Raw genomic sequence first — 115343 nt, forward strand, 5'->3', positions numbered from 1 at the left:
AACCGCGAACCGTCCAGCCCCTTCGAGGCACCCTCCTCCACGACCCACCGGGCCACCGCGAAGTTCTGCTCGATCGCGACCGGGTACCGCACCTCCGGCGACAGGTCGTACTCCGGGAACACCACCACGGCCTGGGCACCCACCGCCAGCTCACGCACCAGGCGGTCATGGGTGTGCGCGTTGCCGAACACCCACCCCGCACCATGGATGTAGAGGATCACCGGCAGCGCGCCGCCGACACCGGTCGGCCGCACGATCCGTGCCCGCACACTCCCCGTCGGACCACCCTCGACAGTGATCCACTCCTCGTCGACCACCGGCTTGACGATGTCACCGGACTGCACCTCGTCGACCGCCTTGCGGCCGTCGACAAGGCCGAGGTCGAACAGGTACGGCGGGTTCGCGGTGGCCTCGACGAAGGACTGGGCGGCGGGTTCGAGAACGGGGCGCTGAGCGGCGGTGTCGGTCATGACGACCTCCTCGGTCGGGGTGCCGCGGGCAGTTCCCGACGGTAGTCCCGGTCGGGAGAGGCGGCACATCCAGAACAGTAGCCCGCGATTAAGTCGTGCACAATCAATGTGTCCTCGATCAATTGGGGAGCGATAGAATCGAGAGGACTTCAACGATAGGGTGATGCCGCCATGACCAGCGCAGACACCGGGAGCAGCGCAGTGGACGAAGCCGCCGCACCGACCGACGGATCCCTGCTCCTGGACGACCAGCTCTGCTTCGCCCTGTACGCCGCGTCCCGCGCGGTCACGGCGCGCTACCGTCCCCTGCTGGACGCGCTGGGCCTCACCTACCCGCAGTACCTGGTGATGCTGGTGCTGTGGGAGCAGGACTCGATCTCCGTCCGTGAGCTGGGCGCCGCGCTCCAGCTGGAGTCCAGCACCCTCTCCCCGCTCCTCAAGCGCCTGGAGGCGCAGGGCCTGCTGCGGCGCGAACGCCGCCCCGACGACGAGCGCTCGGTCGCCCTGCGCCTCACCGGAACCGGCGCCGCCCTCCGCGACCGGGCGACCGGCGTCCCGCTCGCCATCGGCGACGCCATGGGCCTCACCCCGCAACAGGACGCGCTCGCCAAGCAGCTCCTCCGTCTGGTCACGGCGAACGTCGCGAACGGCTGACCTGTCCGACGGGCGTCCTCATGGCCCCGGTCCGCCCGTCCGATCGGCAAAACGGCCTGTCGGTGCCTCTTCCTCCCCCGATAGACTGACAAATCAGAGCTACGCGCGCGCTGTTGACGGGGGAGGCCGCCATGTCCGGGGACCAGTACGGCAGATACGACCAGGGATTCGTCATGCCACCGATGCCGGTGGCGCCGCCGCCCGCGCCCGCGGACGGGGTGCGGGCCGTGGCCGTGGCGGTGCTCAACCTCAGCGGGCTCGGGCTCGGTTACGCGCTGGTGCGCCGCTGGGTGCTGATGCTGGCCTGTCTGGCCGCGACCGCCGTGCTGCTGTTCGTGGCGCTGCCGGCCGATCCGGACGGGGTGCCGGTGTTCGCGCTGGTGCTGTACGTCCTGTTCCTCGTCGCGGTGGCGGCGCACGGCGCCGTCGTGGGCCTGCGGACCCGGCTCGCCTGGCCGCCGTCCGCGCCGCTGGCGCTCGCGCTGGGGCTGGTGCTGCTGATCGCGCCGGCCGGGGGTGTCGTGGCGTACGACGGGGCGCGGGACGAGGCGACGCAGCAGATGCTCCTCGACCGGCTGGACCAGGCCGACCGGCAGGTGGAGGCGGCCGGCGAGCGGGCGTTCTCCTCGGCGCAGTCGGACTACCGCGAGGCGCTGGAGGTCTACGAGAACCTGAGCGCCGACCACCCTGACTCACGGGCGGCCGCGAAGGTGCCGGCCCGGATGAAGACGTACTACGCGACCGTCGGAGCCGTCTACGAGAAGGGCGACTACTGCGGGGCGATCGCCCCGCTCGACTATCTGCGGACCGTTCCGAAGAAGATGCCCGAGACCGACCTGAGCGATCTGAAGACCTGGCCCGACGACCGGCTGGCGACCTCGCTCTACGAGTGCGCCTCGGCCGGTCTCACGAGCGGGCAGTCCACCTGGGCCTCGCAGTTCGGTGAGCTGCTCACCACGTTCCCCGACTCGGCGCAGGCCGCGAAGGTCGAGCCGGCCGTGGGTGCGGCCGTCTCCGCGAACGTCAAGGGACTGAGCGGCGGCGACCCGTGCACGGCGGTCGAGCAGCTCAAGAGCCTCAGCGGGCAGATCCAGACCATCTCGGCCGAGGACGGGAGCGTCACCGGCGCGCTGGCCAAGGACGCCGACCGGGCCTCGAACAGCGCCGACTCGGGCACGTACAACTGCGGAGTGGACCAGTACAAGGACGGCGACTTCGACAAGGCGCAGACGACCATGGAGGAGTACGCCTCCGCCCACAAGAGCGCCAAGAACGCGGCCCTGGCGAAGAAGATCGCGATCGCCGCGGAGATCGCCCAGACGGTTCCGGCCGCCGGCAAGAAGCTGCCCACGACCCGCTCCGGCGGCAGCATCTCGGTGACCGTGCAGAACGACAGCCCCGACGAGATCACGGTCATGTACACGGGACCGGTGACCGGCAGCTTCAAGCTCAAGGGCTGCGGAAGCTGCAAGGCGTACACCTTCGCCGACACGCTCTCGATCGGCTTCAAGCCCTGCAACGCGAACAAGAACTACCCCGAGCGCACGATCAGCCTGCCGGCCGGCACCACGTACTTCCTGCACAAGCCGAACGGCGACAGCCTCGCCTCACCGGCCTCGGACACGGCCAAGCTGGATCCCGGGTACATCTACACGGAGTGCGCGTACACCACCACGAGCCTGTCGTAGGGCGGAAAGCGGAATTCCTCCACTTCCGGGTAAAGCACGTGCAACCTTCGGGCCAACCAGACTGTCTCCCCTGATACCAGACACTCACACCCTTGGGGGAACAAGATGGTACGAAGCAAGACCGTCTGGGCGACCGCAGTCCTGCTGACCGCGACGCTGGGCGCGGCCGCGGTTCCGGCCGTGGCCGCCCCGGCCGCCGCCCCCCGGGCGGCGGCCGCCTGCCCGACCGGCTGGGGCAGCCTCGGCAAGACCAGCTGGGCCAGCACGTCCGGTGAGTACATCACCAACGTCAGGACCGGCCGCCACGACTGCTACGACCGGTTCGTCGTCGACGTCCCGGACGCCACCGCCGACCAGCTCGGCTACACCGTGCACTACGTCGACGAACTCATCGCGGACCCGTCGGGCGAGCCCGTCCCGGTGGGCGGCGGGGCCATCCTGGAGGTCATCGTGCGGGCGCCCGCCTACAACCCGGACACCGGTGCGTCCACCTACCCCGCCCGGGCCGGACAGCCCCTGCCGGGCGTGAACCTCACCGGCTACCGCACCTTCCGGGACACCCGGTTCGCCAGCAGCTTCGAGGGCCAGACGCAGTTCGGCCTCGGAGTGCGGGCCCGGCTGCCCTTCCGGGTGCTCCAGCTCGACGGCCACCTCGTGGTGGACGTCGCGCACACCTGGTGAGCCGACCGCGTACGCCGCACGCCCCGCCTCGACCAGGCCGGGCGGGCGGCGTACGCGGGACGCCCCGGCACCTCTTGACGGCCCCCATGTGACCGGTAACAATCCCGTCATGCATGTGACCGGTCACACCAGGCCCGCGAGCATCCGGGACGTCGCCACCGCCGCCGGAGTCTCGTACCAGACCGTCTCCCGGGTGATCAACGATCATCCCCGGGTGAGCCCGGACACCCGTGAGCGGGTGCTCGCCGCCGTCGAGGCGCTCGGCTTCCGGCGCAACCCGACCGCGTTCGCGCTGGCCAGCGGGCGGCGCAGGGCGGTCACCGTGCTGACGGCGAACACCACCCACTACGGGTACGCCTCCGTGCTGCGGGGTGTCGAGGAGGCCGCCCGCGCCGCCTCCTACTCCGTCGGGATCGGAGTCCTGGAGTCGGCGGAGGAGACGGCCGTCGCCGCCGAGGTACGGCGGGCGGCGGACAACGGCGGCGGACTGATCGTGATCGCCTACGAACCCGCCGGGGTAAGGGCCCTGGACTGCGTCCCGCCCGGACTGCCGTTCGTCGGGGTGGTGGAGACGCCCGCGCGCCCGCCCCGCGACGGCCGGCCCTGGGTGTGGACCGACGACCGCCGGGCGGCCTACGAGGCGACCCGGCATCTGCTCTCCCTCGGCCATGAGACCGTGCACTATGTCGCGCTCCCCTCCGGCGCCCGCCGCACCGGCCCGCGCACCAGCGGCTGGCGGCAGGCGCTCCGGGACGCGGGAGCACCGCAGCCCCGTCCCCTGCACGGCGGGTGGGGGCCGGAGGCCGGGCATGCGGCGGGTCTCCGGCTCGCGCGGGACCCGGCCGTCACGGCGGTCCTGTGCGGCAACGACGACCTCGCGCTCGGGGTGCTGCGCGCCCTGCACGAGAGCGGCCGGGCGGTTCCCGGCGAGATCAGCGTGGCCGGGTTCGACGACGCCCCGCACGCCGCGTTCCTGACCCCCGGGCTGACCACCGTACGGCTGGACTTCGCCGGTCTGGGGCGGGCGGCGTTCGCCCTGCTGCACTCGGCGCTGGAGGAGCCGGCGCCACCGCCACAGGAGCCGATGCCGCCGCACTCCCACCCGGTCCGCGAGCCGCAGCTGCTGGTGCGGGAGAGCTCCGGGCCCCCTCCCGCGCCCGCCGCCGTCCGGCACCGCCTGACCGTGGACCTGGCCGCCTCCGAGGGCCCGGTGCTGCACGGCGCCAACGGGGCGCTGTACGGACTCAGCGACGACGGAGTCCCCGGCGACGCCGTGCTCGCCCCCCTCAGGATCACCGGCATCTCGCAGAAACCGGAGGGCGGCGCCCAGCACCCCAACGGGGACGCGCTCACCGTCGCGGAGTCCTTCTTCCGCAACGGCGGGGGCGAGATCAACGTACTGCTCCAGGACGTCTACGCCCGGTGGCCGTACGAGGACCTGGGCATCGACGACTATCTGACCCGGGTGGACGGGATCGTCCGGGAGATCGCGGCCCGCCCGGACCGGGACCGGTTCGTCTACGTCCCGTTCAACGAACCCGACCAGATCTGGTACCGGCTCGACGCCGCCGACCCGGCGGAGTACGAGGCCGGCCGGGACCGGTTCCTGCGGGACTGGCGGACGGTGTACCGGCGCATCCGGGCGCTCCACCCGCGGGCCCGGATCGCCGGGCCCAACGAAGCCGCCTACCACGCCCGCCTGTTGACCGACTTCCTCGCCTTCGCACGGCGCGAGGACGTGCTGCCGCAGATCATGACCTGGCACGAGCTGGACTCCTCCTCGCTGCGGGACTTCCAGGCCCACCACGACGAATACCGTGCGATCGAGCGGAAGTCGGGCATCGCCCCGCTGACGGTCAACATCGACGAGTACGCCAACCGCCGCGACCTGTCCGTGCCGGGCCAGCTCGTGCAGTGGGTCGCGATGTTCGAGCGGAACAAGGTGTACGCCCACCAGGCCTACTGGGACGCCGCCGGCAATCTCAGCGGCAACGTGGTGCGCATGAACATCCCCAACGGCGGCTGGTGGTTCTTCCGTTGGTACGCGGGGCTGACCGGTGACACCGTCCGGGTGACACCGCCCGAGCCGCACACCGTCGACACCCTCCAGGGGCTCGCCTCCCTCGACACCGATCGCCGCCAGGCCCAGGTCCTGCTCGGCGGCTCGACGGGGGACGCCGACGTCGTCGTACGGAACATCCCGCGGGCCGTCTTCGGCCCTACGGTCGTCGCGACCGTCGCCGAGGCCGGCTGGTCCGGGTACGAGGGGCCGCACGCGGCGCCGCGGGTGCTCGCGCGGACCAAGGTGCGGGTGGCCGGGGACGGCTCGGTGACCGTGCCGGTGCGCGGTCTGCGCCGGATGTCCGCCTACCGGATCGTCCTCACCCCGGCCGGCCGGGGCACCCCGGCCCCCGCCCGCGTCCCCTGGTCGGCGTCGTACGAGGCCGAGGACGCGGCCGTCACCGGCGGGCGGGTCCGCACCCACGGCACGGTGAGCGACGCCAACGGCTACGCGGCCTCCGGGACGCGGAACGTCGAGTCGCTCGGCTCCCCCGCCGGCCGGGTGGACGTCACGGTGACGGTCCCCGACGACGGCGGCTACGACCTGGCGGTCCTGTACGGCAACGGGTCCGGCGGCCCCGCGACCCAGCGGCTGTCCGTCGACGGCGGCGCCCCGGTCACGGTGACCTACCCGTCCACGCAGAACGGGGCCCACGGCGGCCGGAAGGAGCTCCGGGTGGAGCTGGCGGCGGGGACGCACGTCCTCACGCTCGCCGCGGGCGACGGCGAGGTGACCCTCGACCGCCTGGATCTGACCGCCCGCACCGGTCCCCCGTCCACCGTGTACGAGGCGACGCTGGCGGAGGCCGTCGGCGCGCCGTCCTACGACTACTCCTCGTCGGCCGGGGCCGGCACCGGCGCGCTCGTGCTGGGCGCGGGCGACGGGGCGGTCTTCGACGTGTACGCCCCGCGCGACGGCTACTTCACGGTCGTCACCCATGCCTCGGCGGACGTGGCGCTCGCCCTGCACGGCGAGACGGTGACGGCGGCGCCCGGCCGGCCGCTCCGGCTGTACCTGGCGGCCGGCAACAACCGCGTCACCGCCACGGCGCAGCAGGCCGCGCTGTGCGCCCTGGAGGTCTCCGGCGACGGCTGCGAGGACGGCGTCCTGGTCCACGGGGCCGGCACCGCCGTCCTCGCGGGCGGGGCCCGGACGGTCGCCTGCGCCCATGCCCCCGGCGGCCTGCGGGTCACCGGGATCGGCGGCGACCGTGCCGGGACGGCCCGGTTCGACGTGGACGTGCCCCGGCCGGGCCGCCATCTGCTGGTCGTGCACTATGCCCACGACGACCGGCGCGACAACGGCCACGCCTACAACACGGACATCGTCTCGCGGACGGCGGACGTCTCGGTGGGCGGCGGCGCCCCGCTCCGGGCGGCCTTCAAGAACACCTGGAGCCGGGACGACTTCTGGACGCTGGCCGTCCCCGTCGACCTGGTGGCGGGCGGGAACACGGTGACCTTCGCCCGCGCGGACGGGCCGGCCCCGGACATCGCGCGGATCGAACTGGGCCGGGTCGTGGGCTGAGGTCCTTCAGCCCGCGTACCGGCGGACCGCCGCCAGCAGACCGTCCACGTCCGCCTCCGTCGTCGCGAAGGACGTGACGAAGCGGGCCACCCCCGGCTCCCAGCGGTCGTGGTAGAAGACGTACCCCTCGCCGAGGAGCCCCTCGGTGACCTGCCGGGGCAGTCGGCAGAAGACGATGTTCGCGTCCGCGACACCGAGCAGGCCCACCTCGGGCAGCGCCTTCAGCCCGTCCTGGAGGCGGGCCGCCATGCCGTTGGCGTGGGCCGCGTTGCGCAGCCACAGGCCGTCGGTGAGATAGGCGTCCACCTGGGCCGCGTGGAACCGCGTCTTGGCGGCGAGCTGGCCGGCGCGCTTGGCGCGGAAGGAGAGTTCGGGGGTGAGGGAGCGGTCGAAGACGACGATCGCGTCGGCGGTCATCGTGCCGTTCTTGGTCGCGCCGAACGACAGCAGGTCCACGCCCGCCCGCCAGGTCAGCTCGGCGGGGGTGCGGCCGAGCGCGGCGACGGCTCCGGCGAACCGGGCCCCGTCCATGTGCAGCCGCAGCCCGGCCTCCTCGGCCAGCGAGCCCAGGGTCCCGATCTCGTCGGGGGTGTACACGGCGCCGGTCTCGGTGGCCTGGGTCAGGCTCACCACCGAGGGCTCCACGCTGTGCACGTCCCCGGCCTTGTGCCGGACGGCCGCCCGCAGCTCGCCGGGGTCTATCTTGGCGTCCTCGCCGCCGAGCGGGACCAGCTTCGCGCCTGCGGTGTAGAACTCGGGCGCCCCGCACTCGTCGTTGTTGATGTGGCTGTCGCGGTGGCAGAGCACGCTGCCCCAGGGCGGGGTCAGCGCGGCGAGGGAGAGGGCGTTGGCGGCGGTGCCGGAGGAGACGAGCAGCACGTCGACCTCGCGCTCGAACACCTCGCCCAGGCGGTGCCGGACGCCGGCGGTGAGGTCGTCCGCGCCGTACGGCTGGGCCTGGCCGGCGGCGGCCCGGGACACGGCCTCGACGATCTCCGGGGAGGCGCCGGCGGTGTTGTCGCTGCTGAAGATGCGTGCGGGGAGGGTCATGGAGGTCCTCAGGGGGTGTCGGCGGCGGCCGGGGTCGGGCCGGCGGCCCTGATCAGCTGGCGCAGTGCGCCGTAGTAGACGTCGTGGCCGGTCACCGCGGGCACGATCGCGGCCAGATGGCCCGTCAGCACCGGGAACTCCTCGGGGTCGAGGGCGGCGAGCGCGCTGCGGGTGAGTGCCCGGGCGGAGCGGGGGTCGCGGTGGTCGACGAAGCTCGCGCTGCCGAGGGTCAGCAGATACATCCGCCGGTACGCGGCGATCGCCTCCTCGGCGGTCATGCCGGCGGCGAGGCTGTCCGCGAGCTGCGGCTCGACCAGCCGGGCCAGCAGGTTCTCGCCGAGCCAGGGCCGGGAGCCGCGCAGCACGAGCAGCCCCGGGTGGGCCACCAGCAGCCGGTACAGCGCGGTGAACCGGGCCTCGGTGGCGGTCGCCCAGTCGCCGCCGGGCGCGGGCTCGGGCAGCCGGGCGGCGAGGTGGTCGAGGCACAGGTCGAGCAGCCCGGACAGATCGGTGCAGCGGCGCTGGAGGGAGGCCAGCGAGATGTCGAGCCGCGTGGCGAGGGCGCGGAAGGTCAGCGCCTCGGCGCCGTCCTCGTCCATCAGCAGGAGGGCGGTCTCGGCGATCCGGTCCGGTGTCGCCCGGTCCAGGGCGGGGGTGCGGCGAGGCATACGAGTCACTGTACGGTACGGCGTACCGTACAACGAAGGGAGCCCGACGGTGCCGTCGGCGATGTCCACCGGGGCACCGTCGGACACACCTCCGGGCAGGCCAGTCCCGGCCACCCGGCTGGACGATCAATTCCGGTAAGGTGCGCCGGAGTTCGCTGCACAGGGCCCCCACAAGAAAGACCTGCACCCTCATGAGTGACATGACCACGCAGACCGCCGCCGCCCTTTTCGAGCCCGGCGGCCGGCGCCGGCACCGCAAGCCCCGGCAGCACGGCACCGGCATGCGGCGGGCGCTCGTGCTCGCCATGGCCGTGCCCGTCGCCTCGGTGGCGCTGTCGGGACCCTCGGCCTTCGCGGCCGGCAAGGACACCGGCGCCACCGCCAAGACCGCGACCCTCGACGCCGACGACCAGCAGATGGTCACCAACCTCGAGACCCGCGTCGTCGACACGCGCCTGGGCTCCAACGTCAGCGGCGTGGTGCTGGACGCCGAGTCGGACGCCACCCTCTGGGACCACAACGGCGCCACCGCGCTGATGCCCGCGTCCAACGTCAAGCTCGCCACGGCGACCGGCGCCCTCACGGTCCTCGGCACGGACCACCGCTTCACCACGAAGGTCGTCTACGGCGACGGCAGGCTGACCCTCGTCGGCGGCGGTGACCGGACCCTGACCAGCGCCGACCTCGCCGAGCTGGCGAAGACGGCGGTGGACGGGCTCAAGGCCGCGGGCCTGACCTCCGTGAAGGTCGCCGTGGACGACAGCCTCTTCCCCGCGCCGAGCCTGGCCAACGGCTGGAACACCGGCTACTACCCCGACTCGGTGGCCCCGGTGCGCGCGCTCGTCGTCGACGGGCACGGCGTGGACGACACCTCGCTGGACGCCGGGCAGGTCTTCGCCCAGCAGCTCGCCGCGAACGGCGTCACCGTCGACGGGGCCGTCACCCGCGCCACCGCGAGCGCGCACGACGTACCGGTGGCCCGGCACACGTCCGCGCCGCTGTCGGACATCGTCCACACGATGCTCAAGAAGAGCGACAACAACATCGCCGAGACGCTCCTGCGGATGACCGCCCTCGGCGCGGGCCGCCCGGCCACCTTCGAGGCCGGCACGGAGGTGGTGCGCCAGGTGCTGAGCGAGCGGTACGGCGTGTCCCTCACCGGCTTCGAGATGTACGACGGCAGCGGCCTCTCGCGTGCCGACCGCATCCCGGCGGCCACCCTCGCGGAGATCCTGGAGCTGCTGACGCAGAACCGTTACGCGCAGACCCTGGGCTCGATCCTGGACGGTCTGCCCGTCTCCGGCGAGGCCGGCAGCACCCTCGGCCCGGAGTGGGGGCGCTTCGACGACGCGCACTCCCAGTGCGCCGTCGGCAAGGTGCACGCCAAGACGGGCACCCTGACCGGGGCGATCGCGCTGAGCGGGCTCACCCAGGGCAAGGACGGCAAGTGGAAGGTGTTCTCCTTCATCGAGAACGGCTCCACCGCCAACGCGAACGACATCAAGGACGCCATGGACGGCCTCGCCGCCACGGTGAACGGCTGCTGGGCCTGAACCACCCGCGGATGACGGGCCGGACGGATCCGGCCCGTCATCCGCGGTCCTGACGTCTCCCGGTGGACCGGCGCCCCGCCCCGGCCGCGACGCCCTGCGATGCTGTCGCCAGCACCCCACCCAGGGGTGACGCTGAAGGCGTCCGCCGAAGGAGATCCATGTCGCACGCCCCGCCGAGGTTCCGCCCGCTGCCCGGCCTCGCGGTCCTGGCCGGATACCGCCGTGCGTGGCTGCGCGGCGACCTGCTCGCCGGGGTGACGGTCGCGGCGTATCTGGTGCCGCAGGTGATGGCGTACGCGGGCGTGGCCGGGCTGCCGCCGGTGGCCGGACTGTGGGCGATCCTGCCCGCGCTCGGCCTGTACGCGCTGTTCGGCTCCTCACGGCTGCTGTCGGTGGGCCCGGAATCGACGACCGCGCTGATGACGGCCACGGTGGTGGCCCCGCTGGCCGCCGGTGATCCGGGGCGCTACGCCGTGCTGGCGGCCGCGCTGGCCGTCACGGTGGGTCTGCTGTGTCTCGCGGCGTGGGCGCTGCGGCTGGGCTTCGTCGCCGACCTGCTGTCCCGGCCGGTCCTGATCGGGTATCTGGCGGGCGTGGCGCTGATCATGATCGTGGACCAGCTGCCCAAGCTGACCGGGGTGGAGACCACGGGCTCGAAGTTCTTCCCGCAGGTGTGGTCGTTCCTGACGGACCTGCCCGACCTCCATCTCGCCACGCTGCTGTTCTCGGCCGGCATCCTCGCCCTGCTGTTCGCGGTGGCCCGCTGGTTCCCCAGGCTTCCGGGCCCGCTGCTGGCGGTGGTCCTGTCCACCTCGGCGGTGGCCCTGTTCGACCTGGACGGGCGCTACGGCCTGAAGGTGATCGGCGAGATCCCCTCGGGCCTGCCGAGCCTGTCCGTCCCGGACCTCTCGGACCTGCCGCAGCTCGTCCTGCCCGCGGTGGGCGTGCTCCTGGTGGCCTACACCGACTTCGTGCTCACCGCGCGCGCCTTCGCCGGCCCCGGGACGGAGGGCCCGGAGCTCGACGCCGACCAGGAGTTCCTGGCGCTGGGCACCGCCAACCTGGGCGCGGGCGTGCTGCACGGCTTCCCGGTCAGCAGCAGCGCGAGCCGCACCGCGCTCGCCTCCTCGGCCGGCGCCCGCAGCCAGGCGTACTCGCTGTGCGCGGGTGCGGTGGTGCTCGCGGTGCTGCTCTTCATGGGGCCGCTGCTGGCCGACACCCCGTCGGCGGTCCTCGGCGCGCTCGTCGTCTACGCCGCGCTCCGCATGATCGACCTGGCGGGCTTCCGCCGGCTGGCCTCCTTCCGCCGCCGTGAACTGCTGCTCGCCGTCGGCTGTCTGGCCGGGGTGCTGCTCCTGGACATCCTGTACGGCGTGCTGGTCGCCGTCGGTCTGTCGGTGGCGGAGCTGCTGACCCGGGTGGCCCGTCCGCACGACGCGGTGGAGGGGCTGGTGCCCGGTCTGGCCGGGATGCACGACGTCAAGGACTATCCGCAGGCCACCACGGTCCCGGGGCTGCTGGTGTACCGGTACGACTCCCCGCTGTTCTTCGCCAACGCGGAGAACTTCCGGCACCGGGCGCTGGCCGCGGTCGACGAGCAGCGGGATCCGGTGCGGTGGTTCGTGCTGAACACCGAGGCCAATGTGGAGGTGGACATCACCGCGCTGGACGCGGTCGACGAGCTGCGCCGCGAACTCGCCCGGCGTGACGTGGTGTTCGCGCTGGCGCGGGTGAAACAGGACCTGCGAGGCGACCTGGACGCGTACGGTCTGACGGAGTCCGTCGGCGAGGATCTGATCTTCCCCACGCTGCCGACCGCGGTGGCCGCCTACCGTGAGTGGCGGGCCGGCCGTGCGGAACCGTCCTGACATCGGCCGGAAGTATCGCCCCCTGACGGCCAACTGCTCGTGTGCTCCCGCGACTTGACGCTTCATCATATAGTGGCCGACTACGCGTGGTGATCCGTTGTCCCCGCCATGCGGCCGTCCCACCCGAAAGGCACGACCCTGCGGAACGACCCGCACAGCCGCGGCTCCGACTCGTTCGACCCCCTGTCCTCGCCCCGCCGGTCGGTGTTCTCCCCCGCGGCCGACGCCATCGGTTCGGAACTCGATCTGCGGCTGACCGGCAGCCATGTCGTGCACGCGCTGACGCCCGGATTCTGCGACGCGGCCTCACTGTTCCTGCTGGAGCGCTGGCGTCGCGAGGAGGACGCGCCGCCGGCCCCGGACACCCCGCGGGTCGAGGCGCGCCGGCTGGCGCTGCGGGTGGGGCCCGGGGCCGCCGAGGACTGGGAGCGGGTGCTGCCGGTCGGGGAGATGGTGACCTTCCCGCGCGACACGCCGTACGCGCAGGCCCTCATGGCCGGGCACGCCCAGGTGCTGGAGAGGGTGGACCCGTACATGGCCGAGCGGCTCATGGCCGCCGGGGACGGCGAGGCGCGCCGCGGCGATCTGCTGCGGGTGGGGTCCTTCCTGGTCGCCCCGCTGCGGCTGCGGGGCGTCCCGATCGGCTTCATGACGTGCACGCGCAGGGCAGGGCGGGCGCCGTTCCGGCCCGCCGACGTGGCCGCCGTGGAGGCGCTGGCCGCCCGGGCCTGTGTGGCCCTGGACAACGCGCGGCGCTACGAGCGCGAGCGGCGTACCGCGCTGGCGATCCGGGACAGCCTGCCGCCGGGCCCGGCGCAGAAGCTGGAGGGGTGCCGGATAGCGCACGGCTGTCTGCCCGCCGGGAAGGGCAGTGTGGTCGGCGGCGACTGGTACGACGTGCTGCGGCGGCCGGGCGACCGGGTCGGGCTGATCGTCGGGGACGCCATGGGACACGGTCCGGAGTCGGCCGTGGCGATGATCCAGCTGCGTACGGCCCTGCGCACGCTGGCGGGTCTGGACATCCCGGCGGCGGAGGTCATCCGGCGGCTCGACGCGCTGGCCAGTGAGACGCCCGGGGCCTCGTTCGCGACCTGTGTGTACGCCGAGTGGGACGCGCGGGAGCGCACCTGTTCCCTGGTGGGGGCGGGTCATCCCCCGCCGCTGCTGCGCGGTCCGGACGGGCGCACCTCCCCGGTGGCGCTGACCGGGGCGGGCCTGCCCCTCGGTCTCGGCTCGGGCAGCTACGAACCGACGGTGCTGACCGTGCTGGAACCGGCTCTGCTGGCGCTCTACAGCGACGGTCTGGTCGAGTCCCGGGAGGCCGACATAGACCAGGAGATCGGCCGGCTGGCGCGCGCCCTGGACGAGGCCGTCGCCGAAGCCTGCGACACCGGTGACCCCGGCACGCTGCCCGCCCTGTGCGAACGGCTTCTGCATCTGCCCTCGGGCACCCCCGGCGCCGACGACCGCACCCTGCTGCTGGCCGAACTGACCCCGGCCGCGGGCTGATACGGATCCCCGGACATCACACACCATCTTGACGTGCTCATTACCGTCGTTGAGCATACCTGAGTCCGATCGTTCCTGATCGGTTCTGTGCCCCTCTGTTGCCTCGAACTCCAGGGAAGGGAGTTCCGTGTCCAGACGGCAGCGCACGATCCGGGCGATGGCGCCGGCAGTGCCCCTGATGCTCGGCGCAGGTCTCCTCACCGTCTCCGCCCCCGCCGCCGTCGCGGACACCCCGACGGCGGCGGGCGCGGTGACCGTGCGGATCGATCCGTCGTACCGGCAGCAGGAGTTCGAGGGCTGGGGGACGAGCCTCGCCTGGTTCGCCCACGCCACCGGCGGCTACCCGGAGCCCGTCCGGCGGCGCCTCGTCGACCTCCTCTTCGGCGAGGACGGGCTGCGCCTGAACATCGCGCGCTACAACATCGGCGGCGGCAACGCCCCCGACGTCCGCACGGACTACATGAAGACCGGCGCGACCATGGAGGGCTTCTGGAAGGCCCCCGAGGGCACCACCCGCACGGACACGGACTGGTGGGACCCGAACGATCCCGACCACTGGAACGGGGACGCCGACGCGGGCCAGCGCTGGTGGGTGGACCAGATCAAGGACAAGGTCACCCGGTGGGAGGCGTTCAGCAACTCGCCGCCCTGGTTCCAGACGGTCAGCGGATACGTCTCCGGCGGCCTCGACTCCGGCGCCGACCAGATCCGCGCGGACCGCGTCGACGACTTCGCGACGTACCTCGTCCGCGTGACCGAGCGGCTGGAGCGGGAACACGGCATCGCCTTCGACACCATCGACCCGCTCAACGAGCCCAACACCACCTACTGGGGAACCCAGTTGGGCACCGACGGCCAGCCGACCGGCGGCCGCCAGGAAGGCGCCCACGCCGGCCCCGCCCTCCAGCAGAAGGTGCTCCTCGCCCTCGACGAGGCCCTGCGCGGCGCCTCGACCGACGCCCGGGTCTCGGCGATGGACGAGACCAACCCCACACTCTTCACCCAGAACTGGAACGCCTACGGCTCCGCCGCCCGCGCCGCCGTCGACCAGCTCAACGTCCACACCTACGGCACCGGTATGCGCACCAGCGCCCGCGACATCGCCAAGGGCGCCGGCAAGAAGCTGTGGATGAGCGAGGTCGAGGGCACCTGGGGCACCGGCACCGACTTCACCGGCATGGATCCCGGGCTCGGCATCGCCACCCGGATGGTCGACGACATGCGCGAACTGGAGCCGTCCGCCTGGGTGTTCTGGCAGCCGGTCGAGGACGCGCTCCCCCAGGCCGCCGCCGGCAAGAACTGGGGCAGCATCCACGTCCCCTTCACCTGCACCGCCGCCGACACCCTGGAGACCTGCCCGATCCGCACCAACTCCAAGTTCCACACCATCCGGAACTTCACCCACTACATCCGCCCCGGCGACCACTTCGTGAAGGTCGACGACACCTCCAGCGTGGCCGCCGTCGCCCGCTCCGGCCGCGCGGCGACCGTCGTGCACGTCAACGGCGGCACGACCGCCCGCGCCGTGACCCTCGATCTCTCCCGCTTCGGACGGGTCGCACCGGGCGCCACCGTCACCCCGGTGGTGACGAGCGCGGAGGGCGCCCTGGTCCGGGGCACCCCGGTCCCCGTCACCGGCCGGTCGGCCACCCTCACCGTCCCCGCGAGGTCGGTCACGACCTTCCTGGTCTCGGGGGTCGGCGGCGTGGCCGCGGACGCCGCACTCGTCCAGAAGGGGCACGTCTACCGCCTCCAGGGCACCCAGAGCGGGAAGTCGCTCACGCCGTCGGAGGACGGCGGCGCGCCCGTCATCCGTACGACCGACCCGGCCGAGGCCCGACAGCTCTGGTCCGTGCGGAAGGTGACGCAAGGCGTCGGCAACCGTGAGCGCTATGCCGTCGTCGGCGCCGCCACCGGCAGACAGCTCGCCGTGCGGGACGGCCGGGCCGTCCTGGAGGAACCGGCCGACGGCGCGCCCGACACCGCCGCGCAGTGGATCCTCTCCACCACCGGCGACGGCACCTGGACCCTCGTCAACGCCGCCACCGGCCGCCTCCTGGACGTCACCGGGCAGTCCACGGCGGACGGCGCCGAGGTGTCGACGTACACCCCGACCTCGGCGGCGAACCAGCGCTGGACCGTGACGGACGAGACCGTGCTGCGCACCGAGCCGGCCGACGTGTTCACCACCCCGGGCCGGACACCGGAACTCCCCACGACGGTCACCCCGGTGCACCGGGACGGCGCCCGTGGCGCGCTCCCCGTGGTGTGGCGGCTCCCGTCGGACCGGGCCTGGCGCGAGCCCGGCACGGTCCGGGTCGGCGGCCGGGCCACCGATCCGCTCGGCCGGCAGGTCCCCGCGCAGGCCGTCGTCACCGTGGACACCGTCGCCGCCACGCTGCCCGGCCGCGCCAAGACCTACGTCGGCCAAGGCCCGCGGCTGCCCGCCACGGTCGTCGGCGTGGGCACGCACGGCGGCCGGACCGAGCTGCCGGTGACCTGGGACCCGGCGCCCGAGGACGCGTTCACGGCGGCCGGCGTCGTGACCCTGCGCGGCACCGCGCGGATCGTCGACGGCAGCACGGCGGCCGCGACCGTCCGCGTGCAGATCACCGAGCCCGCCGAGACCGATCTCGCGCCCGACCCCGAGGTCTCCGTCGCGGCCACCTTCACCGAGACCGGCTACTCCGCCGAGCGCCTGCGCAACGGGGACACCTCCGAGAAGGCCTGGTCCAACTGGAAGCCGGGGACCACCAAGAACCCCTCCGACACGATCACCTTCACCCTGCCGACGGCCCGCGATCTCACCCGGCTCGTGGCGCACTTCTACCGGGACGGGAGCAACCTCTCCTTCCCGGCGGGGCTGAAGGCACAGGTGCGCGACTCCGCCGGCGGCTGGACCGACGCGAGCGACGAGATCGCGGTCGGGACCGAGGGCACGCCGGTGGTCGACGTACCGCTGAGGGCGGGGCCGGCGACCGGGGTGCGGCTGGTGATGGCGGCACGGGCCGGGGGGTACATCACGATGAGCGAGATCGAGGTGTACGCCCGGACGGCCGGGGTCTCCTCCGACTCGGCCGCCGGGTCGATCGAGGTGGCCGGTGTCCCGGTCGCGGCCTTCGACCCCGGGACGACGGACTACCGCGCGGTGACCGCCGACCCGGCCCGCGCCAGGATCACGGCGACCGCCCGTGACCCGTACGCGAGGATCACCGTCACCAGGACACGCGAGTCCGGCCGGACCCTGGCCGTCGTCGCCGTGACCGCTGAGGACGGGTCACGGACGACGACGTACCGGATCGAGCTCGTACGGCGCTGAGCGGCGCCGGCGGCGTTCAGCGCCGTAGGTTGGCCCGGACCGCTGCGGCGACCACCGCGTCCCGCTCGGCCCGGGTGAGGCGGCCCTCGGCCTGCCAGCCGTCGGCGAGCGCCCGCACCGCGTCCAGGAAACGGGCCTGCGACGCGAAGGGCGCGCCCGCCCAGAGGACGTCGAGGAAGGTCAGCCCGTCGCCGCGGGCCCGGTTGGGGACGCCGGAGTCGGCCGTGCCGAACACCACGACGGGTTCGGTGCGCCGGAAGTAGGCGTGGTAGCGGGTGGAGTCCGCGACGAAGAACGGGGCGAGGGTCAGGCCGTGGGTGGTGAAGTACTGCGGCCGGCCCTCGGGTCTGATCGCGGCGGCGAGATCGCCCTGGAGGGTGAAGTCCCTGTAGAAGGAGAACGCCCGGAACCCCTGGGCCGGGCTCTGGGCGACCAGCAGGACCGGCCCGTGGAACACCGACTGGACGGTGGGATCGTCCAGGGCGCGTTCGATCCGGAGGCGGTACGGCGTGGAGATCTGCACCCGGTCGCCGGGCCGCCAGCTCCGGCTCACGGAGAGATGGCTGCCGGGCACGGCCGCGGCCGGATGCGGGACCCCGTTGACGGTGACGGTCACCCCGGTCGTCGCCCAGGACGGGATCCGCAGCCGGAGATCGAGAGGTCCGGCGCCCTCGCGGAACGTCAGGGTGCGCACCCCCTCCGCCGGGAAGGTGCTCGTCTGCTCGACGACGAACCCGCGCTCCGGCCAGCGCAGGGTGGCGGCGAGGGGGAGGTCGACGTACAGGGTGCCGCCGTCGGCGGAGCGGAAGTAGACCGAGTCCTGGTACTTGGTGTGGTTCTCCATGCCGGTGCCGCCGCAGCAGGTGCCGGTGTTGTCGTACTCCCGCACCACCCCCGGGCCCATCCCCACGAAGTAGGTGACCTCCGGGCTGCTCGTACTGCGGGCGTCACGCCGTGAGGCCAGGATGTGGTTGGTCAGGCCGCGTTCGTAGTGGTCCATGTAGGCCGGGTCCGGATCGCGGAGGAACAGCTGCCGGCTCAGCTTCAGCAGGTTGTACGTCGCGCAGGTCTCGGCGTTGTTGTCGCCCAGCGTGGCCGCGATGGCGCCCCGCGCGCGGAACATCTCGCCCTGGCCCGTGCCGCCCAGGCTGTATGTCCGGGGCCCCGCGACCATCCGCCAGAAGTGCCGGGCCGCGTCGGCGTACCGCTCCTCTCCCGTGTGGTCGAACACCCGCAGGTAGCCGGTGAACTGGGGGATGTGCTGGTTGGCGTGGCGGCCGTCGAGGATGTCGCGGTCCGCGGCGCAGGCGTCCAGCAGCGCGGTGTTGTCGAAGCAGCGGGCGGCGGTGAGGTGTTCGGCCCGGCCGGTGAGGGCGTACAGGTCCGCCAGCGCCTCGTTCATACCGCCGTACTCCCCGGCGATGTAGATCGACCACATGCGTTCCAGCTGCGCCCTGGGCAGCCGGGCGAGCCTGCTGTGCGCCCAGTCGCCCAGCCCCGAGGCGAGGGTGAGCGCCTGGGCGTTCCCGGCCAGGGTGTGCGCGTCGAGCAGCCCGCGCAGGATCTTGTGGCAGGTGTAGTACGGCGCCCAGATGGTGGGGTAGGTCGTGTAGCTCTCCAGCAGGACGAACTGGGTCTCCGGGTACGCCGCCAGATATCCGGGGTGGCTGGGTCGAGGCGAGCCGTGCTCGGCGAAGGCCTGGCGGCATTCGGCCAGCGCGCCGATCACGTAGTCGAGTGTGGACTTGAGCGCGGCCTCCCGGGTGTCGGCGTAGGCCTGGGCGAGGAGGGTGAGGAAGTGACCCGCGAAGTGTCCGCGCAGATTGCCGTCGGAGGTCTCCCAGCCGCCGGGCGGCTGGGCGCCACGGGTGTCGAGACCGGCGTTGGCCCGGAAGACGGCCAGGATGCGGTCGGCGGGGTAGGAGCGGGCGTATTCCAGCATCAGGTCGCGCTTGCGGCGGAACACACCGTCGCCGAGGGCGACCTGGTCCAGCGGGAAGGGCCGCACGGCCCAGGTGGCGGGTGCGGGCGCCGTGGCCGCGGCGGCGGCCGTGGCGGGCGCCGCCCGGGAGACGAGGGGGGCGGCCGCGGCCGTACCGGCGGCGATGCCCAACAGGCGTCGGCGTGTGGGGGGTCGGGACATGGGGGCTCCGATCGGGGTCCGACGGTCGGCTCTGGTCAGGGGGCGCTCGGCAGCCACACACGCATGGTCGAGGGGCCGCGGTTCGCCCAGGAGTGGTAGGGGACGAGGACGATTCCCGTGCGGGCGGCGGCGGGGGGTTCGGCGGGCGCGCCGAGCGGCGCGTACGGCCAGGTCCGGTCCGCCGGGGTGGTGGTCTCTCCGCCGGCCACGACGGTGTCGCCCTCCCCGTCCTCGGGCGGGGCGGACGCGTCCACCCGGATCGACTCGACATCCTGATCCCCCGCCAGGTCGACGGACTCGGCGCAGTACACCCGCGGCCCGCGCTGCACGGCGACGGTGCCGCGGATCGCGTCCACACGGGGGTCGCCGACGATCCAGCGGGGGCGTACGGGCAGTTCGAGCCGTATCTCGTCGCCGGGGCGGAAGAGCCGGGTCACCCGGGCCGTTCCCGGGGCGACGCCGCGAGAGGTGCCGTCCGGGGCGACCAGCCGGGCCGTGTCGCCGCGCGCCCAGTCGGGCACACGCAGCGACAGGGTCCACGGGTGGTCCGGGGCCCGGTCGATCCGTACGGTGACGCCTCCGTCCGAGGGGTAGTCGGTGCGGATCCGCAGCCCGATGCCGCCGGTGGAGATCTCCGCGTCGGCGTACTGGTGGAGCTGGAGGCCGTGGTCGTCCGTCGTGGCCAGATAGGCGGGCAGCGCGGCCAGGGTGCGGGACACGTTCGTCGGGCAGCAGGACACCGCGAACCAGGGTGCCCTGAGGCTCGACTCGGCGCGCGGGCTCTCGGCGTCCGGCGCCGGTACGGTGCCCCGGCGGCGCCGGTGCAGGGTGTTGGCGTAGAAGAAGGCCCGGCCGTCCTCGGCGGGGCAGGTGGCGACGACGTTGTACAGGGTCCGCTCCGCCAGGTCGGCGAACCGGGGCTCTCCGGTGGCGAGCAGCAGCCGCCAGCTCAGCTGGACGGAGGCCACCCCGGCGCAGGTCTCCGAGTAGGCGCGGTCGGGCGGCAGGACGAAGTCGTCGCCGAAGGACTCGTCACGGTGGTGCGAGCCCATGCCGCCGGTGAGGTACGTGCGCCGGGCGACCGTGGCCTCCCACTGCCGTACGACGGCGGCGAGCAGGTCGTCGTCGCCGGTCTCCACGGCCACGTCCACCGCCCCGGCGGCGAGATACAGGGCGCGCACGGCATGGCCGCGCAGGACGTCGGCCTGCCGCACCGGCAGGTCGTCCTGGTAGTAGGCGCGGCCGAACTCGCCGTCGGCGAGGGTGCCGTGGCCTCTGCGGCCGACGAACAGGGCGGCCTGGTCGAGATAGCGCTGTTCGCCGGTCAGCCTGGCCAGTTCGACCAGGGCCGTCTCGATCACCGGGTGTCCGCAGACCCGTTCGATGCCGCCCCGGCCGAAGGTGGCGCAGACATGGTCGGCGGCCCGACGGGCGGTCTTCGCCAGCTCGCCCTCGCCCCTCGCCCGGGTCTGGGCCACGCCCGCCTGGATCAAGTGCCCGTAGCAGTACAGCTCGTGGCCCCATTCGAGGTCGCTGTAGCGGGGCTGCTGGCCGGGGCGGCCGAAGGCGGTGTTCAGATAGCCGTCCGGTTCCTGGGCGGCGGCGATCGCCGTTTCGAGGGCCGGGTCGCCCTGGTGGGCCGTCTCCCAGGACATGGCCTCGAGGAGCTTGTAGACATCGGAGTCGGCGAACTCCCGGCCGCGCCGGTCCCGGTGGAGCCGGCCCTCGACGGCGGCGGTGAAGTTGCCGGTCCAGCCGACGCGTTCCATCCAGTCGCGGCAGTGGTCCAGGGTGGCGGTGGCGTTGACGTGCCGGCGCCGGGCCCAGAATCCGCCGGTGATCCGGACCTCGTCGAGGCCGAGCGGCCGCAGCCGTCCCCGGCTCGGTGCCGCCGGCAGGACGGCGGACCCCGTGGTGTTCTCCTTCACGCCATCATCCCTTCAGAGCGCCCGACATGAAGCCCCGTACGTAGTGGCGTTGCAGCAGCAGGAAGACCAGCAGGCAGGGCACGGCGAGGACCACCACGCCCGCCTCGGTGGCCCCGTAGTCGACGGCGCCCATGCTCTGCTGGCGCAGGGTGGCGACGGCCAGCGGCAGGGGCGCCTTCGCGCTGTCCGAGATGAGGATCAGCGGTGCGATGAAGTCGTTCCAGGCCGCGAGGAACGCGAAGAGCCCCACGGTGATCAGGCCCGGTCGCACCGCCGGGAGCAGCACCCGGCGCAGCGCGCCCGCGGTGCCGCAGCCGTCGACGAGCGCGGACTCCTCCAGTTCGCGCGGGACCGCCTCGAAGGAGATCCGCATCATGAAGGTGGCGAAGGGCAGTTGGAACATGGCGAGGACCAGGCTCAGCCCGATCAGCGAGTTCTGCAGATGGAGTCGGCCGAGCAGCACGTAGAGCGGGATGAGCAGGGTGGCGTACGGGACCATGAGGATGGCCAGGGTCAGCAGGAACAGCAGGTTCTTGCCGGGGAAGGTGAAACGGGCGAAGGCGTAGCCGCCCAGCAGGGAGACGCTCACGGTCAGGGCGACGGTGAGGGCGGAGACGACCGTGCTGTTGAGGAGGTACCGCCACAGGCCGGCGTCGTACTCCAGCAGGGTGCGGTAGTTGCCGAGGCCGTGGCCGGACTCCTGTGCCGTGCCGGGCTGGGCGCTGACCGAGGCCCAGGCGTTCCACAGCAGGGGGAAGAGGAAGACGACGGCGAGACCTCCGGCGAGGACGTGGTGGGGCGTCCGGCCGAGGGCGCGGGTGAGCACCGGGGGTGTCCCTCCTTCGAGGTGGTGGGCTTCATGACTCGTCGGCGTGGCGCAGCCCCCGGAACTGCAGGGCGTTGAGCAGGAGCAGCGCGCCGAGCACGACGATCGAGAGGGCGGCCGCGGTACCGAGGTCCATCCGCTGGAAGGCCTCCCGGTAGATCAGCTGCACGACGGTGACGGTGCTGTTGTCCGGTCCGCCCTTGGTGAGGACGAAGAACTGGTCGAAGGCGAGCAGGGATCCGGTCACACAGAGCAGGAGGGACAGGGCGAGGGACGGGCGCAGGAGGGGCAGGGTGATCGAGCGGAAGGTCTGGGCGCGGCTCGCTCCGTCCATGCGGGCGGCCTCGTAGACCTCGTGCGGGATGCGCTGGAGGCCCACGAGCAGGATCAGCATGTAGAAGCCGGCGAACTTCCAGACGACGAGGAACACCGTGGACAGCAGGGCGGAGGTGGGGGTGCCGAGGAAGGACACCGGGTCGTCGGCGAGGCCGAGGTGCTGCGGCAGGCGGCTGAGGGGACCGGTGGTGGGGCTGTACAGGCCCCAGAAGAGGAGGGAGGCGGAGGCCAGGCCCAGGGCGCCGGGGAGGAAGTAGACCGTGCGGTAGAAGCCGGCGCCGGGGCGGGACTCCTGGACGAGGAGGGCGAGGAGGAGGGCGAGGCCGAGGAGGACGACGGTGACGAGCGCGGTGTAGAGGAGGGTGAAGCGGACGGCGGGCCAGAAGAGGGTGCTGGCGGTGACGTCGGTGTAGTTCTCGGGTGCGTTGGTGCCCCGGTCGCCGGCGAGCAGCGGCCAGTCGCTGAGGGACATCTGCCCGACGAGCAGCAGGGGCAGCAGGAAGAAGACGGTGACGAACAGGGCGGTGGGGGCCGCGTAGCCGAGTCCCTGGATCGTGCGGGACACCCGCATGCTGTCCTCCGGTCGGTCGGCGACGGTCAGTCGGCCAGCGAGGCGGTGACGGCCTTGTTGTCCTTCTCGAGGGATCCGCCGTCGCCGAACACGGCGTCGCGCATGAGGGTCAGCCAGGGCCCGTTGGGGTCGTTGAAGGTCTGGCCGAACTTCAGCGCGTAGGGGGTGCGGCCGTCGGCGACGAGCTGGTTGACGGTGACCTGGCGGGGGTCGGCGGAGGAGTACTTGTTGGCGGCGAGGTCGGTGCGGGCGACCACGTCCTTGTGGGCGGCGACCACGTCGACCTGGGCCTCCTCGCCGAGGGACCAGGCGAGGAAGTTCCAGGCCTGGTCGGCCTTGTCGCTGGTGGCGGAGATGCCGATGGCGTCGCCGCCGACGAAGGTGGACTTCCCGCCGTCGGGTCCGGGGATGGGGGCGACGCCGAGGTCGAGGCCCTTGGGCATGAGGCCCAGGGTGGTCGACGGCATGGGCATGATCCCGACCTTTCCCTTGGGGAAGACGCCGGTCCAGGTGGTGCCGGTCTCGTCCTTGGCGCCGGGGGCGACGATGTCGTCGCGGACCCAGCCCCGGTAGGTGTCGTAGACCTTCCGCGCGGTGGCGGAGTCGAGGTCGGCCGCGGTGCCGTCCTCGTTGAGGACCTCCTGGCCGGCGGCCCAGATGGACGGCCACCAGGTGAAGACGCCGCAGCCGCCGCAGTTGCCGCCGAAGAAGGTGCCGTCGACACCTGAGCCGAGGGCGTCCACGGCCCGTGCCTGCGCGTCCCACTCGGCGAGGGTGGTGGGCGGCTTCTCGGGGTCGAGCCCCGCCTTGCGGTAGAGGTCCTTGTTGTAGAACAGCACCGACAGATCGAGGGTGTGGGGGACGACGTACTTCTTCCCGTCGTACGTCCCGGCCTTGATGTGCGACTGGGCCAGCTTGCCGGCGAAGGGCAGCGCGTCGATGCGGCCGGTGAGGTCGGCGAAGAGCCCGCTGGAGGTGTAGTTGGGGACGAACACCACGTCGGAGGCGAACAGGTCGGGCAGGTCGCGGGAGCCGGCCGCGGCGCCGACCTTGGCCTGGTAGTCGTCGGTGGGGACGACGGTCAGCTCGATCTTGTTCTTGTGGCCGGCGTTGTACGCCTCGACCAGCGCCTCGCTCTGCGGCCGGGTCGCGGCCCGGGTCCACATCGTCAGCTTGCTGCCGTCGTCGAGGCCCTTGGCGTCGGCCGACCCGCTGCCGCGGGGGCCGCTGTCGTCCCCCGAGCCGCACGCCGTGACCAGGCTCGCGGCGGCGAGCAGCGCGAGGGCACCGGTGACGAGCCGGTTCATCGGTCCACGTGATCGGGTGGTACTCCCCATGACGTTCCCCCTCGACGGATCCGCGACGGATCCTCGGCAGAAATGAACCGAAAAGGCTTTCTGAAAGCTAGGACCGGTCTGACGTGTCGTCAATCCCCCCGTCCGCAACGGATTTCGGGGTCGCGCCGAAACTTCTCGCGTACCGTTTACCCATGACACCGGCTGCCGGCTCCGCCCGTTCGCATCCCGCCACCCTGAGCGACGTCGCCCGGCTGGCGGGCGTGTCCGTCGCCACCGCGTCCAAGGCCCTCAACGGCCGCAGCCAGGTGCGCGCCGAGACCCGGCGGCGGGTGATCGAGGCGGCCGAGCGGCTGTCGTTCCGGCCCAACCAGCTCGCCCGCGGACTGCTCGTGGGGCGCTCCGGCACGGTCGGTCTGCTCACCAGCGACCTGGAGGGCCGGTTCAGCATCCCGATCCTGATGGGCGCGGAGGACGCCTTCGGCGCGGGCGAGGTCGCGGTGTTCCTCTGTGACGCCCGGGGCGACGCGATCCGGGAGCAGCACCATGTGCGGGCGCTGCTCGGGCGGCGGGTCGACGGGCTGATCGTGGTGGGCAGCCGGACCGATCCCCGCCCGTCCCTGGGCCGTGAGCTGCCCGTTCCGGTGGTCTACGCGTACGCGCCGTCGGACGACCCGCAGGATCTGTCGATCGTCCCGGACAACGTGGACGCCGGGCGGATCGCGGTGGAGCATCTGCTGGCCTGCGGCCGGACCCGGATCGCGCACATCACCGGCGACCCGGGGTACGCCGCGGCCCACGACCGGGCCGAGGGTGCCGCGGCGGCGCTCGCCGACGCCGGTCTCGCCCCGGTCGGCGAGGCACGCTTCGGGGCCTGGTCGGAGGGGTGGGGGCGGGCGGCCACCGCGCTGCTGCTGGACCGGCATCCCGAGGTCGACGCGGTGCTGTGCGGCAGTGACCAGATAGCGCGGGGCGTGATGGACGTGCTGCGGGAGCGCGGGCACCGGGTGCCGGAGGACGTGGCGGTCATGGGCTTCGACGACTGGCAGGTCCTGACCGCCGCCTCGCGTCCGCCGCTGACGAGCGTCGACATGAACCTGGAGCAGGTCGGCCGGGCCGCCGCGCAGGCCCTGTCGGGGGCGATCGGCGGGGCCCGGCGCTCAGGGGTGGAGAGCCTGCGCTGCCGGGTGGTCATCCGGGGCTCCACGGCCCCGCTGTCCTGAACCGTGCCGTCCTCCGACACCGGCCTCACCGCACTGTCTTGACACACCCTCAGCTCGCTCCTACGGTGCCCGAAAACCTTTCAGGTCCCTTTTCCGTGCCTCTCGTCACCCCGCCCCAGGGAGCCTTCGATGAGAAGACCGCACGCCCTGCTCGTCGCTCTGTTACTGACCTTCTGTTCCCTCCTCGTCACCCCGTCGGCGCACGCCGCGCAGACCATCGGGTTCCCCGCCTTCAGCGGGCCCGCGATCCCCGCCCCGCCCGTGGCCTACACCCCGGGCGACATGATGCGGAGCATCTACGACGCGGAGAGCTCCGGCACCGACTTCTGGATGGACCGGCTGCTGGCCCGCACCGGTGACGACCCGGCCGGGCCCTGGCTGATGAGCCGGGGACGCGCGCTGTTCATGAAGACCCACGACCCCTCGGTGCTGGGCTTCGGCGGCCATGTCGCCTACTGGGAGAGCATCAGCGACAACAACGCCTACACCGTCGCGATCACCCCGGGCACCTTCACGGAGCAGGTCGCGCAGCGCCGCCAGGCACCCAGCAACTGGCAGAGCGTGCACACCAGCGGCTCGGTCGCGGTCACCCAGACCAAGTTCATCACCGAGAACAACGTGGCCGTGACCAATCTGTCGATCAAGAACAACGGCAGCGCGTCCACCACGCTCCAGCTACGGGCGACCTCGCCGTACGCCACGTCCGGCTCGGGCGGTGAGCTGACCGGGCAGGTGAACGCCTACAACAACCTCACCACGATCCGCCCCCGGCTGACCGGCGACGGCTTCACGGTCTCCGGCGGCGGCCTGAACCGGTCCGTCACCGTCGCGGCCGGGGCCACCGTCACCGCCAAGCTGGTGATGGGCTTCGTCACCGACGAGATCCCGGAGTCGCTCACCGAGTACAACGCCTACGCGGGTTACCCGGCCGCGACCGCCTTCGCCACCCACGTGCGGGCCTACAACCTGTGGTGGGCGAAGAACGTGCCCTACATCGACGTACCGGAAGGGGCGATCAAGAAGAACATCTACTACCGCTGGTGGCTGATGCGCTTCAACAACCTCGACGCCGACATCCCCGGGCAGACCTTCCAGTTCCCGACCTCCACCGAGGGCGTCCTCGGCTACAACAACGCGATCGCGCTGACCCAGCCGATGCACATCGACGACCTGAAGTACCTGCGCGATCCGTCCTACGCGTACGGGGACTGGCTGAGCGTCGGCCAGGTCTCCAAGGGGGGACGGTTCCTCGACAACCCGGGCGATCCGGAGAACTGGTCCAACAGCTACACCCAGTACATCGCCGAGGCTGCCTGGCGCAGCTACCAGATCCACGGCGGCCAGCCGGCCATCGCGGGCAGTCTGGCCCACTACGCCGAGGGGGACGTCAAGGGCCAGCTCGCGTACTACGACCACGACGACAACAAGCTGATCGAGTACGACTGGGGCGCGCTGACCGGCAACGACGCCGACGCCGTCTCCTTCCACTGGAAGCCCGGGAACATGGACCGCGCCGAGTCCGCCTACCAGTACAGCGGGGCGCTCGCCGCCGCCCAGGCCTACGAGGCGGTCGGCAACACCGCCAAGGCGACCGAGATGCGCACCCTCGCGGGGCAGATCAAGGACGCGATCGTCAACGTCCTGTGGAACCCCGGCCGGCAGCTGTTCGAGCACCGGCTCAAGTCGACCAACGAATGGGTGCCCTGGAAGGAGATCAACAACTACTACCCGTTCTCGGTCGGTGCGGTCCCGAACACCGCGACCTACCGGCAGGCGTTGCGACTGTACGACGACCCGGCCCAGTACCCGGTGTTCCCCTTCTACACGGCCAACCAGGTCGACAAGAAGGCGGCGGCCGACGCCGGCGAACCCGGTTCCAACAACTTCTCCACCATCAACTCCACGGTCCAGTTCCGGCTGTACTCCTCGGTGCTGCGCAACTACCCCAACTCCTGGATGACCGCGACCGACTACAAGAAGCTGCTCTACTGGAACACCTGGGCGCAGTACGTCGGCGGCAACACCGCCTGGCCGGACGCCAACGAGTTCTGGGCGGACTGGAACGGCAGCGCGATCACCTACCGCTCCTGGATCCACCACAACATCCTGGGCAGCAGCAACTGGACGGTGATCGAGGACGCCGCGGGTCTCCGGCCGCGCAACGACGCGAAGGTGGAGCTCTCCCCGATCGACATCGGCTGGAGCCACTTCACGGTCAACAACCTGCGGTACCGCAACGCCGATCTGTCGATCGTCTGGGACGACCCCTCCGACGGCGTGGTGCGCTACCCGGGTGTCCCGGAGGGCTATTCGATCTACGTCAACGGCAGCCGGGCGGCGACCGTGAACGCGCTGGTGCCGTTCACCTGGGACCCGGCCACGGGTGAGGTGACCACGAGCGGCACGGTCTCCTTCCACACCGCCGTCCCCGGCCTCCAGGCACCCAACCAGGTCGTGCAGGACAGCGCCCGGATGACCGACATGCTCGCCAAGGCCGGCGTCGACCTGACCGGTGATCCCGCCAACCTCGCCGCCGGGGCGACCGTCTCCGCCTCCTCCACCGGCTCCGGCACCGCCGCCTCCGGCGCTGTCGACGGCTATCCGACGAACGAGCCCTTCTGGGGCGCGGGCGGTTCGGGCGCCCAGGACTGGTACGAGCTGAATCTCGGCACCGCACGCCAGCTCAACGAGGTCCGGCTGTACTTCAAGGACAGCCGCCCGGCGAGTACGACCTACCGGGCGCCCTCCGCGTACACCATCCAGTACCACAACGGCAGTTCCTGGGTGGACGTGCCGAGCCAGACCAGGAGCCCGGCGGCCCCCAGGGCCAACTACAACCTGGTGCGCTTCCCGGCCGTCACCGCCCAGCGGATCCGGGTCCTGGCCACCAACGCCTCGGGGGCGAGGACGGGGCTGACCGAGGTCAAGGTGTTCCACCGGGGCGGGGTCCAGCCACCCGCCAACCAGGCGTCCTCCGCCACCGCCACGGCGTCGTACACCTCCCCCTGGGAGACCGTGACCGCCGTCAACGACGGCATCGACCCGCCCTCCTCCAACGACACCGTCAACCCGCGCTGGGGCACCTGGCCGGAGACGGGACAGCAGTGGGCCGAGCTGACCTGGCCGACCGCCAAGACCCTGAACCGGGCCGACGTGTACTTCTTCGACGACGACCAGGGCATCGACATGCCCGCCTCCTGGAAACTCCAGTACTGGAACGGCAGTTCCTATGTGGACGTGCCCGGCGCGAGCGGCTATCCGCTGGCGAGGAACCAGTACGACAGCGTCACCTTCACCGCCACCAGCACCACGCGTCTGCGGGTGCTGCTCACCAGCAACGGCTCGAACTCCGTCGGCCTCCTCGAAGCGAAGGTGTACAGCCCGTGACCCGGTCCAGATACCTCGCGGCGCTGCTCGCGCTGCTCACCGTGGCGGTGGCCTTCCTGGTGGCACCGCCCGCGTCCGCCGCCGTCACGTTCAGCTCGACGGGGGTCAACCAGAACGGCGCCAACTGCCTCGACCTACCGGGCAGTTCGACGACCGCCGGCGCCCAGCTGCGGGCCTTCGCCTGTTCCTCCGGCGCCAACCAGAGCTTCGGCTACACGCCGGTCGGCGGCACGAGTGACACCTACACGATCACCACCCAGTCCGGACAGTGCGTCGATGTCCACGGGGCGTCCACGGCGGACAACGCGGCGGTCATCCAGTGGCCCTGCCACGGCGCGACCAACCAGCAGTGGCGGCTCGTCCCGGTCACGGTCTCCGGGACGGACAAGACCTTCAACCTGGTCTCCGTCGGCTCCGGCAAGTGCGTGGCGCCGAGCGGGGGTTCGCCGGCCTCGAACACCAACCTGGTGCAGCTGCCGTGCTCGTCCGCGAACGGCAGGGTGTGGCGGCTGCCCGGCTTCACCGCCGGCGGCACGAGCGCGGGCACCTACACCAACCCGCTCTCCCCGCACGGGCCCGACCCCTGGCTGACGTACTACGACGGCTTCTACTACCTGGCGACGACCACCTGGAACTCCACGGTCACCATGCGCAAGGCGAGCACGCTGGCGGGCCTCGCCACCGCCACCGACCAGGTGATCTTCAACCTCACCCGGCCCAACGGAGCGGGCACGATGTGGGCGCCGGAGTTCCATCTGCTCGACGGGCCGAACGGCAAGCGCTGGTACTTCTACTACACGGCGGGCCGGGAGCCGTACGACCTGGGCACCCAGCGGATCCACGTCCTGGAGAGCGCCGGGCTCGACCCGACGGGGCCCTACAGCTTCAAGGCGGACCTGCTCGACCCCACCCAGGACAACACCTGGGAGCTGGACCCGAGCATCCTCCAGCTGGGCGGGAACCTCTATCTGCTCGGCACCTTCTACAACGGCTCGCAGCCGATGTTCATCCGGCCGCTGTCGAACCCGTGGACCGCGAGCGGCACCCGCCGGATCCTGTCCACCCCGACCTACGGCTGGGAGACGGTCGGCGGCGCGGTCAACGAGGGTGCGGAGGTCCTCCAGCACGGCGGGAAGACCTTCATCGTGTACTCGGCGAGCCACTGCTCCACACCCGACTACAAGCTGGGCATGCTCACCTACAACGGCGGCGACCCGCTCAGCTCCTCGTCCTGGGTCAAGTCGCCCAGTCCGGTCTTCCAGCGGTCCAACGCCAACGGGGTGTACGGACCCGGCCACAACGGCTTCTTCAAGTCGCCCGACGGGACGGAGGACTGGATGGTGTACCACGCCAACTCCTCGGCGAGCGGCGGCTGCGACATGAACCGTACGACCCGGGCGCAGAAGTTCACCTGGAACGCCGACGGCACCCCGAACTTCGGCACCCCGGTGGCCCTCGGCGTCTCCCTGCCTGCCCCCTCGGGCGAGTAGACCGGCTCAGGGCTCCGAGGTCTCGGACTCCAGGGCGGCCCTGGTCACCTTCCCGTAGACGCCCGACTCGTCCATGAGGACGAGCCGGGCGAACTGGTAGCCGCGGACGGCGCTCTCGACCTCGCTGCCGTACTCGCCGTCGGCGTCACCGTCGTAGAAGCCGGCTTGTGCCAGGCGGAGCTGGAGTTCGGTGACCTCGGGTCCGCTGTCACCGGGGCGGAGCACGGGAGCCTGCCCGCCGGTCGGGCTGGGCGCGGGGGCCGCGGTGGAGGTGGTGCCGGTCGGGGACACGGTCGGTTCGGCGGACCCGCTGGGGGCGGAGGCGCTCTCGGAGGGGGTGTCGCTCGGCGACGCGGTCGGGCTCGCGGACGTCTGCGTGGGGGACGCCGTGGCGGACGGCTGGGCGGCGGCCGTGCCGGTCCCGGTGGCTCCGGCCGGGACGCTGGCCCGGATGTCGTCGGGGCCCGCGCCTTCCCGTGCGGGGCTCTGGTAGCTGAACAGCGCGGCGATCGCGCCGCCCGTCACCAGCACCGCGGCGGCCGCCACCACCCCGCTGAGCTGCACGAGCCGCCGGGGCCGCCACCGCTCTCCGGCCGCCTCGGTGCCCGGTGCGCCTGCTGCGCCTTCGGCTTCTTCAGCACCTTCACCTTCTTCAGCCTCTCCGGTCCCCTCGGTGTCTTCAGCCTCTCCCGTCCCCTCGGCGTCTTCCGTCACCGGCCCCGGTGCGGTGTCGGCGCCGGGGCCGGTGATCGGCCCGGCTAAGTCCCCGGTGCCCACGTCCGCCACCGCCGGTTCCGCGAAGGGACGTATCCGCAGGGGGTCGAAGTCCTCGGCGGCCGCCGCCTCCGCCGCGCGGGTCTCCAGGTGGGCTTCGGCCGCACGGCGGGCACAGGAGCAGGCCGGACTGCCGTCCGCCGCCCTGGGCACACCGCATTCCGGGCAGACCGGACCAGTGGGTTCACTCACGCGCCGTTCCCCTCCCTGCGAACTACAGAATTCAACCAAACTTTCTGCACCGAATCCCCCACACACCCCGGAATCCGGAACCACAGCGTCCAGACCGACGGGAAACAGCCACCGCGTCCACACCGAAGCCATCGCAGATAAATATTCTGTATGTGCGGTAAGGGCTTGATCGTCCTATTCTGATCCCGTGAGGACTCGGGGCAATCTACGGCCGGTCCTGAGGCCGGCGGGAATCGAGCTGCCATGGCTGAGCGGCTGAAAAGACTTGGACTGATCGGCGAGCTGTCGGCCGAATTCCTCGGGACCATGATTCTGATCCTCTTCGGCGTCGGAGTGGTGGCCCAGGTGGTGGCGGGCGGCGGACTGACCACACCACCGGGCGGACTCGGCAACCACGACAGCATCGCCTGGGCGTGGGGCATCGGCGTCACCATGGGCGTCTACGTCGCGGCCCGGCTGAGCGGGGCCCATCTCAACCCCGCCGTCACGGTGGCCCTGGCCGCATTCAAGGGGTTCCCGTGGAGCAAGGTGGCACCGTATGCGCTGGCGCAGACGGCCGGCGCGTTCGTCGCGGCCCTCATCGTCCGGTGGAACTACACCGAGGCGCTGGGTACCTACGACCCCGGCCACACCATCAAGTCGCAGGGTGTGTTCTCGACGCTTCCCGCCAACGGCAACCCGAAACTGCCGGTCCACGAGTGGGGCGCGTTCCGCGACCAGGTCATCGGCACGGCCATCCTGCTGCTGCTGATCCTGGCCATCACGGACCTGCTCAACACACCACCGGGAGCCAATCTGGCCCCCTGGATCATCGGTCTGGTCGTCGTGGGAATCGGCATGGCCTGGGGCACCGACGCGGGCTACGCGATCAACCCGGCACGTGACTTCGGTCCCCGCCTGGCCAGCTTCATCACGGGGTACGGCACAGCCTGGAGAGACCAGTACGGCAACTTGTACTTCTGGGTGCCGATCGTCGGCCCGCTGGTCGGCGGCCTGCTGGGCGCGTTCCTCTACAAGTTCTTCATCGGACGACTCCTGCCGACGGCGGAGCCGGAACCCCCGGGGCGCGTTCCCGTCCCCGAGGACTGACACCCCCGACGAAAGGGCGAAACTCCCATGGCGGACTTCGTGGGCGCGGTGGACCAAGGCACCACCAGTTCCCGTTTCATGATCTTCGACCACAGCGGCAACGAGGTGGCGAAGCACCAGCTGGAGCACGAACAGATCCTCCCCAAGGCGGGATGGGTCGAGCACGACCCGGTCGAGATCTGGGAGCGCACCAACTCCGTGATCCAGAACGCCCTGCGGCACGGGAACCTGTCCCCGACCGACCTTGCGGCGATCGGCATCACCAACCAGCGCGAGACCACCGTGGTGTGGGACCCGCGCAACGGACGGCCGTACTACAACGCCATCGTCTGGCAGGACACCCGCACCGACTCCATCGCCGCCGCCCTGGAACGCGAGGGCAAGGGCGACGTCATCCGCCGCAAGGCGGGGCTGCCGCCGGCGACGTACTTCTCGGGCGGGAAGATCCAGTGGATCCTGGAGAACGTCGACGGCGTCCGCGAGGCGGCCGAACAGGGCCACGCCCTCTTCGGCAACACCGACGCCTGGGTCCTGTGGAACCTGACCGGCGGTCCCGACGGCGGCATCCACGCCACCGATGTGACCAACGCCAGCCGGACCATGCTGATGGACCTCGAGAGCCTCGACTGGGACGACGAGCTGCTGGGGTTCTTCAACATCCCCCGGGCGATGCTGCCGAAGATCAACCCCTCCTCGCACGCGGAGGCGTTCGGGACCACCCGGACCTCCCGCCCGCTGCGCGAGGCCATCCCCATCGCCGGTGTGCTCGGCGACCAGCAGGCGGCCACCGTCGGCCAGGTCTGCTTCGCGCCGGGCGAGGCGAAGAACACCTACGGCACCGGCAACTTCCTGGTGCTCAACACCGGTACCGAGCTGGTGCGTTCACAGAACGGACTGCTCACCACGGTGGCGTACCAGTTCCAGGGCAGCCCGGCGATCTACGCCCTGGAGGGCTCGATCGCGGTGACCGGGTCCGCGGTGCAGTGGCTGCGCGACCAGATGAAGATCATCACCAGTGCGCCGGAGAGCGAGACGCTGGCCCGCGCCGTCGAGGACAACGGCGGCATGTACTTCGTCCCCGCGTTCTCCGGTCTGTTCGCACCGTACTGGCGCTCCGACGCCCGGGGCGCGATCGTCGGGCTCGCCCGCTACAACACCAACGAGCATCTGGCACGGGCGACCCTGGAGGCCATCTGCTACCAGAGCCGCGATGTCGTCGAGGCCATGGAGCAGGACTCCGGGGTCCATCTCGACGTCCTGAAGGTGGACGGCGGGATCACCGCGAACGATCTGTGCATGCAGATCCAGGCCGATGTGCTCGGTGTGCCCGTGAGCCGTCCGGTCGTCGCCGAGACCACCGCGCTCGGCGCCGCCTACGCGGCCGGCCTCGCCACCGGCTTCTGGCAGAGCCAGGACGAACTGCGCACCCACTGGCAGGAGTCCAAGCGCTGGGAGCCGCAGTGGTCGGAGGACCGGCGCGCGGAGGGCTACGCGGGCTGGAAGCGCGCGGTGGAGCGCACGCTCGACTGGGTCAAGGTCGAGTAGCCCCTCCCCCGTCCTGCGCACGGCTCCCGGCCACCTCGGCCGGGAGCCGCTCGCATGCGGTCAGCGCACGTACTCGACGATCTGCATCATGCCCTCGTCCTCGTGCTGGGACTGGTGGCAGTGCACCATCGAGCGGCCGGTGAAGTCCTCGGCGCGCAGCCGCAAGGTGATCGAACCGTGTGGCGGGAGGCCCACGGTGTCGTGCCAGACGGGGGTGGCCAGCGGGCGGTGGTTGATCTCGGTGACGAGGAAGTGGTTGGTGTGCAGATGGAGGGGGTGGTGGGCGTGGCGGCGGGAGTCGTTGGTGACGGTCCACTCCTCGACCTGGCCGAGGCGCACACGGTGGTTGACGTAGTCGGGCCGGAAGCGGCCCCACTGGGGGTCGGTCCGCCCGGCCTGGGGGTCGGTGGGCGGGGTCTCCCCGTCGCCCAGGATGCGGTAGGCGTTGCGGAAGTCCCCGGAGAAGACGTTCTCGTAGCTGCGGAAGATCAGTGAGCGCTTGCGGGCGGGTTCGGGCAGGGTGGTGGGCCGGCCGGGCAGCCGGGTGGGCAGGGCCATCGCGCGGGGGGTGCCGGTGACCTTGAGGGTCATCAGCGGCTGGCGCACCCCGCCCGCGGTCAGCCGGTGGACGCCGGGCTCGCCGCCGCGGACCAGCAGGTCGGCCCGGCCGCCGACCGGGAGCTGGAGGGCGGTGACGGGGACGGGGCTGGTGAACGTGATGCCGTCGGCGGCGATCTGGTGCGTCTGCTGGCCGTCCAGGGTCAGATAGAGCGTGGTGAGCGCCCCGGCGTTGACGATCCGCCAGCGCTGGACCTCGCCCGGGGCGATGGTCAGGGTGGGGTTGGCCGCGCCGTTGACCAGGAAGGTCGAGGTGATGTCTTCGTAGGTGGTCTCCGAGGTCAGGTCGGGCACCTTGCCGCCGGACACCTTCAGCTCGTTGATGCAGACGACGATGTCCTTGGCCGCCGCGACCTCGGGCACCGCGTCGATGTCGCCCTCCACGATGATCACACCGGCCAGGCCGTTCAGCAGCTGGGTCGCGGTGGATCCGTGGTGGTGCGGGTGGTACCAGAACGTGCCGGCCGGGTGGTTGAGGGGGATGTCGACCACGCTGCGCCAGGTGGTGGCGGCCTTCCCGGGCGTGGCGGCGGGCTCGAAGGAGCGGAAGACGTTGTCCGCCTCGCCCGTGGGGGCGACGTGCATGCCGTGCAGATGCAGGTTGAAGGTGTTGAAGCCGTGCGGGACGTTCATACCGAGGTCGTGGTGGGCCTGCGCGGGGTTCGGCGGGAGCGCGTTGACCTGTGTGAGGTGCAGGGAGTCCCCGGGGCGCACCCGCAGGGTCGGCCCCGGCAGGGAACCGTCGTAGGTGCGGGTGAGCACGGTGCCGACGCCGGGCAGCCGCTGCTCGGTGAGGGCGACCGTCAGCCGGGTCTCCAGCCGGCGCGGGCGGGGCCGGACGGTCCGGGTCGCGGGCTGCGGGAAGGGGGTGCCGGCGGCCGCGGGCGCGGACGCCGTGGGACGCGTGTCGGCGTGTGCGCTCGTCGCCCTCCCCGCGATGGCCGCCCCGGCCGCGAGCGGCAGGCCCTTCAGTACTCCACGACGCGGCACGGATGCCATGAATCGCCTCCAGGACGGCAGCGGTCGGACCATCGATTCGGACACACCACACCCCTGTCATCACGGAGTGTGATGATAGTGTACGAGGAGTAGTCACCGGCGCACGGGTGGCGCGGCCGATCGGGGCACCGCCGTTCTCCGGCCGCCGCGTACGCCGCCATCCGGGCGTCGCGCTCCCTCCCCCGGATCGGCCCGGAAATCCGGCCGTCGACCGCCGAGTTGTCCGGGAACTCCCCCGGAATTGTCCGTGCTCCGTAACGAAGGGATCCCGCGGCCCCCGATCCTCGTCCTGCCAGGTGATCGAAGGCGACCGAGGGTCGACGAGGAACTGCGGGAAAGCGGGCGGACATGGCGCGGCACGGCAACGGGCGGGGCTGGTACGGCAAGGTGGTCGGGGCGGCGCTCGGGGTGACGGTGCTGGCCGCCGGTGCCTCCGTGTGGACCGCGCAGGCCGGTGCCGCGGGTGCCGGGTCCCCCCGGGCGGAGAGCTCCGCCAAGCCCGGCGCCGACATCAAGCCGGTGGACGTGACCATCGCGCACGCCTCCGACAAGGGGGCGCGCGGCGTCAACATCACCATCGACGACGGCCCCGACCCGCAGTGGACCCCGCAGGTCCTCGACGTGCTGCGGGAGTACGGGGTGAAGGCGACGTTCTGCATGGTGGGCACGCAGGCGCAGGCCCACCCGGACCTGGTGAAGGAGGTGGTCGCGGCCGGGCACCGGCTGTGCGACCACTCGGTGTCGCACGACACCACCATGGACAAGAAGTCCGAGGCCTACCAGTCGCAGCAGATACTCGACGCCGAACGGATGATCACCAAGGCGTCCGGGGGCGTCCGGCCGATGTACTACCGGGCGCCCGGCGGTGCCTTCACCCCGTACAGCCGCAAGCTCGCCGCCTCCCGCGGCATGCGCCCGCTGGGCTGGAACGTGGACTCCAAGGACTTCGAGCGCCCGGGAGCCGACGCCATCGTCACCACCGTCCAGCAGGAACTGCCCAACGGGCCGACGATCCTCTTCCACGACGCCGGCGGCGACCGCTCCCAGACCGTCGAGGCCCTGCGCCAGATCCTGCCCTGGCTCAAGGAGCAGGGCTACTCCTTCGGATTCCCGGTGCGCTGAGGCCCGGCCCGCGGTCCCGGCGCGAGGTACGCCAGCAGGACGCCGGCCCGCACCGGGGTCCAGGAGCGGGCGTAGCCGGGTGGCGTCCCGCCCGGCCGTACGAGGGCCGCGACGGGCCGGCTCCGGGCGGCGCGGCCGATGGCCGCCTCGGTGGTGTTGGCGTCGTGGCCGCCGGTGGCGGCGGACGCGCAGCCCGCGTAGTAGGCGAGCGGGACGTAGTCGTATCCGGTGAGCAGGCAGGGCGGACGGACGCCCAGGCGGTGCAGCGCGGCCGCGGTGCGGGACCACTCGCGGTGGGCGGCGGTGGCGCGCCGCACGGTGTGGTCCAGCACCACGAACTGCACGGTCAGGTGCACGGCCAGGGCGAGGGGCACCAGAGCCACCGTCAGCCGCCGCCGGATCCGCCCCGGCGCCCTGACGGCGCGCACGAGGAGATCGGCGACCGGCACGGCGAGCAGCGCGTAGGCGGGCAGCAGGAACCGGGGTGCCGCGTAGCCGATCAGGAACAGGTAGGGGAAGGCCGCCGACGCGGCGCAGGCCAGCGGCACCAGGGTGAGGGCCGGGCGCCGGGCGCGGACGGCGACGACGGCCGCGCCGACGGCGAGCGGCGGCAGGGCCCACCACCACAGGGTGAGCACGACGGCGGGCAGGTCTCCGGTGCACGGGCGGCACAGCGTACGTCCCGACAGGGCGCGCACCTGGTCCGTGACGGCGAGGTTCCAGCCGAGGCCGCCCTGGATGCGGGAGGCGTCGGACAGGCGCCGCGCCGGTCCGCCGTAGGAGACGTACGCCTCGATCACCCACTCGGCGGCCCCGAGGGCGAGCCCGCCGACCAGTGCCAGCAGCGGCGCCGGGTGCCGCCACCGCCGTACGCCCACCAGGAGGACGAGCAGCGGCAGGGTCGCCCACACGGCGTCCGTGGGGCGCATCCAGGCCATGAGCGCGGCGCTCAGCGCCAGCCCCCACAGGGCGGGCCGGGACCGGGGGCGCAGGAAGCACCCCGTGGCGGCCAGCGCGCCGACGCCGACCCAGTGGTTGGGCATGGCCTGCGGGCCGTAGAACAGCGTCACCCACAGGGTGGCGAACAGGGCGCCGGCGGTCGTGAGCACCCGGGCGGGCAGGACCCCGCGCCAGGCGCGCAGGGCGAGGAAGAGCCCCAGCCCGGACAGGACGGCCAGGTAGATCCTCAGCGGCACGACGGACGACGACCAGGCCGCGACCGGTGCCACCAGCAGCGGGACACCACGGGCGCGCGGGGCGCTGAAGAACGCGGCCGGGGCGTGCGCGGAGACCTGGCTGACATAGACCGACTCGTCCCAGCCGAGCCCCATCCCCGGCCGCACGAGCAGGAGTTGGGCCACCGTGAACGCGCCGGCCACGGAGAGCGGCCCGACGTCTGCCCGGGACCGCCACGGGGCACCGCCCGCCCTCGGGGAGCCGGGCCCGCGCGCACCGGTCAGCGTGGCCTGCTGGCTGTCACTCACCACTCCCCCTGGCCCCCACGACGGCAGGTCACGGCGATCGTCCGGACGGGAGACCGGGAGATCCCCCACGGGCCAACGTCCCAGCCGGGACCGGAGCGGGCCTGCGGGACGGGGCCGAACGGCGTAACGGCCGGTGAAGGGAGTCACATGTTCGGAGAGGGAAAGGTCACAGCCGCGCCCTCTGCTGCCCCTTTGCGCCTCTGGCCTACCATCCGAGCATGACGGTCCTGCCTGACGACGGGCTTGAGCTGGCCGCCGAGTTCCCTGACTCCACCCACGAGCAGTGGCAGCGCCTCGTCGCGGGCGTGCTGCGCAAGTCGGGCAAGGACGTCGAGGGCGCTCAGGCCGAGGAAGCCCTGTCCACCGCGCTCGAGGACGGGCTGCGCACCCGTCCTCTGTACACCGCGCACGACACCGCGCCCGAGCCGGGTTTCCCCGGGTTCGCCCCCTTCGTACGGTCCGGCCGGCCGGAAGGGAACACGCTCGGGGGGTGGGACGTACGGCAGCGGCACCAGGTGGCCGACAACGGTGCGGTGCTCACGGACCTGGAGAACGGCGTCACCTCCCTGTGGCTGGTCGTCGGCGAGGGGGGCATCCCGGTCTCCTCGCTCGGCGCGGTCCTCGACGGGGTCTTCCTCGACCTGGCGCCGGTCGTCCTCGACGCCGGACGGGATGTCGAGCCGGCCGCCCGGGAGCTGCTGCGGCTGTACGAGGAGCGGGGCGTCGGCAAGGACGCGGCGCGCGGCAGTCTGGGCGCGGACCCGCTCGGGCACGAGGCCCGTACCGGGCAGGCCGTGGACTTCGGGCCGGCCGCCGCGCTGGCTCGGCTGTGCGCCGAGGAGTACCCGGGGCTGCGGGCGCTGACGGTGGACGCGCTGCCGTACCACGAGGCGGGCGGCTCGGCCGCCCAGGAGCTCGGTGCCTCCCTCGCGACCGGTGTCGCCTACCTGCGGGCGCTGACCGAGGCCGGACTGAGTGTCGAACAGGCCTGCGCCCAGCTGGAGTTCCGCTACGCGGCCACCGCGGACCAGTTCCTGACGATCGCCAAGCTGCGGGCCGCGCGCCGCCTGTGGGCCCGGGTGGCCGAGGTGTGCGGAGCGCCCGGCGCGGGCGCCCAGGCGCAGCACGTGGTGACCTCGCCGGTGATGATGTCGCGCCGCGACCCGTGGGTGAACATGCTGCGCGCGACGGTCGCCACGCTGGCCGCCGGGGCGGGCGGGGCCGACTCGGTCACCGTGCTGCCGTTCGACGACGGGCTCGGGCTGCCGGACGCGTTCGCGCGCCGGATCGCCCGCAACACCTCGACGATCCTCATCGAGGAGTCGCACCTCGCCCGGGTCATCGACCCGGCGGGCGGCTCGTGGTACGTGGAGCGGCTCACGGACGAACTCGCCCACGCGGGCTGGGAGTTCTTCCGCACGATCGAGCGCGACGGCGGCCAGGCGGCCGTACTGCGCTCGGGCCGGATCCGTACCGACCTGGCGACGACCTGGGCGGAGCGCTCCAAGCGGCTCGCCAAGCGCCGCGAACCCATCACCGGGGTCAGCGAGTTCCCGTTCCTCGCCGAGAAGCCGGTCGTCCGGGAGAGCGCGCCTTCCCCGCGCTCCGGCGGTCTGCCGCGGGTGCGCCGCGACGAGGCGTTCGAGGAGCTGCGGGCGCGCTCGGACGCCCACCTGGCCGCGACCGGCTCCCGGCCGCGGGTCTTCCTGGCGGCGCTCGGCCCGGCCGCCGCGCACACCGCGCGGCTGACCTTCGCCGCGAATCTCTTCCAGGCGGGCGGGATCGAGCCGGTCACCGAGGGCACGTTCGAGGAGAGCGGGGCCCTGGAGGCCTGTCTGTGCTCCAGTGACGCGCTGTACGAGGAGCGGGCCGACGCGGAGGCCGCGCGGCTCAAGGCCGCCGGTGCCACGCAGGTGTTCCTCGCCGGGCGTCCCGGGCAGTACCCGGATGTCGACGCGTACGTCTTCGCGGGCTGTGACGCCGTCGCCGTCCTGTCCGCCGCCCTCGACCGCATGGGAGTGTCCTGATGACCGCCCCTTCTGGCCCCTCCCTCCCCGACTTCTCCGGGATCGAGCTGGGGACCCCGGCCGCCGACGGCGGCGCCGACGAGTGGCGTACGGCCGTGAAGAAGGCGGCCGGCGGGGACGACCTGCTCTGGGAGACTCCCGAGGGCATCGCGGTCAAGCCGCTGTACACCGGGCAGGACCTGGAGGGCCTGGACTTCCTGGGCACCCACCCGGGCATCGCCCCGTACCTGCGCGGCCCGTACCCGACGATGTACGTCAACCAGCCCTGGACGATCCGTCAGTACGCGGGCTTCTCCACGGCCGAGGAGTCCAACGCCTTCTACCGCCGCAACCTCGCGGCCGGCCAGAAGGGCCTGTCGGTCGCCTTCGACCTGCCCACGCACCGCGGCTACGACAGCGACCACCCGCGGGTGACCGGTGACGTCGGCATGGCGGGCGTGGCGATCGACTCGATTCTCGACATGCGGCAGCTGTTCGACGGGATCCCGCTGGACCGGATGACCGTGTCGATGACGATGAACGGCGCCGTGCTGCCGATCCTGGCGCTGTACATCGTGGCGGCGGAGGAACAGGGCGTACCGCCCGAGAAGCTGGCCGGGACCATCCAGAACGACATCCTCAAGGAGTTCATGGTCCGCAACACCTACATCTACCCGCCGAAGCCGTCGATGCGGATCATCTCCGACATCTTCGCGTACACCTCGCAGCGGATGCCCCGCTACAACTCCATCTCCATCTCCGGCTATCACATCCAGGAGGCCGGGGCGACGGCCGACCTGGAGCTGGCGTACACGCTCGCGGACGGGGTGGAGTACATCCGGGCGGGTCGTGAGGCCGGGCTGGACGTGGACGCGTTCGCGCCACGGCTGTCGTTCTTCTGGGCGATCGGCATGAACTTCTTCATGGAGGTCGCCAAGCTGCGGGCGGCACGGCTGCTGTGGGCCAAGCTGGTGAGGCAGTTCGACCCGCAGAACACCAAGTCCCTCTCCCTGCGCACCCATTCACAGACCTCGGGCTGGTCGCTGACCGCGCAGGACGTCTTCAACAACGTCACGCGCACCTGCGTCGAGGCGATGGCGGCCACCCAGGGCCACACGCAGTCGCTGCACACCAACGCCCTCGACGAGGCGCTCGCGCTGCCCACCGACTTCTCGGCGCGCATCGCCCGCAACACCCAGCTGCTGCTCCAGCAGGAGTCCGGCACCACCCGGGTCATCGACCCGTGGGGCGGCAGCGCCTACGTGGAGAAGCTGACGTACGACCTCGCCCGCAAGGCCTGGCAGCACATCCAGGAGGTCGAGGCGGCGGGCGGCATGGCACAGGCCATCGACGCCGGCATCCCCAAGCTGCGGGTGGAGGAGGCGGCGGCCCGGACGCAGGCCCGGATCGACTCCGGGCGCCAGCCGGTGATCGGGGTCAACAAGTACCGGGTGGAGAACGACGAGGCGATCGAGGTCCTCAAGGTCGACAACTCCTCCGTACGCGCCCAGCAGATCGAGAAGCTGCGGCGGCTGCGCGCGGAGCGGGACGAGCGGGCCTGCCAGGACGCGCTGGACGCGCTGACACGGGCCGCCGGCGGCGAGGGCAACCTGCTGGAGCTGGCGGTGGACGCGGCCCGCGCCAAGGCCACCGTCGGCGAGATCTCGGACGCCCTGGAGAAGGTGTACGGGCGGCACGCGAGCCAGATCCGTACGATCTCCGGTGTGTACCGCAACGAGGCAGGCGAGTCCCCGTCCGTGGAGCGCACCCGCGCCCTGGTGGACGCGTTCGCGGAGGCCGAGGGCCGCCGTCCGCGCATTCTGGTCGCCAAGATGGGCCAGGACGGCCACGACCGCGGCCAGAAGGTGATCGCCACCGCGTTCGCCGACCTCGGCTTCGACGTGGACGTCGGCCCGCTGTTCCAGACCCCGGCCGAGGTGGCCCGGCAGGCGGTCGAGGCGGACGTGCACATCGTCGGGGTGTCCTCCCTGGCCGCCGGACACCTCACCCTCGTCCCCGCGCTGCGCGAGCAGCTGGCGGAGGAGGGGCGCGAGGACATCGTGATCGTCGTGGGCGGGGTCATCCCGCCGCAGGACGTGCCGACGCTGCTGGAGATGGGCGCGGCGGCCGTCTTCCCGCCGGGCACGGTCATCCCGGACGCGGCGCACGACCTGGTGGCGAGGCTGGGTGCCGACCTCGGGCACGAGCTGTGATCGATGTCGACGCGTATGTGAAGGGTGTGCTCGACGGGAAGCGGGCGCTGATCGCCCGCGCCATCACCCTCGTCGAGTCCACCCGGCCCCAGCACCGGGCGCTGGCCCAGGAGTTGCTGACCGCGCTGCTTCCGCACAGCGGCCGGGCGCGGCGGATCGGGATCAGCGGGGTGCCGGGGGTCGGCAAGTCGACGTTCATCGACGCCTTCGGCACGCTGCTGACCTCGCTGGGCCACCGGGTGGCGGTGCTGGCCGTCGACCCGTCCTCGACCCGGACCGGCGGTTCCATCCTGGGCGACAAGACCCGGATGGAACGCCTCGCCGTCGACCCGGCGGCCTTCGTGCGCCCCTCCCCCAGTGCGGGCACCCTCGGCGGGGTCGCCAAGGCGACCCGGGAGTCGATGGTGGTGATGGAGGCGGCCGGCTACGACGTGATCCTCGTGGAGACGGTCGGCGTCGGCCAGTCCGAGACCGCGGTCGCCGACATGGTCGACTCCTTCCTGCTGCTCACCCTCGCCCGCACCGGCGACCAGCTCCAGGGCATCAAGAAGGGCGTCCTGGAGCTGGCGGACGTGATCGCCGTGAACAAGGCGGACGGCCCGCACGAACGCGACGCGAAGGCCGCGGCACGCGAACTCGCCGGCGCCCTGCGGCTGATGCACGGCCCCGACCCGGCCTGGACCCCGCCGGTGCTCAGTTGCAGCGCCCGGGAGTCGACCGGCCTGGACACCGTCTGGGAGCGTCTCGAACAGCATCGCGCGCTGCTGGACTCGACCGGCCGGCTCACCGCCAAGCGCCGGGACCAGCAGGTCGGCTGGACCTGGAGCATGGTCCGCGACGAACTCCTGGGCCGGCTGCACGCCGATCCCGCGGTACGGGCCCTGGCGCCGGCCCTCGAACAGCAGGTCAGGGACGGCGGGTTGACGGCCACGCTGGCGGCCGAGCGGATCCTCGGGGCGTTCGGGGGGCCGGTGCGCTCGCCGGTCGACGACTGAACCCGGTCCGCGGACGAGCGCCCCGCGGCCGCGGGTCGAGGTCGTCGATCAGCCAGGGCCCGCCGTCCCCCGCGACGAAGGTCACCCGTTCGTCGGCGGCCGACTTTCTCGCGCGCATCAGCGGATGGTGCCCGGCTTCGGAACGCGGTGCACACGCATGACAGAGGCGAGGAGTCGTCCGCTCCTCGCCACTCTCAACCTATAGCAGAGTGGGGCTCTTGCGGCAAGGCCCCCACTCTGCCGCAGAATTTCCGACCTGAGCGGGGAACCCCGCGGAAACTGCGGAAATCGGGGATGCGCGACGTATGAGTGTTTCGATGATCGACGTGATCGTGGTGGGCGGCGGGCCGACCGGGTTGATGCTGGCCGCCGAGTTGCGGCTGCACGGCGTGCACGTGGTCGTGCTGGAGCGGCTGACCGAGCCGACCCCGCAGTCCCGGGGGCAGGGCCTGCACGCGCGCAGTGTCGAGATCATGGATCAGCGCGGGCTGCTGGAGCGGTTCCTCGCGGTCAGCGAGAAGTTCTCGGTCGGGGGCCTGTTCGGCGGCATCATGAAGCCGTGGCCGGACCGGCTGGACACGGCGCACGCATACGGCCTGGCCACCCCGCAGCCGGTCACCGAGCGGCTGCTGAACGAGTGGGCCGTCGAGGTCGGCGCCGAGATCCGGCGCGGCTGTGAAGTGGTCGGGGTGAGCCAGGACGGGCAGGGGGTCACCGTCGAGCTGGCGGACGGGACGCGGCTGCGCTCCCGCTACCTCGTCGGGTGCGACGGCGGCCGCAGCCTGGTGCGCAAACAGCTCGGGATCGGGTTCCCCGGTGAGCCGGCCACGGTCGAGACACTGCTGGGCGAGATGGAGCTGGCCGAGGATCCGGCGAGGATCGCCGCCGTGGTGGAGGAGGTCCGCAGGACCCAGCTGCGCTTCGGCGCGGCCCCCGGCGGGGAGGGGGCGTACCGGGTCCTCGTACCCGCCGACGGGGTGGCCGAGGACCGGGCGGCGCCGCCGACGCTGGAGGAGTTCAAGCGGCAGCTCCGGGCCTTCGCGGGCACCGACTTCGGGGCGCACTCGCCGCGCTGGCTGTCCCGGTTCGGCGACGCCACCCGGCAGGCCGAGCGCTACCGGGCCGGGCGGGTGCTGCTGGCCGGTGACGCGGCGCACATCCACCCGCCGACCGGCGGGCAGGGGCTCAATCTGGGTGTCCAGGACGCGTTCAACCTGGGCTGGAGGCTGGCCGCCGAGGTCGCCGGCTGGGCCCCGGAAGGGCTGTTGGACAGCTATCACACCGAACGCCACCCGGTGGGCGCACGGGTGCTGGACAACACCCGGGCGGCGATCACGCTGCTGGGGGCGGAACCGGGTCCGACCGCGCTGCGGGAGCTGTTCTCGAGGCTGATGGACATCGAGGAGGTGAACCGGTACGTGACCGGGATGATCACCGCGGTCGAGGTCCGCTACGACGTCGGCGAGGGCCACGAGCTGCTCGGCCGACGGCTGCGGGACGTGGCGCTGAAGGAGCGGGGGCGCCTGTACCCGCTGATGCACGGCGGGCGGGGGCTGCTGCTCGACCGGACCGGCCGGCTGTCGGTGGCGGGCTGGGCGGACCGGGTCGACCATGTCGTCGATGTCGGCGAGGAGCTGGACGTGCCCGCGGTGCTGCTGCGGCCGGACGGTCATGTGGTGTGGGTCGGCGAGGACCAGGGGGATCTGGCCGGGAAGCTGTCCCTGTGGTTCGGCGTCGCGGGCGGTTGAGACCTGGACCGGGATCGGCGCACCCCGCAGAATGAGAGCGCTCCCAGCATCCCGTGCCGACGACCGGAAGCGAGCCGCCGCATGCAGAGCCTGACCAAACGCCGGCTGTCCGCCGAGGAGTTGGACGTCCTGATGCGCGGGGCGGCGGGTGTCGGGTGCCGACTGGAGGCGGAGCTGACCGACGGCTGGTTCAACACCGCCTACCGGGTGCGCTTCGACGACGGCCGCACGGCGGTGGTGAAGCTCGCGCCGCCCGTCGGAACCCCCGTCCTGCGCTACGAGCGGGGCATCATGGCGACCGAGGCGGCGGTGTACCGGCGGCTCGCGTCCCCGGCCGGTGCCGGGGTGCCCACCCCCGACCTGCTGTACGCGGGCGAGGACTTCCTCGCGGTGGCCGTGCTGGACGGCACCCCGTGGGACAAGGTGGCCGACCGGCTGTCCGCCCCGGCCGAGAGCGCGCTGCGGCGCGAACTCGGGGGGATCACCGCCCGGCTGCACACGCTGGTCCCCGAGGACGGCCGGTTCGGCTACCCGGCCCCCGAGTCGGGGCTGTCCGCCCCCGGCTGGCGGACGGCGTTCACCGCCATGGTGGACGCGCTGCTGGCGGACGCCGCGTACTGGCGGTCCGAACTCGGGGCGTCGCACGCGGAGATCAGGGCCCTGGTGGCGGCGGGCGGGGCCGCGCTGGACGAGGTCACCCGGCCGTGTCTGGTCCACTTCGACCTGTGGCCGGGGAACATCTTCGTCAGCGTCTCCGATGCGGACGGGGCCGACGGCCCGGACCTGCGGATCACCGGTCTCATCGACCACGAACGGGCCTTCTGGGGCGACCCGGCCGCCGAGCTGGTCTCCCTGGAGCTCGGCGGGGACGTGGGTCCGGACAGCGATCTCGTCGCCGGATACCGGGAGGCCGGGGGCCGGCTCGACTTCACCCCCGCCCTCCGGCACCGTCTGGCGCTCTACGGCCTCTATCTGGGACTGCTGGTGGTGGTGGAGTGCGGTCCGCGCGGCTACGAGGACCGCGACCACCTCGCCTGGTGCCGGACCTACCTGGCCGAGCGCGTGGCCGCACTGCGCGCGCTCGGCTAGGGCCCTTCTGACGGATCTCCGGGGGGAGACCGGTCGAATCGGCCATGGGCGGTCGGTCCGGGGCTCAGGGAGACGGGGCCGGTTCGGGGCGGCGGGCCGGTTCGGTGGGGCGGGGCCGGCGGGTGCGGCGTTCGACGGTCTGCCCCCAGTACGTGCCGGTGACGATCAGCGCGGCCCCGAGGGCGGAGAGCGCGGTGAGGTGTTCGCCGCCGAAGCCGACGCCGACCAGCAGGGCCCACACCGGTTCGGTGCCCAGCAGCAGACTCGCGCGGGTCGCCGAGGTGCGCTGTACCGCCCAGGTCTGCGCCAGGAAGGCGAACAGGCCGCAGAACAGGGCCAGATAGGCGAGCTGGGCCCAGGTGACGGCGTCGATACGGGCCAGCTCCGGCAGCCCGGCCGCCGCGAAGGGCAGGAACAGGACCGTGCCGACGACGACCTGCACGGTCGTCAGGTGCAGCGGTCGTACCGCCCGGCCCGTGGTGAGCCGTCCGACGAGCACCACATGGCCCGCCCGGACCACCGCCGCCGCGAGCATCAGCAGATCACCGGCGCCGGGAGCGCGCAGACCCGTACCCGACACGAGCAGGCCCACGCCCGCGACGCAGACACCGGCGGCGAGGAAGAACGCCGGCGGCGGTCCGCCGGGGCGTCCGGCGCGGTCCAGCAGCGGGGTGAGCACGAGGGTGAGGCTGATGATCAGGCCCGCGTTCGCGGCACTGGTGCGGGCGACGCCGTATGTCTCCAGGACGAGGACGGCGGCCTGGGTGACCCCGAGCAGGGAGCCGCGCACCGCCTCGTCCCGGGTGAGCGGGCCGGACCTCGCGCGCAGGGCGGAGACCACGGCGACGCAGGCGGCGGCGGAGAGGGCGTAGCGCAGGAAGAGGACGAGGAGGACCGGGGTGGTGGCCGTGGCCGTCTTCGCCGACAGATAGCTGGAACCCCAGACGACGGCGACGGCCAGCAGCACCACGTCCGTACGGCGGGTGGCTGGCATGGGATCCACCCTTGCGGACCTGCACTTTGAAGTAAACGACGAGTTGCTCAAACAACCCTTAAGCAAAGCTACACTCGCGGTATGGACGAGAGGCAGCTCCGGGTGCTGCGGGAACTGGGCGAGCTGGGCAGCGTCACCGCGGCCGCCGAGGCGATGCGGGTGACGCCCTCGGCGATCTCGCAGCAGCTGCGACTGCTCCAGCGGTCGGTTCCGGTGCCGCTCACCGAGCGCGACGGGCGGCGGCTGGTCCTCACGGCCGCCGGTCAGGCGCTGGCCGACGCGGCGGTCGGGGTGGAGACGGCGCTGGCCCGGGCGCGCCAGGCCGTGGACGAGTTCGTCGAACGGCCCGACGGCACGGTGTCGGTGGCGGCCTTCCACAGCGGGGCCGCCGCGTTCTTCCCGCTCCTGCTGCGGGGCCTCGGCACACCGGGGTCGCCGCTCGTCTCCCTGCACGACGAGGACGTGGCGCAGGACGACTTCCCGCCGCTGACCCGCCACTACGACCTCGTCCTCGCCCACCGGCTCGACCACGCGCCGCCCTGGCCCCGGACCGCGACGGCCACCCCGCTGCTGCGGGAACCCCTGGACATCGCGTTGCCCGCCGACCACCCGCTGGCCGCCCGGCCCGCGCTGACGCCCCAGGAGGTCGCCGATCAGCCCTGGATCACCGTGCACGACGGCTTTCCGCTGATGGCCACCGTCGATGCCGTCTCCGCCGCCGCCGGACGCAGGGTCGAGATCGTCCATCGCATCAACGAGATCGCGGTGGTCGCGGAGGTGGTGGCCGCGGGCGGCGGGGTCGCCCTGATGCCGCGCTGGACCTCCCGCCCGCATCCGGCGGTGGTGCTGCGCCCGCTCAGCGGTATCCACGCCGCCCGTCACATCGACGTACTGCACCGCCCCGAACGCGCGGCCCGCAGAGCGGTACGCACCGTCCTCGCCGAACTGCGGCGGGCGGCGCGGACGGTACGCGACCGGGGCGGCGACCCGGCCCCGCGCGCGTAGCCCCTCGGAGTTCTCGCCTTCGGCCACGCCCCGCACCTTGTCAAAACGTCATGACATCGACGTTGACATCACCGGCGGACGGCTCCATAGTCATGCCACTAGAGCGCGCTAATGACGCGCTCTAGTGGGCGGGCCGCCGCAGTCGGCCGCACCCACCCCGACCAGCACAGCGAGGTGCCAGGGACATGCGCAGACATCACCGAGCCGCCGCTCTGACCGCGACCGCCCTGGCGGGCGCCCTGTTCGCGGCCGGCTGCTCCAGCAGCTCCGGCGGGAAGAAGGCCGAGGAGAGCGCCGACGGAGCCTCCGCGGGCAAGGCCGACACCCCCCGGATGACCGTCGCCATGGTCACCCACGCCTCCCCGGGCGACACGTTCTGGGACCTGATCCGCAAGGGCGCCCAGGCGGCCGCCGCCAAGGACAACATCAAGCTCGTCTACTCCAGCGATCCCAACGCCGGCAACCAGGCGAACCTGGTGCAGAACGCGATCGACCAGAAGGTCGACGGCATCGCGCTGACCGCCGCCAAGCCGGAGGCCATGAAGGACGTGGTCGCCAAGGCCACAGCGGCCGGCATCCCGGTGGTCGGCTTCAATTCGGGGGTCGACGACTGGAAGTCGCTCGGCATGCTGGAGTACTTCGGCCAGGACGAGAACATCGCGGGCCAGGCGTTCGGCGAACGGCTCGACCAGCTCGGCGCCAAGCACGCCCTCTGTGTCATCCAGGAGCAGGGGCAGGTCGCCCTCGAGGCCCGTTGCGCCGGTCTGAAGAAGGGCTTCAGCGGCAAGACCGACATCCTCTACGTCAACGGCACGGACATGCCGACGGTGAAGTCGACGATCACCGCCAAGCTCAAGCAGGACAGCTCCATCGACCAGGTGGTCACCCTCGGCGCTCCGATCGCGCTGACCGCCGTGCAGTCGCTGTCCGACGCGGGCACCAAGGCCAAGGTGGCCACCTTCGACCTCAACGAGTCGCTGGTGAAGGCCGTCCAGGACGGCACGGTCGAGTTCGCCGTCGACCAGCAGCCCTATCTCCAGGGCTATCTGGCCGTGGACGCCCTGTGGCTGTACAAGAACAACGGCAACGTCAGCGGCGGCGGCACCGCGCCCGTACTGACCGGACCGGCCTTCATCACCAAGGACAACGTGGACTCGGTGGCGAAGTTCGCGGCGAACGGGACCCGCTGACCGGGGCGGCCGGCGTCAGGGTCCGTACGTCGTCTCAGGCCGCGCCCTGCGGCACCGGTCCGCTGCTCCCCCGTACCACCAGCTTCGGCTCCAACACCGCCTCCCTCGGCTGGAGTTCGGGATTCTCCAGCCGTTCGACGGCATAGCGCACGGCGTGTTCCGCCATCAGCACCGCGTCCTGGCGGACGGTGGTCAGGCCGATGGGCATGAGGTGGGAGAGGTGGCTGTCGTCGTAGCCGACGACGGACAGATCGCGGGGCACCTCGACGCCGGCCCGGGTCAGGGACATCAGCAGGCCCATGGCGCAGCGGTCGTTGCCGGCGAGGACCGCGGTCGGCAGCGGCCGGCCCTGCTCGCGTTCGGCGAGGAAGGTGCGGCCCGCCTCGATGCCCGACACCTCGGTGTGGTCGCCGGGGAGGACCCGGGCCCCGGACTCCAGTCCGTGCCGGCGCATCGCGGCCCGGTAGGCGCGCCGGCGTTCGGCCGAGCCGGGGCCGTGGCCGCCGTCGATGTGCACGATCCGGCGGTGCCCCAGTTCGACGAGGTGGTCCATGGCCTGCCGTACGCCCTTGCCCTCGGCGGAGTGGACGAAGTCGACGTGGGCGTGGGGGACCCGGCGGCTGACGGAGACGGCGACGGTGCGGCGCCCCAGTTCCTGGAGGAACGCGGGCTCGGCGAAGGAACCGAGCAGGATCAGCGCCTCGCAGCGGTGGCTGAGCAGCGCCTCGACCGCCTTCTCCTCGCTGCGGCTGCGGGTGGAGCCCGACAGCAGGACTTCGTAGCCGAGGCGTTCGGCCTCGGGGTAGATGCCCTCGATGAGGTTGGTGTGGAAGGGCTGCTGCACGGTGAACATCACGCCGAGGGTGCGGCTGCGGCCGCGGGCGAGCAGCCGGGCCGCGCTGTCGGGCCGGTAGCCGATCTCGTCGGCGACCTTCAGCACCCGCTCCCGGGTCTCCTCGCTCGCGCCCGGCTGGTTGCGGAACACGATCGAGACCAGCGCCCGCGAGACCCCCGCCCTCGCGGCGACGTCCGCCATCGTGGGCCGCTGCCTGCCCGAAGCGTCCACCTGAACCCACCCTCCCGTGTGCCCGCCCCGGCGGGGGTGTGCAAGCTCCTGGCCGTCGGCCGTTGTCCTGACATGTGGATGGTGGTCATCGTACTCGGCGCGGGTCAGGGCACGGCGGGGCCGGTGATCGGCTTGCCGTCGTCGCCGTAGGGCCAGACATTGGGGACGCAGCCGTTCATGCCCTTGATCTGCTGCATCATCGCGGGGGCGGGCTTCCCGGCGCCGGGGCAGCCGACATGGCCGTGGCCGAGGTAGTGGCCGACCTCGTGGTTGATGATCAGCGCCCGGTAGGAGGGGATGTCCTGGGCGTAGACGGGGGTGGCCAGTTCCCAGCGCTCCAGGTTGACCATGACCTTCCCGAAGACGCTGCAGTTGAAGTCGCCGTGGGTGTCCAGCCCGCCCTCCAGGCAGACCTTGTCGACGGTGCCGGGGGTGGCCACCTTGACGACGAAGTCGGCGGTCCCGCCGGAGACCCGCTGGAAGGCGAGGGCGCCGTCGGCGGTCCAGCCGCGCGGGTCGGCCAGGATGGTGTCCACCTGCCGCGCCACGTCCGCGGTGGAGAGCCGGAGCCCCGTCTCGACCTCGACCCGGTAGCGGAGGGGCTTCTTCCCCTTGCCGACCGGGTCGCTCCCGCCGGAGGCGGTGACGAAGGTTCCCGGGCCGGTGCCCGGGAGGGGGACCGTGGTCCGGGAGGGGCTCGGCGAGGAACTCGCCGGGGCCGAACCGGACGAGCCCGAGGAGGACGTGCCGGGGCGCGGGGTGGTGCGGCCGGGGGTCGGTCCGGCCGCGCCGGAGTCGCCCGACCCGGAGACGCCCGACCCGGAGGCGTCCGACTCCGAGGCGCCCGATCCGCCGGCGCCCGAACCGGAGGCCCTCGCCCCGGAGGCACGCGACTGCGAGGCGCTGGGCTCGGCGCTCGCGGCGCCCCCCGCCTTCGACAGCAGGTCCTTGCCGGCCGGCAGCGCCCAGCCCACGGCGGCGAAGCCGGCGACCCCCAGGGCGGTCGTCGCGGCGAGTCCTCCCCACAGCAGGCCCTTCCCGCGGCGCCGCCCGGCGGCGTGCGCGGGGCCACTCCGGCGGCGGCCGGTGGCGGAGGGCTTTGCCTTGTGCTCGCTCAATGTTCAGCCAGACTGTGAAGTTGATGTGATCGGATCCGACTCAGACAATAACGGAATCGTAACGAGTGATCATCCGGTCTATGTGATCATCCGGTAACAGCGCCCCCTCGGGGACCGGCGGTCCCGATACTGAGCCCATGCCACGTGTTCTGCTGATCGAAGACGACCGCGCCGTCCGGGAAGGGGTCGCGCTGGGGCTGCGGCGCCAGAGCCATGAGGTCGCCGCCGTCCCGACCGGGGAGGAGGGCATGGACCGGCTGCGGTCCTTCCGGCCCGACGTCGTCGTCCTCGACCTGATGCTGCCCGGCATGAGCGGCCTGGACGTGTGCCGCGCCGTCCGCGCCGTCGACCAGACCCTGCCCATCATCATGGCGACCGCGCGGGGTGATGACGTGGACATCGTTGTCGGTCTCGAGGCGGGCGCGGACGACTACGTCGTCAAGCCGGTGCAGGCCAGGGTGCTGGACGCGCGGATCCGTGCCGTGCTGCGCCGGGCGGGCGGAGCGGCCCCGGGCGACAGCGGGCTGCCGAAGATCGACACGTACGGGGAACTGGCCATCGACCGGGCCGGACTCTCCGTCACCGTACGGAACACCCCGGTCCAGCTCGCCCCCTCCGAACTGCGGCTGCTGCTGACCCTGTCCGCCTCGCCGGGGCAGGTGTTCAGCCGGCAGCAGCTGCTGGAGGCGGTCTGGGAGCACAGCTACCACGGCGACGCCCGGCTGGTGGACGCCTGCGTCAAACGGCTGCGCGCCAAGATGGGCGACCCGCCGCGCGAACCGCGCTACATCCAGACCGTCCGCGGCTTCGGCTACCGGTTCGCGTCGCGGTGAGAGGCGCGGCACGGGCGCAGGTGAAGGGGGCGCGCACGCCGTCCCGGGTGGTGCTGCGGGGACTGCGGGTGCGGCTGGTGGTGGCGTTCGGGCTGGTCGCCGCCCTGGCCACCACCACGACCGGAGCGCTGACCTTCCGCGAGGCGCGCAACGGGGTGCTCCAGCAGAGCCAGGACACCGTCATCCGGCAGCTGCGCACCCAGGTCAGCCGGCTCGCCACGGGCGTCGGCTACCCGCCGACCGAGGACGTGCTCCGGCGGTTCGCGGCCGACGTGGCGCTCGCCGAGCCGTCCGGAACCTGGCGCGTCCTCGTCACCTACGAGGGGATCAGCGCGGCCTCGGTGCCCGGCTACCCCTTCGACGAGGTGACGCCGGCCGTGCGCGAGGCCGTCGGCTCCAGTATGGCCACCGTGTTCCAGCGGGTGCGCGGCGATGGACGGACCTCCCTGGTCGTGGGTATGTCGGTCGTCTTCACCTCCGCCGAGGGCACGCTGGTACCCACCGGGATCCAGGTCTTCCTGACCGTGCCCCAGACCGGCGAACAGCAGTCCGTCGACGCGCTGGTCACGGCCATCGAACGGGCGACCGCATCGGCGCTCGGCGTCGCCGTGCTGCTCGCCCTGTTCGCGGCGCGCGGGGTGCTGCGGCCGGTGCGGGCGCTGCGCCGGGCGACCCGCAGCATCGCCGAGGGCCGGCTCGACACCCGGCTGGACGTCAACGGCTCCGACGAACTCGCCGATCTGTCCCACACGTTCAACGAGACCGCGGCGGCGCTGGAGCAGTCCGTCGCCGAACTGCGCGGCATGGAGGCGCGGGCCCGCCGTTTCGCCTCGGACGTCTCGCACGAGCTGCGCACCCCGCTGGCCGCCATGTCGGCGGTCACCGACGTGCTGGACGAGGAGGCCGCCCGCCTCGATCCGGACACGGCGACCGCGGTACGGCTGATCAGCGAGGAGACCGTGAAGCTGGCCCGGCTGGTGGAGGACCTGATGGAGATCTCCCGCTTCGACGCGGGGGCGGCGGTCCTGCACCTGGACGAGATCGACCTCGCCGAGTCGATCCGGCGCACGGTCTCCTCCCGCGGCTGGTCGGACGCGGTCGAGGCCCGGCTGCCGGGACCCGACGAGCTGCGCGGCCGGGTCGATCCGCGCCGGCTGGACGTGGTGGTGGCCAACCTGGTCGGCAACGCCCTGCGGCACGGCGGCCGGCCGGTGCGTCTGACGCTGTCCGAGGGCGGGCCGCACGCCACGCTGCGGCACGCGGTGCTGGAGGTGGCCGACAGCGGGCCGGGCATCCCCGAGGACGTGCTGCCGTACGTCTTCGACCGCTTCTACAAGTCCGACAGCGCGCGCACCCGCACCGAGGGCAGCGGGCTGGGCCTGGCGATCACCGAGGAGAACGTACGGATGCACGGCGGCACCGTCCGCGCGGCCAACCGTCCGGGCGGCGGTGCCGTCTTCACGGTGGAACTCCCGCTGCGGCGGGACGAGTCGGCGTGGGAGAACCTGTGACGAGACCGCTCTGCCGTGCGGCGCTGCTGATCGTCGGCGCGGCGCTCGCGCTCTCCGGCTGCGGCATCCCCTCGACCGGCGTGGTCGAGGCGGGCGGTCCGGCGAGCGGGATCACCGCGACGACCCCGCTCTACTTCGTCCAGGACGGCGCCCTGGTCGCCATACGCCGTGCGGTCCCCGAGGCCGGGGACGCCGCGGCGGCCATCGAGGAGATGCTCCAGGGCCCGGACGTGGTGGAGCGGTCCCGGGGGGTGACCACGCGGGTGGCCCGGACGTCGGGGCCGGGTTCCCTCTTCCCGGCCGACGGCACCGTCGAACCGGGCGCCACGGTGTTCCCCTCCGCCGCCGCGACCGAGGCCGCCGCGGAGCCGGTACGGGCCACGGCGGAGGGCGACCGGGTGTCGGTCGTCCTGCCGCGGGGGGTGAAGGCGGAACGCTCCGCCCTGGCGGAGCGGCAGCTGATCTGCACGGCGGGCCGGGCCTACCGCATGGCCCTGCGGGACACGGCGCCGGTGACGGTGACCGTGACCGCCGCCGACGGCGCGCGCGCCGAGGGCACCGACCAGGACTGCCCCGACCCGTAGGACGGCCGGGACTTGGGGACGCCCGTGGTACCGGGGTACCACGGGCGTCCCGAAGATTCCCCCGGGGACCCAGGGATCGGGCCTCGCGCGCTCCTACCTTCGAACGCGTAACCGCGGTGCCGCCGCGGCCGAGTGCGAGGCAGGAAGGCCCATTCCCATGATCGAAGCGCGTGAGCTGACCAAGCGGTACGGGGACAAGACGGTGGTCGACCAGCTGAGCTTCACGGTGAAGGCGGGCGAGGTCACCGGCTTCCTGGGGCCGAACGGGGCGGGCAAGTCCACCACCATGCGCATGATCATCGGGCTGGACTCCCCCACCTCGGGCGCGGTCACGGTCAACGGCCGGGCCTACGCCCGGCACACGGCCCCGCTGCACGAGATCGGCAGCCTGCTGGAGGCCAGGTCCGTCCACCCCGGACGCAGCGCGCGCAGTCATCTGATGGCGCTGGCGCACACCCATGGCATCGCGCGCCGCCGGGTGGACGAGGTCATCGAGCTGGCCGGGCTGACCAGTGTGGCCGGCAAGCGGGTGGGCGCCTTCTCGCTCGGCATGGGCCAGCGGCTCGGCATCGCCGCGGCGCTGCTCGGTGATCCGGCGATCGTGATGCTCGACGAGCCGGTCAACGGCCTCGACCCCGAGGGCGTGCTGTGGGTGCGCAATCTGCTGCGCTCACTGGCCGACGAGGGGCGGGCCGTGATGCTCTCCTCGCATCTGATGAGCGAGACCGCGCTGATCGCCGACCATCTGGTGATCATCGGACGGGGACGGCTGCTCGCCGACACCACGGTCGAGGACTTCACCCGGGAGGCCGGCGGCGGCGGGGTGAAGGTCGCGAGCACGGAGGCCGTACGGCTGCGCGCGCTGCTGGCCGGGCCGGACGTCACCCTCACCTCCTCCTCCACCGAGGAACTGCTCGTCAGCGGGCGGGACGCACGGGAGATCGGGGCGATCGCCGCGCAGCACGGGGTGCCGTTGTACGAGCTCACCCCGCAGTCCGTCTCGCTGGAGGCGGCGTTCATGGAACTCACCCGCGATGTCGTCGAGTACCAGAGTGCTCCGGCCGGCACCGAGCGAAAGGCCGCCTGATGCCCACCACCGCGCTCCGCCGCTCCCGGCGCCCCGGTCTGTCCGTGGCGCCCGCCCCCGGGACGGACGCCTCCGCCGGGTACAAGGTGACCTTCGTCCGGGTGCTGCGCTCGGAGTGGGCCAAGTTCTGGTCGCTGCGCTCCAGTTGGATCACCCTGGGGGTCGCCGTCTTCCTGCTGGTGCTCTTCGGGGCGGTCGCCAGCTACACCTACAGCCCCGATGCCGCCGCGGCCGGCGGGCCGCCCGGGCCGGGCAACGGCGGTGACAGCGACGCGGTCGGTCTGGCGCTGACCGGTGTGACCTTCGCGTCACTGGCCGTCGGCGTCCTCGGGGTGCTGCTGTCGGCGGGCGAGTACACCACCGGCATGATCCGCTCCACGCTGGCCGCGGTGCCGCGCCGGCTGCCCGTGCTGTTCTCCAAGGCGGCCGTGATCGGCCCGATCGCCCTGGTCCTCACCACCGTCGGCGCGCTGGCCGCGTTCCTGCTGGGCTCCCCGGGGCTGGACGGCGAGCGGATCGCGCTCTCGCCCGGCGACGACGGTGTCCTGCGCAGCCTGGCCGGGGCCGGGGTCTACCTCGGCCTGGTCGCCGTGTTCGGTGTCGCGCTGGGCGTGCTGCTGCGCTCCTCCGCCGGGGCCATCGCGGTGCTGGTCGGCGTCCTGCTGATCCTGCCGGGGCTGGCCTCGCTGCTGCCGGACTCCTGGTACGACACCCTCAGCCCCTACTTCCCGAGCAACGCGGGCTCGGCCGTCTACGCCCTGCACCAGTCCTCGGACGCCCTGTCGCCCGGGGCGGGGCTCGCGGTGTTCGCCGGCTGGGTGGCCCTGGCGCTGGCCGGTGCGGCGTACCGGCTCGTCAGGTCCGACGCCTGACCGGGGCCGGGACAATGGTGTCCATGAGCGCGCCGCGCGCGGCAGCCGCCGCCGACACCGCCCGGGGGACGGCCCTCCCGTCGTCCCCCGGGTTCGACGACGCCTGGGCGCATCCGCTGCTCGGGCGGCTGCTGCGCGACCAGAGCCGCCGGCAGCGGCTGGACCGCCGGCATCCGTGGCTGCTGGACACCGCGGTCGTGCTGTTCGTCCTGGCGATCACCCTGCCGGACCTGCTCCGGGGCGACCGCACCTCGCCGTTCGGCGAGACCGAAGCCCACGACCAGGTGGCGAACGGTGTCCTGTACCTGCTCGTCGTCGCTCTCGTCCTACCGCTGTGGTGGCGCCGCAGGGCCCCGGCCGTCACCTATTTCGTGATCGCCTCGGTGTTGCTGGTCCAGTGGTCGCTGGGCGTCTGGCTGCCGACCGGGATGGCCGTGCTGATCGCCCTGTACACCCTGGCCCGCCGGGGTTCCCTGCGGATGCTGGGCTGGGCCGCGGTGGTGACGGCGGCGGAGCTGCTGCTGGCCGTCTTCGTCCTGGTGCCCATGGAGCACCCCCTGTTCGGCGTGTTCTTCCTGCTGGGCACGGCGACCGCGGCCGTCGCGGTCGGGCTGACCCTGCGGATCCGGCGGATGTACCTGGAGGCGCTGGAGGACCGGGCCCGGCGGCTGGAGATCGAGCAGGAGCAGCGCCTGCGGCTCACCGCGTCCGCCGAGCGGTCCCGGGTGGCGCGCGAGATGCACGACATCGTCGGCCACAACCTCTCCGTCATGGTGAGCGTGGCCGACGGCGCCGCGGTCCTCGCGGGCAACCGGGGCGAGCGGTCGGAGGAGGCGCTGCGCATCCTCGGGGACACCGGCCGCCAGGCGATGAACGAACTGCGCCGGGTGCTGGGTGTCCTGCGCGAGGAGCAGCGGGACGAGGTGCGGCTGCTCGGGCCGCAGCCCGGCGTCGGGGACCTGGACGCGCTGCTGGGCCGGGTCCGTGCGGCGGGTGTGGGCGTGACGTACCGGACGGTGGGCGATCCCGGCTCCCTGGGCAGCGGGGTCCAGCTCACCGTGTACCGGGTCGTCCAGGAGGCCCTGACCAACACCCTCAAGCACGCGGGGGCGGGATCCTCGGCCGAGGTCACCGTCACCGTCGACGCCGGGGAGGTGCGGATCAGGGTGGCCGACACCGGCGTACCGTCCGGGGCGCCGCCGCGTGCGCGGCCGGGCCGGGACGACGACGGCCCCGGGCACGGGCTGGTGGGCATCCGTCAGCGGGCCGCCATGTACGGCGGCACCGTCGTCGTCGGGCCGCGCGACTCGGGGCACGGCTGGCTGGTGGACGTGGTGCTCGACGTTCCCGCCGCGTCGGCTCCGTCGGCTCCGTCGGCTCCGTCGGCTCCGTCGGCTCCGTCGGCTCCGTCGGCTCCGTCGGCTCCGTCGGCTCCGTCGGCTCCGGGAGATCATCTGTCATGACCACCGTACTGATCGCGGACGACCAGCCCTTGCAGCGCATGGGCTTCCGCATGCTGATCGAGGGCACCCCGGGCCTGGACTCGGTCGGCGAGGCGGCGCACGGCGCCGAGGCCGTCCGGCTGGCCGCGCAGCTGCGCCCCGACGTCGTCCTCATGGACGTCCGGATGCCCGGCATGGACGGCCTGGAGGCCACCCGCCGGATCGTCGCCGGCGGCGGCCGCACCCGCGTCCTCATCGTCACCACCTTCGACCTCGACGAGTACGCGTACGAAGGGCTGCGGGCCGGTGCCAGCGGCTTCCTCCTGAAGGACGCGCGCCCCGAGGAACTCGTCGCGGGCATCCACGCCGTGGCGACCGGGGACGCCGTCGTCGCCCCGAGCCTGACCCGGCGGCTGCTGGACGCGTACGCCCATCAGGTCCTCGCGCCCGGCGGAGCGCCCGTGGCGGAGGATCCCCGGCTGCGGACGCTCACCGACCGTGAGCGCGAGGTCCTCGTCGCCATCGGGCAGGGCTGGACCAACACCGAGATCGCCGAACGGCTCTTCCTCACCGAGTCCACCGTGAAGAAGCACGTCGGCCGCGTCCTCGCCAAGATCGGCGCGCGCGACCGCATCCAGGCGGTGATCACGGCGTACGACGCGGGGCTGGTCAGGGCGAGGGGGTAGCCCCCGCCACGTGCCGCGGGACGTCAGCCGTCGGCGAGGACGCCACCGCCGAGCGCGGGGACGGTCCGCTCCGGACGGACGAGCGAGCCCGCCTGTTCCACCGGCTCCTCCCGCCGGGAACCGACTGATCCGACCGGCTCCGGGGACCCCCGAGGGACGCACCACGGGCCGGGGCCGGGACGTGGCAGGCGTGGCAGGGCGTGGCAGGGCGTGGCAGGGCCGACGTACCCGGAAGACCGGTCCTATGGTGGCCTGATGTGCTGGAGTGCGACGGCCGATCTGGTGGCGGGCGCCGGTGTCGCGGCCGTCGGGGTGGCCTCGGTGGCTCGGGTGCGCGAGAGGCGGGATCTGCCGCTCGCCGCGCTGCCGCTCCTGCTCGGGGCCCATCAGATCGTCGAGTCGGCCGTCTGGCACCGGGGCGGGGGCGGCGGGGCCGCCACCGTCGTCTGGGCCGTCATCGCCCTGCCGCTGCTGGCGCTGTGGGTGCCCGCCGGGGTGTGGTGCGCGGCCGCGCCGCCCGCCCGTCCCCGGCTGACCGTGCCGCTCGCGGTGGGGACCGCGACCGCCGCGGCCCTCGCCCACGGGCTGGCCACCCGGCCGATGACGGCCGAGATCCACGGCCGTACCGTCGGCTACGCGTTCGGCCTCCCCCACCCACCGGTCCTCGTCGCGGGCTATCTGCTGGCCACCGTGGGCTCCCTGCTGCTGTCCGGCGACCGCCGGCTGACCCTGCTGGGGGTGCTCGTTGCCGCGGGGGCACTGGTGTGCTGGGCGCTGTGGCGGCTGGAGTTCGTCTCGACCTGGTGCGCGCTGGCGGCCGTGTGCTCGGTGGTGCTGTTCGACTGGGTGCGCACCCGGCCGCCCGCCAGGACGCCCCTCGGTCAGGTCAGGTGAGTTTCGTCGTGGCCCGCCCGGCCCGGCCGCGGAGAGCCGACCGGGGCGGGTCCCGGGGTGCGCGGTGCCGGGGCCCGGTGGAGGCTGTGCAGCATGGCGGGCAAGCGCGGGCGCGGTGACGCGGCGGAGGACGTGGAGGCGGTGCTCGACGGCCTCTACACCACCCCGCCGTCCGGTTTCGTGGCGCGCCGTGAGGAACTGGCGGTGGCCGCCAGGACGGCGGGCCGGGCGGAGGACGCCCGCCGGATCCACGGCGCCCGCCGGCCCACCCTCGCCGCCTGGGCCGCGAATCTGCTCCTGCGGTCACAGCCGGAGGAGAGCCACCGGTTCCTGGAGCTGGGGCAGGCCCTGCGCAGGGCCCACCGGGACCTGGACCCGGCCGGGGTCAGGGAGTTGTCCGCGCAGCGCCGCATGCTCGTCGCCGCGCTGACCCGTCAGACGGCCGACCTCGCGCTCGACGCCGGGCAGCGGCTGTCGGCCGCCGTACTGACCGAGGTCACGGCCACCTTGCAGGCCGTGCTCGCCGACCCCGCCGCGGCGGACCGGTGGGCCGGCGGCCGTCTGGACAGCGCCCTCGTCCCGCCGTCGGGCTTTCCGCCGGGCCTTCCGTCGGGGCCTGCCCGGGAGAGCGCCGTCCGGAGCGGGCCGGCGCACCCTCCGCGTACGGACGAGCTCGCCCGGGTGCGCCGGGAACGCCTCACCCGGGCCCGTGAGGCGGCCGACGCCGCCGCGCGGAGGCTGGACGACCGGCGCGTGGAACACACCGACGCCGAGGCGGCCGTACAGCGGGCGCGGGACCACCACGGGCGGGCCCGGCAGGAGGTGGAGGACACGGAGGAGGCGCTGCGGCGGGCTCGGGAGGCGCTGCGGACGGCGGCCGGCGAGGAGCAGCGGGCCCAGGAGCGGTACCGCACCACCGCCGACGCCCTCGCCCGTGCGGAGCGGGAGGCACGGCGGGCCGCTCGGGAGGCGGAACGGCTCGAACCGTCTCCCGAGGACGACCGTGAGTAGGGGGGTGGTCCGCTCCCCCGGGCGCCCCGGGAGGCAGGATGGGGGCATGAGCGTAGTCAAGATCAATGAAGCTGTCAAGGTAAGCACATAGTCCTGACCTGCAGCGATGCGCGCCACGCGACCCGCTTTGATCCAGACCCCCCGGGTGTCTATTTCGCGGAAATGCGCGTAACCATGGGGGCCGGGTCCCTGAGGGCCCTTCGCTCAGAGATTGGCCCACCCCCCCTTGGGCCCAGACATGAGAAAGACCGTCCACCACAGTGGGCAGACGGTCTCTCAAGTCGGGTCGGGTCACTCCGTGTCGGCAAGCGCCCGATACAGCGTCGCGCGGGACACCTTGAGCGCCTTGGCAATGGCCGTCACACTCTCACCCTTCGCCTTCCGGGCACGAGCGGCAACCAGCTTGTCAGCGTCCATGACGGACGGCCGTCCACCCGTCCGACCCTGAGCCTTGGCAGCGTCCAGACCCGCCCGTGTGCGCTCAACGATCATGTCTCGCTCAAGCTCAGCAAAGGCAACCATCATCGTGAAGAAGAACTTGCCCTCACCCTTCGGCGAGTAGCTACCAGCCAGCGTGCCCGTCAGAATCCGCAGCGCGATCCCCCGGGCGTGCAGATCCTCAGCGATCGTGAGCACGTCCTTGGTGGAACGGCCCAAACGGTCCAGCTTCCACACGGTGAGGGTGTCACCCTCCCGCATGTAGTCGAGAGCAGCGAGCAGCCCGGCACGGTCGGCGTTCTTGCCGGACGCCTTGTCCTCGAAGATGCGGGAGCACCCTGCCTCAGCGAGAGCGTCCGCCTGAAGCTGCGCATCCTGCGCGTTGGTGCTGACTCGCTGGTAGCCGATCAGGGTTCTGGTGTTCTTCGTCGTCATACCGAGATCGTCTCATAACCCGTCTCAAAACATCAAGCCTTTCAGGCATGTTCTGAGACGGGTTTTGGACACAGGAAGCGCCCTGGGGACCGCCTCATGGCGGCCGTCTCAATAACCATCGTTTGATAGACGCTCAAGAGGACGTCGAGTTGGAGTACGCCAGGACGGCCGGTATCCGTCAGCGAGGGTCTGAACCCCCAGTCAGCCTCTGACGATGCAGAAGGGGTGCCCAGCCGGATCGGTGAGAACCCGCGCCTTGACCCCATGGGGCTGGTGATCCGGCTTGCCCGCGCCCAGCTCCAGCAGCCGGGCCTCGGCTTCCCCCAAGTCCTCCTCGACCTTGAAGCAGATGTGAAGCTGCTGGGGAACGGTCTGGTCAGGCCAGCGCGGAGCCCGGTAGCCGTCGACCCGTTGAAAACCGATGGAGAGCCCGTCCTCACGGTCGAGAGCCGCGAAGTCGGCGTCCGACTTCGGGTGGGGTTCGAGGCCGGTGGCCTGCTGATAGAACGCCGCCAGAGCCAACGGATCAGGGCAGTCGAGTGTTATCGCGCTCAACTTCATCTGCAGGGGCATGACACCTCCGGACGATCAGTGGACTTCCCTGATGCACACTCTAGAGACGACTGCCTAACGAAGCGCGGGATTATGCGCCTACATGCCCGCTGAGCTGCGGTTTTCCCACCAGTTTCGACTATTTCCCGGGCGCGCGCACGGCGGGTAGGGCGGGGGTGCCGGAAGGGGAGCCGGAAAGGTTTTGGCCTCCCCCTTCCCTGCCCCCTGTGGGATCAGCTCAGCGTCAGATGCGGCGGTGACCACTCGTCCATGAGTTGATCCTTCTTCGACGCGTTGCACAGCACGCAGACCACGCGCATGTTGGCAACGGTCGAGAGCCCGCCCCGGGATATGGGGATCAGGTGATCAATCACGCCCCCCTCGGGCAGTGGAGCCGAACAGTGAGAGCACCCGGCGTCCCCATGCGCCTTACGCACACGGCGTTGAAGCGTCACTCGTCGCGCCACGGTGCGTTGCACCTTCTGGCATGGACGGCACACAGTGTCACGGAACTTGAGGACCACAGGCTTACCGCAGCGACGGCACGGCACCGGCTCAGGCTTGGTACGGGCACGCTTACGGACGTACTCAGCGGCACGGCGGCACGCGTCAGAGCAGTAGGCACGATCACGGCCATTCGACAGACCTACAGACTTTGAGCACTTCGGCCCCTGGCACGGCTTGCGGGCCGCCTCTTCCCTCTCGCGCTCCAATCGCTTGCGGCGCTCAGTCTGGCGCGACGCGTCCACCTCCTCAGCGCAACGTACGCAGTAGAGCGCCCAGGGAGCCCGGCCATGCGGCTCATTGCAGCGATGGCAGCGCGGAGCGCCAGCGGCAGCACGCGCCTCCTCACGCGCACGACGGGCGGCCACCTGCAACCGGGCTGACTCAACGCACAGGCTCGCGCCGCACGTGCTGCGATCCGCACGGGGACGTGGGGCACCGCACTCCGAACACGTGGCGCGCGCCTCATCAAGGGCAGACAAGCAAGATCACCGTTCCATTTTTGTTGATCATGAACCGCTCCGGCGAGGGCGCTACAGGCCAGCAGCCGCAAGGGTCGAGACAGGGTTCCGGGCAGGGGGTAAAGAAGCAAAGCAGGGGATAGCGGGCCCCACCCCCCGGACGTCACTTCGTCACCCCACCGACGAAACCCGAACCGAAGTGCGACACCATGCCCGACTCTAGACACAGCCGCCGACAGCACCTCAGGGGGGCACACACCCCCAGGAGTGCCGAAGCGGCCCGCCGCCGGGGGTTACCGACAACGGGCCGTGGATGGCGCTCAGGCGGGCGCCTACTTAGCTGGTACATCCGTCCAGTGCACGGCCACCCGTTCCGCCGTGTTCGCGTTTCGGCCCCTGCCGACGCTGCGTGCGACGCTCACACGGTCAACGAACAGCGCAAGGAACTCCCGCCGTGCGGAAAGGTCCCAACCGCCCCATGTCGACTCCGGGCCAAGGGGGTCCCCCTCCGGCGCAGTCCACTCTGACGGGATGGCTACCGTGTCAGCCTCAGCGGTTCCCAGCGCTTCCACGCGCCCGGCCGTACGCGCCTCATGTGCTGTCAGTCGTTCCACGGACTCACGGAACATCTGATCACCCACGGCACCCGCGTACAGACCTGCCTGCCGGTCGACGTACAGCGTGCGGAGTGCTTCCCGTACGTGCTCCAACTCGGCGCGTGCGGCAGCTAGTTCTGCCTGCCGTTCGCCCGTGTCCGCCTGAGCTGCGAATCGGCGCGCCGCTTCGGCAAGCCATTCCAGATCTTCAGGGTCCCCCGGGTCCAGCGCAGTCAGGCGGGACCACACCGTACGGGCCACCACGTCATCGGCAGCATCCATGTTGATGGCCAGCCCGCCATGCCCCTGCACTGCGCCGGACTGGGCACGGTTGCACCGGTAGAGCTGCTTGTCGTTGCGCTTGTCCGTGACCATGGAGCTACCGCAGACGCCACAGAAGAGCATTCCGGCGCCTCCTAGCAGCGATGGCACCGACCGACCACCCTGGCGAACCACGTGGGGTGTGCGGCCGTCGAGCACGTCTTGAAGGCGCCACCAGTCATCGGCGGGAACGATCCCTTCATGCGCCACCAGCGGGGCTCCCGAGGCGTCGCGTAGGACGGCGCGCTTGGTTCCCTGACGCTCAGCCGCATAGCCAGCTAGGCGGGGATCACGCAGGATGCGCAGCACGGTAGAAGACACCCACACCGTACGCTCCAGCGGCTTGCTTACGCCCCTGTCCCGCCGGGCGGTCACCCGCGCTGTCATGTCCGCCGCTTTGGTCGGCACGCCTTCGCCATTCAGCTTCCGGGCGATGGCCGAAGCCGCCATGCCACCGAGCGCCCAAGACACCATGTCGCGTACGTGGGGGGCCTCAGCGGGATCCGGGACCAGCTTGACCACCACCAGTTCCCCGCGCGGCTCACGCGTCGACTGGAAGCCGTACGGAGCCATGCCGGACACGTGGGAGCCCGCAGCGCGCAGGGTCTCTTTCGTCGCGGTGATGTACGCCGACTTCATGTCGGACTCTTGCTGAGCCAGCGCAGCGATCAGACCGAAGATTGCTACACCCATAGGAGTGGACGTATCCAGGTACGGTTCCTCGACGCTGACAAGCAGCACGCCGTGCTTGGCCAGCTCCTTGTTGATCAACATGGCTTCGAGGGCGCCCTGACGCGTGAGACGTGACAGCGAGAACACGACCACTGCGTCTACGTGCCCGGCGCGAACGGCGGACATCATCTCCTCGAACTCGGGCCGGACGACCTTCGGGTCCCATCCGGATTTCCCCACGTCAGCGAAGTGACCGGCGCTGTCCCAACCCTTGGCCGTGATCAGCGCCTCGCACTTGGTTCGCTGCGCTTCCGGGGACGACGCGGAATCGTCTTCCCGTCGCTTGGACTGCCGGATGTAGGAGACTGCACGCACGTGGTCCAGGTTAGGGGTCCAGCCGTGGCCCCGTTTGGCGAGAGGTGTCATGTGCCTAGTGTGGTAAAGATCAACGTACTGACCGTCCCGGCCGAGCAGCGGGAGACCCTCGAGAAGCGGTTCGCCGCGCGGGCGCACGCCGTGGAGAACTCGGACGGGTTCGAGTGGTTCGAGCTGCTCCGCCCGGTCGAGGGCACCGACACCTACCTCGTCTACACGCGCTGGCGGGACGAGGAGTCGTTCCAGGCGTGGATGGAGGGCCCGATGAAGTCCGCGCACCGGGGCGGTGCGGAGGGTGAGCAGGCCAGGCCCGCCGCCTCGGCCGCGACCCTGTGGTCCTTCGAGGTGGTGCAGCAGGCGGCCCCGAAGGGCGCGTAGCCGGTCGCGCCGGTGGGCGGACGGGGTGCCGCCCGCCCACCGGTCGCGGTCATCCGTCGTACACGGCGATCTCGGTCGTCGTCGGGGTGTACTGCTCCGTGGCGATCTTCCCGGTGGGCGCCACCCGCAGCAGGGAGGTCGTGACGCCGCCGAAGCCGGTCACGGTGAGGTCATGGCCGATGCCGGTGTCCCGGCTCGCGAACGTCACCCACGTCCCCGTCCCGGTGTCCCAGCGCTGCAAGGCGAAGGTCCGCACCCTCGGGTTGGTGCCGGAGTCGGTGTACTCGTCCAGAGAGACCTGGTCGAAGGTGGTGTCGGTGCCGAAGCCGATGTCGAGGGTGACCGGGTAGGCCGCGTCCTCGGCCGCCGCCCAGCGGGTGGCGGGGCTGCCGTCGGTCGGTTCGTCGGCGGTGAGGGTGCCGTTCGCCCCGGGGTGGGTGCCGAGGAAGTCCTCGCTGCCGAGGTGCGGGTTGTACCGGCCCGCGTCGACCAGCGGCGAGTCGTCGCGGAGCGCGAAGTGCGCCGCCGCCTCACGGATCCGGTTCACGCTTCTGAGTGAACGGCTTCCTGCTCGGCCGCCACCGGGAGGCCGGCCCTCAGCTGACCCTGTACTGCCCGGCCCCGCTGCTGCGGACGGGCGACAACACGGTCACCGTGCTGGATCTGGAACGCCTCGGCACGGCAGTGGAGTTGCGGGAACAGGCCGGACCGGGGCCGCCGGAGGAGTACGCGGAGGAGTTCGACCGACAGCTCTCCTCCGGCCGGGATCGCCGTGGGCGGGGCGTGCACGGATGTGCCACGTCGTCATATCGCGCATGATCGCCGTACCGCCGGGGGCCGCCGGGACGCGGGACCCAGCGGGCCGGACGTGCGCTGTGTCCCGATGGTTCTCACCGGCGCAACCGGTGCGGCGACCCGCTCGCCGACCGTGGCCCAGCGTCCCAGGAAGCGCCGGAGGGCGGTGGTGTCGAAGCGGAGCAGGGCCGCGCCCTCCGATGCGCGCAGCTCCACGGTGGTGTGTGCCGGTCCGTGCGGGCGGACCCGCACACTGCCCCCGTCGGCCGGGCCCTCCAGCCCCTGTTCCAGAAGGGCGCGCGCGAACACCCAGGTGACCTCCTCACCGTCCAGCGAGGCGCAGGCGGGGAACACCAGCCGTACGGAGAGGGGGTCGTCGGAGGTGCAGCGGAGGTTGGCGGGCACGGCCAGCTCCCGCTGGTCATGGGTGAGCAGGCAGGCGCCCATGGGCTGGTCGAGGCTGATGTACACGGCGGTCTCCGAAGGGGGCGGGGCGGCGGCAGGTTCCGCGGACTCACCCTGGAGAGCGTGGCGCGGGCCAGTCATTACGCCACTCCGGAGAACGCCGTCATGACGTGCGTCACATGGGGTCAGCGCGTCCAGTAGCGGATGTTGCGGAAGCGGGCCTCGACGCGGCCGGAGCCGTGGTCGTAGACGCCGTTCTTGAAGTAGCGGGTGGCGGGGCCCCGGTCGGCGACGGTGAGGGCGAGGGAGTCGTCGAGGTAGACCCTGATGGTGCCGGTGCCACTGGTCGCCCGGTGGGCGATCTTCACGTTGAACCAGGTGTCGTACGCGTCCGTCCTGAGCACCGTGCCGTCGTAGCGCCGTACGGTGCCGCCGTCGGTGTCGTAGACGTTGAGCATGATGTCGGTGGCCGGGGTGCCCGAGGGGTGGACGCCGCGCAGGATCTGGACGAAGGACGCGCCGTCGGTGCCGGAGGGCAGGTAGACGTCGGCGTCCCACATCCGCTCGCCGGTGGTGTAGTCGACCTGCCAGCGCATCTCGGTGCGCGGGTCGGTGGCGCTGCCCTCCTGGAACGGTTCGTCGGTGGCGTACACCCACATGCGGTGCACGCCGCCGCTGTAGCTGTGCCGCTCGGCGAGGTCGAGGTTCCAGGGCTTGTGCCAGCCGTAGGTGAACGAGGTCTGCGTCCAGCCGTCGGTGGGGGCGGCCGCGGCCGGTGCCGCCGCGACGACCCCGCCGGCGAGCAGTCCGCCGCCCGCCCGTAAGAGGGTTCTGCGGTCCATCGGATGTCCTCTCCACGCGATCATGTTGTCAGGGGCACGCCAGCAGACAATCGCAAGACATCGGAGGAGTCAAGGTTCAGGGCCATTGACAGGTCTACACAAGGTGCCTACGTTCCCCGATACACCCGATGAATCCCATGTGTTGATGACCCATCAGCTACGGAGGACGATGATGACCTCACAGTCGGGGAAGGACTCGGCGGTCCCCCGCAGAACCGTGCTCGGCACCGCTCTCGGCGGCGCGGCGGGCGCCGCACTGCCGCCCGCGCCGGCCCGCGCGGCGGCAGACGCCGAAGGCCCCGCCGGGCGTCCGTGGCGGCTCCGCGACACCATGGCCACCGGCCGCGCCTGGGCGGACTTCCTGCGCCGCCAGGACCTGCTGTGGACCAGGCTGCCCACCCGCTGGTACGAGGGCCCGTTCCTCGGGGACGGGCTGCTCGGCAGCATGGTCTACCAGGAGCCGGGCGAGAACCGGATCCGGTTCACCGTGCAGCACGGCCGGGTCCAGGACCACCGGCCCGAGTTCGGCAGCGGCTGGGGCACCTGCCGGCTGCCGGTCGGGCATCTCACGCTCGAACCGGTCGGCACCATCACCGCCGTCGACTGGCGGCTGAGCCTGTGGAACGCCGAGCTCACCGGCACGGTCACCACCACGGCCGGCACCCTCACCCTCGCCGCGTTCGTCCACGACGAGGTGCTGGCCGCCCGGGTGACGGCCGACGGCGGCGAGCAGGTCCTGTGGACCTTCCACCCCGAGGACGCCGTCAGCCCCCGCCGGATCAGCGAGGCCCCGCCCGCCGGCTACACCGCCAACCCGCCCTGGACCGTGCGGACCGCCGCCGACGGCACCGAACAGGTGCTCCAGCCGCTCAGCGGCGGCGGTGCGACGGCCACCGCCCACCGCCGCACCGGCGCCGAACTGCTGCTGAGCGTCGGCCACGGTTTCCCCTCCGGCACATCCGCCGAGGCCGACTCGCTGCGCAACCTGCGGCGCGCGGTCTCGTACGGCCGTCTGAGGCAACGTCACACCCGCTGGTGGCACGCCTTCTACCCGAAGAGCTTCGTCTCGTTCCCCGACCAGCGGTTGCAGAGCTTCCACTGGATCCAGCTCTACAAGGTCGCCTCCGCCAGCCGCGCGGGCGGTCCCGTCATGGCGACCTCCGGCCCCTGGCTGGAGCCCACCCCGTGGCCCGCCGTGTGGTGGAACCTCAATGTGCAGCTGGAGTACTGGCTGATCCACGGCTCCAACCACCCGGAGCTCGACGCCCTCGCCACCACCCTGCGGCAGAACCAGGAACAGCTGATCGCCAATGTGCCCGCCGCCTACCGCGCGGACAGCTCCGGTGTCGGCCGCAGCTCCGACATGTTCGCCCACCGGGAGGTGGGCCGCCCCGGCACCGGCGCCGAGACCGGCGACCTCACCTGGGCGCTGCACAACGTGTGGCTGTCCTACCGGCACTCCATGGACAAGGCCCTGCTGCGCGACACGATCTACCCGGTGCTGCGCCGGGCGATCGCCTACTACCTCCACTTCCTCACCCCGGGCAGCGACGGCAGGCTCCATCTGCCGAGCACCCTCTCCCCCGAGTACCCGGTCGTCCCCCCGCAGGACACCAACTACGACCTCGCCCTGATCCGCTGGGGCTGCCGGACACTGCTCGACTCCGCCGAACTCCTCGGCGTCGACGACGCCTCGGCGCCCCGCTGGCGGGAGGTGCTGGCGAGACTCACGCCGTACCCGGTCGACGACAACGGCTTCATGATCGGCGCCGACACCCCGTACGCGCAGTCCCACCGGCACTACTCGCACCTGCTGATGGTGTACCCGCTGTACCTGGTCACCTGGGACCAGCCCGAGAACCGGGAGCTGATCACCAGGTCGATCGAGCACTGGCACGCGCTGACCGGCGCCCACCGCGGCTACAGCTACACCGGCGCCGCCTCGATGTACGCGATGGCCGGCGACGGCGACACCGCGCTCGGCCATCTGCGGAAGTTCTTCGACCCGGCCACCCGCTACCCCTGCCGGGCCAACACCCACTACACCGAGGCCGGTCCGGTGATCGAGACACCGCTGTCCGCCTCACAGTCGCTGCACGACATGTTCTGCCAGAGCTGGGGCGGGGTGATCCGGGTCTTCCCGGCCGTCCCGTCGGCCTGGGCGGACGTCACCCTGCACGGGTTCCGCACCGAGGGCGCGTTCCTGGTCAGCGCGGTCCGCGAGGCGGGGGTCACCCGGTTCGTGCGGGTGAGGAGTCTGGCGGGCGAGCCGCTGAAGGTGCGGCACGGCCTCAGCGGCCGGCTCACCGTGCTCCTCGACGACGGCAGCCCGGCCCGCACCCACGACCTGGGCGACGGCACGCTCGGCATCGACCTGCCCCAGGGCCGCGAGGTGCTGATCCACTCCGGCACCCGTCCCGACCTCGTCATCGCGCCGGTCCCCGTCAGTGCACCGGGCGCGGCCTGGGGACTGCCGTAACGACCGTCCGTCCACCCCCACCACCGGGAAGGCTCACATGGCTGTTCCGATCAGAACCGCGGTCGCCGGGCTGTGCGCCGGGCTGCTGGCGGCACTCCTCACGAACGCCCCCGCGCAGGCCGGGCAGCGGGAGGAAGGGGCATGGACCGTGTCCTCGGCGGCGCACGCGCCCCACGCACGGATCTCCCTGGACGACACCACCGGCACGCTGAGCCTGTCGGTGACCCGTGCGGGCCGTACGGTCCTCGAACCGTCCCCCCTCGGCATCGTCACCGAGCAGGCCGACCTGTCACAGGGGTTGCGCTTCCTGCACGCCAGGAACCGTACGGTGGACGAGCGTTACCGGGCGGTGTCCGGCAAACGGCTCGACCGCAGGGCGCACATGAGGGAGACCCGGCTGTCCTTCGCCACCGCGGCGGGCGCCCGCCTCGACCTCGTGGTGCGCGCCGCCGCCGACGGCGTGGCGTACCGGTACGTCCTGCCCAGCGGGTACGGCGACGTCCTCGGCGAGGCCTCCGCGTTCCGTCTCCCGGCGGACGCGGACGCCTGGCTGAGCGCCTACCGGGTCGACAACGAGGGGCAGTTCGCCGAGTACACGGCGGCGACCGCGCCCACCCGCACCTACGCGGACCAGGCACTGTTCGCCACCCCGGGCGGCTACACGCTGCTCGCCGAGTCCGGCCTGACCGGCTCCTACTCCGGTGCCCGGCTCGCCCACACCCAGGGCACCGGCACCTACCGGATCCAGCTCGCCGACGAACGGGTGCACACCGAGGGGCGGTCGGCCACCCCCTGGCGGGCCATGATCACCGGCGACCTCGCCACCGTCACCCGCTCCACCTTCACCGACGACCTGGCCCCGGCGTCCGAGGTCGCCGACCGCTCCTGGATCCGGCCCGGCACCGTGCTGTGGACCTGGCTGGCCGGCGGCCGCACGGCGGGGCAGAGCCTCGCGGCGCAGAAGGCGTACGTCGACTACGCCGCCGAGCGGGGCTGGCCCTACGAGGCGGTCGACTCCGGCTGGTACTTCAAGAAGGACGAGTGGGACGTCACCGATCCCGACTGGCAGACCACGAGCTGGATGCCCGAACTCGTCCGGTACGCACGGGCCAGGGGCGTCGAGATCATCGTCTGGATCCACCAGCGCGACCTCGACACACCCGCGGAACGCGCGCAGTGGCTGCCCACGCTGGAGCGGTGGGGCGCCAAGGGCGTCAAGATCGACTTCATGAACTCCGAGACGCAGTCGATGCTCCAGTGGTACGACACGATCCTCCCGGAGACCGCCGCCCACCACCTCATGGTGGACTTCCACGGCTCCACGATCCCCAAGGGCATCCAGCGCACCTGGCCGCACGTGATGACGCTGGAGGGGGTCGGCGGCGAGGAGAAGCGCACCAACACCGCCGCCCACCTCACCACCCTGCCCTTCACCCGGAACGTCATCGGCTCCATGGACTTCACCCCCGGCGCCTTCCAGCGGGTCGGCCTGCGCCCCAACTCCGACGCGGCCGAGGTGGGACTGACCGTCGCCTACGAATCAGGACTCCAGATGCTCGCGGGCACCCCCGAGTCGTACGACGAACGCCCCCTCGCCCGAGCCTTCCTGGACCAGCTCCCGGCCGCCTGGGACGACACCCGGCTGCTCGCCGGACGGCCCGGGCGGGAGGCGGTGCTCGCCCGCCGCAGCGGCGACCGCTGGTTCTTGGGCGGGGTGTACACGGGCACCGCGCGTACGGCGGAGGTGCCGTTGTCACTCGGTCCCGGGCGCTGGCTGGTCGAGACGGTCCAGGACGGCACTGGCGGTCTCGTCCAGAACCGGCAGGTCCGGCGCGACGGCGACACCCTCACCGTCGCCGTCGCGGACAACGGGGGCTTCGCGGCCCTGGCCTGCCCGTGGCGGCCGGGGGTGAACACCTGCTACCGCTGAATCCGATCGGCTCGACGGCAGTGGTCACACCCGGCCCGGATATCCGGAGGAGGACGCCGACGGTCCCCGCACGCGACTCCGGTTGCGGCCACGCCAGGTGCGAGGGGAACAGCGAAGCGGCCGAGTAGGTCACGACCGGGCCCCATGGTTCCTGGAACCAGTTCCACGCCGGTTCCCGCCAAGCGGGGCTCCACCAGAACGACATCACCCCGCCGGTGAGGTGCACCGTCTGCCGTTCCAGGCGACGGTGCACCCGTCGAGAATTCTGGAATTGTTCAGATTCTCATGGGCCCCATGAGGGGCGGCCGCACTGAATCACTCGTCTCAGGTGGATTCGGAGCGTGCGCCAAACCGGCCGCCCTGGTCTGTAATTCCCAGAGAAGGCCCGCACCGGATCCATCTCCACCAGTCACCTCCCCGTTCCTCAACCGGAGACGAAGAAGTAGTAGCTCTCCGGCGTTTCGACCCCCACGAGCATCGCACGCCGCCCCTCACCCGTGATCAGGCAGACCGGAATTCCAGCCGGCGCCTTGAGCACACCCGGGGTGTAATCCGCCTTGTTCTCCGAACAGCGCGACGGGTCGATTTCTCCGGGAAGGCCAGGCATGAGGCGAGACCCGTTCACGGCCTTGAGGTCGTCACCCTTGAATCTCGCGAAGTCCGCCACGCCGTCCTGAGGCGCATCGACGTCCACTTGCTGACCGATGTCGACCTGCACCTTCACACAGTCGCCGCAAGGAAAGTCCAGAAGACTCTCCACATCCCCCGCGTTCGCCTCCCATGGACCGACACTGGCACGGCCCGCAGAGGCCGACGGAGGCCCACTCGAGGGTGAACTGCCGGACGCGGCGCCGTCTCGGGGCTGGGTCGCGTACAGCAGGAGAACGGCCACGGTCACCAGGCCAAGGGCTACGAGAACAACCCACCTGGCCGCTTTGAACCCATGCCCAGAATTTTCCGGCTGCTTCGGAGGTGTAACCGGGGCATTGACGATCACCGTCCTCGAGAACAGTGATCTGACATTGGCTGCGACCCCACCCCTGTCAGCTTGCGCATGGGTGACACGTTGCCGCTTGACCTCTTCGTCTCCCCGCACGGATTTCCTCGTTCTCATTTCACCGAACACGGCCAACGCGATGCCCAGAATCCCGGCGAGGGCCCCACTCAAGCTCAGCCAGGTGATAATGATGCTTTGCTCACCCAGTCCCGCCAGCAACCCCATGGAGATCAGACCGATCAAGGAGGGCACTCCGAGAACAACCGTACCCGGCGAGAATCGATTCATGGCGGCCAGTATGCATGACTCACAAAGCGTGAGGCATGGGCCTTTACTCTTGTACCTCCGCATCCTCCACCGCACCCGTGGGCGGGCCGACATGGGCCAGAAGGCGGCCCGTGCGCTGCTGTCCCTGATCGAGGGCCGGCGGCTGCTCATGGAGCACATGGAGGTCGGCACCCAGCTCGTGGTCCGCAACTCGACGGCACCGCCGCGCCAGGGCTGACCCACCGGCCGCGGGGCCCCGGAGCGTAGGCTGAAGGGGTCGGGCGCTCCTCCGCGGTTCCGCCCCGCCCGCCCTTGATTTTGCCGTGCATTACCTGTGACTGACCCGACCTTTGCCTGCCGGGGTCCGCCGTTCGCCTGGCCTTCACGCGGGGCAGGCCCGGGGCCCCTAGGGTTGCGGCGCCGCTCCCCCCGAACGTCCGTCGCTTCTGTCCCGGAGGACAGTCATGGCCGCCGTCAAGGCTCCCCAGCGCAACCGACGTCCCCTCGCCGCACTCGCCGGCGCCGTCGCCCTCACCGCCGCCTCGATCGGTGTCTGGGCCGCCACGGCCACCACCGCCCAGGCCGCGGCGCTCCCGACCCCCGACCACGTGGTGGTCGTGGTGATGGAGAACCACGCCTACTCTCAGGTGATCGGCAGCTCCAGCGCCCCCTACCTCAACAACACGATCAAGGCGGGCGGGGCGAACCTCACCCAGTCCTACGGTCTGACCCACCCCAGCGAGCCGAACTACTACATGCTCTTCTCGGGCTCCAACCAGGGCCGCACCGACGACAGCTGTGTCTCCGTCGGCTCGATCTCCGCCCCGAACCTGGCCTCCGAGCTGATCGCCGCAGGCAAGACCTGGGCGAGCTACAACGAGTCACTGCCGAGCCAGGGTTCGACGACCTGCAGCAGCGGCAAGTACGCGCAGAAGCACAACCCGTGGTTCGGATTCTCCAACGTGCCGACCAGCACCGCGAAGACCTTCGCGCAGTTCCCGACCGACTACACGGCCCTGCCGAAGGTGTCCTTCGTCGTGCCGAACCTGTGCAGCGACATGCACGACTGCTCGGTCTCCACCGGCGACACCTGGATCCAGAACAACCTGGGCGCGTACGCCACCTGGGCCAAGACCCACAACAGCGTCCTCGCCGTGACCTTCGACGAGGACAACAAGCTCTCCGGCAACCGCATCCCCACCCTGTTCTACGGGGAGCACGTCACGGCCGGCAGCTCCAGCGCCACCACCTACAACCACTACAACGTGCTGCGCACGATCGAGGACCTGGCCGGCCTGTCCGCACACGCGGGCAACGCCGCCTCGGCCTCCGACATCACCGGCATCTGGAACTGACGCCGGTGTACCTCGCGGACTCCCGCGGCACCAGGCCCGCCGTCGCCCGGGACATCCGTCCCGGGCGGCGGCCGGCCGCCGTGCCCACGACGGTGCTGGCCCTGGGCACGGTCAGTCTGATCACGGACGTCTCCTCGGAGATGGTCACCGCCGTCCTGCCGCTCTACGTCGTGGCGGGCCTCGGTCTGTCGCCGCTCGGCTTCGGACTCCTCGACGGCATCAACAACGGTGTCGGGGCGCTCGTACGGCTGGCGGGCGGGCACCTCGCCGACCGAGGGGGCCGCCGCCACAAGGCGGTCGCGGGCCTCGGCTACGGTCTGTCGGCGCTGTGCAAGCCGCTGCTGCTGTTCGCCCACACCCTGCCGGTGATCAGCGGTGTGCTCGCGGCCGACCGCACCGGCAAGGGGCTGCGCACCGCCCCTCGGGACGCCATGATCTCGCTGGCCACCGAGCCCGAGCGCCGGGGGCGCGCCTTCGGGGTGCACCGGGCCATGGACACCACCGGCGCGCTGCTCGGCCCCCTCGTCGCCTTCGCCGTGCTGCGCGCCACCGTCGACGGCTACGACGCGGTGTTCGCCGTCAGCGGCTGTGTGGCCGTGCTCGGGGTCCTGGTGCTGGTGCTGTTCGTGCCCGCCCGCATCACCCCCGCGAGTGCCGTACGAACGCCCGAGGCGATGCGGCCCACGCTGCGGGAGGCGTTCGCGCTGCTGCGCCGCCCCGGGCTGCGCCGGCTGACCGTGTGCGCGGCACTCCTGGGCCTGACCACGGTCAGCGACTCCTTCCTCTATCTGCTGCTCCAGCGCGAGGGGCGGCTGCCCGCCGACCTGTTCCCGCTGCTGCCGCTGGGCACCGCCGCCGTCTTCCTGCTGCTCGCCGTCCCGCTCGGGGCACTCGCCGACCGGGTCAGCCGCCGCCGGCTCTTCCTCGCCGGTCACGGGGTCCTGCTGCTGGGCTACGGCCTGGTGCTCTCCCCGTGGCACGGCGTCCCGGCCGTGATCGCCGTCCTCGTCCTGCACGGCACCTTCTACGCGGCCACCGACGGCGTCCTCGCCGCCGCCACCGCGGGTGCCGTCCCGGACCGGCACCAGGGCGCCGGGCAGGCCCTGGTCGGCACCGGTCAGGCGCTGGCCCGGTTCGGCTGCTCGCTGGCCTTCGGCGCGGCCTGGAGCCTGTGGGGCGGGCGGACCGCGCTCGCGGCCACCGCCTGCGCCCTGGCCGTCAGCACCCTGGTCGCCGCGTACGTCCTGCGCCCCGCCGCTGCCGCCGCACCCGACGAGGCGGTGACCGTATGACCAGGACCGGCATGACCAGGACCGGCCGACTGGTGATCCTGCTGGTGGCGGTCCTGCTGCTGGGGAGCGTGGGGACCGGGGCGGTGCTGTACGCGGCGCACCGGTCGGGCCTGCGGGACGAACAGCAGGCCGACGGTCCGACCGTGCGGGCCGGCAGTGTCTCGCTGCGGCCGACGTCCGGCCGCCGGCTGCTGGTGCGCAACCTGGCCTGGGGACCGCACCGCGACGAGATCGCCACCGTGCCCGCCGACGATCCGCGGGGGCCGCGCACCGCGTCGGGCGTCACGTGCCTGCGCTTCCACGCGGCGGCGGGCACCGGCATCTGCCTCCAGGCCGTGCACGGGGCGCTGCGGGACACCTACCGGGCGGTGGTGCTCGACGCGCGCCTGCACGAGCGGCGCCGCTTCGCGGTACCGGGCATCCCCACCCGGGCCCGGGTCTCCCCCTCCGGGCATCTGGTCGCCTGGACGGTCTTCGTCAGCGGGGACTCCTACGCCGGTACGGACTTCTCCACCCGCACGGCGATCGTCGACACCCGCACCTGGACGGTCGACGACAATCTGGAGACCTTCCGCATCGTCAGGGACGGGCACTCCTCCCACGCGGCCGACACCAACGTCTGGGGTGTCACCTTCGCCGACGACCACCGGTTCTACGCCACCCTGGCGACCGGCGGGAAGACCTATCTCGTCCGGGGCGACGTCACGGCCCGCACCCTCACCACCGTGCACCGCAACGTCGAGTGCCCGTCCCTGTCGCCCGACGGGACCCGGATCGCGTACAAGAAGCGGGTGAAGGGGGCCTCGCCCGACGCGCCCTGGCGGCTGTACGTGCTCGATCTGCGGACCATGAAGGAGACCCCGACCGCCGAAGGGCGCACCGTCGACGACCAGGCGCTGTGGGCCGACGACGACACCCTCGTCTACGCCCTCCCCGGCGACTACGGCTCCGACCTGTGGACCGTGCCCGCCGACGGCGGCGGTACGGCCCGCCGGCTGATGGAATCCGCCGTCGCCCCCGCCTACCTGGGGTGACGGACTCCGATGGAACCAGAGAGGCGGAGAGGGCGTTTTCCCCCGTGAGCGAGGCGGACCCGGCCGCCGGTGAGAGGAGCGAGGGCGACGTGACGAGTGACAAGGCCCGAAGACTGTTCGAGGCGCTCGACCTCGATCACGACGGGACCCTGACCCGCGTGGAGGTGATCACCGCGCTGCGCACGAAGGGCCCGTCGCTCGCCGCCTCGGGGGATCTGCCGTTCTGGGGCCTGGGGGACGCCGACGCCTCCTCCGCCCTGTTCGACGCGGCCGACCAGAACGGGGACGCGGTGCTGACCGTGGAGGAGTTCGCGTCGGTCGTGGACCGGCGCTTCGGCTGGAGCTGAAGCCGTTGGCGGCGCGCCCGCGGCTGTTCGGCGTCGCCCACCGGGTGCCCTGCAGCGCGGTGGAGGCCGAGGACGTCGTCCAGGACGCCACCTCGCCCGGTCCGCCCGGGTGCGGCGTGAGGCGTACACCGGGCCCTGGCTTGCGGAGCCGGTCGACCCGACCATGGACCCGCGCCTGGGGGCGGAGCGGGCCGAGGCGCTCGACCTGGCGGTCCTCTTCCTCCCGGAGAAGCGGAACCCCGCCGAACAGGCCGCCCACGTCCTGCGGGAGGCCTTCGCGTACCCGTACCGGCGGATCGCGGAGACCCTGGAGACCGGCGACCGGCGACCGGCAAGGCCCGTACGCGCCGATGGCGGCGGACGTTCGGGCCGCTCGCGGAGGGCTTCGACGATCTCGCCGAGGACATCATGCGGCCGCTCACCCGGCTGCCGGGCCATCCGCTGCGCCCGACGTCGTCGCCGGGGCGAACACCGCCTCCGGCCCGTGCCGCGCCCCCGTGCCGCGCTCGACCCCTGCAGCACCGGTGTGCCCGGCATGTACATCTGCTCTGCTCCGCGGCGCCCCCGCCGGGGACCGGCGCGCACGGCATGTGCGGGGCGAACGCGGCGGCGGCGCCGCGCGGGCTCCGCCGTGTCGCGTGACCTGGAGACCCACGACGAGCCGGAGCGGCCGCGGGCGCGGGGGACACGTACTCCGCGTTAGTGTGGGGATCAACCGATTGGCCGGAAATGCGAGGTGGTGGTCTTCGCATGCACAGGCTCCGCACGACAGGAGCCGGGACAGCCGCCGCCGAGCAGGCGGAGCCCGCGGGGAGCGGAGGTCCGGTACCGGGACCGGGGGACGAGGAGACGGAGACACCCACGCGGACGCTGCGCCTGGCCCTGCGGCAGGCGACGACCTGTCTGGGCGGCCTCGGGTCCCTGCTGCACCGCCGCGATCCCGGTACCGGGAGGCTGAGCCTGACGGCGAGCGACGGGCTCCCCCCGGCGAGCGTCGCGGTGTGGGCGGATCTCGGCGAGGAGCGGGACGTGGCGCCCGTACGGGCCGTGCGGGACGGCGCCTTCGCCTGGGTGCCCGGGGACGGGCTGGGGATCGGGGCGGGCGGCACGGCGGCGGTGCCGCTGCTCGGTCCCGGCGGGCCGGTCGGCGTGCTGTCCGTGCTCACGGCGGGGCCCGGCGAGCCGGACGCGACACAACGGTCCTTTCTGCGCACGGTGGCGGCCTGGACCGGAGCTCACCTGGTGAACGCGCCCGGTGGGCCGGTCGGGTCCGAGCGGACCGTGCGCATGAACGAGCTGACCGTCGCGCTCGCCGAGGCCGTCACCTCCCAGGACGTCGTCCGGACCGTCGCCCGGTATGTCGTGCCGCCGTTCGGGGCCGACGGACTGCTGGTCGACGTCATCGAGAGCGGCCGGGTGCACGTGGTGGACTCCACCGGATACCCGGACTCCTTCATCCGGCTGCTCAACGGGATGCCGTACGCCGAGCATCCCGTGATCACCGACATGCTGCGCACCCACACCGCCCTGTTCTTCGAGTCGCCCGAGGAGTTCCTCCGGCCCTATCCGTTCGGCAGGACATTGCTGGAGGCGTCCCCGATGAAGGCCTGGGCGTTTCTGCCGATGGTCGCCTCCGGGCGCAACATCGGCGGACTCACGCTGTCCTTCCACCGGCCGCGCTCCTTCAGCGACGAGGACCGCACGCTGCTCACCACGCTGAGCGGTCTGGTCGGCCAGGCTCTGGAGCGGGCCCGGCTCTACGACGCGGAGCACACCCGCGCCCAGGAACTCCAGCGCGGACTGCTGCCCAGGACCCTCCCCCGGCTGCCGGCCGTGAGCGCCGCCGCCCGCTATCTGCCCGCGGGCAGGGGCGAGGGCGTGGGCGGCGACTGGTACGACCTGATCCCGCTGTCCGCCGACCGGGCCGCCCTCGTGATCGGCGACGTCATGGGCCACGGCATCAGCGAGGCCGCCACCATGGGCCGGCTGCGCACCGCGGTGCGCACCCTCGCCGACCTGGACATGGCCCCGGACGAGCTGCTCGGTCATCTCAACGACGTGGTCAGCGAGCTCGGCGACGACTTCTACGCGACCTGTCTGTACGCCGTGTTCGATCCGGTCACCCGGCTGTGCACGTTCTCGCTGGCCGGTCATCCCCCGCCGGTCGTCGTGCACCCCGACGGCAGCGTCCACTTCCCCGAGCTGGCCGGCGATCCGCCGCTCGGCGCCGCCGATCCTCCCTTCGAGACCCATGAGCTGCGGCTGCCCGAGGACTGTCTGCTGGTCCTGTGGACCGACGGCCTCGTGGAATCCGCCGGCCGGGACTTCGACGAGGGGCTGGAGGAGCTGAAGCAGGTCCTGGCCGACGCCGCGGCCCGCGACCCCCGCTTCCGCCCGGGGCGCCCCGAGCACGGCGCACCGCGGCTGGACGACCTGTGCGACCTGGTCACCTCGGCGCTACTGCCGGACCGCGACCGGACCACCGACGACGCGGCCCTCCTCATCGCCCACACCCATGGCACCTCGGCCGAGGACATCGCCGCCTTCGACCTCCCCTACGACCCCCGAGCGGCCGGACAGGCCCGTGCGCACGTCCGCGGACAGCTCGCCGCCTGGGGGCTGGAGGACCTCGTCGTCAGCACCGAACTCCTGGTCAGCGAACTCGTCGGCAACGCGGTACGGCACGCCCGGGGCCCCCTCGGGCTGCGTCTGCTGCGCAGCCGCTCCCTGATCTGCGAGGTCTACGACGGCAGCCTGACCACCCCGCGCATACGCCGCACCACGTACACCGACGAGGGGGGCCGCGGTCTGCAACTCGTCTCCGCGCTCTCCCGGCGCTGGGGCGCGCGCTATCTCCGGGACGGCAAGTGCATCTGGACCGAGCAGGAGCTCGAGCGGACTCCGGCCGAGTGGGGCGGGTAGCGGGGGCCGCCGCGGACACGCGCCCCGCCGTGGTCAGCAGGCGGCGGTCGCGTCGATCAGCAGCGGAGCGGCCGTCCTCGCCGAGATCTCCTCGTACGTCACTCCGGGCGCGGTCTCGACCAGGGCGAGGCCGGCCGGGGTGATGTCGAGGACGCCGAGGTCGGTGATGACGCGGTGGACGCATCGCTCGCCGGTGAGCGGGAGCGTGCACTCCTCGACGATCTTCGGGGTGCCGTCCTTGGCGGTGTGCTCCATGAGCACGATGACGCGGCGGGCGCCGTGGACGAGGTCCATGGCGCCGCCCATGCCCTTGACCGTCTTCCCGGGGATCATCCAGTTGGCGAGGTCGCCGTGCGCCGACACCTGCATGGCACCGAGCACGGCGGTGTCGATGTGACCGCCCCGGATCATGCCGAAGGACAGGGCCGAGTCGAAGAAGGAGGCCCCGGGCAGGACGGTGACGGTCTCCTTGCCGGCGTTGATGAGGTCGGGGTCGACCTCGTCCTCGGTCGGGTAGGGGCCGGTGCCCAGGATGCCGTTCTCGGAGTGCAGGACGACCTGGACGCCGGGCGGGAGGTGCCCGGGGATCAGGGTCGGCAGGCCGATGCCGAGGTTGACGTAGGAGCCGTCGGCGAGTTCGGCGGCGGCGCGGGCGGCCATCTGGTCGCGGGTCCAGCTCATGCTCGTACGGTCCTCTTCTCGATGTGTTTGTCGGCGGCCTGTGCCGGGGTGAGGGCCACCACGCGCTGGACGTAGATGCCGGGCAGATGCACCTCGTCCGGCCTCAACCCGCCGGTCTCCACCAGCTCTTCGACCTCGGCCACGGTGATCCGGCCGGCCATGGCTGCCAGGGGGTTGAAGTTGGCGGCGGACCTGCGGAAGACGAGGTTGCCGTGGCGGTCGCCGCGCCAGGCCCGGACGAGGGCGAAGTCGGTGGTGATGCCGTGCTCCAGGACGTGGGGGCGGCCGTGGAAGTCGCGGGTCTCCTTGGGCGGGGAGGCGAGGGCGACCGAGCCGTCGGCGGCGTACCGCCAGGGCAGCCCGCCCCGGGCAACCTGGGTGCCCACGCCCGCCGGGGTGTAGAAGGCGGGGATGCCGGCGCCGCCCGCCCGCAGCCGCTCGGCGAGCGTGCCCTGCGGGACCAGCTCCACCTCCAGTTCGCCCGAGAGGTACTGGCGGGCGAACTCCTTGTTCTCGCCGACGTAACTGCCGGTCACACGGGCGATCCGGCCGTCGGCGAGCAGGACGCCGAGGCCGCGTCCGTCCACGCCGCAGTTGTTGGACACGATCTGGAGGCCGCTCGCGCCGCGGGCGTGCAGGGCCCGGACGAGCACGTCGGGGATGCCGCTGAGGCCGAAGCCGCCGACGGCCAGCGACGCGCCGTCGGGGATGTCGGCGACCGCCTCCGCGGCGCTCGCACAGACCTTGTTCATGTGAGGGTCCTTTCCACCGGGACGGGTCCCGCGTCGACGTGGCTCATGACGGTGACGGGCGCGCCGCCGGCGGCGGCGAACCGCGGCGCCGCCGGGGGTGCGGGCCGCTCACGGCCGTTCCCGGGTGCGGCGGCGGGCGAGGGGCAGCGGACGCGGTTCCGCGCCCGGGACGACGGTGTTGGAGACGGTGCCGATGCCTTCGACGGTGAGCGTCACGGTGTCGCCGGGTACGAGCGGCGGCGGGTCCTGCTTGCCGCGGACGCCCCACAGCTCGGCGAGGCAGCCCCCGTTGCCGCAGGTGCCCGAGCCGAGGACGTCACCGGGGCGCACCCAGGTGCCGCGGGAGGCGTAGGCGACCATCTCCTCGAAGGTCCAGCTCATGTGGGACAGCAGGTCCGTGCCGACGGTCGTGCCGTTGACGGCGGCGGCCAGGGCCAGCCGCAGGAAGCCCTCGGCGTCCCGGTACGGCTCCAGTTCGTCGGCGGTGACCAGGTACGGCCCGAGGGTGGTCGCGGTGTCCTTGCCCTTGCAGGGGCCGAGACGGACCTGCATCTCGCGGGACTGGAGATCGCGCGCGGACCAGTCGTTGAAGACCGTGTAGCCGAGAATGTGGTCGCGGGCCTCGGCGGGGGTGAGGTCGCGTCCGGCGCGGCCGACGACGGCGGCGACCTCCAGCTCGAAGTCGAGCACGCCGCTGCCCGGGGGGACCGGGACGTCGTCGTGGGCGCCGATCATCGCGTAGGGGTTGGTGAAGTAGAAGGTCGGAGCGTCGTACCAGGCCTCGGGCACTCCCCCGGCGCCGTCCACGGACCGCCGTACGCCCTCGACATGCTCCTCGAAGGTGACGAAGTCCCGTACGGTGGGCGGCTCCAGCGGTGGCAGCAGCCGCACCTCGGAGACCTGCGGGCCGGGCGGCGCGTCGAGGGCGGCGGCGCCGACGCGGAGCAGCGCGTCGAGACCGTCGCCGGTCCCGATCAGTGCGGTGAGCGAGTGCGTCCCGGGCACCGGGAAGAGGGTCCCGTCCTCCGCGACGACGGCGACCCGGCGTCGGTGCTGGTGTTCATAGGTGGCGAAACGCATGGTCGGCTCCGGGGTGGTTTCCTTGGCGTCGCCCCATCTCACGCCACCCCATCCGATCTGGGAAATCGATTCTCGTTATGCCGCACATCCACGGGACGGATAGGGATGTCCGGGTGGCGGGTGGGCGCCCGGAAATGCGTCGCACCCCGTGCGCGAGGCCGCTAGCCTCCGCGTGGACATGACGAAGAGGCGGGCGACCGCGAGAGGGGCCACGCATGGGGACCGACCGTCTGGGTCTGCTGCTCGACCAGTTCGACTGCGCCAGGGAGAGGGCCCAGGTACGGCTGACGGGGCTGGGGGACGAGGAGTACCTCTGGGAGCCGGTGCCGGACTGCTGGTCGATCCGGCGCCGGGGGGAGGCGACGACTGCCCGGGCGTTCGGGCCCGGCGACTGGGTGCTCGATCTGGGCGCCCCGGACATCCCGCCGAGCGAGTACGCCGAGGTCGCCAGGCAGGCCGCCGACGGGATGTCCGTCGCCAAGATCGCCGAGGACTGGAGCGTGAGCGTCCGGCGGGTCGAGGAGGTCCTCGCCCACACCGGCCCGGTGCGGCCCGACCGGACGCCGATCACCACGATCGCCTGGCGGCTGGGCCACCTCCACTACGGCTTCGCGGGCGGCTGGGAGTGGGCCTTCGGCGAGCGGCGCCGGGATCCGAAGCTGATGGTCGACTTCACCCCCGACGCCTCCCTCGCTCTCGAACGGTTCTGGGCCGCGATCGACCGCTGGCGCGAGGCCGTCGCCGGTGTCACCGAGGAGCAGCTCGACACAGTCGGCTTCTCCCAGTACCCGTACGGTTCCGACCCCGACGATCCGTTCGTGGACGTGCTCTGGGGCGGCAACCTCGAATTCATCCACCACATGTCCGAGATCGCCCTGCTCCGCGACCTCTGGCAGCACCGGGGGTGACGGCTACCAGGCGACGGGGAGTTCGTAGATGCCGTAGGCCTGGGAGTCCTCCTTGAACCTCCCGCACGGCCAGGGCGCTTCTCCTCGTCGTCGACGACCTTCATGGGTTTCCTTCCGGGGCCGCGTTCAGTGCGCGAGGGCGGTCGTGGGCAGCGCGTCGACGACGTCCTGCCGGCGCAGCCGGGTCTGTTTCGGCATGTTCCAGCCGAGGACCCCGGTCACCGCTCCCGCGCTGGTGTAGCGGGCGACGAAGCGCCGGGCCGTCAGGTCTCCCTCGACGATCTCGACGTCCGCGTCGGCGGGCAGCAGTCCGTGGACCTGGAGCTTCGCGTCGAACTGGTCGGTCCAGAAGTAGGGCACGGGGGTGTAGGGGCGGTCCTCGCCGAGGATGGCCCCCGCCACGGCGGCGGCCTGTTCGGTGGCGTTCGTCCGGTTCTCCAGGCGGACGAGACGGCCGTACGGCTCGTGGTGGAAGCGGGCGACGTCGCCGACCGCGTAGACGCCCTGCGCCGCGCGGCAACGGGAGTCGCAGACCACTCCGTTGTCGAGGCGCAGTCCGCTGTCCGCGAGCCAGTCCGTCGCCGGGGTGGCTCCGATGGCGACGACCACGACGTCCGCCGGCAGGCTCTCCCCCGTGGCCAGGGCCACGCCGGCGACCCGGCCGCCGGTGCCGGTCAGGCCGGTCACACCGGTGCCGAGCCGCAGGTCCACTCCGCGCTCGCGGTGCAGATCGCCGAGGAGTCCGGAGACCAGGGGGCCGACCTGGAGCGCCATGGGCGCCGCGAGCGGGCCGGTGAGGGTCACCGCCAGGCCCAGGGTGCGTGCGGTGGCCGCGATCTCGGATCCGAGGACGCCCTCGCCGACGACGACCAGCCGGGCGCCGGGGACCAACTCCCTTTTGAGGGCCAGCGCGTCGTCGAGTCCGCGCAGCACATGGACTCCGGCCAGGTCCGCCGCTCCGGGCAGGGTACGGGCCCGTACCCCGGTGGCGATCACCACGGCGTCCGCCGCCAGTTCGCACCCGGACGCCGTGCGCACGGTGCGGGTCGCGGGGTCCAGGGCGACCGCCTCGTCGCCCAGGACGAGTGCGGCCTTCAGGTCCGCCAGGACCTCCGGTGTCCGCAGCGCCGCCCGTCCGGGCTCCCAGGCCCCGGACAGCACCTGCTTGGACAGCGGGGGCCGGTCGTAGGGTGCGTGGGGTTCGTCGCCGACCACGGTGATCTCACCGGCGTACCCCTTGCGTCGCAGCGACTCGACCGTGCAGAGGCCGGACGCGGAGGCGCCCACCACCAGGACCCGGCCGTGTGCCGGGGTGCCGTCCTCGTTCCTCATACGTTGACTCCGTTGCGCCGTGTGTGTGCCGTGTGCCGGGACGCCGGCCTCTGGCCCGAAAGTTAAATCAAACGGTCGGTACAATCAATCCCCGGCGGCGGATTGCCCGACCCCCTCCCCTCCTCTACGCTCGGCCGTATTCAATCGACCGACCGGTCGAAACAATAAACGCCCTGGAGGGCAGATGAGCGAATCGACGACGGACACCGGTCTCCTCGACGTCGTCATCGTCGGAGCGGGCGTCACCGGCATCCACCAGCTGTACCGTGCCCGCGAGGCCGGCTTCTCGGTCAGGCTGCTGGAGGCCGGCACCGGCGTCGGCGGCACCTGGTACTGGAACCGGTACCCCGAGGCCCGCTTCGACTCCGAGCGCTACACCTACGGCTACCTGTTCTCCCAGGAGCTGTGGGAGGAGTGGGAGTGGACCGAGCACTACGCCGGGCAGCCGGAGATCGAGCGCTACTTCAACCACGTCGTCGACCGCTTCGGCCTGCGGAGCGACATCCTCTTCGGCACCAGGGTCGGCTCGGCGGTCTACGACGAGGACCGCGGCACCTGGACCGTGACGGCCGAGGACGGGACGACGCTGCGGACACGGTTCCTCGTCGCGGCCACCGGTGTCCTCTCGGTGCCCTTCGTCCCCGACATCGAGGGACGCGCGGACTTCCGCGGGGAGCAGCACCACACGGCCCGCTGGCCCAGGACGCCGATCGACTTCACGGGCAGGCGCGTGGCGCTCGTCGGCACCGGGTCCAGCGGGGTGCAGATCGTGCCCGCGATCGCGGACCAGGTCGCCGACCTCACGGTGTACCAGCTGAAGGCCGACTGGGTGACACCCCTGAACAACCGGCCCATCACCGCCGCCGAACAGGCCCGCCTCAAGGCCGACTTCGAGCGGATCCGGGCCACGCTCGACACCTCCCCCAGCGGCTTCCTGCACGAGATCAACCCGCAGAACGGGGCGGACGTCAGCGCCGAGGAGCGGCAGGAGTTCTACGAGAAGATCTGGAACAGCCCCGGCTTCACCAAGCTGACCGAGCACTACCGCGACATGACGTTCAACCCCGTCGTCAACGCCGAGTGGTGCGACTTCATGGCCGCCAAGATCCGCGGCATCGTGGCGGACCCGGAGACGGCCGAGAAGCTGGTCCCGAAGGACGGCGGGTACGGCGCCCGGCGGCCCCCCTTCGGCACCGGCTACTTCGAGGCGTACAACAGGCCGAACGTCTCGCTCGTCTCCCTGCCCGACGACCCCATCCTCCGTATCACCGAGGACGGGATCGAGACGGGCGCCGGGCTGCGCGAGTTCGACATCATCATCTGGGGAACCGGCTACGACTTCGGCACCGGCGCACTCAACCGGCTCGGCGTGCGGGGAGCCGGGGGCCTGCCGCTGAAGGAGTACTGGGCGGACGGCCCGCGCACCTACCTCGGGGTCGCGGCGGCGGGCTTCCCGAACCTCTTCTTCCCCGGCGGCCCGCACGGCGCGCTCGGCAACAACCCGCGCTACGCCGGCGACCAGGTGGAGTTCGTCCACCGGGCCCTGCTGCACGCGCGCGAACACGGCCATGACGTCATCGCGGTCGAGCCGGCCGCGGAGAAGGAATGGACGGACCTGATGAACAGCAGCGACTCGATGTCGATCTTCCAGAGGAGCAGCTACTTCTACGGGGCCAACATCCCCGGGAAGGCCGTCAGCCAGCTGCTCAACCCCACCGGGCGGTGGAAGCTCCAGGAGCTGATCCGGGAGGTCGAGGAGAACGACTACGCCACCTTCGACTTCTCGAAGGCGCGCCGCCGCCCCGCCTGACGGCGGGTCCACCGGCCCCGGTCGCGACCGTCCGTCGGGCGCGGCCGGGCCGCCGTCGGTCCACCACCCGTCCTGCCGGACACGTCCGGACCGACGGCGGCACCACCACCGTCGATGCCCCGGAACCCTCCTCGGGTTCCGGGGCATCGACGTGTCACCGCACGACAGCGGCGGTCACACCGCCGCGATCCTGCGCACCGTCTCGGCGATGGTGTCCCGCGACGGCAGCCACAGCCGCTCCAGGGAGGGCGCGTACGGGGCCGGCACCGGCGGCGGGGCCACCCGGGTCACGGGGGCGTCCAGGTGCCAGAAGCCCTCGTCCACGGCGAGCGCCGACAGTTCGGCCCCGACGCCGAAGTCCCGTACCGCCTCGTGCGCGATGACCAGGCGGTTGGTCCTGGCGAGGGAGGCCAGGACCGTCTCCCGGTCCAGCGGGACGATGGTGCGCAGGTCGACGACCTCGACGCTGACGCCCTCGGCGGCGAGCAGCTCGGCGGCGGCCAGGCAATCCTGGACCATCCGGGACCAGGAGACGAGGGTGACGTCGGTCCCCTCGCGCACGACCCGGGCCCTGCCCAGCGGCAGGAGGTGGTCGTCGGCGGGGCGGGGGCCCTTGAAGCCGTACTGGAGCCGGTTCTCCACGAAGACCACCGGGTTGGGGTCCTGGATCGCGGCGCGCAGCAGGCCGTAGGTGTCGGCCGGGGTGGACGGCATCACCACGGTCAGGCCGGGGATGTGCGCGAGCAGCGCCTCCAGGCTCTGCGAGTGCTGGCTGCCGGAGGAGCGGCCCGCGCCGAACTGCGTGCGCACCACGAGGGGCAGCGAGGCCCGGCCGCCGGTCATGAACCGGAGCTTGGCCGCCTGGTTGAGCAGCATGTCCAGACAGACCCCGATGAAGTCCATGTACATGATCTCGACCACCGGGCGCATCCCGGCCATGGCCGCCCCCACCGCCGTACCGAGGATGGCGCTCTCGCTGATCGGGGTGTCGCGGACCCGGCCGGGGAAGGCCTCGGCGAGGCCCCGGGTGAGGCCGAAGACATTGCCGCCCGCGCCGACGTCGATCCCGGCGACGAACACCGACGGATCTGCCGTCAGCTCGTGCTCCAGGGCCAGTCGTACGGCGTCCATCGACCGGAATGTCTCACCGGCGGCGGGGAGGGGCTCGGGTATCGGGGTGCGCGGGGCGCAGACGAAGTCGTACAGGGTCTCCGGGGCGGGCGCGGGCAGGCCGCGGGCCCACTCCACCGCGGCCTCGATCTCCTTGTGGATCTCCTCGTCCACCGCGTCGACGAGCGCCGGATCGACCCCGGCGGCCGTCAGCTGACGGCGGGTGATCACCAGCGGGTCGCGTTCCTTGGCGGCGGCCACCTCCTCGGGGCTGCGGTAGCGCTCGGGGTCGCCCTCGTAGTGGCCGTGCCAGCGGTAGGTCTCCGCCTCCACCAGCACCGGGCCGCCGCCCGCGCGCAGCCGGTCCACGACGTCGGCCATCAGGCCCGCCACGGCCAGGACGTCGTTGCCGTCGACGTGCGCGTAGCCGATGCCGTAGCCCGCCGCGCGGGCGGAGAGCGGGGCGCGGTGCTGCTCGGCGGCCGGGGAGAACTCGGAGTAGTGGTTGTTCTCGCAGAGGAAGACGACCGGGAGGTCCCACACGGCGGCCAGGTTGACCGCTTCGTGGAACATGCCCTGGGCGACCGCGCCGTCCCCGAAGAACGCCACCACCACGTCACCGGCGGCGCGCAGCCTGGCGGCCGTCGCCACACCGGCGGCGATCGGGAGCCCCGCGCCGACGATGCCGTTGGCGCCGTAGACGCCGAGTCCGGGGTCGGCGATGTGCATCGAGCCGCCGCGGCCGTGGCAGGTCCCGGCGTCCTTGCCCATCAGCTCGGCCATCATCGCCGCCGGGTCCAGGCCCTTGGCGAGCACATGGCCGTGGCCGCGGTGGGTGGAGGTGATGCCGTCGCGGGCGGTCAGCGGCCAGCACGCGCCGACCGCACTGGCCTCCTGACCGATCGACAGGTGCAGGAAACCGGGGATCTCGGTCGCCTTGTACAGCTCGGAGGCCCGCTCCTCGAACCGCCGGATGCGGCGCATCCTGCGGTACATCTCCAGCAGCCGGTTGGCGTGCGGGGAGTCGGGGCCGTCGCCCGGGGCGTGCGGTGCCGGGTTCACGCGCGTCCTCGCGGTGCTTGCGCGGGCGGCGTGACGAGGGCCCGGGCGATCACGTTGCGCTGGATCTCGTTCGTGCCCTCGCCGATCTCGAGGATCTTGGCGTCGGCGTAGAAGCGGGAGATCTCCGACTCGCGGACATAGCCGTAGCCGCCGTGGATCTGCACGGCCTGGGAGGCGGCGCGGTTGGCGACCTCGGAGGCGTACAGCTTCGCCATCGCGGCCTCGGTGCCATATGGGCGGCCCCGGTCGGCGAGCCAGGCGGCCCGGTACACCATCCAGCGGGCGGCCTGAAGTTCGGTGCCCATGTCGGCGATCTTGTGGGCGACCGCCTGGAACGCCGACAGGGGCCGGCCGAACTGCTCGCGTTCCGTGGCGTGCTGAACGGCGAGGGCGAGGGCCGCCTTCGCCAGGGACAGTCCCAGCGCGGCGACGCTGATCCGCCCCTTGTCGAGCACCGACAGGAACTGCCGCAGACCGCCGCCCTCCTCGCCGATCAGATGGTCGTCGGGGACGAAGCAGTCGGTGAAGACCAGCTCCCGGGTGTCCATCGCGTGCCAGCCGAGCTTCTTCAGCTTGCGCCCGCAGGTGTAGCCGGGGGTGTCGGTCGGGACGTAGAAGGTGGCGTACCGCTTGCGGCCGTCGTCCTCGCGGCCGGTCACGGCGAGCACGGTGACGCCCTGGCTGATGTCGGTACCGGCGTTGGTGATGAACATCTTGGTGCCGTTGATCAGCCAGCCGCCGTCCGCACGGCGGGCCGTGGTGGTGATGCCGGCCGCGTCGGAGCCGGCCCCGGGCTCGGTCAGGCCGAACGCGCCGATGGCCTCGCCCCGGGCCAGCGGGGCCAGCCAGCGCCGCTTCTGCTCCTCGGTGCCGTAGGCCAGCAGCGGCAGGGTGGCGATGGTGGAGTGCGCGTTCCAGGAGGAGGCCACCGACTGGTCGGCGGCGCCGAGTTCCTCCATCACGGCCACATAGGTGACGGTGTCGGCGCCCGCGCCGTCGTACTCCTCGGGCACGAGCATGCCCATCAGGCCGAGTTCGCCGAGTTTGGTGAAGACATGGGTCGGGAACTCCTCGTTCTCCGACCACGCGGCGGCGTGCGGGGTGATCTCGCGGGCCGCGAAGTCGCGCACCATCTCCTGGAGCGCCCGCGTCTCCTCGGGCAGGTCGAAATCCATGGTCACAGTCCCTTCGGGGTCAGCAGAACCTTGAGCTGGCCGGCCCTGCGGCCGGCCAGGTCGGCGAAGACCTCCACCCCGTCGGAGAGCGCGAACCGCCCGGTGAGCAGGGGGGAGGCGTCCAGGCGCCCGGTACTCATCAGATCGACGACCCGGGGGATGTCGTGCCGGTAGCCGAGGGTGCCGAGCACGGTCCGCTCGTAGAAGACCAGTTGCCCCAGGTCGAAGGAGACGTCGCCGTGGCCGACGCCCGCCAGCACGACCCGGCCGCCGCGCCGGACGGTGGCCACGGCGTCCCGGGCGAGCGCGGGCACACCGGTCGCGTCGATGACGGCGTCCGGGCCGATGCGCCCGGTACGGACGAACACCTCACGGCGTACGTCCGTCCCGCGCGGGTCGAAGGCCTCGGTGACCCCGATCGCCAGCAGCTTCTCCCGGCGTTCCGTCAGCGGTTCGCTCACGTACAGGCCGGCGGCGCCCGCCAGCCGGGCCGCCAGGACGACGGCGAAGCCGATGGGGCCGCCGCCGACGACCAGCACGTGGTCGCCGGGGCCCACCCCGGCGCGGGTGACGGCGTGCAGGCCGACGGCGAGCGGTTCGGCGAGCGCGGCCATCTCGTCCGTGACCTCGTCCGGCAGCCGGGTCAGTCCGGCGGCCGGCACGGTCACCCGCTCGGCGAACGCCCCGGGTGAGGCGAGGCCCACCGAGCCGCTCCTCGGGCAGATGTGGTAGTCGCCGCGCGCGCACCAGAAGCAGGTCCCGCAGCGCCAGACCGGGTCCGCGGTGACCCGGTCGCCGACCGCGACGCCCTGCACCGGTGCTCCCAACGCGACGACCGTGCCGCTGAGTTCATGGCCGAGGGCGAGCGGCGGGCGGGCCCCGGTGAGCGGGTGCGGGCTCTCCCGGATCAGGTGCGGGCCTTCCTGGTACTCGTGCAGGTCGGTACCGCACACCCCGCACCAGGAGACCTCGACGACCGCCTCGTGCGGCCCCGGTTCCGGTGGCTCCGGGACCTCGTCGAGCCGCAGATCACCTGCGCCGTGCCACCGCAGCGCCTTCACGTCGTACGTCCCTTCTCGTCGTCCCCGTCGCTGTGCGGGCCGTCGCGTCGCGCGCCCCGTTCGAGGAAGGCGCGGAGCCCGTCGGCGGCGTCGTCCGTGCCGAACACCCCGGTGAACAGCGACCGTTCGAGCGCCAGGCCGGTGGAGAGGGCGGCGTCGGCGCCGTGGTCCACCGCTTCCTTGATCGCCTCCAGGGCCGCCGCGGGGCCCTCGGCGAGCTGACGGGCGTACCGGAGGGCGGCCTCGTGCGCCTCGCCCGCCGGTACCACCTCGTCCACGAGGCCGAGGCGCAGCGCCTCGTCCGCGCCGACGGTGCGTCCGGTCATCAGCAGGTTCTTCGCCCGCGCGGGGCCGATCAGCCGGGTGAGCCGCTGGGTGCCGCCGGAGCCCGGCATGATCCCGAGGCGGACCTCGGGCTGGCCGAGCCGGGCGTCGTCGGCGGCCACCCGGTAGTCCGCCGCGAGGGCCAGTTCCAGCCCTCCGCCGAGCGCGTGGCCGGTGATCGCCGCGACGACCGGCACGGACAGCCGCGCCACCTCGTCGAACGTCCGCTGCAGAGCCCGGTTCCAGCCACGCACCTGCCCGGGCGACATGGCGGCCAGCGCCTTGATGTCCGCGCCCGCCGCGAACAGCCGCTCGCCGCCGTACAGCACGACGGCCCGCACCTCCCGGTCGTCGGCGAGTGCGCGCACCGCCGCGCAGAGCTCCTCGCGCTGCCGGGAGTCGAATGCGTTCATCGGCGGATGGAGCAGACGCAGCGTGACCACTGGCCCTTCGCCTTCCCTGCGGATGCGTGGCACGAGGCCCTCCTGTCCCGGTGCGGTGAATCCCGGAGGCCGGGAACGGTTGTCGACGCGTTCGTGTCGTCGTAAAGTGCGACCAAGTTTTATAGACCAAGAGGTACACTAAATCTTGGGAGCGGGCAACCGACCGGTCGGGACATTCCCGGCCACCGAGCCGAGAGAGTCGCCGTGCACAATTTCTCGAGCATCCTCGATTACCACTTCCGCCAACGGCCCGACGCCGTCGCGATCGCGCAGGAAGACCGCCGACTGACCGTCCGGGACCTGCATCGACGGGTGAACCGGCTGGCCGCGGGCCTGACGGACCTGGGCATACGGCGCGGGGACGTCGTCGGACTGCTGCTCTACAACCGGCCGGAGTTCCTTGAGCTGGTGTATGCCGTCAACCGGATCGGCGCGGTGTTCCTGCCGCTGAACTACCGGCTGTCGGAGGAGGAATGGGCCTACATCCTCGGCCATGCGCGGGTGAAGGCGCTGGTGACCGAACCCGAGTTCCTGCGGGCCGTGGACCGGATCGCGGCGGGCCCGGCCGGCCTGGAGCACCGGATCCTGGTGGACGGCGCCGCCGAGGGCCCGTGGACCGGGTACGAGGAGCTGCTCGCCCGGCACCCGGGGGCCCAGGTCGATCCCGCGGAGGTCGAGCCGGGTGATCTCCAGCGGCTGATGTACACCTCCGGCACCACCTCACGCCCCAAGGGCGTGTGCATCACCTACGGCAACCTCCAGGCGAAGAACCTCGCCCACATCGTCCACTTCGGCCTGACCTCGGCGGACACCGCCCTGGTCTGCGGCCCCCTCTACCATGTGGGCGGCCTCGACATGCCCGCCCTCGCCGTCCTGCAGGCCGGCGGAGGCGTCGTCCTCCAGCGCAGGTTCGACGCCGTCGGCGCCCTCGATGCCATCCAGGAGCACCGCGTCACCCACACCTGGCTGGCGCCCGCCATGGTCAACGCCGTGCTGGAGGTCCCCGACCGGGAGTCGTACGACACCTCCTCGGTGCGGTGCGTGCTGGGCGGCGGCGAGAAGACCCCCGAGCCGGTGCTGCGGCGGATCATGCACGCCTTCCCCCACGCCTGGTTCGCCGACGCCTACGGACTCACCGAGACCGTCTCCGGCGACACCTTCCTCGACCGCGAGCACGCCCTCACCAAGCTGGGCTCGGTCGGACGCCCCGTCCCGTTCACGCGGGTACGGATCGTGGACGACAGCGGCCGTGAGGTCCCGGCCGGCGAGCTCGGTGAGATCACCCTGCGCGGGCCGAAGGTCTTCTCCGGCTACTGGCGCGACGAGAAGGCCACCGCCGCGGCCCTGAAGGACGGCTGGTTCCACACCGGGGACATCGGGCACCTCGACGGCGACGGGTACCTCTACATCGACGACCGCAAGAAAGACATGATCGTCTCCGGCGGCGAGAACATCGCCACCCCCGAGGTCGAACGCGTCCTCTACGAACACCCCGCCGTCCTGGAGGCCGCCGTCGTCGGCCTTCCCCACCCGCGCTGGGGCGAAGTGCCCCGCGCCTTCGTCGTCTTCCGCCCCGGCGAGCGCGCCGCACCGGACGACCTGCGCGCCTTCTGCGCGGCCCGCCTCGCCAAGTTCAAGGTGCCCGCGCGCTTCGACGTCGTCGACGAACTCCCCCGCACCCCCTCCGGCAAGGTCCTCAAGCGGACCCTGCGCGGCCTCCCCACGAAGGACTGAGCCATGGCCGACGTCATCACCGACCTGCGCCTCGACGGAAGGACCGCCTGGGTGACCGGCGCCGGCAAGGGCCTGGGCCGGGCCGTCGCCGTCGCCCTCTCCCAGGCCGGGGCGAAGGTGGCGGTCACCGCCCGCACCGCCGCCGACCTGGAAAGTCTGGAGGCCGAACTCGCCGCGCACGGCGGCGACGTGCTCGTGCTCCCCGGCTCGGTCGCCGACCCGGACGCCGTACGCACGCTCGTCGAACGGGCCGCCGGATGGTCGGGACGGCTCGACGCCGCCGTCCACTGCGCCGGGATCAGCCCGCACTTCACCCGCAGCGAGCACCTCACCGACGACGACTGGCGCCAGGTGCTGGACGTCAACCTCCAGGGCACGTTCTTCTGCTGCCGCGAGGCCGGCAAGGTGATGCTGGAGCAGCGCTCCGGGTCGATCGTCAACGTCTCCTCGGTGCACGCGCGCACCGGCTTCGAGCGGATCGCGCCGTACGCCGCCGGCAAGGGCGCCGTGGAGGCGCTGACCCGCGCCCTCGCCGTGGAGTGGGCCGACCGCGGCGTCCGCGTCAACAACCTGGCTCCCGGCTACTTCCGCACCGACCTCAGCTCCGGACTGCTGGACAGCCGCTGGGGCGAGCGCATCGTGCGCGGCACCCCGCTCGGCCGCGTCGGCGACGCGGACGAACTGGGCGGCGCCGCCGTCTTCCTCGCCTCCGACGCCTCCCGCTTCGTCACCGGCACCACCCTCACGGTCGACGGCGGCTGGACCGCCTGGTGAACGTCTCTCTTTGCGCGAGTCATTGAATGTACCGACCGTTGGGTCTATCTTTCGCGGCAATCCCCCACGCCCCGCCCGTGGCAGAGCCGCCGCGCCCAGGCTCCCGCTCTCCTCCGGAAGACCGCCCATGTCCCAGACACCAGCCCCTGGTCGTCGGCTGCTGTGCCGTGGGCACACTCCTCGTCGCGCTGATCCCCCGGGGCAAGCGGCTCGACGAGGCGGTGGCCGCCGAAACGGCGGCGTGACCGCCCCACCCCGGTGATCACCGCACGGGACCGGTTCGCCGCCGCCCGCCCCTCCTCGGGGGAGGCGGCGTGCGGCCGGTCCCGCACGGCCGTACGGCGACGCGCGCGGCCGCCGGCCCGGAGGTCACTCGTCGCTCATGGCGGCGCACAGGCCGCCGTCGACGACGAGGTCGACACCGCTGACGAAACTCGCCTCGTCCGACAGCAGGAACGCGGCGACGGCGGCGACCTCCTCGTACCGCCCGGTCCGGCCCAGTGGCGTGCTCAGGATGAGCCGGCGCACCGACTCGTGCCGTTCCGCCTCCATACGGGTCTGCGGGGTGTCGATCGCGCCGGGCGACACCGAGCACACGCGGGCGCCCAACGGACCGAGCCGCACCGCCTCGGCACGGGCGAAGCGCTGCACACCGTACGTCGCCCACGGGTAGGCCCACGCGGGATCCTCGACCGCGGGGCCGATGGCGTCGCGGATCCGGTCGAGGAGCCCGTCGTCCACCGGCTCGTCCAGGACGGCCGCGACCGTCGGGTCGGGTTCGATGCGGGCGATCAGCGGGGACACCGAGGCGCAGTACACGAAGGCCGTCCCGGCGCCGGCCAGGGGGCGCAGCGCCTCGGCGAGCAGCACCGTGCCCACCAGGTCGACCTCGATGATCCTGCGCCAGTCGCCCTCCTCCGGTGCGACGCTCTCGGCGTGCGCGACCGCCCGCAGCGCACCGGCCCCGCCCGCGCGGCGGGCCAGCCGGGCGAGGTCCCCGGGGTCGGTGACGTCCACGCCGATCGGCTCGACGACCGCCCTCTTGCCGTACCTGGACAGGCCCTTGGCGACCCGGGCCGCGGCCGCCTCGTCCCGGTCGGCGAGCAGCAGCACGTCCACCCGGTCGGCGAGGCGCCGCGCGCAGGCCTCCCCCACCCCGCCGCCGGCTCCGGTGGCGATACCTACCGTGCTCATGTGCCACTCCTCACTGGGGGACACCCTCACCTCACGAGTGTCTCGCGGTCGCGGCCGAACCGATCGCCGTGGGCCGCGCCGGTCAATGTACCGTTTGGTCTGGCAAACCGGATGACGTCCCGTACTCCGCTCCCCGCAGAAGGGAGTCCGTCCGCCGGCGCCCCCGGAGTCGGCTTTAATTCAGTACGTCGTCACGTCAAGCGGGAGAGAACCCATGCCACGACCACCGGGCCATGGACCGGGCTTCGAGGTCAGACGCCAGAAGATCATCGATGTCGCGGCAGCCCTGTTCGCCCGGCAGGGATACGCGGCGACGTCGATCAACGACCTGGGCCGGGCGGTGGGACTCGCCAAGGGCGCGCTGTACTACTACATCGGCTCGAAGGAGAACCTCCTCGTCGAGATCCAGTCCCGGGTGATGGGGCCGCTGCTGTCCCGGGCCCGGCAGATCGCGGACCTCGACACGACCCCCCTGCTGCGGCTGCGGCTGCTGTCCGAGTCGCTGCTGACCATCATCTTCCGCCGGCTGGACCACATCTGGGTCTACGAGCACGACTACCGCTCGCTGAGCGGTGCGGAGCTGAAGACCCTGCTGGAGCAGCGCTCGGACTTCGAGCAGCTGATCTCCGCGCTGCTCGCGGAGGCCGTGGAGCAGAACACCTTCCGCACGATGGAACCGCGCCTGGGCACCCTGCAGTTCCTCAACCTCCACAACCACACCTATCAATGGGTGAATCCGGACGGACAGTGGGACGCGGCCTTCCTGGCCCGCGAGTACTGCACGACGCTGTTCCGCGGCTTCGGCGCCCCCGACCACGCCCTGCCGAGGATCGAGGAGCAGGCGGAGGCCTTCAAACGCGACCACCCCGAGCTGTCCCTCGATCCGGAGGAGAGGTGGAAGCCGACCACGGACTGACCGCCGACCCGTCCCCGTCCCCCGAGTCGAACTGCCGTTCACCCGGCCCTGACCCGCATCGTCCGGGCGTCCGGCGAGTTCTCCGTTCAGGGTGTCGTCCGCCGCGTACGGTAGCCCCGCTGCCGCGCCTCACCCCTCGTGGTGGGGTGGATACGGACAGTGAAGGAACGGCGCGAGGGAAAGGAACGGGGCAAGGATGACGGAGGCCACGGCGAGCGAGCCGGATGAGCGGGTACTGGGCCGCCGGTGGACGGTGCGACTGGACCCCGCCGGCCGCGGCAGCACGGCGGTACGCGTCTCGTGCAGCCGCCCTGCCTGTGCCGAACAGCGACTTCCGTCCGCGGCCGTCGGCCGTGCGGCCGCGGTCGAACACCTCAAGTCCCATCTGCGGGCGGTCGCGGGGCCCCGGACCGGGGCGTACTGCGCGTGCCGGGCCGAAAACTGCCATACGCACATCTCCGCCGCCGACCGGCAACAGGGAGTCCAGCCCTGGCGGTGCGGCGGGGCGGTCGTCCTGGCCGTGCTCAGCGACCGGCAGGGCCGCTGGTGGCAGGCGATGGAGTGCTGCGCACGCTGTGCGGCCGCGACACCCGGCGCCAAGGTCGTCACCACCACCCCGCTCCCCTGCGGCCCGGAGGCCGGCTCCCCCGCCACGGCCGACCGCCCGCCGACCGCCCCGGCCGGCGCGCCACGGTTCTCCGACACGTCCCCGCCCGCGGCCGGCCGGCGGAACGTGCCCGCGCCCCGCTCCTCGCCCTCGCCGCGCGCCCGTCCGCACGGGAAGATCGCCCAGCGGGTCGTGCCGCACGATCTGCGGCCCGCCGTCCTGCGGGACGAACTCGTCGAACTCGGCGACCTGTTCCGCGCGTACCAGAAGCGCACCGAGCCCGACCTGGCGCTGCTCGCCGACCTCCATGAACGCAAGGCGCGCGCCTTCACCACCTGGGCCGAGGCCACCGGCGACCCCGCGCTTCAGCAGGAGGCACGGCGCGCCGAGCAGGCCGCCGCCACGGCCCGCTCCCAGCATCTTCAGCGCACCGGCCTCGGCGCGGACGCCGACGGGCCGGCCGTCAGCCGTCTGCTGAACGCGCCGGCGCAGTGGGAGCACGTACGCTCCGTCCTCGCGCACGTGGCCGACCACAGCCCGCTGCCGGGACCGGACGCCCGGCTGCTCGTCCTGATGCTGACCCTGCGCACCGCGCACACCGGAACCGGCAACGTCGTCGGCCAGGACATCACCGCGCTGGGCCTGACCGACCCGCAGGACCTGCTCGAGAAGCTGACCGACTGCGGATGGCTGGTCGTCCCCGGCACCGTGGAGGACCTGCTCGCCTCCCGCCCGGAGAGCCCCACCGCCGTCACCGTCCCCTCCCTGGCCCCCCGCGAAGACGGTTCGGGACCGTTCACGTTCGGCAGGAAGACGCGGCCCAGGCTCAGTGGCTGGGCCCAGAGGATCGTCTCGGACAAGAAACTCCGCAAGGCCAGGGCCACCGCCGGCACCCACCTGCTCGCCCTGACCCTGGCCACCCGGACCAACGGCTCGGGACGCCTCGGCCCCGACGACCGGGGCGTCGCCCTGAGTTCCCTCACCGCCGCGATCCCGGTGGATCCGGGCGAGTTGCCGCGCCTGGTGGACCAGCTCACGGCAGCGGGCTGGCTCACCGAAGCCGCCCTCACCGACAGCCACCTCACCGGACGGCTGACCGAACGCGTCCTCCCGCTCACCTGTCCCCTCCCCCAGCCGGACCGGGCAGGTCAGGCGGGGTAGCGCCCGGTCCGGCTGCGGTCGTCGGTTCTCGGCGGTTGGTCCACGGGTTCCAGAAGAAGGTGCCGTCGGCGCACTGGTAGCGGTCCCCGTGCCCGCGCTCGATGCCCTGCCGGCCGGCGGTCCGGCAGCCGCCCAGGGTGAGGTACCTGCCGCGGAGGACGTCGAGGCCGTCGGCGTGCGGGCACCGGCGTCAGGCTCAGAGCAGGGAACGGATCGCGGTCTCGAAATGCTCCACGTGCTCGGCGGCCAGGGCCGCGGCGCGGTCCCCGTCTCCTGCCAGGACCGCGCGCACGAGCGGACCGTGCTCGCCCACATGGCCGGCCAGCCCGGGGAGGCGGTCGAGGAACAGGCACCAGATACGCGTGGCCAGGTTGTCGTAACGGACCAGTGTGTCCTGGAGGAAGGGGTTCGCCGTGGCGGTGTACAGCGCCCGGTGCAGCCGGAGGTCCAGTTCGAGGAGTTCGGCGACCTCCCGTCCGGCGGCCGCGTCCAACTCCTCCAGCAGGCGGCCGAGTACGGCCCGGTCCACCGCGCCGGCCCGGCGCGCGGCGCAGTCCGCCGCCAGCGGCTCCAGCCGCAGGCGCACCTCGGTGAGGTGACCGAGGTCGGTGATCTGCACCTCGGAGGCGAACGTGCCGCGCCGTGGGTAGGAGACCACCAGCCGGTCGGCCTCCAGGCGCTTGAGCGCCTCGCGCACCGGCGTGCGTCCGACCCCCAGCTCCGCGGCCATCTGCTCGTCGTTGATGGGTGTACCGGGCGCGATCTGCAACGTCACCAGGCGGTCGCACAGGGCCCGATAGGCCCGCTCGGCCAGGGTGAGCCCGTTCTCCGTCACCGCGACCGACATGCGCACCCTCCTCGCCGAGACTCGATCCCCCGACGCTAGCACGATTGATATATCAGCCCGTGCCCGGCGACTGCGCGACGACTCCTTGACGACTGACCTGAAATGCGCCTACAACTAATATATCAGATGTACGCCACCACCCTCCAAGGGGACCGCATGAGCTTCTCCCAGCCGCTGACCCTGTTCGACCCGGAGGTCGCCGCCGCGGCCGACGCGGAGCTCGAGCGCCAGCAGTCGACGCTGGAGATGATCGCGAGCGAGAACTTCGCGCCGGTGGCGGTGATGCAGACGCTCTCCGCCGAGCAGACCGAGTCGCTGCGCGGCCGGGTGGCGAAGCTCGCCGCCGCGTTCCCCCTGTACCCCGAGCTGAACGGAGCCGCGGCATGACCGGCACGCCGCTTCCGGACCACCCGGACTTCCTCTGGCGCAACCCCGACCCCAAGCGGTCGTACGAGGTGGTGATCGTCGGTGGCGGCGGGCACGGCCTGGCCACCGCCTACTACCTGGCCAAGAACCACGGCATCACCGACATCGCGGTGCTGGAGAAGGGGTGGCTGGCCGGCGGGAACATGGCCCGCAACACCACCATCATCCGCTCCAACTACCTGTGGGACGAGAGCTCCGGCATCTACGAGCACTCCCTGAAGCTGTGGGAGACCCTCGAGGAGGACCTCGACTACCCCATCCTGTTCAGCCAGCGCGGGGTGCTCAACCTCGCGCACACCCTCCAGGACATCCGGGACAGCAGACGCCGGGTCCACGCCAACCAGCTCAACGGCATCGACGCCGAGTGGCTGGAGCCGGACGAGGTCGCCAAGGTCTGCCCGATCGTCAACATCGACCCGGACGTCCGCTATCCGGTGCTCGGCGCCACGTACCAGCCGCGCGCCGGCATCGCCAAGCACGACTACGTGGCCTGGGGTTTCGCGCGCCGGGCCGACGCCTACGGCATCGACCTGATCCAGAACTGCGAAGTCACGGGCATCGACGTGACGGACGGCCGGGTGACGGGCGTACGGACCACCCGCGGCGACATCGCCGCCGGCAAGGTGGCGCTCGCCGGTGCGGGACACACCTCGGTGCTCGCCGAAATGGTGGGCCTGCGGCTGCCGTTGCAGAGCCACCCGCTCCAGGCGCTGGTCTCCGAGCTGCTGGAACCGGTGCACCCGACGGTCGTGATGTCCAACGCCGTCCATGTGTACGTCTCCCAGGCGCACAAGGGCGAACTCGTCATGGGCGCCGGCATCGACAGCTACAACGGCTACGGCCAGCGCGGCGCGTTCCACATCATCGAGCGCCAGATGGCCGCCGCCCTGGAGCTGTTCCCGGTGTTCGCCCGCGCCCACATGCTGCGCACCTGGGCCGGCATCGTCGACACCACCCCGGACGCCTCCCCCATCGTCGGACTCACCCCGGTCGAGAACCTGTACCTCAACTGCGGCTGGGGAACGGGCGGGTTCAAGGCCACCCCCGGCGTCGGCTGGTGCTACGCCCACACCGTCGCCACCGGCGAACCCCACCCGTACAACGCGCCCTTCGCCCTGTCCCGGTTCGTCACCGGCGCACTGGTCGACGAGCACGGCGCGGCCGCCGTCGCCCACTGACCCCCCTCCCGGAGACTCCGATGCAACTCATCGCCTGCCCCTGGTGCGGCGAGCGCGAGGAAGCCGAGTTCCACTACGGCGGACAGGCGCACGTCCCCTACCCCGCGAAGCCGGCCGACCTCGACGACGAGCAGTGGGCCCAGTACGTCTTCTTCCGCGACAACCCCAAGGGCCCGTTCGCGGAGCGGTGGATGCACGCCGCGGGATGCCGCCGCTGGTTCGACGCCCTGCGCGACACCGCCACCCACCAGTTCCTGTCCGTCCACCGCATGGGTGAGGAGCCCCGCGCATGAGCAACGCGTTCCGTGTCGACGCCCTCGGCTCCGTGGACCGCGACAAGTCGCTGTCCTTCACCTTCGACGGCCGCGAGTACACCGGCCACCCGGGCGACACCCTCGCCTCGGCCCTGCTGGCCAACGGGGTCCACCACGTGGCCACCAGCATCAAGTACGGGCGACCGCGCGGCATCATGACCGCCGGCGTCGAGGAGCCCAACGCCCTCGTACAGATCGAGTTCCCTTTCCCCGAGCCCATGCTCACGGCCACGACCGTCGAGTTGTACGACGGTCTCGTCGCCCGGGGGTTGTCAGGCCAGGGGCGGCTGAGCACCAGGCCCGACACAGCCCGGTACGACACCGTGCACGCACACTGTGACGTGCTGGTCGTCGGCGCCGGTCCGGCCGGACTGGCCGCCGCCCTGACCGCCTCACGGGCCGGTGTGCGGGTCGTCGTGGTCGATGAACTGCCTTCTCCAGGGGGCTCGTTGCCGGGTACGGCACCCGCTTGCGAGTGGGTCGCCGACGTCACGGACGAGCTCTCGGCGAACTCCGATGTCCAGCTCCTCCGGCGGACCACGGCGATCGGTTACTACGACGACGGTCTCGTCCTCGCTCTGGAGAAGCGCACCGACCATCTCGGCGCGGCCGCGCCCGCCCATGTCTCCCGTCAGCGCGTCTGGCGGATCCGGGCCAGGCAGGTCGTGTTCGCCACCGGCGCCTACGAGCGGCCGATCGCGTTCGACGACAACGACCGCCCCGGCATCATGCTCGCGGGGTCGGCCCGTACGTATCTGGGCCGTTTCGGCGTGCTCGCGGGCCGTGAGGTCGTCGTGTTCACCACGAACGACAGCGCCTACCTCGCGGCGACCGAACTGGCCGACGCCGGTGCGCGAGTGCGCGCGGTGATCGACGCCCGGAGCGAGGTGCCGGCCCACTGGCTGGACGCCTGTGCCGCGCGTGGGATCGAGGTGCGGGCCGGGCAGGCGGTGTCCGGGACGAGCGGTGCCGAGCGGATCACCGGGGTGCGGGTCGGGGACGAGGAGATCGGCTGCGATCTGCTGCTGGTGTCGGGGGGCTGGAATCCGGCGGTGGCGCTGTTCAGCCAGGCTCGGGGGACGCTTCGGTACGACGGCGTGCTCGGTGGCTTCGTTCCTGCGGGCGCACTGGACACCGTACGAACCGCTGGTGCCGCCCGTGGGGTTCTCGGGTCGGCCGAGGTTGTGTCGGACGGTGCGGAGGCGGCCCTCGGTGCGCTGGCAGCGCTCGGAAAGACCGCAGGAGAGCCTGTGGCTCTGCCGGCCGTCGGCGACGCGCCCGCGGGCGCACCGGGCGCGGTGCTCTGGCAGGTTCCCGGCTCCGACGACGCACAGTTCGTCGACCTCCAGCGCGACCAGACCGTCGCGGATGTCCTGCGGGCCACCGGGGCGGGCCTGACCTCGGTGGAGCACGTCAAGCGGTACACCACCATCGGGACCGCCCACGACCAGGGCCGTACGTCAGGGGTGCTGACCTCGGGCATCGTCGCCGCGGCGCTGGGCGTGGACATCGCCGAGCTGGGCACCCCCCGGCTCCGGCCGCCCGCGCTGCCGGTGGCGTTCGCCGCGTTCGCCGGACGCAACCGCGGCGAGCTGTTCGACCCGGTCCGGGTGACCTCCCTTCACCGGTGGCACGTCGAGCACGGCGCCCTCTTCGAGAACGTCGGCCAGTGGAAGCGGCCGTGGTACTACCCCGTCGGCGGGGAGACCATCGAGGAGGCCGTGCTGCGGGAGTGCCGGGCGGCCCGTGAGGGCGTCGGCATGATGGACGGCTCCACCCTCGGCAAGATCAGCGTCCAGGGTCCGGACTCCGGCGAGCTGCTGGACCGGTTCTACACCAACGTCATGAGCTCGCTGAAGGTCGGCCGGGTCCGCTACGGCGTGATGTGCGGTGTCGACGGCATGGTGTTCGACGACGGAACCGTACTGCGCCTGGCCGAGGAGGAGTTCCTGGTCACGACGACCACCGGCAACGCCGCCAAGGTGCTGGACCGGATGGAGGAGTGGCTCCAGACGGAGTGGCCCGACCTGCGGGTCCGCCTCACCTCCGTCACCGAGCACTGGGCGACGATCCCGCTGGTCGGGCCGCGCTCACGCGACGTACTGGCCCTGGTGGCGCCCACGCTCGACGTGAGCAACGCCGCCTTCGGGTTCATGACCTGGCAGGACACCGTCGTCGCGGACGTCCCCGCCCGGGTGGCCCGGATCAGCTTCTCCGGTGAACTCGCCTACGAGATCAATGTCCCCGCCTGGTACGCGCACACGGTGTGGGAGGCCCTGTACGCGGCGGGCGGCCCCTTCGGCATCACGCCGTACGGCACGGAGACCATGCACGTGCTGCGCGCGGAGAAGGCGTATCCGATCATCGGGCAGGACACCGACGGCACGATCACCCCGCAGGACCTCGGGATGTCCTGGGTGGTGTCCGGGAAGAAGGACGAGTTCGTCGGCAGGCGGTCCTTCGACCGGGCCGAGAACCGGCGCGCCGACCGCAAGCAACTGGTGGGGCTGCTGCCCGTCGACGAACGCACCCTGCTGCCGGAGGGCGCGCAGATCATCGCCACCGAGACGGTGCCCGCGCCGCCGGTGCCCATGCTCGGGCACATCACCTCCAGCTACCGCAGCGACGCCCTGGGCCGCACCTTCGCGCTCGCCCTGCTGCGCGGCGGCACCCGGCGCGTCGGCGAGACCCTCTACGTCCCGCTGGAGGGCCGCACCGTCGCGGTGACCGTGACCGACCCCGTGCTCTACGACAAGGAGGGAACCCGCCGTGACGGTTGACGCCCCCGCCCGTTTCAGCCCGCTCGCCGACTGGCAGGAGGCCTTCGGCCGGCTCCCCGCCGGCTTCCAGGTCCGGGAGCTGCCCTTCCTCACCCAGCTCACCCTGCGGGTGAGCGCGGACAGCCCCGCGGCGAAGGCGGTCGAGTCGGTGCTCGGCATCCGGCTGCCGTCCGCCTCGCGCGCGGAGCTGTCCGAGGAGGTGAAGGCCCTGTGGCTGGGCCCCGACGAATGGCTGCTGGTCGCGCCGGCGGACACCGGTGCCGAGCTGGTCGGGCGGCTGAGGTCGGCGATCGGCGAGGAGTTCGCCACCGTCACCGACGTCTCCGCGCAGCGCACGGTGCTGTCCCTGCGGGGCGGCCTCACCCGCGAGATCCTGGCGCGGGGCTGCGCCCTCGACCTGGACCCCCGGGTCGCGCCCGTCGGGGCCTGCTACACCACGCTGCTCGCGCAGACGGGGATCACGCTGGTCGTCCGGGCGGAGGCCGCCGCCAGTGTGTGGCTGCTGGTCCGTTCCTCCTTCGCCCCGTACGCCGCGGCGTGGCTGGTCGACGCGGCCACGGAGTACGGCGGAGGGGCGGGATGACCCTCGGCGTCCCGGACACGTACAAGGAGGAGAAGGCCATGAGTACCCAGTTCGTCCTGACCCTGAGCTGCCCCGAGCGCCCCGGCATCGTCAATGCCGTGACGAGCTTCCTCGTCCGGCACAGCTGCGACATCACCGAGCACCAGCAGTTCGACGACCCCGACCACGGCCGGGTCTTCCTGCGCACCGGCTTCACGAGCACCGACGGGACGATCACCCTCGACGCGCTGAAGGCGGAGTTCGCGTCGATCGCGGACACCTACGGGATGCAGTGGGAGCTGCGGGACGCGACGGTGAAGTCCCGGGTCCTGGTGATGGTGTCGAGGTTCGACCACTGCCTGGCGGATCTGCTCTACCGCTTCAAGAGCGGCACGCTCGACGCCGACATCGCCCTCGTCGTCTCCAACCATCCCGATCTGAAGCCGATGGCGGACGCGGCGGGTATCCCCTTCGAGCACATCCCGGTCACCGCCGCGACCAAGCAGCGGGCCGAGGCCCGGCTGCTGGAGCTCGTGGACGGGCACGCCATCGACCTCGTGGTGCTGGCCCGCTACATGCAGATCCTCTCGGACGACCTGTGCAAGAGCCTGGAGGGCCGGGCGATCAACATCCACCACTCGTTCCTGCCGAGCTTCGTGGGCGCCAAGCCCTACCACCAGGCCTATCAGCGCGGTGTGAAGCACGTCGGCGCCACGGCCCACTACGTCACGGCCGACCTGGACGAAGGGCCGATCATCGAGCAGGAGGTGATCCGCGTCGACCACCGGCTCGCCGCGGACCAGCTCGTGCTCGTCGGCCGGGACGCCGAGCGGCTCGCCCTGGCCCGGGCGGTCAACTGGCACTGCCAGAACCGCATCCTGCTGCACGGCAACCGCACGGTCATCTTCAGCTGACACGGAAGGCCTCCACCATGTCCACCGCGACCGTTCTCTCCGGCTCCGCAGCCGCCGCGGACATCAAGCGTGAACTCGCCGGCCGAGTCCTGGCCCTGCGGGACCGCGGCATCGTCCCGGGACTGGGCACGATCCTCGTCGGCGACGACCCCGCCAGCCACTCGTACGTGGGCGGCAAGCACCGGGACTGTGCCGAGGTCGGCATCGCCTCGCTGCGGATCGACCTGCCGGCCTCCGCCACCCAGGCCGACGTCGAGGCGGCCGTGCTGCGGCTCAACGCCGATCCGGCGTGCACGGGCTTCATCGTGCAGCTGCCCCTGCCCGCCCCTCTCGACATGCACGCCGTACTGGAGCTCGTCGACCCCGACAAGGACGCCGACGGTCTCCACCCGACGAACCTCGGCCGCCTGGTGCTGGGCGTCCCCGCGCCCCTGCCGTGCACTCCCCGGGGCATCCTGGACCTGCTGCGGCGGCATCAGGTCCCCATCACCGGTGCCCAGTTCTGTGTGATCGGCTGTGGCGTGACCGTGGGCCGGCCACTGGGGCTGATGCTCACCCGGCGCACGGAACACGCCACCGTCACCCTCTGCCACGAGGCGACCCGTGACATCGCCGCGCACACGCGTGAGGCGGATGTCGTCGTCGCCGCGGCCGGGGTGGCGCATCTGGTCCGGCCCGACTGGATCAAGCCCGGTGCGACGGTGCTGTCCGTCGGGCTGACCCGGACCGTGGAGGGCATCCTCGGTGACGTCCACCCCGACGTCGACCGGGTGGCGGGCACCCTCGCTCCGCCGGTCGGCGGTGTGGGGCCGATGACCCGCGCCATGCTGATCACGAACGTCGTCGAGGCCGCGGAGCGCCGGGCCGCGGGCGGAGCATGAGGCGGTGAACCCGGCGTGAACGGCCCCCACCCGGAGGCGCTCCCCGAGCCGTCTCCGCGCTGATCGGCTCCCGCGGGTCAGACGGCCCTCCGCCGCGGCTTCAGCGGCACCGTGGGCAGCTCGGGGGCGGGCAGCGGTCCGCCGTCGTACCCCTCCACCTCACCGAACCGGGGCCCGCCCAGCTCCGCCATCCAGTCGGCGCGGGCCCGGACGACCTCGTCGTGGGTCCGGCAGACGAAGTTCCACCACATGACGATCTCCTCCTCGAACGGCGGGCCGCCCAGGAGGACCACCCGGGCCGGGGTGGTGTCCGAGTCGTTGGTCAGGGTGAGGTGGTCGTGGCCGGGGGCGGTATAGCCCAGTTCGGCGGGCTTGAGGGGGGTGCCGGCGAAGCGGACCGTGCCCGTGTCGACGAGGAGGCCGTGTTCGAAGGCGGGGTCGACGGGGAGGGTGAGGTCCGCTCCCGGGTCGAGGAGCAGCTCCGCGCCGAGCAGGGGCGTGAAGGTGCGGACCGGGGAGGTGGCCCCGGCGAGAGCGCCGAGGAAGACCCGCAGGGCGGCGCCGGGGAGGCGGACCGGCTCCGGTTCGTGGTGCTGGAAGTCGCGGGGTGCGTCGCGGTGGGCGTCCGGGAGGGCCACCCAGAGCTGGACGCCGTGCAGGACCGTGGTGCGCGGGGTGGAGACCTCGGTGTGGGCGATGCCGTGCCCGCCGGTCATGAGGTTGAGCTCGCCGGGGCGGACGAAGGCATGGCTGCCGAGGCTGTCGCGGTGTTCGATCTCGCCGCTGAACAGCCAGCTCACGGTCTGGAGCCCGGTGTGCGGATGCGGGGCGACGTCCATGCCGCCGGTCGCGGCGACGTCGTCGGGGCCGTAGTGGTCGGCGAAGCACCACGCGCCGATCAGGCTGCGCTGCCGCTGCGGGAGCGTACGGCGGACGGTCATGGCCCGGGGTCCGCCCAGCGGCACGTCACGCGGCGTGAGAACCTCCACCTTGCCCGGCTCGCTCACCACTGGGCCCCCTTCATCGACCTTCACGAATGGTTTGATATTCAACTATGACTCGTCGGATCTTCATAGACAAGCAGAGCCCCAAGGCCTATCACGCGCTGGTGCAGACCTCCGAGGCCGTACGGGCGACCGCCGCCGACGCGGGTCTGGAACGGACCGTCGTGGAGCTCGTCAACCTGCGGGTCTCGCAGCTCAACGGCTGCGCGTTCTGCCTGGACGTGCACACGAAGGCGGCCGTGCGGGCCGGCGAGGAGACCCGGCGGCTCGGTGTCCTCGCCGCCTGGCGGGACACCGAGCTGTTCTCCCCGCTGGAGCGCGCGGCCCTGGCGCTCGCCGAGGCGACCACCCACCCCACCGACGCCGACGCCCAGGAGGCCGCCTACGCCGAGGCCCGGGAGGTGCTCACCGAGGACCAGATCTCCGCGGTCGTCTGGGTCGCCGTCACCATCAACGCCTTCAACCGGGTGTCCATCCTCAGCAAGCACCCCGTGCGCTGACCCCGTCCGGTCGGCGCAGCCCCGCCAGCGCCGGTTCCACCGCGCGGTGGAACGTCGGGTACGTGTAGATCATGTGCCGCAGGCGCTCCACCGGGACCTCCGCGTGCACGGCGACATTCAGGCCGTAGAGCAGTTCACCGCCCGCGGGGCCGGCCGAGGTCGCGCCGACCAGGACACCCCGGTCGGCGTCCTCGACCAGCTTGAGGAAGCCCTCGCCGCCCGGTCCGTGGATCCAGCCGCGGGTCGAGGCGGAGAGCCCGGTCACCGACGTACGGACCCGCAGCCCCCGCTCGCGGGCCTGCCGTTCGGTGAGGCCCACGGCCGCGATCTCGGGGTCGGTGAAGGTGACCCGGGGCAGGGCGCGGTAGTCGGCCTCGGGGCCCGGCTCGCCGAGGATGTCGCGGACGGCGATCTGCGCCTGGTACATCGAGACATGGGTGAAGGCCCCGCGTCCGGTGAGGTCGCCGACCGCCCAGAGGCCGTCCGCCGCCCGCATCCGTCCGTCCGTCGGGACCGCCGCGGCGGCGGGGTCGAGCCCGACCGTCCGCACCCCGAGGGCGCCGAGATCGGCGTACCGGCCGGCCGCCACCAGCAGGCGCTCGGCCCGCAGCACCTCGTTCTCGACGTGCACGCCGAAACCTGCTTCTCCGTAAACGATCTGACGGGCCCTCACTCCGGTCAGGACCGTCACCCCGTCCGCCCGCAGCGCCTTCGCCGCCAGCTCCCCCGCCTCCGGCTCCTCGTGCGACAGCAGCCGCTCCTGCCCCTCGAGGACCGTCACCCGGCAGCCGAACCGGGCGAAGACCTGGGCCACTTCGACGCCCACCGCGCCCCCGCCCAGCACGATCATCGAGGCCGGCAGCTCCTTGGCGGCCATCGCGTCCCGGTTGGTCCAGTACGGGGTCCCGGCCAGCCCCGGCACGGAGGGGATCCGGGGGCGGCCGCCGGTGGCGAGCACGACCCCCCGGCGGGCCTCGAAGGTACGGTCCCCGACGGTCACCCGGCGCTCCCCGGCGAGGCGTCCGGTGCCCCGGACCAGCCGGCCGCCCTTGCCCTCCAGCCGCTCGACCGCCACCTGGTCGTTCCAGTCGTCGGTGGCCTCGCGCCGGATGCGGTCGGCGACCCTCGACCAGTCCGGCGTCACGGCGGCCGGACCGGCCAGCGCGGGGGTCCGGCATGCCTCGGCGACCAGGTTCGCGGCCCGGATCATCATCTTGCTGGGCACACACCCCCAGTACGGGCACTCCCCGCCCACCAGCTCCGCCTCGACGCCCACGACGTCCAGACCCGCCTCGGCCAGGGTGCCCGCGACATGCTCGCCGCCCGGCCCCAGGCCCACGACGACCACGTCCACCTGCTCGTCCATGCCCCTGCCCTTCCTGTGCCCACGCCTTCGCGCGTACGGCCGCACGTCCGACCGCCCGGCCCGCCGCACCCCGACGCTAGGGCCGCCGGGGGCGCCGCTCGTGTCCCTGCGTGCACGGGCGCCGACCTCTCCGCGCACGCCGCGCCCCCGCCGGTCGCCCGAGGTCACCGGGTGATTGCCGGTCCGCCGGCCCGGTAAGAATCGACCGGTCAGCCGACCGTCGCCCCCTGGAGGCCCGCCGATGCCCGAGCCCGTCACGCCCCCCGGTCCCGAGTCCGTCAACGCCGAGGCCTGGCAGGCGTACGCGGTCCACCATCTGCGGCGCGGCACCGTCCTGGCGGAGGCGGAGCGGATCGACTGGGGGTTCCCGGGCGCCGGGCCCGACGAGGCATTCCTCGGGGAGCTGACCGGGCGGCGCGTGCTGGATCTCGGCTGCGGCACGGCCCGGCACGCCGCACGTCTGGTGCGCAGGTACGGTGCGGAGGTGGACGCGGTGGACTCCGCGCCGGGCCAGATCGAACGGGCCCGCGCCCGGTACGGCTCCCTGCCCGGTCTGCGCCTGGTCCACGCGGACGCCGTCGCCCATCTGCGGGACTCCGGGCCGTACGACGTGATCTACGCCGTCAACGCCGTGCCGTACGTCGATCCCCGCCGGCTGCTGCCCGCGCTGGCGACCGCCCTGAAGCCCGGCGGGACGCTGTGCTTCAGCGTGCTGCACACCAACTCCTCCGGGGACGGGCCGAGTGCGGATCTCACCCCCCGCCCCGAGGTCCTGCGGTTCGCGGGCGGCGGCGGGACGACGGTCCGGATGTGGGTGCCCGGCACCGGCGTGTGGGAGGAACTCCTCACCGGTCACGGCCTGCGGGTGGAGCGGGTGGAGACGGTCGCCGCGCCCGACCCGGCCGTCGACCGCGCCTCCTACCGGGTGTTCCGGGCCCGGCGCCCGCTGCGGATCTCCGCCCGCCCGCGCACCGCGCTCCCGCCCGCCGCCCACGCGGCCCTCGGCGTCGGCGCCATCCTGTACGGCCCCCGGGGACTGCTCCTCGGCCGCCACCGCCGGGGCACCTGGGAGCTGCCCGGCGGCACGGTGGAACCCGGGGAGTCCCTGGAGGAGACGGTCGTCCGGGAGCTGCGCGAGGAGACCGGGCTGCGCGCGGACCCTTCGGACGTACGGCTCCTCGGCACCAGCCTGGACCGGGTCGGGGACGTGGTGCGGATGACGGTCGGCGCCGTCGTCGGGCGGTGGACGGGCGATGCGGCCGACCAGCCGGGCGAGAGCGTCGGCGACTGGCGCTGGTATCCGCTGGACCGGCTGCCGCCGTCCCTGTTCGAGTGCAGCGCCCAGTCCCTGACCGCCTGGCGCCCGGACCTGCCGATCGACCACGCCCCGGCCCGCTTCACGCCCTACGCGGCCCCCGTCACCGCTCCCGCGTCTGCGGGCTGACCAGCCCCGTCTCGTACGCCACCACCACCGCCTGGGCCCGGTCGCGCAGGCCGAGCTTGGTGAGGACCCGCGAGACATGCGTCTTGACGGTCGCCTCGGAGAGATGGAGCCGCTCGTCGAGTTCCGCGTTGCTCAGACCGCGGGCGAGGAGCCGCAGGACGTCGAGCTCACGGGGTGTCAGTCCGGCCAGGTCGCGGTGGAGGGCCGCGGTCTCGGCGCCGGTGCGGGCGAAGCGTTCGACGAGCCGGCGGGTGATGGCGGGGGCGAGCAGCGCGTCGCCCGCGCGGACCGTGCGGACGGCGGCGGTGAGGTGTTCGGGCGTGACGTCCTTCAGCAGGAAGCCGCTGGCTCCGGCGGACAGGGCCGCGTAGACGTAGTGGTCGAGGTCGAAGGTGGTGAGCATGACCACGCGGGGCGCGGCGGGCGCGAGCGCGTCCGGTGCGCCGGCGAGGATCCGGCGGGTCGCCTCCAGACCGTCCGTGCCCGGCATCCGGATGTCCATCAGCACCACGTCGGGCCGGGTGCGCCGGACCGCGTCCACGGCCTCGGCACCGTCGGCGGCCTCGGCGACCACCTCGATGCCGTCGGCACCGAGGATGAGCCGGAAGCCGGTGCGCACCAGGGCCTGGTCGTCGACGACCACGACCCGCGGCGGCGGGTTCACAGGTGCTCCCAGGGGTTCGGGGGCCCGGCCGCCGGCGGCGGCTGGGCGGGTATCGGGGGAAAGGCGGGCTCCAGCGGGATGAGGGCCCGGACGCGGTAGCCGCCGAGGGGGCGGATGCCGGTGTGCAGGGTGCCGCCGTAGACGGCGAGGCGTTCACGCAGGCCGAGCAGGCCGCGGCCGTTGCCCGTACCGGCGGCCGGCCCCGGCGTCCCTCCGGTGTCGGTGACCTCGATGCGCAGGGCGTCGGGTGCCCGGGTCACGGTCACGGCGGCACGGGCACCGCTCGCGTGCTTCACGGTGTTGACGAGGGCCAGACCCTGCTGGTCGTCACCCACGACGAGGCCCTGGCCCGCGCCTGCACCCACCGCACGATCCGCCTCGCGGACGGCCGGATCACCTCGGACGTCGACTCCCGTGCGGAGCCCGTCCGATGAGCGCGCTCGGTCGTTTCGTGCGGGCCGGTGCGGCGCGGCGGCGGGTGCAGTCGCTGGTGGTCGGCCTGGCGACCCTGCTGGCGGTGACCTCGTCGGTGCTGGGCGGGGCGCTGCTGGTGGCGTCGGACGCGCCCTTCGGCCAGGCGTTCGCACGGCAGCACGGGGCCCATCTCACCGCGCAGTTCGCGGCCGGCCGGGTCACGCAGGCCCGGCTGCGGGACACCGCGCGGGCGGAGGGGGTGGCGGCCGCGTCCGGCCCGTTCCCCGTCGCGTCCGTCACCCCGAGCCTCGCGGGCCGGACCGGGCCCCCGCTGACGGTCGTCGGCCGGGCGGCCCCGGACGGGCCGGTCGACGCGCTCACCCCGACCGAGGGCCGCTGGGTCCGCGCCCCCGGCGAGATCGTCCTCGCGGCCGGCGGCGACGGGCCGCCCGTACGGCTCGGTCGGGAACTGGAGTTTCCCGATCTTCCCGGCAGCCCGCGGCTGACCGTGGTGGGCACCGCCCGTTCGATGAGCCGCAGCGCCGACGCCTGGGTGGTTCCGTCGCAGGTGGCGGCGCTGACCGGGACGGGCCGGACGCCCGGCGAGCAGATGCTGTACCGGTTCGCCGACGCGGGCACCGCGGCCGGGATGGCCCGGGGCCGGGCGGCGGTCACGGCCGGGCTGCCCGCCGGGGCCCGGAGCGGGCGCCCGCTCCTGGCTCGCCGTCAAGAAGGCGGCGACGACGGACACCTCGCTGTTCGTGCCGTTCCTGGTGGCGTTCGGTGTGCTGGGGCTGTTCATGGCGGTGCTGGTCGTCGGCAGTGTGGTGGCCGGCGCGGTCGGTACGGGGCTGCGGCGGATCGGTGTGCTGAAGGCGGTCGGCTGCACCCCCGCGCAGGTGGTGCGGGCGTACGCGGCCCAGGCGCTGCTGCCCGCGGCGGTCGCCACCGCACTGGGCCTGGTGGCCGGTCATCTGCTGGCCGTGCCCCTGCTGGCCGACACGGCGCAGGTGTACGGCAGCGCGGGCCTCGGGGTGACGGTGTGGACGGACGTGGTGGTGGCCGGGGGCACGCTGGGGGTCGTCGCGCTGACGGCGGCGGCGTGCGCCTGGCGGGCGGGGCGGCTGCGGTCGGTGGACGCGCTCTCGGTGGGGCGGGCCCCGACGGCCGGCCGGGGGCGCCGGGCGGCCGCCCTGGCGGCCCGGCTGCCGCTGCCGCGGCCCGTGGGGCTCGGCCTGGCACGGCCGTTCGCGCGTCCGGCCCGTACGGCGGCGACGGCCGCGGCGGTGGTGTTCGGCACCGCGGCCGTCACCTTCGGGGTCGGGCTGAGCGCGTCCCTCGGCGAGGTCGTGGCCGCCAGGAACCACAACGCGGCCGATGTCACCGTGGGCGTGCAGGGACCGGCGGCCCGCGGACCCGGCGCGCCGACCGTGAGCGCGCGGACGGCCTCGGCGGTCACGCGGGCGGTCGCCGCACAGCCCGGCACGCGCAGGCAGTACGGGACCGCCCTCACCGAGGCCACCGTCGCCGGGGCCAGTGGCGGGGTCCCGGTGCTGGCCTACGACGGGGACGCCTCCTGGGGCGGCTTCCGGATGGTGGCGGGCCGCTGGCTGCGCGCCGAGGTCGGCGACACGGTCACGCTGACGGTGCGCGGCACGGCGGTGCGCGTGCGGATCGTCGGGGAGGTCCTGGACACCAGTGAGGGCGGCATGCGCGTCTTCACCGACGTGTCGACCCTCGGGGCCGCCGACCCGGACCTCACGGTGAGCGGCTGGGCCGTCGAGCTGAAGCCCGGCACGGACGCGGACGCCTGTGTCACCGCCCTCGACCGCGCGCTGGAGCCGCTCGGCCTCGGCGCGACGAACACCAAGTACGTCAACGGCAGCGACATGGCCCGGGTCATGGACGCGATGACGGCCCTGCTGACGCTGATGCTGGTCTGCGTCGCCGGTCTCGGGGTGCTCGGCGCGGTCGTCCCGGACACCCACGAGCGGATCCGTGAACTGGGCGTCCACAAGGCGCTCGGCATGACGCCCCGGCAGACCGTCGTCCTGGTCCCGGCGTCGGTGGTGCCGGCCGGGCTCGTGGGCGCGGCCGTCGGGGTGCCGCTCGGCCTGTCCGTGCACGGGGTGGTCACCCGTGCCATGGGCCGCACCGCCGGGCTGCGGCTCCCGGAGTCGGTGCTCTCCGTCCACGGCGCACCGCTGCTCGCCCTCCTCGCCCTCGCGGGGACGGCCGTCGCCGTGCTGGGCGCGCTGCTGCCGGCCGGCTGGGCCGCGCGGGTCCGTACGGCGACCGCGCTGCGGACCGAGTAGCACGAATCGCGCTGCGGCACGCCCGGATGCCGTTGGAAGACACCCGGATTCGTGGTTCTGTCACCCGTTCTCGTGGTGTCGCCCGCTTGCCCCCTGGCGGTCGGTCCCCTGGCCCGTGAGAAGGTTGCGGCCCCATCCAGTCAGGGGATTTCATGACAAGACGTCATAACTGGTCCAGGGCACGCAGAACGGCATCGACGCTGCTCACCACGCTCGGCACACTGGCCGGCGCGGCCCTCGCGGGGGCCGCGCCGGCCGGTGCCGCGAGCTGGACCCCCGTGGCGCCGGGCGTGACCTACCGTCAGTACGACGTGTCGGCCGCCGCCGGGGTCGCCCGTGTCCATGTGCTCGACGTGGACCTCGCCGACAGCCGGGTGCGGCTGGGGCTGCTGTACCCCGGGAAGGTCGCCTCCCGCGCGGCCCTCTCCTCGATGGCCGACGCCCAGCGGGCCGTGGCCGGGGTCAACGGCGACTTCTTCAACGTCTCCGAGACCCAGCACCCCGGCGTGCCGGTGACGGGTGCGAGCGTGGGTCCGGCGATCGCGGAGGGCAGGGAGCTGAAGTCGGCGGTGCTGAACGGCCAGCGGTTCGGGCCCGCGCTGCCGCGGGGCACCAGCACCCGGGCGGTCCTCGGGGTCGGTGCGGACGGCCGGGCCCGGCTGGACACGCTGTCGCTCGACGGCACCGTCACGGCGGCGCCGGGGCAGTTGAAGCTGGCCGGGCTCAACCAGTACGCGCTGCCGGAGAACTCCGTCGGCGCGTTCACCCCGGACTGGGGCAGCGCCTCGCGCAAGCGGGCCACCTGCGGCACCGACACCAGCCGGGGCGCGCCGTGCAGCACGCGCACCTACGAGGTGACGGTCAGGGACGACCGGGTCGTGGCGGTCTCCACGGCGCCCGGCAGCGGCGGTGTCGCGGAGGGCACCACGGTCCTCGTCGGCCGGGAGGCGGGCGCGCAGCAGCTCAAGGTGCTCAAGGTGGGTGACCGGGTGACGGTCCGGTACGGGCTCACGTCCGGCTCGCGGACGGCGTACCGCTTCGCCATCGGCGGACAGCCACTGCTGAGCGGCGGACAGCCGCTGGCGGGGCTGGACACGCGCACCTCGGCCGTGCGGACGGCGGTGGGCATCGGCGACGGCGGCCGACGGGTGTTCCTGCTCGCCCTGGACGGCGGGACCGCCTACCGCAAGGGGCTGACGATCGCCGAGGTCGCCGCCGCCCTGAGGAACCTCGGGGCCACCGAGGGCTTCGGTCTGGACGGCGGCGGCTCCTCGACCCTGGTGTCCCGCCCGACGGGCTCGACCAGGGTCGATGTCCGCAACCACCCGTCCGACGGGGTGGAGCGGTCGGTGGCCAACGGCATCGGGGTGTTCACCCCCTAGGGCCGGTCCCCCACCGGGTCCCGGGCGGCCTCACGGTCGAAGGCTGCCGACGAGGTCGGCCGTCGCCGTGAGGCCGCTGTGGATGGTGGGGGCCATGCTGGTGCCGGCCAGGAAGAAGCCGAGCAGCAGACAGGTCAGGGCGTGCGAGATCTTCAGTCCGCTGTTGCGCATGAAGACCACCGCAAGGATCAACAGCAACAGCACCACGGAAATGGAAATGGCCATCGCCAACCTCCTCCATCACGTCCGCTTTCACGGAGTTCGGCCGCAAGTGTGGCGTAACGGAGGGTTCGTCCGGGCGGCTGACCTGCCGTCCGAACGGGTGGTGTCCGGGCCGCGGCTACCGGTGTGCGTCGAGGAAGGCCTCCAGGCCGGCCAGGTCGTCGGTGTTGAGGTAGTCGACGCCGGCCGCGAGG

At 72.4% G+C, this 115343-nt stretch carries 91 protein-coding genes and 5 pseudogenes (1 of these 96 only partly in view); 58 read left to right on the top strand and 38 right to left on the bottom strand.

Annotated features, from left to right (window positions below):
• A partial coding sequence (locus AQJ64_RS10660; protein WP_159060284.1) for an alpha/beta hydrolase occupies positions 1-470 on the bottom strand: 470 nt, incomplete at its 3' end.
• Between the two features lie 171 nt (positions 471-641).
• On the opposite strand from AQJ64_RS10660, the gene AQJ64_RS10665 reads away from it, so the two are divergent.
• The 5 genes and pseudogenes from AQJ64_RS10665 (at position 642) to AQJ64_RS10680 (ending at position 7082) form a co-directional block, all read left to right on the top strand.
• A complete protein-coding gene (locus tag AQJ64_RS10665; protein WP_206189859.1) occupies positions 642-1124 on the top strand; it encodes a MarR family winged helix-turn-helix transcriptional regulator in 483 nt (160 codons plus the stop codon).
• A 131-nt stretch (positions 1125-1255) separates the two neighbouring features.
• A complete protein-coding gene (locus AQJ64_RS10670) occupies positions 1256-2812 on the top strand; it encodes a tetratricopeptide repeat protein (RefSeq protein ID WP_055637508.1) in 1557 nt (518 codons plus the stop codon).
• Positions 2813-2917: 105 nt separating this feature from the next.
• Positions 2918-3493: an AMIN-like domain-containing (lipo)protein gene (locus tag AQJ64_RS10675; RefSeq protein WP_055637509.1), complete on the top strand. Its 576-nt coding sequence runs from the start codon at positions 2918-2920 to the stop codon at positions 3491-3493.
• A gap of 88 nt (positions 3494-3581) precedes the next feature.
• Positions 3582-4649, top strand: a pseudogene (locus tag AQJ64_RS52245) (LacI family DNA-binding transcriptional regulator); the annotation flags it as partial.
• A gap of 27 nt (positions 4650-4676) precedes the next feature.
• Positions 4677-7082 carry a carbohydrate-binding protein gene (locus tag AQJ64_RS10680; protein WP_397799669.1) on the top strand — a complete coding sequence of 802 codons (2406 nt, stop codon included), beginning with the start codon at positions 4677-4679 and terminating at the stop codon, positions 7080-7082.
• Between the two features lie 6 nt (positions 7083-7088).
• On the opposite strand, the gene AQJ64_RS10685 is transcribed toward AQJ64_RS10680, so the two are convergent.
• Positions 7089-8132: a threonine aldolase family protein gene (locus AQJ64_RS10685; protein ID WP_055637510.1), complete on the bottom strand. Its 1044-nt coding sequence runs from the start codon at positions 8130-8132 to the stop codon at positions 7089-7091.
• Between the two features lie 8 nt (positions 8133-8140).
• A complete protein-coding gene (locus AQJ64_RS10690; protein WP_055637511.1) occupies positions 8141-8800 on the bottom strand; it encodes a TetR/AcrR family transcriptional regulator in 660 nt (219 codons plus the stop codon).
• 200 nt (positions 8801-9000) lie between these two features.
• Between AQJ64_RS10690 and dacB the strand changes: the two genes are divergently transcribed.
• From dacB to AQJ64_RS10710, 4 genes are all read left to right on the top strand, one after another.
• The gene (dacB, locus tag AQJ64_RS10695) at positions 9001-10353 is read left to right on the top strand and encodes a D-alanyl-D-alanine carboxypeptidase/D-alanyl-D-alanine endopeptidase (RefSeq protein ID WP_397799264.1); all 1353 of its coding nucleotides are present in this window, start codon (positions 9001-9003) and stop codon (positions 10351-10353) included.
• A gap of 158 nt (positions 10354-10511) precedes the next feature.
• Complete coding sequence (locus AQJ64_RS10700) at positions 10512-12221, top strand: SulP family inorganic anion transporter (protein ID WP_055637515.1); 1710 nt, start codon at positions 10512-10514, stop codon at positions 12219-12221.
• A gap of 108 nt (positions 12222-12329) precedes the next feature.
• Positions 12330-13730 carry a PP2C family protein-serine/threonine phosphatase gene (locus AQJ64_RS10705; RefSeq protein ID WP_079061576.1) on the top strand — a complete coding sequence of 467 codons (1401 nt, stop codon included), beginning with the start codon at positions 12330-12332 and terminating at the stop codon, positions 13728-13730.
• Between the two features lie 157 nt (positions 13731-13887).
• Positions 13888-17049, top strand: a complete 3162-nt coding sequence (locus tag AQJ64_RS10710) for a glycoside hydrolase (RefSeq protein WP_055637516.1) — start codon at positions 13888-13890, stop codon at positions 17047-17049.
• 16 nt (positions 17050-17065) lie between these two features.
• On the opposite strand, the gene AQJ64_RS10715 is transcribed toward AQJ64_RS10710, so the two are convergent.
• From AQJ64_RS10715 to AQJ64_RS10735, 5 genes are read right to left on the bottom strand one after another with little or no spacing between them, the layout of a single operon-like run.
• Entirely contained in the window at positions 17066-19192 is a 2127-nt protein-coding gene (locus AQJ64_RS10715; RefSeq protein ID WP_211286474.1) for a beta-L-arabinofuranosidase domain-containing protein, read from the bottom strand.
• A 35-nt stretch (positions 19193-19227) separates the two neighbouring features.
• Entirely contained in the window at positions 19228-21120 is a 1893-nt protein-coding gene (locus AQJ64_RS10720; RefSeq protein ID WP_055635055.1) for a glycoside hydrolase family 127 protein, read from the bottom strand.
• Positions 21121-21124: 4 nt separating this feature from the next.
• The gene (locus tag AQJ64_RS10725; protein ID WP_055635056.1) at positions 21125-21946 is read right to left on the bottom strand and encodes a carbohydrate ABC transporter permease; all 822 of its coding nucleotides are present in this window, start codon (positions 21944-21946) and stop codon (positions 21125-21127) included.
• 31 nt (positions 21947-21977) lie between these two features.
• Positions 21978-22853, bottom strand: a complete 876-nt coding sequence (locus tag AQJ64_RS10730) for a carbohydrate ABC transporter permease (protein ID WP_099054000.1) — start codon at positions 22851-22853, stop codon at positions 21978-21980.
• A gap of 26 nt (positions 22854-22879) precedes the next feature.
• Positions 22880-24190 (bottom strand): ABC transporter substrate-binding protein, encoded by a 1311-nt coding sequence (locus AQJ64_RS10735; RefSeq protein ID WP_055635057.1) that lies wholly within the window; start codon positions 24188-24190, stop codon positions 22880-22882.
• Between the two features lie 152 nt (positions 24191-24342).
• On the opposite strand from AQJ64_RS10735, the gene AQJ64_RS10740 reads away from it, so the two are divergent.
• The 3 genes from AQJ64_RS10740 (at position 24343) to AQJ64_RS10750 (ending at position 30248) form a co-directional block, all read left to right on the top strand.
• Positions 24343-25371 carry a LacI family DNA-binding transcriptional regulator gene (locus AQJ64_RS10740; protein WP_055635058.1) on the top strand — a complete coding sequence of 343 codons (1029 nt, stop codon included), beginning with the start codon at positions 24343-24345 and terminating at the stop codon, positions 25369-25371.
• A gap of 129 nt (positions 25372-25500) precedes the next feature.
• Entirely contained in the window at positions 25501-28758 is a 3258-nt protein-coding gene (locus AQJ64_RS10745; protein ID WP_055635059.1) for a discoidin domain-containing protein, read from the top strand.
• Complete coding sequence (locus AQJ64_RS10750; protein WP_055635060.1) at positions 28755-30248, top strand: family 43 glycosylhydrolase; 1494 nt, start codon at positions 28755-28757, stop codon at positions 30246-30248. Before AQJ64_RS10745 ends, AQJ64_RS10750 begins: the two co-directional genes overlap by 4 nt.
• Positions 30249-30254: 6 nt before the next feature.
• Here the strand turns inward: AQJ64_RS10750 and AQJ64_RS10755 are convergent, their stop codons facing one another.
• The gene (locus AQJ64_RS10755) at positions 30255-31214 is read right to left on the bottom strand and encodes a peptidoglycan-binding domain-containing protein (RefSeq protein ID WP_063788760.1); all 960 of its coding nucleotides are present in this window, start codon (positions 31212-31214) and stop codon (positions 30255-30257) included.
• A 243-nt stretch (positions 31215-31457) separates the two neighbouring features.
• Here AQJ64_RS10755 and AQJ64_RS10760 point away from each other — a divergent pair, with 243 nt between their 5' ends.
• Both AQJ64_RS10760 and glpK read left to right on the top strand, forming a co-directional pair.
• The gene (locus AQJ64_RS10760; protein ID WP_055635062.1) at positions 31458-32303 is read left to right on the top strand and encodes an MIP/aquaporin family protein; all 846 of its coding nucleotides are present in this window, start codon (positions 31458-31460) and stop codon (positions 32301-32303) included.
• A 27-nt stretch (positions 32304-32330) separates the two neighbouring features.
• On the top strand, positions 32331-33848 hold the full coding sequence (gene glpK / locus AQJ64_RS10765) for a glycerol kinase GlpK (RefSeq protein ID WP_055635063.1): 1518 nt from the start codon (positions 32331-32333) through the stop codon (positions 33846-33848).
• Between the two features lie 60 nt (positions 33849-33908).
• Here glpK and AQJ64_RS10770 read toward each other — a convergent pair whose 3' ends face one another.
• Complete coding sequence (locus AQJ64_RS10770; protein WP_059202585.1) at positions 33909-35465, bottom strand: multicopper oxidase family protein; 1557 nt, start codon at positions 35463-35465, stop codon at positions 33909-33911.
• A gap of 348 nt (positions 35466-35813) precedes the next feature.
• On the opposite strand from AQJ64_RS10770, the gene AQJ64_RS10775 reads away from it, so the two are divergent.
• Positions 35814-36587 (top strand): polysaccharide deacetylase family protein, encoded by a 774-nt coding sequence (locus AQJ64_RS10775; RefSeq protein ID WP_055635268.1) that lies wholly within the window; start codon positions 35814-35816, stop codon positions 36585-36587.
• Here the strand turns inward: AQJ64_RS10775 and AQJ64_RS10780 are convergent.
• Positions 36560-38071 (bottom strand): hypothetical protein, encoded by a 1512-nt coding sequence (locus AQJ64_RS10780; RefSeq protein WP_055635269.1) that lies wholly within the window; start codon positions 38069-38071, stop codon positions 36560-36562. The two genes, AQJ64_RS10775 and AQJ64_RS10780, sit on opposite strands and share 28 nt — an antisense overlap.
• A gap of 218 nt (positions 38072-38289) precedes the next feature.
• On the opposite strand from AQJ64_RS10780, the gene AQJ64_RS10785 reads away from it, so the two are divergent.
• From AQJ64_RS10785 to AQJ64_RS10805, 5 genes are all read left to right on the top strand, one after another.
• Positions 38290-40098: a methylmalonyl-CoA mutase subunit beta gene (locus AQJ64_RS10785; protein WP_055635270.1), complete on the top strand. Its 1809-nt coding sequence runs from the start codon at positions 38290-38292 to the stop codon at positions 40096-40098.
• Positions 40098-42290, top strand: a complete 2193-nt coding sequence (scpA, locus tag AQJ64_RS10790) for a methylmalonyl-CoA mutase (protein WP_055635271.1) — start codon at positions 40098-40100, stop codon at positions 42288-42290. The genes AQJ64_RS10785 and scpA overlap by 1 nt, the downstream gene beginning before the upstream one ends.
• Positions 42287-43285, top strand: a complete 999-nt coding sequence (gene meaB, locus AQJ64_RS10795; protein WP_055635272.1) for a methylmalonyl Co-A mutase-associated GTPase MeaB — start codon at positions 42287-42289, stop codon at positions 43283-43285. Before scpA ends, meaB begins: the two co-directional genes overlap by 4 nt.
• A 287-nt stretch (positions 43286-43572) precedes the next feature.
• Entirely contained in the window at positions 43573-45033 is a 1461-nt protein-coding gene (gene rox, locus AQJ64_RS10800; protein WP_338059988.1) for a rifampin monooxygenase, read from the top strand.
• An 81-nt stretch (positions 45034-45114) separates the two neighbouring features.
• Positions 45115-46122 (top strand): phosphotransferase family protein, encoded by a 1008-nt coding sequence (locus tag AQJ64_RS10805; protein WP_059202586.1) that lies wholly within the window; start codon positions 45115-45117, stop codon positions 46120-46122.
• 64 nt (positions 46123-46186) lie between these two features.
• Here the strand turns inward: AQJ64_RS10805 and AQJ64_RS10810 are convergent, their stop codons facing one another.
• Positions 46187-47116 (bottom strand): DMT family transporter, encoded by a 930-nt coding sequence (locus AQJ64_RS10810; protein WP_059202587.1) that lies wholly within the window; start codon positions 47114-47116, stop codon positions 46187-46189.
• 81 nt (positions 47117-47197) lie between these two features.
• On the opposite strand from AQJ64_RS10810, the gene AQJ64_RS10815 reads away from it, so the two are divergent.
• Together AQJ64_RS10815 and AQJ64_RS10820 are read left to right on the top strand one after the other, a co-directional pair.
• The gene (locus AQJ64_RS10815; protein WP_055633378.1) at positions 47198-48121 is read left to right on the top strand and encodes a LysR family transcriptional regulator; all 924 of its coding nucleotides are present in this window, start codon (positions 47198-47200) and stop codon (positions 48119-48121) included.
• Between the two features lie 185 nt (positions 48122-48306).
• Positions 48307-49311 carry a sugar ABC transporter substrate-binding protein gene (locus tag AQJ64_RS10820; RefSeq protein ID WP_055633377.1) on the top strand — a complete coding sequence of 335 codons (1005 nt, stop codon included), beginning with the start codon at positions 48307-48309 and terminating at the stop codon, positions 49309-49311.
• Between the two features lie 34 nt (positions 49312-49345).
• Here the strand turns inward: AQJ64_RS10820 and AQJ64_RS10825 are convergent, their stop codons facing one another.
• Together AQJ64_RS10825 and AQJ64_RS10830 are read right to left on the bottom strand one after the other, a co-directional pair.
• Positions 49346-50347, bottom strand: coding sequence for a LacI family DNA-binding transcriptional regulator (locus tag AQJ64_RS10825; protein WP_055633376.1), 1002 nt, complete (start codon positions 50345-50347; stop codon positions 49346-49348).
• A 134-nt stretch (positions 50348-50481) separates the two neighbouring features.
• On the bottom strand, positions 50482-51495 hold the full coding sequence (locus AQJ64_RS10830; protein ID WP_240512575.1) for a DUF3152 domain-containing protein: 1014 nt from the start codon (positions 51493-51495) through the stop codon (positions 50482-50484).
• Positions 51496-51632: 137 nt separating this feature from the next.
• Here AQJ64_RS10830 and AQJ64_RS10835 point away from each other — a divergent pair, with 137 nt between their 5' ends.
• The 9 genes from AQJ64_RS10835 to AQJ64_RS10875 all read left to right on the top strand — a co-directional run bounded on the left by AQJ64_RS10835 (position 51633) and on the right by AQJ64_RS10875 (position 60415).
• Positions 51633-52328: a response regulator transcription factor gene (locus AQJ64_RS10835; protein ID WP_055633375.1), complete on the top strand. Its 696-nt coding sequence runs from the start codon at positions 51633-51635 to the stop codon at positions 52326-52328.
• 77 nt (positions 52329-52405) lie between these two features.
• Complete coding sequence (locus AQJ64_RS10840) at positions 52406-53839, top strand: sensor histidine kinase (RefSeq protein ID WP_055633386.1); 1434 nt, start codon at positions 52406-52408, stop codon at positions 53837-53839.
• On the top strand, positions 53836-54423 hold the full coding sequence (locus tag AQJ64_RS10845) for a hypothetical protein (RefSeq protein ID WP_055633374.1): 588 nt from the start codon (positions 53836-53838) through the stop codon (positions 54421-54423). The genes AQJ64_RS10840 and AQJ64_RS10845 overlap by 4 nt, the downstream gene beginning before the upstream one ends.
• 157 nt (positions 54424-54580) lie before the next feature.
• Positions 54581-55510, top strand: a complete 930-nt coding sequence (locus AQJ64_RS10850) for an ABC transporter ATP-binding protein (RefSeq protein WP_055633373.1) — start codon at positions 54581-54583, stop codon at positions 55508-55510.
• Positions 55510-56382 carry an ABC transporter permease gene (locus AQJ64_RS10855; protein ID WP_055633372.1) on the top strand — a complete coding sequence of 291 codons (873 nt, stop codon included), beginning with the start codon at positions 55510-55512 and terminating at the stop codon, positions 56380-56382. The genes AQJ64_RS10850 and AQJ64_RS10855 overlap by 1 nt, the downstream gene beginning before the upstream one ends.
• Positions 56383-56405: 23 nt before the next feature.
• Positions 56406-57845: a sensor histidine kinase gene (locus tag AQJ64_RS10860; RefSeq protein WP_079061579.1), complete on the top strand. Its 1440-nt coding sequence runs from the start codon at positions 56406-56408 to the stop codon at positions 57843-57845.
• Positions 57842-58510 (top strand): response regulator, encoded by a 669-nt coding sequence (locus AQJ64_RS10865; protein ID WP_055633371.1) that lies wholly within the window; start codon positions 57842-57844, stop codon positions 58508-58510. The genes AQJ64_RS10860 and AQJ64_RS10865 overlap by 4 nt, the downstream gene beginning before the upstream one ends.
• A gap of 255 nt (positions 58511-58765) precedes the next feature.
• Positions 58766-59404, top strand: coding sequence for a DUF6629 family protein (locus AQJ64_RS10870; protein ID WP_055633370.1), 639 nt, complete (start codon positions 58766-58768; stop codon positions 59402-59404).
• 93 nt (positions 59405-59497) lie between these two features.
• Entirely contained in the window at positions 59498-60415 is a 918-nt protein-coding gene (locus AQJ64_RS10875) for a hypothetical protein (protein WP_055633369.1), read from the top strand.
• Positions 60416-60706: 291 nt separating this feature from the next.
• On the opposite strand, the gene AQJ64_RS10880 is transcribed toward AQJ64_RS10875, so the two are convergent.
• From AQJ64_RS10880 to AQJ64_RS10890, 4 genes are all read right to left on the bottom strand, one after another.
• Positions 60707-61288 (bottom strand): recombinase family protein, encoded by a 582-nt coding sequence (locus AQJ64_RS10880; protein WP_055633368.1) that lies wholly within the window; start codon positions 61286-61288, stop codon positions 60707-60709.
• A gap of 201 nt (positions 61289-61489) precedes the next feature.
• Positions 61490-61861, bottom strand: coding sequence for a VOC family protein (locus AQJ64_RS10885; RefSeq protein WP_055633367.1), 372 nt, complete (start codon positions 61859-61861; stop codon positions 61490-61492).
• Positions 61862-62073: 212 nt separating this feature from the next.
• Positions 62074-62712, bottom strand: a complete 639-nt coding sequence (locus AQJ64_RS51995; RefSeq protein ID WP_342342286.1) for an HNH endonuclease — start codon at positions 62710-62712, stop codon at positions 62074-62076.
• Positions 62713-63137: 425 nt separating this feature from the next.
• On the bottom strand, positions 63138-64820 hold the full coding sequence (locus AQJ64_RS10890; protein ID WP_063788701.1) for a recombinase family protein: 1683 nt from the start codon (positions 64818-64820) through the stop codon (positions 63138-63140).
• Here AQJ64_RS10890 and AQJ64_RS10895 point away from each other — a divergent pair, their 5' ends adjacent.
• Positions 64821-65147 (top strand): antibiotic biosynthesis monooxygenase family protein, encoded by a 327-nt coding sequence (locus AQJ64_RS10895; RefSeq protein WP_055633365.1) that lies wholly within the window; start codon positions 64821-64823, stop codon positions 65145-65147.
• Positions 65148-65196: 49 nt separating this feature from the next.
• Here AQJ64_RS10895 and AQJ64_RS10900 read toward each other — a convergent pair whose 3' ends face one another.
• Positions 65197-65694, bottom strand: a complete 498-nt coding sequence (locus AQJ64_RS10900) for a galactose-binding domain-containing protein (protein WP_055633364.1) — start codon at positions 65692-65694, stop codon at positions 65197-65199.
• An 8-nt stretch (positions 65695-65702) separates the two neighbouring features.
• On the opposite strand from AQJ64_RS10900, the gene AQJ64_RS10905 reads away from it, so the two are divergent.
• Positions 65703-65966: a hypothetical protein gene (locus AQJ64_RS10905; RefSeq protein WP_055633363.1), complete on the top strand. Its 264-nt coding sequence runs from the start codon at positions 65703-65705 to the stop codon at positions 65964-65966.
• Here the strand turns inward: AQJ64_RS10905 and AQJ64_RS10910 are convergent.
• Both AQJ64_RS10910 and AQJ64_RS10915 read right to left on the bottom strand, forming a co-directional pair.
• Positions 65952-66488, bottom strand: coding sequence for an SsgA family sporulation/cell division regulator (locus tag AQJ64_RS10910; RefSeq protein WP_244902646.1), 537 nt, complete (start codon positions 66486-66488; stop codon positions 65952-65954). The genes AQJ64_RS10905 and AQJ64_RS10910 overlap by 15 nt on opposite strands.
• Positions 66489-66532: 44 nt before the next feature.
• On the bottom strand, positions 66533-67189 hold the full coding sequence (locus AQJ64_RS10915; protein ID WP_055633362.1) for a polysaccharide lyase family 7 protein: 657 nt from the start codon (positions 67187-67189) through the stop codon (positions 66533-66535).
• Positions 67190-67361: 172 nt separating this feature from the next.
• On the opposite strand from AQJ64_RS10915, the gene AQJ64_RS10920 reads away from it, so the two are divergent.
• Positions 67362-69668: a glycosyl hydrolase family 95 catalytic domain-containing protein gene (locus AQJ64_RS10920; protein ID WP_206189675.1), complete on the top strand. Its 2307-nt coding sequence runs from the start codon at positions 67362-67364 to the stop codon at positions 69666-69668.
• Positions 69669-69705: 37 nt separating this feature from the next.
• Positions 69706-71598 carry a glycoside hydrolase family 97 protein gene (locus AQJ64_RS10925; RefSeq protein WP_055633361.1) on the top strand — a complete coding sequence of 631 codons (1893 nt, stop codon included), beginning with the start codon at positions 69706-69708 and terminating at the stop codon, positions 71596-71598.
• Positions 71599-72022: 424 nt separating this feature from the next.
• Here the strand turns inward: AQJ64_RS10925 and AQJ64_RS48985 are convergent, their stop codons facing one another.
• Positions 72023-72883, bottom strand: coding sequence for a hypothetical protein (locus tag AQJ64_RS48985; RefSeq protein ID WP_157880898.1), 861 nt, complete (start codon positions 72881-72883; stop codon positions 72023-72025).
• 49 nt (positions 72884-72932) lie between these two features.
• Between AQJ64_RS48985 and AQJ64_RS47885 the strand changes: the two genes are divergently transcribed.
• The 7 genes and pseudogenes from AQJ64_RS47885 to AQJ64_RS10955 all read left to right on the top strand — a co-directional run bounded on the left by AQJ64_RS47885 (position 72933) and on the right by AQJ64_RS10955 (position 79812).
• On the top strand, positions 72933-73100 hold the full coding sequence (locus AQJ64_RS47885) for a LacI family DNA-binding transcriptional regulator (RefSeq protein WP_206189674.1): 168 nt from the start codon (positions 72933-72935) through the stop codon (positions 73098-73100).
• A 226-nt stretch (positions 73101-73326) separates the two neighbouring features.
• On the top strand, positions 73327-74217 hold the full coding sequence (locus AQJ64_RS10935) for an alkaline phosphatase family protein (protein ID WP_055633359.1): 891 nt from the start codon (positions 73327-73329) through the stop codon (positions 74215-74217).
• A 5-nt stretch (positions 74218-74222) separates the two neighbouring features.
• Entirely contained in the window at positions 74223-75509 is a 1287-nt protein-coding gene (locus tag AQJ64_RS10940) for an MFS transporter (protein WP_055633358.1), read from the top strand.
• 11 nt (positions 75510-75520) lie between these two features.
• A complete protein-coding gene (locus tag AQJ64_RS10945) occupies positions 75521-76543 on the top strand; it encodes a TolB family protein (protein ID WP_055633384.1) in 1023 nt (340 codons plus the stop codon).
• A gap of 89 nt (positions 76544-76632) precedes the next feature.
• Positions 76633-76890 (top strand): EF-hand domain-containing protein, encoded by a 258-nt coding sequence (locus tag AQJ64_RS10950; RefSeq protein ID WP_055633383.1) that lies wholly within the window; start codon positions 76633-76635, stop codon positions 76888-76890.
• Positions 76881-77212, top strand: a pseudogene (locus tag AQJ64_RS50675) (sigma-70 family RNA polymerase sigma factor family protein); the annotation flags it as partial. The gene AQJ64_RS10950 and the pseudogene AQJ64_RS50675, both read left to right, overlap by 10 nt.
• A 428-nt stretch (positions 77213-77640) precedes the next feature.
• Complete coding sequence (locus tag AQJ64_RS10955; protein WP_079061582.1) at positions 77641-79812, top strand: SpoIIE family protein phosphatase; 2172 nt, start codon at positions 77641-77643, stop codon at positions 79810-79812.
• 33 nt (positions 79813-79845) lie between these two features.
• On the opposite strand, the gene AQJ64_RS10960 is transcribed toward AQJ64_RS10955, so the two are convergent.
• The 3 genes from AQJ64_RS10960 to AQJ64_RS10970 form a co-directional block, all read right to left on the bottom strand.
• A complete protein-coding gene (locus tag AQJ64_RS10960; protein ID WP_055633357.1) occupies positions 79846-80493 on the bottom strand; it encodes a CoA transferase subunit B in 648 nt (215 codons plus the stop codon).
• Positions 80490-81245, bottom strand: coding sequence for a CoA transferase subunit A (locus AQJ64_RS10965; protein WP_055633356.1), 756 nt, complete (start codon positions 81243-81245; stop codon positions 80490-80492). The genes AQJ64_RS10960 and AQJ64_RS10965 overlap by 4 nt, the downstream gene beginning before the upstream one ends.
• A gap of 108 nt (positions 81246-81353) precedes the next feature.
• A complete protein-coding gene (locus AQJ64_RS10970; RefSeq protein ID WP_059202589.1) occupies positions 81354-82325 on the bottom strand; it encodes a fumarylacetoacetate hydrolase family protein in 972 nt (323 codons plus the stop codon).
• A gap of 215 nt (positions 82326-82540) precedes the next feature.
• Between AQJ64_RS10970 and AQJ64_RS10975 the strand changes: the two genes are divergently transcribed.
• Positions 82541-83233: a DinB family protein gene (locus AQJ64_RS10975; protein WP_055633354.1), complete on the top strand. Its 693-nt coding sequence runs from the start codon at positions 82541-82543 to the stop codon at positions 83231-83233.
• A gap of 126 nt (positions 83234-83359) precedes the next feature.
• Here AQJ64_RS10975 and AQJ64_RS10980 read toward each other — a convergent pair whose 3' ends face one another.
• Positions 83360-84565, bottom strand: a complete 1206-nt coding sequence (locus AQJ64_RS10980; RefSeq protein ID WP_055633353.1) for an NAD(P)/FAD-dependent oxidoreductase — start codon at positions 84563-84565, stop codon at positions 83360-83362.
• A gap of 184 nt (positions 84566-84749) precedes the next feature.
• On the opposite strand from AQJ64_RS10980, the gene AQJ64_RS10985 reads away from it, so the two are divergent.
• Positions 84750-86375: a flavin-containing monooxygenase gene (locus tag AQJ64_RS10985; protein WP_055633352.1), complete on the top strand. Its 1626-nt coding sequence runs from the start codon at positions 84750-84752 to the stop codon at positions 86373-86375.
• Positions 86376-86549: 174 nt separating this feature from the next.
• On the opposite strand, the gene AQJ64_RS10990 is transcribed toward AQJ64_RS10985, so the two are convergent.
• From AQJ64_RS10990 to AQJ64_RS11005, 4 genes are read right to left on the bottom strand one after another with little or no spacing between them, the layout of a single operon-like run.
• Entirely contained in the window at positions 86550-88547 is a 1998-nt protein-coding gene (locus AQJ64_RS10990) for an alpha-ketoacid dehydrogenase subunit alpha/beta (RefSeq protein WP_099053931.1), read from the bottom strand.
• The gene (locus AQJ64_RS10995; protein WP_055633351.1) at positions 88544-89722 is read right to left on the bottom strand and encodes an acyl-CoA dehydrogenase family protein; all 1179 of its coding nucleotides are present in this window, start codon (positions 89720-89722) and stop codon (positions 88544-88546) included. Before AQJ64_RS10995 ends, AQJ64_RS10990 begins: the two co-directional genes overlap by 4 nt.
• A gap of 2 nt (positions 89723-89724) precedes the next feature.
• On the bottom strand, positions 89725-90783 hold the full coding sequence (locus tag AQJ64_RS11000) for an alcohol dehydrogenase catalytic domain-containing protein (protein ID WP_055633350.1): 1059 nt from the start codon (positions 90781-90783) through the stop codon (positions 89725-89727).
• Positions 90780-91520, bottom strand: coding sequence for an enoyl-CoA hydratase/isomerase family protein (locus tag AQJ64_RS11005; RefSeq protein ID WP_055633380.1), 741 nt, complete (start codon positions 91518-91520; stop codon positions 90780-90782). The genes AQJ64_RS11000 and AQJ64_RS11005 overlap by 4 nt, the downstream gene beginning before the upstream one ends.
• Positions 91521-91754: 234 nt before the next feature.
• Between AQJ64_RS11005 and AQJ64_RS11010 the strand changes: the two genes are divergently transcribed.
• Both AQJ64_RS11010 and AQJ64_RS11015 read left to right on the top strand, forming a co-directional pair.
• The gene (locus AQJ64_RS11010) at positions 91755-93284 is read left to right on the top strand and encodes an acyl-CoA synthetase (RefSeq protein ID WP_055633349.1); all 1530 of its coding nucleotides are present in this window, start codon (positions 91755-91757) and stop codon (positions 93282-93284) included.
• A 3-nt stretch (positions 93285-93287) separates the two neighbouring features.
• A complete protein-coding gene (locus tag AQJ64_RS11015) occupies positions 93288-94058 on the top strand; it encodes an SDR family NAD(P)-dependent oxidoreductase (protein WP_099053930.1) in 771 nt (256 codons plus the stop codon).
• A 369-nt stretch (positions 94059-94427) separates the two neighbouring features.
• Here the strand turns inward: AQJ64_RS11015 and AQJ64_RS11020 are convergent, their stop codons facing one another.
• A complete protein-coding gene (locus AQJ64_RS11020; protein WP_055633348.1) occupies positions 94428-95252 on the bottom strand; it encodes an SDR family oxidoreductase in 825 nt (274 codons plus the stop codon).
• A 214-nt stretch (positions 95253-95466) separates the two neighbouring features.
• Here AQJ64_RS11020 and AQJ64_RS11025 point away from each other — a divergent pair, with 214 nt between their 5' ends.
• A complete protein-coding gene (locus AQJ64_RS11025; protein WP_055633347.1) occupies positions 95467-96168 on the top strand; it encodes a TetR/AcrR family transcriptional regulator in 702 nt (233 codons plus the stop codon).
• Positions 96169-96364: 196 nt separating this feature from the next.
• Positions 96365-97936, top strand: coding sequence for a hypothetical protein (locus AQJ64_RS11030; RefSeq protein ID WP_059202590.1), 1572 nt, complete (start codon positions 96365-96367; stop codon positions 97934-97936).
• A 196-nt stretch (positions 97937-98132) separates the two neighbouring features.
• On the opposite strand, the gene AQJ64_RS11035 is transcribed toward AQJ64_RS11030, so the two are convergent.
• Positions 98133-98783, bottom strand: a complete 651-nt coding sequence (locus AQJ64_RS11035; RefSeq protein WP_055637729.1) for a GntR family transcriptional regulator — start codon at positions 98781-98783, stop codon at positions 98133-98135.
• A gap of 156 nt (positions 98784-98939) precedes the next feature.
• Between AQJ64_RS11035 and AQJ64_RS51700 the strand changes: the two are divergent.
• From AQJ64_RS51700 to AQJ64_RS11070, 6 genes and pseudogenes are all read left to right on the top strand, one after another.
• Positions 98940-99110, top strand: a pseudogene (locus AQJ64_RS51700) (serine hydroxymethyltransferase); the annotation flags it as partial.
• A gap of 56 nt (positions 99111-99166) precedes the next feature.
• A complete protein-coding gene (locus AQJ64_RS11045) occupies positions 99167-100387 on the top strand; it encodes a sarcosine oxidase subunit beta family protein (RefSeq protein ID WP_055637731.1) in 1221 nt (406 codons plus the stop codon).
• Between the two features lie 20 nt (positions 100388-100407).
• Positions 100408-103481 (top strand): annotated as a pseudogene (locus AQJ64_RS11055) (sarcosine oxidase subunit delta family protein).
• Positions 103471-104064 (top strand): sarcosine oxidase subunit gamma, encoded by a 594-nt coding sequence (locus AQJ64_RS11060; RefSeq protein WP_055637734.1) that lies wholly within the window; start codon positions 103471-103473, stop codon positions 104062-104064. Before AQJ64_RS11055 ends, AQJ64_RS11060 begins: the two are co-directional and overlap by 11 nt.
• A 38-nt stretch (positions 104065-104102) precedes the next feature.
• The gene (purU, locus tag AQJ64_RS11065) at positions 104103-104957 is read left to right on the top strand and encodes a formyltetrahydrofolate deformylase (RefSeq protein ID WP_055637743.1); all 855 of its coding nucleotides are present in this window, start codon (positions 104103-104105) and stop codon (positions 104955-104957) included.
• 17 nt (positions 104958-104974) lie between these two features.
• A complete protein-coding gene (locus tag AQJ64_RS11070) occupies positions 104975-105838 on the top strand; it encodes a bifunctional methylenetetrahydrofolate dehydrogenase/methenyltetrahydrofolate cyclohydrolase (RefSeq protein ID WP_055637735.1) in 864 nt (287 codons plus the stop codon).
• Between the two features lie 77 nt (positions 105839-105915).
• Here the strand turns inward: AQJ64_RS11070 and AQJ64_RS11075 are convergent, their stop codons facing one another.
• Positions 105916-106779 (bottom strand): pirin family protein, encoded by an 864-nt coding sequence (locus AQJ64_RS11075; protein WP_099054111.1) that lies wholly within the window; start codon positions 106777-106779, stop codon positions 105916-105918.
• Between the two features lie 113 nt (positions 106780-106892).
• On the opposite strand from AQJ64_RS11075, the gene AQJ64_RS11080 reads away from it, so the two are divergent.
• The gene (locus AQJ64_RS11080; RefSeq protein WP_055637736.1) at positions 106893-107342 is read left to right on the top strand and encodes a carboxymuconolactone decarboxylase family protein; all 450 of its coding nucleotides are present in this window, start codon (positions 106893-106895) and stop codon (positions 107340-107342) included.
• Here AQJ64_RS11080 and AQJ64_RS11085 read toward each other — a convergent pair.
• Positions 107320-108708 carry a dihydrolipoyl dehydrogenase family protein gene (locus AQJ64_RS11085; protein WP_055637737.1) on the bottom strand — a complete coding sequence of 463 codons (1389 nt, stop codon included), beginning with the start codon at positions 108706-108708 and terminating at the stop codon, positions 107320-107322. The genes AQJ64_RS11080 and AQJ64_RS11085 overlap by 23 nt on opposite strands.
• 241 nt (positions 108709-108949) lie before the next feature.
• Here AQJ64_RS11085 and AQJ64_RS11090 point away from each other — a divergent pair, with 241 nt between their 5' ends.
• The gene (locus AQJ64_RS11090; protein ID WP_055637738.1) at positions 108950-110152 is read left to right on the top strand and encodes a bifunctional class I SAM-dependent methyltransferase/NUDIX hydrolase; all 1203 of its coding nucleotides are present in this window, start codon (positions 108950-108952) and stop codon (positions 110150-110152) included.
• Here AQJ64_RS11090 and AQJ64_RS11095 read toward each other — a convergent pair.
• Positions 110127-110816 (bottom strand): response regulator, encoded by a 690-nt coding sequence (locus AQJ64_RS11095; RefSeq protein WP_055637739.1) that lies wholly within the window; start codon positions 110814-110816, stop codon positions 110127-110129. The genes AQJ64_RS11090 and AQJ64_RS11095 overlap by 26 nt on opposite strands.
• Positions 110813-111127, bottom strand: a pseudogene (locus tag AQJ64_RS11100) (ATP-binding protein); the annotation flags it as partial. The gene AQJ64_RS11095 and the pseudogene AQJ64_RS11100, both read right to left, overlap by 4 nt.
• Positions 111128-111991: 864 nt before the next feature.
• Here AQJ64_RS11100 and AQJ64_RS11105 point away from each other — a divergent pair.
• Together AQJ64_RS11105 and AQJ64_RS11110 are read left to right on the top strand one after the other, a co-directional pair.
• Positions 111992-113545, top strand: coding sequence for an ABC transporter permease (locus AQJ64_RS11105; protein WP_342342285.1), 1554 nt, complete (start codon positions 111992-111994; stop codon positions 113543-113545).
• Between the two features lie 152 nt (positions 113546-113697).
• The gene (locus tag AQJ64_RS11110) at positions 113698-114927 is read left to right on the top strand and encodes a phosphodiester glycosidase family protein (protein ID WP_079061585.1); all 1230 of its coding nucleotides are present in this window, start codon (positions 113698-113700) and stop codon (positions 114925-114927) included.
• A gap of 30 nt (positions 114928-114957) precedes the next feature.
• Here AQJ64_RS11110 and AQJ64_RS11115 read toward each other — a convergent pair whose 3' ends face one another.
• On the bottom strand, positions 114958-115152 hold the full coding sequence (locus AQJ64_RS11115) for a hypothetical protein (protein WP_055632977.1): 195 nt from the start codon (positions 115150-115152) through the stop codon (positions 114958-114960).
• 115 nt (positions 115153-115267) lie between these two features.
• On the bottom strand, positions 115268-115343 hold the final stretch of the coding sequence (locus tag AQJ64_RS11120) for a phosphatidylinositol-specific phospholipase C/glycerophosphodiester phosphodiesterase family protein (RefSeq protein WP_055632976.1). The gene runs 779 nt beyond the window's last position; only the last 76 of its 855 coding nucleotides appear in the window; the start codon falls outside the window, past its right edge; it ends in the stop codon at positions 115268-115270.

This window comes from Streptomyces griseoruber (assembly GCF_001514205.1).
Taxonomy (GTDB): Bacteria; Actinomycetota; Actinomycetes; order Streptomycetales; family Streptomycetaceae; genus Streptomyces; species Streptomyces griseoruber.

Excerpts from the sequence above, each read along its gene's own strand:
- AQJ64_RS10890 (WP_063788701.1), bottom strand. The coding sequence starts at position 64,820 with ATGACACCTCTCGCCAAACGGGGCCACGGCTGGACCCCTAACCTGGAC.
- AQJ64_RS10850 (WP_055633373.1), top strand. The coding sequence starts at position 54,581 with ATGATCGAAGCGCGTGAGCTGACCAAGCGGTACGGGGACAAGACGGTG.
- AQJ64_RS10715 (WP_211286474.1), bottom strand. The coding sequence starts at position 19,192 with ATGTCCCGACCCCCCACACGCCGACGCCTGTTGGGCATCGCCGCCGGT.
- AQJ64_RS10700 (WP_055637515.1), top strand. The coding sequence starts at position 10,512 with ATGTCGCACGCCCCGCCGAGGTTCCGCCCGCTGCCCGGCCTCGCGGTC.
- AQJ64_RS10885 (WP_055633367.1), bottom strand. The coding sequence starts at position 61,861 with ATGCCCCTGCAGATGAAGTTGAGCGCGATAACACTCGACTGCCCTGAT.
- AQJ64_RS10980 (WP_055633353.1), bottom strand. The coding sequence starts at position 84,565 with ATGAGGAACGAGGACGGCACCCCGGCACACGGCCGGGTCCTGGTGGTG.
- AQJ64_RS10915 (WP_055633362.1), bottom strand. The coding sequence starts at position 67,189 with ATGGACCGCAGAACCCTCTTACGGGCGGGCGGCGGACTGCTCGCCGGC.
- AQJ64_RS10960 (WP_055633357.1), bottom strand. The coding sequence starts at position 80,493 with ATGAGCTGGACCCGCGACCAGATGGCCGCCCGCGCCGCCGCCGAACTC.
- AQJ64_RS10880 (WP_055633368.1), bottom strand. The coding sequence starts at position 61,288 with ATGACGACGAAGAACACCAGAACCCTGATCGGCTACCAGCGAGTCAGC.
- AQJ64_RS10815 (WP_055633378.1), top strand. The coding sequence starts at position 47,198 with ATGGACGAGAGGCAGCTCCGGGTGCTGCGGGAACTGGGCGAGCTGGGC.
- AQJ64_RS10710 (WP_055637516.1), top strand. The coding sequence starts at position 13,888 with ATGGCGCCGGCAGTGCCCCTGATGCTCGGCGCAGGTCTCCTCACCGTC.
- AQJ64_RS11080 (WP_055637736.1), top strand. The coding sequence starts at position 106,893 with ATGACTCGTCGGATCTTCATAGACAAGCAGAGCCCCAAGGCCTATCAC.
- AQJ64_RS10945 (WP_055633384.1), top strand. The coding sequence starts at position 75,521 with ATGACCAGGACCGGCCGACTGGTGATCCTGCTGGTGGCGGTCCTGCTG.
- AQJ64_RS11015 (WP_099053930.1), top strand. The coding sequence starts at position 93,288 with ATGGCCGACGTCATCACCGACCTGCGCCTCGACGGAAGGACCGCCTGG.
- AQJ64_RS10855 (WP_055633372.1), top strand. The coding sequence starts at position 55,510 with ATGCCCACCACCGCGCTCCGCCGCTCCCGGCGCCCCGGTCTGTCCGTG.
- AQJ64_RS10745 (WP_055635059.1), top strand. The coding sequence starts at position 25,501 with ATGAGAAGACCGCACGCCCTGCTCGTCGCTCTGTTACTGACCTTCTGT.
- AQJ64_RS10825 (WP_055633376.1), bottom strand. The coding sequence starts at position 50,347 with ATGGCGGACGTCGCCGCGAGGGCGGGGGTCTCGCGGGCGCTGGTCTCG.
- AQJ64_RS11035 (WP_055637729.1), bottom strand. The coding sequence starts at position 98,783 with ATGTCGGTCGCGGTGACGGAGAACGGGCTCACCCTGGCCGAGCGGGCC.
- AQJ64_RS10965 (WP_055633356.1), bottom strand. The coding sequence starts at position 81,245 with ATGAACAAGGTCTGTGCGAGCGCCGCGGAGGCGGTCGCCGACATCCCC.
- AQJ64_RS10775 (WP_055635268.1), top strand. The coding sequence starts at position 35,814 with ATGGCGCGGCACGGCAACGGGCGGGGCTGGTACGGCAAGGTGGTCGGG.
- AQJ64_RS10735 (WP_055635057.1), bottom strand. The coding sequence starts at position 24,190 with ATGGGGAGTACCACCCGATCACGTGGACCGATGAACCGGCTCGTCACC.
- AQJ64_RS11045 (WP_055637731.1), top strand. The coding sequence starts at position 99,167 with ATGACCGGCACGCCGCTTCCGGACCACCCGGACTTCCTCTGGCGCAAC.
- purU (WP_055637743.1), top strand. The coding sequence starts at position 104,103 with ATGAGTACCCAGTTCGTCCTGACCCTGAGCTGCCCCGAGCGCCCCGGC.
- AQJ64_RS10865 (WP_055633371.1), top strand. The coding sequence starts at position 57,842 with ATGACCACCGTACTGATCGCGGACGACCAGCCCTTGCAGCGCATGGGC.
- AQJ64_RS10730 (WP_099054000.1), bottom strand. The coding sequence starts at position 22,853 with ATGCGGGTGTCCCGCACGATCCAGGGACTCGGCTACGCGGCCCCCACC.
- glpK (WP_055635063.1), top strand. The coding sequence starts at position 32,331 with ATGGCGGACTTCGTGGGCGCGGTGGACCAAGGCACCACCAGTTCCCGT.
- AQJ64_RS11005 (WP_055633380.1), bottom strand. The coding sequence starts at position 91,520 with ATGAACGCATTCGACTCCCGGCAGCGCGAGGAGCTCTGCGCGGCGGTG.
- AQJ64_RS10975 (WP_055633354.1), top strand. The coding sequence starts at position 82,541 with ATGGGGACCGACCGTCTGGGTCTGCTGCTCGACCAGTTCGACTGCGCC.
- AQJ64_RS10675 (WP_055637509.1), top strand. The coding sequence starts at position 2,918 with ATGGTACGAAGCAAGACCGTCTGGGCGACCGCAGTCCTGCTGACCGCG.
- AQJ64_RS11070 (WP_055637735.1), top strand. The coding sequence starts at position 104,975 with ATGTCCACCGCGACCGTTCTCTCCGGCTCCGCAGCCGCCGCGGACATC.
- AQJ64_RS10970 (WP_059202589.1), bottom strand. The coding sequence starts at position 82,325 with ATGCGTTTCGCCACCTATGAACACCAGCACCGACGCCGGGTCGCCGTC.
- AQJ64_RS10820 (WP_055633377.1), top strand. The coding sequence starts at position 48,307 with ATGCGCAGACATCACCGAGCCGCCGCTCTGACCGCGACCGCCCTGGCG.
- dacB (WP_397799264.1), top strand. The coding sequence starts at position 9,001 with ATGACCACGCAGACCGCCGCCGCCCTTTTCGAGCCCGGCGGCCGGCGC.
- AQJ64_RS10785 (WP_055635270.1), top strand. The coding sequence starts at position 38,290 with ATGACGGTCCTGCCTGACGACGGGCTTGAGCTGGCCGCCGAGTTCCCT.
- AQJ64_RS11085 (WP_055637737.1), bottom strand. The coding sequence starts at position 108,708 with ATGGACGAGCAGGTGGACGTGGTCGTCGTGGGCCTGGGGCCGGGCGGC.
- AQJ64_RS10805 (WP_059202586.1), top strand. The coding sequence starts at position 45,115 with ATGCAGAGCCTGACCAAACGCCGGCTGTCCGCCGAGGAGTTGGACGTC.
- AQJ64_RS11075 (WP_099054111.1), bottom strand. The coding sequence starts at position 106,779 with ATGACCGTCCGCCGTACGCTCCCGCAGCGGCAGCGCAGCCTGATCGGC.
- AQJ64_RS48985 (WP_157880898.1), bottom strand. The coding sequence starts at position 72,883 with ATGAATCGATTCTCGCCGGGTACGGTTGTTCTCGGAGTGCCCTCCTTG.
- AQJ64_RS10690 (WP_055637511.1), bottom strand. The coding sequence starts at position 8,800 with ATGCCTCGCCGCACCCCCGCCCTGGACCGGGCGACACCGGACCGGATC.
- AQJ64_RS10910 (WP_244902646.1), bottom strand. The coding sequence starts at position 66,488 with ATGACTGGCCCGCGCCACGCTCTCCAGGGTGAGTCCGCGGAACCTGCC.
- AQJ64_RS10935 (WP_055633359.1), top strand. The coding sequence starts at position 73,327 with ATGGCCGCCGTCAAGGCTCCCCAGCGCAACCGACGTCCCCTCGCCGCA.
- AQJ64_RS11030 (WP_059202590.1), top strand. The coding sequence starts at position 96,365 with ATGACGGAGGCCACGGCGAGCGAGCCGGATGAGCGGGTACTGGGCCGC.
- AQJ64_RS10670 (WP_055637508.1), top strand. The coding sequence starts at position 1,256 with ATGTCCGGGGACCAGTACGGCAGATACGACCAGGGATTCGTCATGCCA.
- AQJ64_RS10870 (WP_055633370.1), top strand. The coding sequence starts at position 58,766 with ATGTGCTGGAGTGCGACGGCCGATCTGGTGGCGGGCGCCGGTGTCGCG.
- AQJ64_RS11090 (WP_055637738.1), top strand. The coding sequence starts at position 108,950 with ATGCCCGAGCCCGTCACGCCCCCCGGTCCCGAGTCCGTCAACGCCGAG.
- AQJ64_RS10835 (WP_055633375.1), top strand. The coding sequence starts at position 51,633 with ATGCCACGTGTTCTGCTGATCGAAGACGACCGCGCCGTCCGGGAAGGG.
- AQJ64_RS10920 (WP_206189675.1), top strand. The coding sequence starts at position 67,362 with ATGACCTCACAGTCGGGGAAGGACTCGGCGGTCCCCCGCAGAACCGTG.
- AQJ64_RS10860 (WP_079061579.1), top strand. The coding sequence starts at position 56,406 with ATGAGCGCGCCGCGCGCGGCAGCCGCCGCCGACACCGCCCGGGGGACG.
- AQJ64_RS11025 (WP_055633347.1), top strand. The coding sequence starts at position 95,467 with ATGCCACGACCACCGGGCCATGGACCGGGCTTCGAGGTCAGACGCCAG.
- AQJ64_RS10760 (WP_055635062.1), top strand. The coding sequence starts at position 31,458 with ATGGCTGAGCGGCTGAAAAGACTTGGACTGATCGGCGAGCTGTCGGCC.
- scpA (WP_055635271.1), top strand. The coding sequence starts at position 40,098 with ATGACCGCCCCTTCTGGCCCCTCCCTCCCCGACTTCTCCGGGATCGAG.
- AQJ64_RS10740 (WP_055635058.1), top strand. The coding sequence starts at position 24,343 with ATGACACCGGCTGCCGGCTCCGCCCGTTCGCATCCCGCCACCCTGAGC.
- AQJ64_RS10875 (WP_055633369.1), top strand. The coding sequence starts at position 59,498 with ATGGCGGGCAAGCGCGGGCGCGGTGACGCGGCGGAGGACGTGGAGGCG.
- AQJ64_RS10985 (WP_055633352.1), top strand. The coding sequence starts at position 84,750 with ATGAGCGAATCGACGACGGACACCGGTCTCCTCGACGTCGTCATCGTC.
- AQJ64_RS10705 (WP_079061576.1), top strand. The coding sequence starts at position 12,330 with ATGCGGCCGTCCCACCCGAAAGGCACGACCCTGCGGAACGACCCGCAC.
- AQJ64_RS10810 (WP_059202587.1), bottom strand. The coding sequence starts at position 47,116 with ATGCCAGCCACCCGCCGTACGGACGTGGTGCTGCTGGCCGTCGCCGTC.
- AQJ64_RS10685 (WP_055637510.1), bottom strand. The coding sequence starts at position 8,132 with ATGACCCTCCCCGCACGCATCTTCAGCAGCGACAACACCGCCGGCGCC.
- AQJ64_RS10925 (WP_055633361.1), top strand. The coding sequence starts at position 69,706 with ATGGCTGTTCCGATCAGAACCGCGGTCGCCGGGCTGTGCGCCGGGCTG.
- AQJ64_RS11115 (WP_055632977.1), bottom strand. The coding sequence starts at position 115,152 with ATGGCCATTTCCATTTCCGTGGTGCTGTTGCTGTTGATCCTTGCGGTG.
- AQJ64_RS10770 (WP_059202585.1), bottom strand. The coding sequence starts at position 35,465 with ATGGCATCCGTGCCGCGTCGTGGAGTACTGAAGGGCCTGCCGCTCGCG.
- AQJ64_RS10955 (WP_079061582.1), top strand. The coding sequence starts at position 77,641 with ATGCACAGGCTCCGCACGACAGGAGCCGGGACAGCCGCCGCCGAGCAG.
- AQJ64_RS10995 (WP_055633351.1), bottom strand. The coding sequence starts at position 89,722 with ATGGATTTCGACCTGCCCGAGGAGACGCGGGCGCTCCAGGAGATGGTG.
- AQJ64_RS11020 (WP_055633348.1), bottom strand. The coding sequence starts at position 95,252 with ATGAGCACGGTAGGTATCGCCACCGGAGCCGGCGGCGGGGTGGGGGAG.
- AQJ64_RS11110 (WP_079061585.1), top strand. The coding sequence starts at position 113,698 with ATGACAAGACGTCATAACTGGTCCAGGGCACGCAGAACGGCATCGACG.
- AQJ64_RS10665 (WP_206189859.1), top strand. The coding sequence starts at position 642 with ATGACCAGCGCAGACACCGGGAGCAGCGCAGTGGACGAAGCCGCCGCA.